This is a genomic window from Legionella moravica DSM 19234 (assembly GCF_000423305.1).
GTDB lineage: Bacteria > Pseudomonadota > Gammaproteobacteria > Legionellales > Legionellaceae > Legionella > Legionella moravica.
In genome coordinates this window covers 115,343-218,346 of the sequence record NZ_AUHS01000008.1, presented here as the reverse complement: position 1 = coordinate 218,346, position 103,004 = coordinate 115,343, and the positions used below count along the sequence as shown (strand labels likewise).

The window sequence follows — 103,004 nt, the reverse complement described above, 5'->3', positions numbered from 1 at the left end:
TGCAATCAGGAGCAGAACACCGCAGGCGATGCGCTTTCACGAGATTCCTGGCCCGAAGCGTTGCTTGCCCAGGTTGAACGTATTGCTGCACCTGACTCGACAGGAGAATCTCCCGTTCCTGTGCTGCTCACACCCCGCACTATCACGCCCGCATCCAGCCTTGATGTCGCACGATTGCTAGCAGCGTCTAAGGATATGCCCGCAGCCATAGTGCGTCAAATCGTTGGGCTTCCGGGGTTTGATCCCAATGCCACCAATGGGGATGCGTTAACTTCTTTTTATCTTGCTGCAGAATACGGGAATATATGCTTTGCTTCCCTCCTGATTGAACAAGGAGCTAAATATTGGGTGAAATTTCGAAGTTTTTACCCTCCGCTTCAAGCGGCCATTGATAATCAACACTTTACTTTTGTTCAATGGTTTCTTCAGGCATTACCTGAGCATAAGCGGGTTAATGTTGTAATTGCAAAAAATTACAAAGGTATTCCCATGATGCACCTGGCCGCAAAATACCCCGAATTTTTAAAAGATATTCTGAACTGCCTGCCTGAAATAGAAAAAGCGGGAGTTGTGATGGTACGAAGTCATGGCGGCAATACTGTGCTGCATCGGCTAGCAGCCAGCCACCCGAAAATACTGCACCAGCTTTTGGATTACTTACCTGAAAAAGTAAGGGATGTTACTTTGAAGGCAACGAATGATTCTGAAGATACCGTGATGCATCTGCTCGCAACCAGCAGCCCGAAAATTCTGATTTCGCTACTTAAATGTCTGCCCGAAGCAGCTCGATATGACACGATCAAGGTTAAAAACCCGAACGGTTTGACCGTACTGCACCAAGTCACGGAAGACCATCCGGAAATTTTAAAACAAGTACTGGACTGTCTGCCCGAGGTAGAAAGAGCTGGCGCCGTTATGATTAAAAACCCTAAGGGCTTTACCGTATTGCATCAGGCAGCAGCAGACCATCCTGAAATTATCAGACAGATTCTGGATTGCTTGCCTGAGGCATTAAGGGCTTGTGCTGTGATGGTAGAGGAATTTAATGGCAATACGGTATTACATCAAGTCGCAATTAGAAGTCCTGAAATTCTAAAACAGATTCTGGAATGTCTACCCGAGGCAATGAGGGCTGATGCTGTGATGGCAGGGAATCAGTATGGTGTTACCATGCTCCATCTCACCGCATCAAAACGCCCCGAAATCTTGAAACAGCTATTGGACTGCCTTCCTGAAGGAATAAGGGCAGGGGCTTTAATCAAGAAATTTCAGTGTGGTAATAGCGTGCTGCACCTGGTCGCAGCAAAATGTCACGAAATCCTGAAACAGCTAATGGACTGCTTGCCCAGTGAGGCGAGAGCTGATGCCTTGATGGTACGAAGCGCGTATGGAAATACCGTGTTGCACCGGGTAGCAATAAGCAATCCCGGGATTTTGATACCTCTTCTGGATTGCCTGCCTGATAGAGATAAAGTGAGCGTCCTGAAGGTAAAGAATATGGATGGTGATACAGTTCTTGATTGGGTGAAAATTACTGGTCATTCCGAGTTATTGCGTTTTATTGAAGAGTTACTGGAACAAGAGGAACTTCGAGCAAACCATCAAATCAGCCTGGACTCAACTATTCCTCACCATGAAGCAGGATTTCGATTACCACCAGCAGCCTCTTCACCAGGGAGGGATGCTTCTCTGTTTTTTTGCTCCAATACATTGTTTGCCAGGAGTGGGGTAGTGCGACAGGATTCAGATAATCCGGATGAACAACGCACCTTAAAGCGGTGAGTTGTTCACTTCAACCGCAGCACTGATGCACTTATGGCTCTAAGCTGAATCTGTGGTGCTGTTATTTCTACTGTTCTTGTTAATTATAGATACAGTAGGAGCAGATCGGTCAGAGGTTTGATTTTTTTGCCTGGGTACATTTGGAGTTAAACTCATTCATGAAAGTCCCTAGCTCTTGTACTGACAATGTGGTTTTATCTTTTGTGATATAGCTCAACACGAGCTTATTAAAGCATGCTTGATATCCAGTATGCTCAGGGGATTTTAAATCAGAAAGGGTTTCGGGATCCTTGGAAAACTGGATGGATGTTAATGTCGCCTTGGTACTGTCTTTTTGTAAATCAGTTGTGTATGAAGCCGTTGCAACGCAGCAGGCTGCGCAGGCGTCCAAATCATCATACGCTTGTAACTGCTCGGGGTTGTTGTTACTGATGGAAAGAAAATCTCCTGGTGTAATATTGGATGTAAAAGTGATGATGTTTTTATTCTGTGTTACCTCATTTAAACCACCATTACAACGATCTCCACCAAAAGGTAAGGTTTTAATATGCAATTTGTTCTGATCACGATTGACTAGATAAAGGGAGGAAAAATGACCACTGCCTCCTGTGTTACTGATCAACAGAAGGGTATAAAGGTGATTGTAATAACCGATTACTTTATAATAACTGTAACTGGAAGCAAAGCCTGAATCATCCTTCAATTTGTATTCAAAACCGTAATATCCTTCGTTTAATAATTCTTTAGATTGGCCAAGTACGTTAATTGGCTCAAGCTCACAATTATCAGTTAATGATAGAGTTTTGTTGGAGAGTTCTCCCTGATCAAAACACAAAGGATTAATTGGCTTGTTATTGTACAATAAATCAGCAGGCAATGTGGAAGAGGAGGATGCATAAATCACTGTGTTGATGCTCAACCCTAAACAAACACTGAACAAGAGTAGTGTTATGCTTGATTTATTCATCGTAATCCTCTTTGTGCTCCCTGTATTTTTATAGTGTAGTCCAGCAATCCGCGTAAAACTATTTCGAGTGATTGCTTTTTTTAGTTTAGTCCATAAAAAGCCGCTGTTGCCTGTAAGGGGTTATCTTGAGCCAGGCTGGTATTTATATTTGAGTTGTCAGGTTATACTCTGTATCAATCGGGTCGAATGTTCGAATATCATGGTGCTTCGAAAATATAATAATAAGGGTGAATATACTCCTTTTCCAGGTCTCACTGTTGTGGCATCGGTGCAATCTGCTGATCAATGCTTATGGGCAGACATTAATCGATTAATCAACGAGTCTACCTTGCTTGCTTCCTGCTATGCCCCTCTTTCTAATAAAAGTTATCATATGACGGCTCTTAATCTTTTTACAGAGAGGGCGGTTGGAAGTGGGAGATGGAAGGATTTTCTTATTTCGAATACACCTCTTTTTAAAACAATTCAAACTGCCTTTGAACACAACAAGTTTTGTCCTGAAGTCAGCATTGAGTCACTTGAGGTGAGCCGTACTGTAAAGTTGGTTGTTCGCTTGCCTTTGGCCCAAAAACAAGTGATTAACGATATTGCGCATCAGTTTGATTTGAAGAGCAAAATTCCTCATCCTTTTCATATTACATTGGCTTATCGATATAAACGAGTTGATAGACAAAGGGAACTGGATATTGAGCATCAATTACAAGAGAGCCTTGCACCTTTATTAATTGGCCATTCATTTTTATTGAATCCACCGACCTTGTGCTTCTTTAATGATATGAATGCGTTTATTCCCTGGGATGGAACCTATGTTCCTTTTAATAACTTGGTGGAGTAATCAATTGCGAAAGTATGCTCTGTTAATGAATACTCTTCAAAATCAATGCCGCTTATAAAATATCCATTATGCCATGTTAGTTGGAGTGAAATGGTTCTGTTCTGGTGCATCATGAAACGATTTTGATTCAAGAATTTTATTATCTATCAGTGCCTTTTGCATTTTTATCAGTTGAGCAAAAGTACCTCTGCTGGTACTAGTCATAAACCATCCACGTTGAATGGAAAAAAATTGATTCAAAGAAGTTTTAGGCGATAAGCATTCTTTTATAAGATCTTCCTGTACATCACTGCTTAAATTCCGGATGTACTTGATGACCATCTCTTTAGCATTAGGAAATTTGGCCAGGAGGGGCAGATGATGCTTGCTTATTTTGTTCTGTTGCAGATCGCAAACCAGGTGCATTATCCCATCGTCCTGAATGAAATAGTCTATTAAGTCTGGTGTAAACAATTTTCTTTCCTGGGGAGATAGTTGACTCAAAGCGACTAATTCTTTGCTCCTTTCAGGTTTATTCATTTCCAAAATGATGCTAAGCAAGGAACTATTATTTCTGTCCACCGAATCGGGATCGGCGCCATTTCGTACCATGATGATGTAATTGTCTGCTGAAAAACGCTGAGTATTTCTTAGATTCATCATGAGCTGTATTGGAGTGCCTTCATTACTTTTATAATGAATGCTTTCGGGATGCATTTTAAGCAATTCAAGCGCATAACTGAATTTCAATCGTATAAACTGATGAATGGGTGCTGATCCGGAGCTATTTCGTACATTCGGATTGGCGCCCAATCGAATCATCGCAATAAGAGAGTCAACACTGAAGCCGTCATTGAGCATGTAATACAAAGGTGTAAATCCAAATTTATCTTTAATATTGATGTCAGCGTTATAGTCCTCAATCAGTTGAAATGCTTCTGTCATACGATGATTAAAAACTAATAGATGAAGTAAACTGTAACCGCAATCATTGAGGATATTCGGGTTGGCTCCTAAATCTAATAATGCAAAAGACTCACTGGTATATATTGATTTATTGAGTAATTGGCGTAATTGTGCATTTAAATCCATTCAAGTACTCTCAAGAAAAGCAAACTATACAATAATAAAATTTCAGTCATTAATCTATAAGTCACTGATTTTATTAGAGTCGTTCAAATATGGTTCTCGTATTAAAGCCGAATAAGCGTTCATGCATTCGGTAGGCGTATTCATCGGTCATATTGGCCAAATAATCACAAACAACCCGGTAGGCTTGAGTTTCATCTTCAGCCTGTTTAAATAACTGGCGATTTTTATTATCCAACAGACTTGCGGGATTGGAGCTGATGGCGTCAAATAAGCGAAGAACAACGGTCTGGCCGCCGTATTCAAAAGTGCGAGCCTCTTGAGAATCAATTACATTGTGATAAATGCATTGCATTAAATAGTGTAATAACGCAGCTGCTTCCGGGATTAGTGCAATGTTGTATTTCAATAAATTATTTTCAAATAATTCATTCATCGTCACAATTTGGGTTGAGGTAATAAAATAATTGACCATTTCCCCAATGGCTTGTTTTCTTAAACAGAGATCATTTGAAAATAATGAGTTGATTAAGTGATCCTGATCTTTGGTCAGGGAGGTATTGCCAAGCAGCTCTCTGAATTCGGATGTATCCAGATGAGAGGGATTGATGAGTCTTAAATGAATGGCATCCTCCAAATCGTGAACTCCATAAGCAATATCATCCGCGGTATCCATTATAGAGCAATCAAAACTGTGGAAGGCTGATTTACCGCATTGTGTATCCTGCGGTTGTTTGGACAGCGATTGAAATAATATTCTATCACTTTCAGAAAATGGGGATAAGAGCCAATCAACTTCAGGTTGCTCGCAATCAAAATAGGCTTTGGGGGGCAACCAATCGTTAATTTTTATGGTTTTATGGATGGACTCATGAATAGGAGGTAGTTTTTTTGCCGCCACATCGGATCGTTTGACAGGGTATTTTAATAGGCCTAATAAGGCGCGGCGGGTTAAATCAAGACCAAATCCCCCGTAACTGTTTTCAACCTTGGTCAGTAGCCTTAGTGTCTGTGCATTACCCTCAAATCCACCGTATTCGCGCATCATGTAATTTAAAGCAACTTCTCCACCATGTCCAAAAGGGGGATGTCCTATATCATGGAGTAGGCAGATAACACTAATCAAATCATCAGGGGGTAACAGGTTGGATAAAAATTTCGGGTGGTTCTGATTATTAATCAGATTATGAACGATGCTTCGGCCAATAGAATCTACTTCCAGCGAGTGAGTTAAGCGAGTACGGTGAAAATCACCTTCATCTGTTCCTAAAATCTGAGTTTTTCTTTGTAATCTTCTAAATGCTGGACAGTGTATTACCCTGGTTCTGTCGCGTTCATAGGGATCTCGATGATCCTGAGAACCTCTTTGATTGGTTTGACCTGAGCGTCGATGTGTCCACATACTATTTATCACTAAGAAACAAAAAAGATACTTTATGACATACTTTAGCTGGAAACAACTGGATTGCTAAAGTTTTCTTGAAATCGGTAGATAACAACCAATAAGAGCAGAAGTAAAAATTATAAATCAGGGGGTTATGATGAATTATAAAATAAGATTCCTGTTTTTGGGGGTGTGCATCACTAATTTATCTTCATGTATGGTTTATGAAGAATATAATTCAGCCAGTTATCGTACGTATACTTATGATGATGCTCAATTGTATCCGCAGGCCGATTACAGAATGTACAATTATGGCTATCAAAATGGACCTGCTCAAAGTGGAGTCAGTGTACCAGACTCCTATCATGTAGGTGAATATCATTCCCCAGTATCGTTTAAGGATAGGGATAGAAATTGGGTAAACGGTCAAAATCCTCAAGGTTATACCATTCAGGTCGCTGATGATGAGAAGGCTTCAAAAGTAGCGCAAAAACTATATAAGGCACCAAAAAATGATCGTATGGCCCAGATTAAATATCAGCGAAATGGTAAGTCCTATTACAAGGGTTTATACGGTACTTATGATAGTCAGGAAGCAGCTCAAAAAGCATTGGATGAACTACCTCCTGAAATTAAGCAGGGTGCAGGGGTAACTAACTGGGGTAATGTCCAAAATAATATGGATGAATAGAGCTGTAAGTCAGGCTGCTGTAGTGATAATAATCATCAATTTGGTCACTCCAGGGGTAGTGGTATGTTCCACATCAAATTGTTTGATTGTTATCGTATATTTATCATTGATTTTAGCAAGCCATTGCATAAATAGTTTAAAGGGAACTGTATCAAAGGTGAGCTGGATGTCTCCTGAACCAGTTTGTTGTAATTGATAGGGAAATTTCAGTGTTTCATTATTTTTGAGTTGGGTTGCGAGCAGGGTGAGTAATTGGCTGTTATCTACTGATTGTTTTGTTGTGGCTGAATGAGCCTTTTGCCGTACCTGCTTCATCCAGGCCAAAGTTTCAGTTTTTTCAATGAGCTGAGAAGATTTTAAAGTGACTTTATTGCTTAATGGGGTATAAAGAAATTGATAGTAAAAGTAAATGACAAGGCTTAAAACAGCAGCCAGTACCATCCATTTTTCTCTCTCATTAAGCGAATTCAAATAGGATTTCACGTGAGCTCCAGGGTAGCGACTACTTGTTGATCTCGAGTTGATGCTTGGGTTTGTTTTACTTTTAATTGCATTGTTTTTAATTTATTTTCCAGTTGTTCCAGATTAGCGAAATCAGTGCTGACCAGGGTTACTGATAATGTTTTGTTTTGATACCGTAAGTTTTCTATCGTGTTATGCTCGGCATTCATGGCTTTGGCAAATTGATTTAATAAAAACCAAAATCGCGTTTGACTGTTTGCGCTATTATTTCCAAGAAGTTGGCTGATACGGAATTTGGGGCTAATTACCTGTTTTGCATCAGGGAAAAACTCATGATAAATAGTCGCGATCTGGTCATCGAGTAGTTTGTTTTGCTTGTTCAGAGAATGAAGGGATATGGCATTTACCAACAGTAGAGAAGCCAACCAACAACCGCACAATACACCTGCGATTCGGTATCCTTTTTTAATCCAGTCGGAAGTATTTCCATGCTGCATGCCACCTTGGCACAGGTTTAATGGCTTTGTTGTTAGTAATTTTTTAGCTATCCAAAGGTACGATGAATCATTGTCTTTGACGACTGAGCTGTCAGGAGTTAATTGACTGTCTTTAAATAACAGAACCTTATCCTGAGGGTGATTTTTTAAATAATATTGAGCAAGCTCTCCGGAAAGTGCTCCCTTAAAATCATCATGATGCACCAGGAGTGAAGATTCTGTAACGATTAATTCATTGGCAGACAGTGCGTACCAATCCAGAGTAATTTCTTCATAGATGATTTGGTGTTCGTCAAGGAGCCGCATGATGAATTGTAATCGTGCTTTACTAAGAACGGTAATAAGATACTGGTTGTTTTGATATCTTAGTTTGTCAAATGCAAAATGAAGCTCTTCTACAGGTTGAGCGAGCTTTTCTTCTAGAGCAAAAGGAATTGCGACCCGTGCTTTTCGTTCTGGAAGCCAGGGAAGCTCCAGGCTAAGAATGCTGGCACTGGCGGTTGATTCAACAATTAACGTCGAACATTCACTTTGCAAGGATTTAATTTCAGCAAAAGTACGTTGTTCTGGCGGCGCAATTAATGCGCCATCAGAAGATATTTTCAAACAAAAGCAGCCATTATCATCAAGATGCTGAGTATACAAGAAACATTTATCCATGAGTTAAACTCTATTTAATTTATCGATGTTAATGGCGCAATTGTGTTCAGTATATCTTAAAAACAGTAAATTCGAATCATACATATGCCCTATGCTTTTTGGTATTTTGCGCCACCCAGTGCTGTTTTAATTGTTGTGATAACAGATAGACAGCCATTGCATACTGAGGACTGGAGTTATAACGGGTAATTACAAAGAAATTAGGGTAAGCCAACCAATATTCTTTACCCTCGTTAGTCAATAACTCTATGACGCCAGCACGCGCTGGATGATGTAGTGATGCAGTAACTGGTTTGATCCCTGCTGCTTCCAATTGAGCAAAGTTATAATTTGCCGTTTTAGGATTCATCTGTATGCGTTTGTATTTCCATCCTGAAATTTTAGCAGGTTGCGCGATTCCACCATTTAATCTCCATCCATGCTTATGAAGATAGTTGGCAATACTTCCAATGGCATCCGCATTATTAGTCACCAAATCACGATGCCCCTTGTTATTAAAGTCTACGGCATAATATCGATAACTGCTGGGCATAAATTGAGGCTTACCTATAGCGCCTGCATAGGAACCTTTATGATGAGTTGCCGGTACTTTGTGCTCTCGGCAAAGCAGTAAATATTCGGTTAGCTCTTTGGTAAAAAAAGGAGAACGTTTAGGATAGTTGAATGCCAGAGTGGCCAGTGCATCAAGAACACGATAATCTCCCTGACGTTCACCATAAAGTGTTTCAACACCTAAAATCGCAATAATAATTTCGGGCGGTACGCCATATCGTTTTTGTGCTCTGTCGAGGTCTTTTTTATTTGCAGCCCAAAAATCCAAACCTCCTTTCACTCTTTGAGGTGTTAGAAATAACCCTTTGTATACATCCCATGTTTTCTTTTCATAGGGCTTTTCCATTGATTCAATAATCTGTGGTTGCAGTACCACTTGATTCATGGTTTCAGTGAGCTGTTTTCTGTTGAATTGATGGTTTTTGACCATGGAATTTATAAAATTCTGAACGTCTTGGCGTTGAGTAAAGGCTGTGTCTGCATAGCTTGTGCAGGACACAAGAAACAGTAGGGTGTAACCTAACCAGATGAGTCGTCGCATGGTGCATCCTATTATTAAAGCGAAAGGAAGAATTTTAGTAAAATTGAGGGGCATTAGCAAATTCTCTTTGCAAAATGAACCAATTAGACCACAAATACAACAGAAATAGCTTAGCCTACTTTCTGCACGGCCACATTTAAGATAGACTTATGCAATTTGCAAAAAAGGGTTACTTCAGTTGAGCGATTTAAAGCGGATTCGTAATTTTTCAATAATTGCCCATATCGATCATGGCAAATCTACTTTGGCTGATCGGTTTATTCAGATATGTGGCGGGTTAACCGAGCGTGAAATGAGCTCTCAGGTTCTTGATTCCATGGACATCGAGCGCGAACGCGGTATTACTATCAAGGCGCAGTGTGTCTCGTTAAATTATACTGCCAAAGACGGTAAAACCTACCTGCTTAATTTTATCGATACTCCAGGCCATGTTGATTTCAGCTATGAGGTGTCACGTTCACTTGCTGCCTGTGAAGGCGCCATCTTGGTTGTTGACGCAGCCCAGGGGGTCGAAGCCCAGACTGTCGCTGTATGTTATACGGCGATTGATCAGTCTCTGACTGTTCTTCCTGTATTAAATAAAATTGACTTACCCCAAGCTGAGCCGGAACGGGTAATTGATGAAATCGAAGACATTATTGGTCTCGACGCGCATGATGCCATTCGGGTCAGTGCAAAAAGTGGCATCGGTGTTGAAGACGTTCTAGAAGCGCTGGTTGCTAACATCCCCCCTCCTGAAGGGACTTTGGATGCTCCTTTGCAGGCATTGATTATTGACTCGTGGTTTGACAGTTATCTTGGAGTTGTATCTCTGGTTCGTATTGTTAATGGTTCCATACGCAAGGGCGATAAAATGCGGGTGATGTCAACTGGCAGATCCTATGAAGTGGATCAGGTTGGAATATTCACGCCTAAAAGAACCAAACTGGATGCTTTAAACGCCGGTGAAGTAGGCTATGTTGTTGCCGGGATTAAAGAAATTCAAGGAGCTCCGGTTGGGGATACCTTGACTCTTGATAAAAATCCTGCCGAACAGGTATTGCCTGGTTTTCAACGGGTTAAGCCACAAGTCTATGCCGGATTGTTTCCTATTAGCTCGGATGATTTTGAAGCATTCAGGGAGGCATTGGCTAAATTAAGCCTGAATGATGCATCACTGTTTTACGAACCTGAGTCTTCAGAGGCATTGGGATTTGGTTTTCGCTGTGGATTCCTCGGAATGCTGCATATGGAAATCGTACAAGAGCGTTTGGAGAGGGAATACAATCTGGATTTAATCTCAACCGCGCCAACCGTGGTTTATAAAATTGTGACTCAAAAAGGGGAAACGCTGCTCATTGATAATCCATCACATTTACCTCCCTCACCGCAGATAAAAGAAATGTATGAACCCATAGTCAGAGCGAACATTTTGGTTCCACAAGACTATCTAGGGCCTATTATTAACTTATGTGTTGAGCGGCGTGGTGTTCAGGTGAATATGACGTACAGTGGCCGCCAGGTCTCTGTATCTTATGATATCCCAATGAGCGAAGTGGTTTCTGACTTTTTTGATCGACTGAAATCGGTTAGTCGTGGTTATGCTTCGCTGGATTATAATTTTTTACGTTTTGATGCAGCCGATTTGGTGAAAATGGATGTATTAATAAACAGCGAAAAGGTGGATGCTTTATCGGTTATTGTACATAGAAGTTCCGCCAACAGCCGTGGCAAGTTAATTGCTGAAAAAATGCAGGAGCTTATTCCCAGACAAATGTTTGATGTGGCCATTCAGGCAGCTCTTGGTAGCCATATTATTGCGCGACAGACTGTTAAGGCTCTAAGAAAAAATGTGACCGCAAAATGTTATGGTGGTGATGTGTCGCGTAAACGAAAATTGCTGGACAAGCAGAAAGCGGGTAAGAAACGCATGAAACAGGTAGGACATGTTGAGATCCCTCAAGAAGCGTTTATGGCCGTTTTTCAGACCGATAAAAAGAAATAATCAGCGTGTACAGGACATATGGATTTTAGATTGGGTTATTTTTAGGAAATTAATTTATGAACTTTGCTTTAATTTTAGTAATTCTGTCCGCAATCAGTGGATTTATCTATCTTTTGGATGTGGCTTTTTGGGCTAAAAAGAGAGGCTCGGATAAAAAACCAGGCCGAATTATTGAATATTCTCGTTCCTTTTTTCCGGTTTTTTTTATTGTTCTCTTATTGCGTTCCTTTTTAGTTGAACCGTTTCGAATTCCTTCCGGTTCATTGGAGCCTACATTATTAGTTGGTGATTTTGTTGCAGTCAATAAGTTTGCCTATGGGTTAAGACTTCCTGTTTTGGAAAAGAAGGTTATTCCCATATCCAATCCTAAAACTGGGGAAATCGCAGTATTTCGTTGGCCGCCAGCCCCTTCATATGATTACATCAAGCGCGTCATCGGCGTGCCTGGCGATCATGTGACCTATCACAATAAAAAATTAACGGTGAATGGTAAAGAAGCAAAGCAAACTTTTGTTGCCTACACTATAGACGAAAGCTCGGGAAAACCGGTTGCCCAATATAAAGAAGATTTAAACGGCGTAGTACACGATATATTTGTAAGAGCAGATGTTCCTGCTGTCGATTTTGATATAGTTGTTCCTGAAGGGAACTACTTTATGATGGGTGATAACCGTGACGACAGCGCAGACAGCCGTTTCTGGGGCTTTGTTCCTGACAATTATTTAAGGGGGAAAGCCTTTCTGGTCTGGATGAGCTGGAATGGTAAGACTGATAATTTACGTTGGTCAAAGATCGGAAGATTAATTAGATAAAGGACTATAAAATGCAAAAGCAGCAAGGGATGACTTTAATCGGGATGTTGTTTACTGTAATTGTGGTCGTTATGGCTGCAGTGGTGGTGATGAGGGTGGTTCCTGTGTATTTACAACACTATTCTATAGTTCAGTCTATAAAAGGTTTAAATGAAACACCGGTTTCTACTTTAACTGGAGATTCTTATAGTGATATTGAGACTCTTAGAGCAAGCCTTTCCAAACGATTTGATATCAATGGTGTTGATGATTTAAACAATGATCAGTTAGTCATTTCACCGGATGGCCCGAACAGATTCAAGGTAAAATTAAAATATCAGGTTGTAAAGCCCTTGGTATATAATATGAGCTTGATGGTTGATTTTGATAATACATACGAGGTGGTAGTTGGCAGTGAAAATTGATTTAGACAGACTGTGCAGGCGCTTAAACTATCAATTTCAAAAACCTGCTTATTTGAAGCAGGCACTGACTCACTGTAGTGTGGGCAGTGATAATTATGAACGTTTTGAGTTTCTTGGTGATTCCATTTTAAGTTTTGTCATCGCCCATGAATTGTTTCATCGATTTCCTTCTCAAAGTGAAGGCCAATTAAGCCGTTTGCGATCTTTTTTGGTCAAAGGTGAAATGCTGGCTGAAATTGCCAAAGAATTGTCTCTTGGTGATTTTCTCTATCTGGGACAGGGTGAATTAAAGAGCGGTGGTTTTCGCCGAGCATCCATTTTGGCTGACGCTCTGGAAGCTATTTTTGCAGCTATTTTTCTGGATAGAGGTATTGATGCTGCTAAAGACGTGATATTGAATTTATACCGTTCCCGGTTAGATAATCCTAATTTAAATGATTGTTTAAAAGATGCCAAAACACAATTACAAGAGTATTTACAAGCGGAAAAATTTGCTCTTCCTGAATATACTTTAACTAAAGTAGAGGGCGATGAACACGATCAAATATTCTATGTTACCTGTTCAGTAGATGGGATAAAGCATGTGTCTTATGGTCATGGTGCCAATCGAAGAAAAGCAGAACAATTAGCAGCCAAATCATTATTAGATCAATTAAGATTGCCTGAATAACGGGCAATTTAATCTCTCCTTAAGCATTTTAAGATAGAATATTTTTAATAACTTAAAAAGCTTTGGAGCTCAACCATGCCACAGGACGAACAGAATCAATCAAATCCACCATCGCAACCACAATCTAAAAAGGCAGATGTTGTCATTGTTGGGGGAGGTCCCATTGGCTTAGCCCAAGCGTGGGGTTTAAAAAAATTAAATCCTCAATTAAAAGTTGTAGTTCTTGAAAAATATGAGGAATTTCAAAGAAAACACACTTTGGTGATGCAGCATAAGCAGTTGGCAGCTTTAATTCAAGCAACACAATCCAGCGATGATCCACGTTTGATTGCACTAATGGAACAACTTCGCAAAAGTCCCAATATTCGAACTAATACCTTACAATAAACGTTCCGGGACATAGCAAGAGATTCAGGTGTTGAAATTATTATTGAACAAGTGAAGCCCGAATCGATTAGAGAACAAGTGTTAGCCTATGATCCTGAATTGGTCATTGGAGCCGATGGTACGCATAGTGTGACGAACCAGGCTTTATTTCCTAAAGACAACCGAATTCACTATGAAATTGATTATGCGATGCAAGTGCGTTTGGAAATAGACGGCAAAGTGGATGCTAATCTGGACCAAACAGTACAATTTTATCAAAGATTAGCTCATCACGGGCTAATTGCGACAGAGCAAGTTGGAAGATTAGACCCTAAAACAGGTAAAACCCCTGTGACCATGCAAATTATTATTCCCAAAGAAGATTATATGATTTTGAATGGTCTTAAGGAGAAACCTAATGCTCAAAATCCAATAAAACCTTTTGGCAACGAACTGGAGTATCGTGAAATTCCAGACCATTTGCAGACTTTTATCGACAGTTATCTTTATGAGCGGCTTAAATTATCAGGCAGTAACATTAATCCTCATTCTATTCGGATTAGTGTGAATGAACTACCGGCGTCAAGAGTAACTGAAACGTTTACACACCTCCAGAATCCAGAGACTCACAAGGATGTATTTGTGTCGTTAAATGGGGATTCAGCACTTGGATTATCATACTTTAAAGGTCTAAATGCTGGATTGGAGGCATCTGCCAAATTCTTCACCTGTATGGCACCTGCAATTGTGCAAGGCCTCAAGGATAAAAACCTGGTTCAAAAATCATTGGATGAGTACCAATCCTGGTTTTCTGTTTATGCAGAACAAAAAGTAGGAGAAGTCAGAAATTACAGTGCGGTTAAAATAGGAAGCTCATTAAAAGTCATTAAAGGCGTTCAAGGTTCCAAAGTCGTCTCTGCTTATATCCCTGAAGTCGACAAGAAACCGATTATTGATGCATATTATCACTTGCTAGCCAGAGCAAATCCAGATGATGTTGTTGATTTTCGACCCTATCCTCATAGATCTTACGATCCAGACATCCAGTTAGGTCAGTTCGGTTATGTGCCTGTACACTATACAATGAAAAAAACCACCAAAATATTTGCTGATTTTTTTAAGCCTTACAAAAGTGGTTATCAAGTAATGAATGATTTTAAGCAACCATTCACTGGCGTTGTTAATGTGTTCATGGGGATAACCAAGTCAGTATTGGGGATAGGCACTTTAAGCCCAACACGCATTTTAGATGGAGGCGCTCATCTGCTTCGTGGCGTTATTGAATTAGCCATGACTCCATTAACTTTTTTGGTAAAACCATTTGTCCGTGGTGTTTTGACCTTATTCAGCTCTTACAAAAAAATAGAAGAAAATACAGGAGTGCAACATTTGGTTGATTTAGGAACTAACTTGTTAGAATCACAAGAAGAGAAGGAAGAGCTATCCTTTGATAAAATGCAACAATTACTAGGCATCTGTAATGATCTGCATCGTAAATTTAATAAATCAGTTCAACGAGGGCAAGATACCCAGATCAGCAGCTCCATAGAGCGAGAGTATATTAAACGCTTGACCGATACGGCAAGTCCAGAGACTACATCAACTAAATTCAAAGATTATTTAACATTATTTAAAGGACCTTTTGTTGCTGCTGATGAATGTAAACAGCAACAAACCCTGGCGTTATAATTAAATAGAATTTGAGCTTCGTTGTTTTCAATCATCCAGAATTGCTGATGCTGGCCTCAAGTCTTTTGATGCCATCATCAGCAATAGAACGCTGTTTTGACTCCGGTTGGGTTATTGCACTAGTCAATTTAGGACATTTGTTCCAATATAGTGCAACAGTCCAACCATTCCTCCTCTGATTGATGCAAGGAAGAAATAAATTTGTCTCTTTGATTTATTAACTGATTTAAATTGTTCTGCTGATTACTGTTTTCATAGAGACTCGGATCAGCCAGTTGTGTATCCAGCCTTTTAATTTCATTCTGCAATTGATCAATGATTTGTTCCAATTTTTTTATGCGGTTTTGAATTACTTTTTTTTCTTTATAGTCATTTGTTGATTGAGATGAAGTTGTTGTTTTTACATCTTTAGATTGCAGCCACGAATAATAATCATCCAGATCGCCATCAAAAGGCTGTACTTTTTGGTTATGGACTAAATAAAAATTATCCACGCTTGTTTTAAGCATATGTCTGTCATGCGAAATAAGAATTAAAGCACCTTCATAGCTTTGTAATGCGAGTTCAATTGCAGATCGCATTCCCAAATCCAGATGGTTTGTCGGTTCATCAAGCAGGAGCAGATTGGGTTTAAGCCAAACAAGCTTTGCCAGCGCAAGGCGTGCTTTTTCACCACCTGAAAAGTGTTGAATGGGATGGACTGCCATATCCCCTATAAAATTAAAACCTCCCAGGAAATCACGGATGGTTTGTTCTCTGACTTCAGGAGACAGGATCTGAATGGTTTCAACAGGACTTAATTGACAATCCAATTGTTCCAATTGATGCTGTGCGTAGTACCCGATTTTCAAGTGGGCTGATCGATGAATGGTTCCGTTTAAAGTGGGCAGGGCTCCGGTTAATGTTTTAATCAAAGTGGATTTACCCTCACCATTTGGCCCTAACAATGCAATGCGATCTCCTGGGTTCAGGGAGAGGTTAATTTTCTTCAAAATTGGAGTTTGGTACCCTGCATCCACCAGATTACACTGAATCAATGGATTACCCGCACGAGGACAGGGAAAGAAATCGAAAGAAAATGGGGAATCAGCCTGTGCTGCGGCAATAATCTCCATTTTTTCAATTGCTTTTAATCGACTTTGTGCCTGCTTGGCTTTGGTCGCTTTTGCTTTAAATCGATTGACGAAGGACATCATATGAGTAATTTTAGCTTGCTGCCTTTCGTGCATTATCTGTTGTAATGCTAGTTGTTGGGCATGAGTTTTTTCAAAGCAACTGTAATTTCCAGAGTATAAATTAAGCTTTTGATGCTCGATATGCAAAATATGAGTTACAAAGGCATCGAGGAACTCTCTGTCATGCGATATCAAAATAATCGTACTTGGACTTTGTTTCAAAAAACGCTCAAGCCAAAATATGGCTTCCATATCCAGATGGTTCGTCGGCTCATCAAGTAAAAGTAATGCGGCTGGTTTCATCAAGCAGCGTGCGAGACTTAGCCGCATACGCCAGCCTCCGGAGAAACTATTGACTGGTGCGTTTTGTTGATCTCCTCTGAAACCTAAACCAGACATAATCGTAGCGGCCTGAGCCGGTTTGCTATAACCTCCGCTATGGCTTAGTTCTTCATGACACGCCAGTACTTCAGCATCATTACCTGACTGCTCGGCTTTTGCCAAACGAGCCAATAGTTTTATATACTCTTCATCGCCAGCAAGAACAAAATCCAGAGCCTTTTCATCGCTGTCAGGTAACTGCTGTGATAAGTGACTGATACTTAATTGTGGATTAATTAAATATTCGCCCGTATCTGAGTTCAGTTTTCCAAGAAAAAAGTCGAATAGAGTCGATTTACCACAGCCGTTATGACCAATAAGACCAATCTTCTGCTTTTCATAGAGGCTGACGTCGGCTTTATCCAGTAAAATTTTATTGCCGCGAGAGAGAGTAATTTGACGAAGGGTAAGCATCATGAACCATTGAACAGATATTAATAGCTAATTTTACCATAGTTAACAGAATGATTTAACGGCTTGTCGACACATCCCTGTGAACATTCTAATCGCTGGGTTCTATAGTTTTGTTTCGTGCAGATTGATAACGTGCTTGCTTCTCTATATCGATGTAGCGATCTGTGGTCGCACTGGAGCTATGCCCTGCATCATCCCGAACATGTTCTCGTGGTCGAATTTTAACGTCTTCAGAGATTCCAGTATGCCTCAACCAGTGCACTGTAGCGGCTGATAAATTATCGGCTTCTTCAGAAAGTCCTTTTTGACGAAGACGTTCACCTGCCAAATCAAAACAACGCTGAATAATCCTGCGAATAGGAGCGGTATCACTCATGGGGCCATTTCCCCGAATTTTGGGAATTAATGGGGAGTTATCCGCAGGTGAGGGCAGGGGAGTTAACCCTAAAAATAAACGCCAACGAGTCAGGCTTTCCAACATTGCCTCGCTCACTGCAATCTGCCGCTCCTTATTTCCCTTACCCACAGTAGTGAACCACCAATGGCCATTACTGTCTTTGGCAAAGTCATTCATACTGGGAATCCAGCGATCACTGGCCGCGAGTTCCGATATTCTTAAATACATACCAAATAGCAAGCTTAACATAAATCGAGTACGCTCATGCTTTTCTGGTGACTCCTCTGCCATTGATTCCGCAGCATGCAATACTTCATTCCATTGTAAAAGACTTAAACGTCGTATCGGTGCATTGTGTTGTCTTTTGCGAATGAACTTACTTTTTTGACGGATAAGTGCTACGGGATTGGAAACAGCATATTCTTCAGCTATTAAAAAATTAAACAGGGTACTTAAGATGGCGAATATTTCCTGGGTTGCACCTTGAGATAAACTGAATTGATCCAGAGATGCATTATGACCATTTTTTATAGATGTTTTACTGATAGTAACAACAAAAGGACGCCATTCTGTATTGGGGATTCTTTTGCCGTCCTTTTCTATGAATCGTGGTACTTTTTTCAGACTAATCCAGGATTTGGGCGGGTTTTGACAAAAATGGATGTATTCTTCAATGTCATCCCGTTTTAGTTCGTCAATTGTTGCGTTTTTCACATGCCAGGACCATTGAAGCAAGCGTTCGGCTTCGCGGCGGTAGCTGTTAAATGTTCCCTGGCTTCCAGTATAACTTTTAAGAAAGCTTAAGGTGTACTTAAAGTCATTTTGAAATCGGGTATCCGGTAAAATCACGTGTTCGTGGTTTTTATGCAGATAAGTAAGATTATCGAATATAGGTAACAGTATAGTGTTCATAATTCAGAGTTAAGTCCATGATTGTTAATGCTAGCTTAAATTTCATGATTTAGATAGAAGGGCAATAATGTTCTAAAATGATCCTTTTGAAATCAAAAGGAATAAGATTTGAATTGAATTAAACATTTAATAAAAAATTAATGCTTTAGGTTATTGACGTTGGTGATATGAGCTAGTATTATCTGCGCTCTGTCCTTGGACGGGTAACGGGGTGTAGCGCAGTCTGGTAGCGCGCCTGCTTTGGGAGCAGGATGTCGGGGGTTCGAATCCCTCCTCCCCGACCAATTAAGCGCCCGTAGCTCATCTGGATAGAGCATCGGCCTTCTAAGCCGAGGGTAGCAGGTTCGAATCCTGCCGGGCGCGCCAGCCGTCATGTTGTACTAGGTTTGCTGGAAAATTATTATGGTGAGCGTAGCTCAGTTGGTAGAGCCCCGGGTTGTGATCCCGGTTGTCGTGGGTTCGAGTCCCATCGTTCACCCCATTTGTAAATAAAATAAAAGTCTAGCGCTAAAGATTCCATCTGAGTCTTTACAAGACTGAATTACTGATTGATAATCCAACCTGATTGCGAAAGTGGCGGAATTGGTAGACGCACTGGATTTAGGTTCCAGCGGGGCAACCCGTGAGAGTTCGAGTCTCTCCTTTCGCACCATTTCATGATAATTTCCAAGAGGTGAATTAATGCAAGTTTCTGTTGAGACCTTAAAAGGTTTGGAGCGTAAGGTAACAGTTTCTGTACCTGCAGAGAAAGTTGAGGAAGAAGTGAGCTTACGTCTCAGAAATCTTGCTCGCAAAGTTAAGGTTGATGGTTTCCGTCCCGGAAAAGTACCTATGAATGTAGTTAAGAGCCGCTACTCTGATAGCGTACGGGAAGAAGTCGCTCGAGAAATGGTACAGTCTACATTATTTGAAGCCCTACAAAAAAATGAACTGGTTCCCGCAGGCTATCCATACGTTGAGCCTGAACAGGTTGAGCAGGGCAAAGATTTCCGATATACCGCTGTATTTGAAGTAATGCCAGTTTTTGAAGTTGCAGAATTGAATCAAGCCACTGTTGAGTTAACACGCTCGGAAGTTACCGATAAAGACGTTAACGACATGATGGATAAATTACTTGAGCAAAATAAAGAATGGCATGAAGCATCCCATGCGGTTAAGAAAGGTGATAAGGTTGTTATTGATTTCCAAGGATTCCTTGGAGACACACCATTCGAAGGCGGCAGCGCTGAGGGACATGAGTTGATCATCGGTTCTGGAGCAATGATCCCTGGATTTGAAGATGGAATTATTGGCGGCAAAAAAGACAAGCCTTTTGATATTAAAGTGAACTTCCCTGAAGATTATGGTCACGCAGATTTAGCAGGTAAAGAGGCTACATTCAAGATTACCGTTCGTAAAGTGATGGAAGGTAAATTACCTGAACTCAATGATGCGTTCGCAGAAAAATTCAACATCAAGGAAGGTGGCATTGAGGCGCTCAAAAAAGACATTAAAGACAATATGGTTCGAGAACTCGAGCGTCGCGTCGACATGATGAACAGAGAAAAACTGTTTGATAAGCTGATGGAAGTAAACACCATCGATTTACCTGTAGCTTTAATTGATAAAGAAATCGAACACTTAAAACACGACATGTATCATCGCTTGTTTGGACATGAACACAAAGACGATGAACAAATTCCTGATTTTCCTCGTGAACTGTTTGAAGAACAGGCAAAACGTCGCGTTCATCTTGGCTTGCTCTTTTCAGAATATGTTAAAAAACATGAAATAGTTGCAGACAAGGACAGAGTTAATGCTATGATTGATAAATTCGCCAGTGCTTATGAAAGTCCTGATGAATTAAGAGCATGGTATCAGTCCAGTAAAGAACATATGGCTGAAATAGAAGCTCTGGTGATGGAAGATATGGTTGCCGATAAAATCGCCGAAGATGCAAAGCTTAAATATAAAAATAAGGATTATGATTCAGTGATGAATCCCAAAAAGGGCACTGAGAACAAAGGAGACTAAGTATGCCGGGCTATTCAGATAACTTAATTCGAAGTGCTAGTGGATTAGTTCCAATGGTTATCGAGCAAACATCTCGAGGTGAGCGCTCATATGATATTTACTCAAGACTGTTGAAGGAGAGAATTATCTTTCTTTTGGGTGAAGTAGAAGACCATATGGCCAATCTGGTAGTTGCCCAATTATTGTTTCTTGAATCTGAGAATCCTGAGAAAGATATTTCTCTGTATATCAATTCACCTGGAGGTGTCGTTACTGCTGGTCTTGCTATTTACGACACAATGCAATTTATTAAACCAGATGTAAGCACTTTATGTATCGGTCAGGCAGCAAGTGCTGCTGCTCTGTTATTATGTGCTGGTGCGGATGGTAAACGTTTTTGTCTTCCGAATTCACGAGTAATGATTCACCAACCCCTCGGCGGTTATAGAGGCCAGGCAACGGATATTGAAATTCATGCGCGTGAAACTCTGGCAGTTAGAGAGCGTTTAAATAGCATTATGGCGAAACATACCAAAAAAACACCTGATCAAATTATGCGTGATACTGAGCGAGATAATTTCATGAGCGCTTCTCAAGCAGTTGATTATGGACTGATTGATAAGGTTCTTTATGATCGAGAGCTTGTATCAGGTACATCTGAGTAACTAGCCAATCGATATTCATGCTAATTCCGCTTGATTTTTGCGGAGTTGGCATTATTTAATTGGCTTATCTTTTTCTGATTGACTAAAATTTTACATGTATATTACTAATTAATCTGGTAGTAGCTGTAAGAAGGGGTTAGGTTATGAGTAAATCCGGTAACGGAAGTGGAGATAAAGTTCTATATTGTTCTTTTTGTGGCAAGAGTCAGCATGAAGTTAAAAAACTTATCGCAGGACCCTCTGTATTCGTGTGTGATGAATGTGTTGAGTTATGTAATGATATAATTCGAGAAGAAACACATGAAGTTCAGGAAGAAACAGAAGCCCATTTACCTTCACCTAAAGAAATTTCGAGTTTTCTTGACGAATATGTTATAGGACAGCCACATGCCAAAAAAGTATTGTCTGTAGCTGTTTATAACCATTACAAACGTTTGCAGCACAAGAGTGAGGATGGTGTGGAACTGGGTAAAAGTAATATTTTACTCATTGGTCCGACAGGGAGTGGTAAAACATTGCTGGCACAGACTCTCGCACGAATTTTAAATGTTCCTTTTGCCATGGCTGATGCCACCACTTTAACTGAAGCAGGGTACGTTGGAGAAGATGTTGAAAACATCATTCAAAAATTATTGCAGAAATGTGATTATGACGTTGATAAAGCGCAGCAAGGAATAGTCTATATTGATGAAATTGATAAGATATCAAGAAAATCAGATAATCCTTCTATTACCCGAGATGTTTCTGGTGAGGGCGTGCAACAGGCTTTACTCAAACTGATCGAAGGAACAATTGCTTCCGTGCCGCCTCAAGGTGGACGTAAACACCCACAGCAAGAATTTCTCCAGGTAGATACTTCTAATATATTATTTATATGCGGAGGCGCATTCGCTGGCCTGGAAAAAGTGATTCGCGAACGAAGTGACAAATCAGGCATCGGATTCTCTGCACAATTAAAAAATAAAAAAGACAATAGTGAAGAAGTTTCTAAAGTCCTAAACCAACTTGAGTCTGATGATTTAGTTAAATTCGGATTGATTCCTGAATTTGTTGGCCGTTTACCTGTTGTTACAACCTTACAGGAACTGGATGAAGCTGCGTTAATTGATATTCTGACTCGGCCTAAAAATGCATTGACCAAGCAATTCCAGTCTCTCTTCAAAATGGAAGATGTTGATCTGGAATTTAGAGACGAAGCTTTGACAGCAATCGCTAAAAAAGCATTGGAACGAAAAATGGGCGCTCGCGGTTTGAGAGCTATACTTGAAAATATTCTTTTAGACACCATGTATGAATTACCTTCATTAGAAGGGGTGAATAAGGTTGTTATAGATGAGAGTGTAGTGAATAATTCATCCAAACCTATTCTTATTTATGAACATGAAGAGATGATAAGCGCCGCAGGCAGTAAAGAATAACTCGTGTCCATTGAATCTCATAGTGAAAATCATCCACTATGGGATTCAAGTCTTCATCCCTCATCGTTCTAAAACAGGCGAGCATTTGTAGATGTGTTGACATTGTTCTATGTTAACAAGTTAGAAGCACTTTTGAATTTGTTACCAGAAAATCAATAATTTATCGCTCATTTAACGAATTGTTCACTGGCTTTAATATCTGTATACTCATATAAAACGTAGCAAAATTCTAATCAAGGCTTTTCGTTTGAATAAGGGTTCATCATGTCTAGTGAAAATGAAATGATATTAAGTGAGACGGCTAATATGTCTAACGTTCCTGTTTTACCATTAAGAGATGTAGTGGTTTACCCTCATATGGTGATACCTCTATTTGTCGGGCGTGGAAAATCAATCAAAGCCCTTGAAGCGGCAATGGTTGATAACAAGCAGATCTTCCTGGTTGCTCAACGCAAATCGGCTAATGATGATCCAACTCCGGATGATATATATCAGGTAGGGACGCTATCCAGTGTTTTGCAATTACTAAAACTTCCTGATGGTACAGTAAAAGTACTTGTTGAGGGAGAAAAGCGTGCTCGAGTAAAAGTATACAATCAGGAAAAAGGGTATCTTGAGGCGTCACTTGATCCTATAGAAGAAGTGAATCTGGAATTAAAAGAACCAGAAATTGGTATCTTAATGCGTTCCTTGATGTCTCAATTTGAACAATACATTAAATTAAATAAAAAAATACCACCTGAAGTATTATCACCTCTTGCCAGTATTGAAGAGCCAGGTCGATTGGCTGATACCATCTCCGCTCATTTAACACTTAAGGTAGATGACAAGCAAGAGTTGCTCGAAACTTTGGATGTAGGCACTAGGCTGGAACGCTTAATGGCCGCCATTGAAAATGAAATCGATCTTTTACATGTTGAGAAGAGGGTCAGAGGCCGCGTTAAAAGACAGATGGAAAAAAGTCAACGCGAATATTATCTCAATGAACAAATTAAAGCGATTCAAAAAGAATTAGGGGAAATGGGCGAAGAGGGTAATGAAATTGAACAGCTGGAGCAATCAATTAATAAAGCCGGAATGCCCAAGGAAGCGAAAGAAAAATCGCTGGCTGAACTTCATAAATTAAAAATGATGTCACCTATGTCTGCAGAGGCAACAGTCATTCGTAATTACCTTGACTGGATGCTGATGGTTCCCTGGAAGAAAAAAAATAAAATCCAGTTTGATTTGCTCAAAGCAGAAAAATTATTGGATAAAGAGCACCATGGTTTGGAACAGGTTAAAGAACGAATTATCGAATATCTGGCAGTTCAACAGCGTGTCAAACGTTTGAAAGGTCCTATTTTATGTTTGGTAGGCCCTCCAGGGGTTGGTAAAACTTCTTTGGGACAATCTATTGCAAATGCTACTGGACGTACATTTATTCGTATTGCTCTTGGTGGCGTGAGAGATGAAGCGGAGATTCGCGGTCATAGAAGAACCTATATTGGCTCCATGCCAGGTAAAATAATTCAGAAGCTATGTAAAGCTGGTGTCAAGAATCCGCTTATTATGCTCGATGAAGTCGACAAGATGGCAATGGATTTTCGTGGAGACCCTGCTTCAGCGTTGTTGGAAGTTCTGGATCCAGAGCAAAATCATACCTTCAGCGATCATTACCTTGAAGTTGATTATGATTTGAGTGACGTTATGTTCATTGCAACAGCCAATTCTCTTGAAATTCCTGCTCCCTTGCTGGATAGAATGGAAGTGATTCGTCTTGCCGGATATACCGAAGATGAAAAAGTAAGTATTGCGGAACAGTATTTGGTACCGAAACAAATTGCATCGAATGGATTGAATACAAATGAAATCCATATCAGTGAAGGTGCTATTAGAGACATTATCCGACATTACACGCGCGAGGCTGGTGTTCGTAACCTAGAACGAGATATAGCGAGCGTTTGCAGAAAAGTAGTTAAAGAAATTCTTTCCAATAAAAAAATAAAAAAAATCACTGTAACTGTGAGCAATATTGAAAAGTATCTGGGTGTGAAAAAATTTAGATATGGTTTAGCTGAAGAATTTGATCAGGTAGGCCAAGTAACCGGATTAGCCTGGACCAGTGTAGGAGGTGAGTTATTAACCCTCGAGGCATCGATGATGCCGGGTAAAGGAAAAGTTACGCATACTGGGCAATTGGGTGAGGTGATGCAGGAATCCATCCATGCGGCAATGACAGTAGTCCGAAGTCGAGCCAAGAAATTGGGTCTGGCTGATGACTTTTTCGAAAAAAGTGATTTTCATGTGCATGTGCCTGAAGGAGCTACTCCAAAAGACGGACCTAGTGCTGGAATCGGTATGGCTACAGTTCTTGTATCTGTGGTTACACAAATTCCCGTCAAGGCGGATGTCGCAATGACCGGTGAAATTACCTTGCGTGGACAAGTTTTGCCCATAGGCGGTTTAAAAGAAAAATTATTGGCTGCCCATCGAGGTGGAATTAAACACGTACTGATACCTGAAGACAATGTAAAAGACCTTGAAGAGATACCTGATAACGTTTTAAGAAAGCTCTCAATTCACCCTGTTAAGACCATTGAACAGGTTCTTGAGCTGGCTTTACAACGCAGTCCTTGGGTAGATCAGTCAACAAATGTACAATCTGAGGTGTTAGCGAATAAGAAATCAAAAAAAATTAAAAATAATGATTTACATGCACATTAATTAAGGGTATATTTCTCCTCGTAGTCCGCCACTGGCGGGCACTGCAAGGATGTAGGAACTTGACTGGAGCAGTTAAATCTGTTTAAATGGCTCCGGAATATGGATGATTAACTGTAAAGGGGAAAAGATGAATAAGAGTGAATTAGTTGATGCTATAGCAAGCGGTTCAGGTTTGACAAAAGCTGACGCAAGCAGAGTTCTTGAAACTTTTATGACTACTGTAACTGATGCCTTAAAAAGTGGCGATCAAGTTGTAATACCTGGATTTGGTTCTTTTTCAACAGGTAATCGTTCAGCACGTACTGGTAGAAACCCACAAACAGGGAAAACTATTCAGATCAAAGCATCTAGAGTAGCGAAATTTAAAGCGGGTAAAAACCTTAAAGAAGCTGTACAAGAAGCTTAAGTTTTCTGGGTGCTTAGCTCAGCTGGGAGAGCATCGCCCTTACAAGGCGAGGGTCGTAGGTTCGATCCCTACAGCACCCACCATGAATTGGAGTGGTAGTTCAGTTGGTTAGAATACCGGCCTGTCACGCCGGGGGTCGCGGGTTCGAGCCCCGTCCACTCCGCCAGATTAACGCGCCGAAAGGCGCGTTTTTTTTATCAGCTTATGGTACTATCTGCCTTTATCAAGCTTATTAAATATCATTAATGGATCTCGGGACATGTTGCAGAAGTTAAATGAACGCATACAAGGTGTTGTAGCTTGGTTAGTCATCATATTAATCGCTATCACATTTACTCTTTTTGGTGTGGATTATTATTTGCAATCGCATCAAACATCCAATGCCAAGGTTGTAGTGAATAATGAGCCAATAACCAATCAATCATTTGAAACTAACTACAGACGTACTCGAGCTCAGCAAGATTTGGCACAGATGACCGCGTCAGATGAAAAAAATCTGCAAAATCAAGTCCTTAATCAAATGATTACTAATGAAGTAACTCTCCAGGCCGCTCGCAAGTACGGATTTGAAGTGACTGCAGATCAAGCGAATGCCGCAATTCTTAATATTCCACAATTTCAGGTTGACGGACATTTTTCAAGCGAACGCTATCAGCAGGCATTAAGCGGTGCTTTATTTACTCCTGAAACCTTTCAAAACGAAGTGCGTCAGGGGATGTTACTTAATCAGCAGCGTTATGCTTTTATGGGTAACTCGTTTGCATTACCTGAAGAAATTAAGCGTTTTGTTCGATTGTACATGCAAACACGTGACTATGATTACCTAACCGTAGCATCATCTCATTTTCTTAAGCAGATTAAAGTCAGCAGCGATGATATAAATGCTTATTATAAAGCACATCAAAATGAGTTCATGACTCCAGAGCAAGTTACTGTAGATTACATCACATTATCAATGCATGATATTAAATCGCGTTTAAAAATTTCCAATGACGATGTTGCTCGTTATTATGAAGAAAATAAAAATAATTATCTTACACCTGCTCAGTGGAAGGTAGCGCATATCTTATTTGCTGTACCTGAGGGCGCTACTCTGGAAGAACAGGAAAAAATTCAAAAGAATGCAGATGATGCTTATGCTCAGCTGGAAGAAAATCCAAAACAGTTTGAACACATGGTTTCTACAATTTCTGATGATAAGCTTTCTGTAGCGGATAAGGGAGTTCTGCCCTGGATAACTGCAGGTCAAACTGAATACGCTAAAGTGTTATCTGATCTAACCGAGGAAGGTCAGATTTCTGCACCAGTAAAAACGAAGCATGGTCTGGAAATTTTTAAATTAATAGCCTACAAACCTGTAACTACCAAATCGTTGGAACAGGTGTCTTCAACAATTAAAGAACAGCTTTTAACTGACATGGCGCAAACGCAATATGCGCAGGCTTTGGAACAGCTTTCAGATTTAAGTTATCAGACTCCTGATACTTTAAATCCTGTTTCGGATGCTTTGAAACTAAAAATTCAAACATCTGAGCCATTCTCTCGTTTGGGAGGTAGGGACGCTATTACTAAAAACAAACAAGTCATTAATGCGGCGTTTAGTCATGATGTACTCGAATTAAGTAATAACAGCGATCCAATACAATTGGATAACGATTCTGTTGTTGTCATTCGAGTTAATCAGCATATTCCCTCGAAAAAACAAAAGCTGGCTGATGTTCGTGAACAAATTGAAAAAACCATTGCAAAATCTCAGGCTGATGCTAAAGCGAAAGAAGTGGGAATGAATTTATTAAATCCAGTTGAAGATGAAAAACAAAAAGATCTGATGACATCAAATCAACTGGAATGGAAGTCAGTCGTTCAATCTTCTCGTGATAGTGATAAGGCTGACACTGTAATTAATGATTTGGCCTTTAATCTACTTAGACCTGAAAGTCGTGATGGTGTCATCCTGAATAATGGTGACTACGTCGTAGTACGATTGAAGCGCATCAATGATGGAAAATTGAGTTCGTTGGACAAGGAGCAGCAAGACAGCTTGATTCAGCAAATTGAAGCAAGTTATGGCATGATGGATTACGATCTTTATGTTAACGCCTTGCTGAAACAAGCTAAAATTGAGCGTCATTAAAATTTAAGATTTTCATTTGGCAACGATAGGCATTTAATTGAACTGATACTGTATCAATACATTTAGTAATTAAGTCTATCGTTACCAACAATTCTGTTGATATATACCCATTAGAAACTATTACTTTACAACCATTACAATGTAATGCGATACGTTCGAAACAATTCTGTTGCGAGCAACAGAATCTACGACAAATCAGTCCAGTTTTTCACTCTAGATTAACTATGTCTCAGCATCAGTTAGCTGCCTTTAAATAAATCTAAGTCGACTTCCCGCAGCGAAGACCGCGAGATTTCATACTTCAATGCTAACATCATGGATCAACTATGTCTCAATTAAGCCTGGTTGCTCACAACCAGGATTTTATGCACCAACTATAAGCTTCGATTTAGAAGCTTGAGAAAGCATGATCCTGTTTGCGAGCAAACAGGCTACAACTCCTGGATCCCACGGTCATAGCCGCGGGAACTCGGTTAAGATGGGGACTAATGTTGCACTTCGGATTTCTGTGGTTTCGATCCAAGGCGCAACATTGTGTCTTGATAATATGATTTAATAGAATAAGCCTGGTTGGGGGCAAGGCATTTATTGTGGCAATATAAAAATTACGAAGATGCAGTTCATAAGCAAAATCTAGAGCGTCCAATTGATCAAAAATAAAACATAAGGTATACTCCGCATGTTTTTGAACATGAGCTTGTAAGTAAAAATGAAAAATATCGAAAATAAAAATGGTAAACGCAGACGTACACATTGGAGCATGAAAACATGTTTCTGGACAGCATTAATTATCGTCTTGCTTTCATCTACTATTGTCATTTTGTTAATGCATAAGCCAGTGTGGATTGAACTAGAAACACTCGCTTTGGTCATTGGTTTGATGATGACCTTTTTCTATTCTTATATCTTGTATCATGGAGTAAAATTTTTGGATGATGGAGCAATTACTGTATCGGAGGCTATTAGCAATATATCGAAGTGGGATTTTCTGAATTCACTCTATGTAGATAATATTGGGGATTTTAGTAAAGCAGGCGCCAGCGAAGATCCTATGGAGTTACTTATAGGCCTATTTCTCGATATTCTTTTTAGTTTGCTTCTGACGTTCATACTCGGGTTGCTCTCATGGTTTGGAGGTAATCTGGTTGCTACAAGCATCATTATAATTACAATACCATTATTCTATATCTTCACTCGTTCTATACGATTCGTTATGCGGCATGTTGAGGAGTGTCGAGGCAAGGTTTTAAAATCAATTCAATATGGTTTGGGCTATGCCTTATTAAAGACTACGACACTTTGTATCATGATCTTTGCTGCGCATCAATTGGCTAATCTCATTAAAATGTCAATTTTTGGAGGAGCAATCTTATAATCAAGATGGTAAAACTTGCGAGAGTTTAATCGAAAGTAACTGCATTACTGTGAAGAGTAGGTTAAATAATAGCTTATACGTTAAATCTCTCATTTTTGAGACTGGCATATTCTTCGAATGAAGAGGAAGATAATTTTTAAAGATGGTGCTAAAACTAAACTGGGAATCGATATGCAAATAAAACACCGAAAAAAACTGACAGCTATTTTTTTAGCCTTATTATCACTGGCCTAAATCCCAGGTATAGGCCAAATCTTTGGTGGTCGTTTAGGACGCTCTTTTCTTTTATCGGGAATTCTGCTTGCCATATCCTTAAGCTATGCTGCTGGAGCTATGAATTATATTTATAGCGGAGTACCAACATACCTAGCTCTTTTCCTTATCTGGATATACATAGCCTACGATGCTTATAGACTTAACGTAGATAAAAATGGGGTTAAATTAAATTGGTATAACAAATGGTATTTCTATATTTTCTTTGCCCTAATTTTTTATTTTATATTTCTTCTTTCTAAAGCATTTATGGCTAATTATCAACACCCACGGATTATAAATGAAATATTTTCACCAACATTACAGACTGGAGATCTCGAAATGGCAAAAATGAATTATGGACATTCATCAGGATTTTTTATAACTAATGTTTTTGATAATAGTGCACCTTTTAATTCTCTAAGCCCAGTACTTATTTTTTCGAGTCCAAAATATACTGTTGGATCCTTTATTGCTTTTAAAAGTTCTGATGAAAATAAAATTTATGTTGGTAAAGTAATTGGTATCACTGGAGATACTTTTACTAAAAAAAGTACTTCAATTACGATTCCTCAAGATATGGTTTTGGTTTTGGTTAATAAAGATGAAACTATATTAATCCCAATGAAAGATATTGTTGGTAAATTACTTTACATTTTTTGGGCAAGAAATTTTGCTAGGATAGGCACACGCGTTGATTAAAATTAGTTGTAAACTTTTTCTAGTCATAAAATTGCTAAAGTGATTTTGCGACGCTCGCATAAGATTTGAACCATTCGAGATTTGATACCTTTTTCCCAAGATCGGGGCCGGACCTCTGGTTGCTCGCAACCAGGATTTTATGTACAAACTATAAGCTTCGATTTAAAAGCTTGAGAAAGCATGATCCTGTTTGCGAGTAAACAGGCTACAACTCCTGGATCCCGCGGTCATAGCCGCGGGAATTCGGTTAAGATAGGGACTAATGTTGTACTTCGGATTTATGTGGCTTTGATCCAAGGGTTCAGCTTGATTAGGTTGGGCCTTGGCCATACAAAATCTAAGCCATGTTCGAAAATGAATTGATGTATTTGCTGTACCAGATCAAGCCCAATCTCTCATAAACCAATTATTACTTCGAATCAATGAATTGTCTGGCCAAGGCTCAACTTACGCTAAAAAAAGTGAAGATGGTTTGGGGCTTTATCGCTGGATCCAGTGCTTTAGGGTTGCTATCCGACATTTCTGGATTAATGCCGGATACATTCACTGGTGCAGCCATAGATATCATCCAGAGATAGTGGCTGGGAACCAGTCTAAACTGATAGGTTATTTCAGATATTTAAGCTGCCAAGCAGTCTTAATGTATCCGATTAACCTAGTTCGCTCATTGTTGAAACAGCATGGTAACCTGCGTCCACATGAACCACTTCACCGGTTATTCCTGACGCCAGGTCAGAGCATAGAAATGCTGCTGTATTTCCAACTTCATCTGCTGTAACATTTCTTTGGAGTGGAGTAATGTTTGCATAGGCAGCCTGTATTTTGCGAAAATCTTTGATACCTGCTGCGGCAAGCGTTTTAATCGGCCCAGCTGATATAGCATTGATTCTTAGCCCTCGTGGACCCAGACTTGCTGCCAGATAACGTACTGCTGCCTCAAGGCTTGCTTTTGCAATACCCATGACATTATAGTTAGGTACTGCTTTCTCTGCCCCGTAATAGCTTAAGGTTAATATAGAGCCTTGTGTTTCCTCCATCATTGGCAATGCAGCTTGAGCCAAGCCTACTAAACTGTATGCGCTGATGTCGTGAGCAATTCTAAATCCTTCTCTATTAGAGCATTCAATAAAATCACCACTGATTTGATCTGCTGGAGCATAGGCTACCGAATGGATCAGAATATCAAATTTATCCCAATGTTTACCTAGGTTAGTAAATAAAGCGCTGATGTCATCATCTCGAGCAACGTCACAAGGGAACGTTAGCGTAGAATTAAATTCAGCCGCCATGTTTTCAACACGAGACTGTAATTTTTCATTTTGATAGGTGAAGGCGAGCTCCGCTCCTTGAGCATGAAATGCTTTTGCTATTCCGTAGGCAATGGAACGATTACTTGCTAATCCGATAATTAAGGCCTTTTTTCCAGATAAAAATCCCACAGTATTCTCCTTCGTCTTACTCTTATTTAGTAGTATGTGATGCGAGCAATTCGCGCATTTTTGCTTGAATCATTTCAATGGCAATTCGATTTTCACCACCACGAGGTACAATAATATCGGCATATCGGCTCGATGGTTCTATAAATTGCAAATACATAGGCCTGACCGTTGTTTCGTATTGGTGGAGAACTGACTCAAAAGAGCGATGGCGCTCAACAACATCTCGTTTTAAACGTCGGGTTAAGCAAACATCCAATGGAGTAGACATAAAAATGCGAATATCCATAATTTCTCTAAGGGCTTTGTCACTGAATAGCAAAATTCCTTCTAAAACAATAATCGCATGCTGACCTACTGTTCTGGTTTCAGGTAAGCGTAAATGTTTCGAATGGGAGTAAATCGGTATATCTACTGATTTACCCATTCTGAGCTGGCGTAGGTGGTCGCAAAGTAGTGCATGGTCAAATGAATCAGGGTGATCGTAATTTATCTTTTCACGCTCACCAAAAGGCATATGGCCGTTATCTTTATAATATGCGTCTTCAGAGATCACTACTACTTGCTCTGAGCCAAGTTCGCTCACAATAGTATTTGCTAAAAGACTTTTACCCGATGCTGATGGCCCGGAAATTCCAATAATGATAGCTTGCTTAGTCATAATGATATCGTTAAAAATTTTGTGCAAATAGTAAAGCTATTTTGCGTTAAATTCAATTGTATATGGGGTTTTTCATGTGGATTACTTCATATTTGTCAGAGTTTCATCCATTCCTCGCCTGGTAGCAGAATATTTAGATAATATAAATTGAGCTTGCCTGAACAACAGGCAGCTCTAATTTACACCTAATCGAATATTTCGTTAACCAAGGTATCTTTATTTAAATACGGTATTAGGCAACATCCCTATAAAATTCCACTACTTCTTTGAGGGGAGCGCCAACTGCTCCAGAAGGAGGATTAATACCCAATAAAGCCGATAAGGTCGAAGCAATATCGGTAGTGTACACTGGTCGTGAAATGAGCTTCGGTTCAAATTTTGGATTGACGAACAATAAAGGTACATAACTATCATATTGCCACGGGGTTCCATGGGAAACTGTATCCTCTTGTTTGTCATCAAGCGATTGATAAGGAGGAGGAATCAGATACACATCTCCTGCACGATAAGGGTAAGCCATACGATTGACTTTGGCAGTGAGCCAATCTTCTTCAATATTGGTAACTGGTAATGGATAAGCTCTGTATATGCCTGGTTGCTGAATCAGCGAATTGGATATAAATCTGCTAACCTTAGAGACACTTAATTTGTGCTCAGCAATGAGCTGATGGTTGAGGTAGATGTAGGGTGGGGTAATGGACATCAAAGTCTCAGGGGGAAGTTGATATTCTTTAGATAACATCAGTTTAATGGCTTGCTCCAATGCCGCAATGTCAAAAGGTTTACCTTGAGGGATATTATGTGATTTAAGAAAAGTTGGGCTGTCACTAACGCCATGATCCGCAGTGAGTATAATGAGTGTATTTTCGAGCCCAGTCTGTTTGTCGATTACAGATAATAAATGACTCAATGTTTTATCCAACTGCATTAAATTATCTTCTGCTTCAAGGCTATTTGGACCGAATTGATGCCCGATGGCATCTACTGCTGAAAAGCTGATGCCAAGATAATCTGTTTTATTGTCTGATGTTCCTAATTGTTCATTAATAAGTAATTGTTCTGCAAAATCAGCAGTTAATTGATCTGCTTTGGGTGTTCTGGATAAAGATTTAAAATAGGATTCTGATGGAGGATTGCTAACATGATGAGGGAACGTTTGGTTAAAATCTCCATAATATTCTTTGAATGGCTTTGTTGCAGAGTTTTGATATTGAGTAATGGGTTGACTTAGAGTCCAGTCGAAGGCTACAGGCTTATACTGTGCATTCCAGGTTTGAACCCATTGAGGATAACTGGTGTAATAATACCTGCTGGATACGAAGCCACCGTTTATTTTGTCAAACCAGAATGCTTTTCCTGAATGACCTGCTAGCGTTATCGCAGCGCGATCTTTTAAAGAGACCGCAAACACCTTTCCTTTATTTGCCAGGCTAATTTCATCACTTAGAGTAGTCCCTTGCAAGTTTTTTGGAGAACGGCCAGGTATGGATTTTTTTGTGTGAATTGTCGATACAATCGCGTTGTTCAAATCTTCCATGCAATAGATAAGATTTTTTGAGTTTCTGTCAAACCAGTCATTATCGATGACACCATGTATCGAAGGATAACTACCAGTTGCTATAGTTGCATGACCGGCACAGGTAGTGGTGTTGGCATGAGGATGGTGGGCGTTATTAAAGTTGATACCATGACTTATTAAATAATTAAAGCCCCCGGATCCCATTTGATGTTGGTGATTGTGGATTAAATCGCCACGTAACTGGTCAACCACAATTTGTACAATCAGCTTGGGTTGGGGGGGGTGAGCATATCCAATAAAAGCATAAAAAAACAACAGTGAACTGCAGAGGATTCTTATCATTAGAGTAACTGCTAAAAGTTAAATTGCTGATTAAATTACCGTAAAAAAGACCTATAAAGCAATAATTTATTAACTGAATTATCTTCTAGGGTCTGTTGATAATTGCTCCCTTCACCTATATTACTCCTGTATGCGCGAGAAGTAGGGGGCTATAGATGAAAGGTCAATAGGCACTGATATTTTTTTATTAAAATCAACAGGTTGAAATTTAAATAGTTAGTAAAAAGAAAACACATGACGAAAATAATTAATTAGTTTAAACTGATTTTTGGTGAAAGAAATTCACTAATCCTGTTAATGGAGTTTAAGGAGAAATTAAGATGTCTTATGAATTAGTAGCATATGAAATATTAAAATCCAGCATTAAAGAAGCCATAGCATCATCAATTAAAGAGCATAAGAAAACTTACAAAAAGGATCTTGATAAACTATGGGAGGCCACTGATATACTTCCTCAAGAAAGGAAGATTCAAGCGCGTCTCTTATTAAAAACAATAGAACTCCTTGATAAACAGGATGATAAATCTGAAGCAGCACGAGTATTGAATACATTAGCATTTTATATCTACGATAAAATTGTAGAAAGTTATGGTGGAATTTACAGTTTTGTATTAAGTGCAGATAATAGTGGAATGAAGCGGTTCCTGGGATTGAGCCTTAATTTAACTAAAGATAATATGCCTGGTGATATCGAGTTGGTTGACATGTATCCCAGTCTGCTCAATTTTTTCCTTAACCATGTTTATGTAGGTGGTGATTGCAGAAAAGGTTATTTGCCTGTTAATCCATTTGATATTGAAGGATATAAAGTCGAAATTGATATAAAAGATCTAAAATTAAAAGAAGCTGCGCTATTCAATAATAATGTAGACAGCGCGGAAGCTAAAAAGGAGCAAACAGTAAGCCCTGCCAAACACCGTTCCACTTTGTATGGAGCAAGCAGTTCAAAGGCTTCTGTACCTAAAACACCAGCTAAAGATACAACCCCTTCAGCAGAGCCTGTTCCCATGTCAAATGGATTAGGTTAGGGCTGTTTACAATCAACTATGTCTCAGTTAAGTATCCTGGTTGCTCGCAACCAGGATTTGATGCACCAACTATAAGCTTCGATTTTGAAGCTCGAAAAATCATGATCCTGTTTGCGAGCAAACAGGCTACAACTCCTATTCTCTACCGCGAACAAATCGAGGCACGTAGTCTGCGGAGATGAATTGTAAACACGCCCTAATTCATGTGCTTTTTTTAAAAGAGTGTAACTACCGGCCCCTGTTTGTATACTGTATAAGTCGAATCAGCCTTGAACCAGCAGGAGTATGAGATTACAAGAAAGAATAATGGGCTCTCTTTGTTCACTCATGCTGCTGGAGCATAACTACTCCTGCTCAACGGGATAACCAAACATTGCCCACTCCATGATTCCGCCATCTACTGAATAAACATCCTGATAGCCTATATCCATAAGACTTTGAGCCGCATATAACGATCGAACGCCGCCTCGGCAATGCAAATAAACCGGTTTTGATTTATCTGTTATTGAATCGTTTATTTTTACAGAGATTTCATCTTTGGGAATGTGAAGCGCTCCAGGGATTCGCATATCACGCCATTCATCAATCTCACGTACATCAATTAAGCATAAATCTGGATGAGCATCCATTCTATTTTTTAACTCATGAACATCTATAGTTTTAATATCATGCTTTGTCATAACGAATTTCTCTCATTGACGGTCTGGTTAATGTTGAATGATGAAGCAGCCAGTAAATTGTCGCAGTCAACACTCCACCTATTAAAGTAGCGAATGCCCAGGTTGGTGCAGATACTAAAACCGGTTTTTGTCCTAGTCGGTATAAATTACCAGCATCTCGTGCTACGGCACCTGCAAAAGTAATATGTAACATTCCATTGATTAAAGCAATCAGATAAAAAAAGGTTTCAAGTTGGGTACTGAATTGTTTTGCCAGTTCAGCAATCATAAATCAGGTTCCTTTCATATGTATTGATTGCCTCCATGATAACAGAAAAATGGCAGAAATGACTAAAACAACGGCCACACTTTGCATAGGGGAAGGCGTTTCTCCAAAAATGAGATAACCCCAAAATAAGCCAGTCAAGGCAACGACGCCGCCTGTCAGGCTATAAAATACAGGGCCAGCTAAACGAATAAGCGTGAAAAAAAGTAAGTAACCCAGGCTGGATAAGATAATTTCCAGAACGATAATTTGTTTTACAAAAGTAAATGGCCCAGAAAGAGGATAAAATGATCCTTGGGATACCACAAGAGGGATTAGCAGAAGCGAGGCCGCCAGGAGCATGCCACTTGCCGCTTGCAGAGCGTTTATTCCTTTGGGTTGTTTTATACCGATGTATATAGAGCAAACAGCAAATCCTAGTGGACTTAACAGGGCTAATAATGTCCAACCTGAATACAAACCCGTGGTATTAATACCTATGATAAAGAGTATTCCTGTCATGCCAAGTAATAAAGCAAACAAACGCCATCCATCCAATTTCTCCTGGCCTGTCAGAAGGGCCAATGGATATACAAGAAGCGGTACTGTATTCACAAGTACTGCCAATAATCCTGCAGGGATATGACTGGCTATGAAATACATATTGGTATTTGGAATGGTTATTCCTATTAATCCACACATTAAAAAATAGGGGTAGTATGAGCGGTGAAACAGATTAGCTTTTTGCGTGGCAAGGCAAATGCAGGTTAACAATACAGCGGGACCTAATGATTGCCAGAATGCATACCCAAGAGGAGATACTCCATTCGTCATGGCAAATTTAGCTAACGAATATCCCGAGCCCCAGATAAAACCTAAAACGATGAGAAGGAGGAGTGATTTTAAGGTTTTTAATTTATCCATAAACGGGTATGTTCATCAATAATGTGAAAACTTGAATTATGACACTCAAGTGCTAAATGAATCAATCCTCAGGATTTTTATGTGTTTTTTGTTTAGGCCAGATAGTGACAGTGTGCGTATAATTTCTCCTTAACCCAGATGGCTAAAGGCTAAGTGGGATATAAAATAGCTGGTTCGTGATAGGGCGTTTTGACTAACCCTAATGTGACCTTGCGGCATTTTCGAATCGGTTAACCCTCTCTGATTATTGGACTATAATTAGGGGAATTGAGCCAGGAGTTGGTGTGTTGAATAGATGACTTTATCTTTTATTTTATCATGAACATAGGGTAACATCAGGTCATTCCCACATTTAGAGAACACGCATGAACGCTAATGACATACCGGTACCTCATCTGACTACTGCTCACTCGGGACCTTTATTTCATGTAGAAAAAATTCTGTTAAATCATGTTGCTCCAATCGAAGCCTGGTTCAGGCAAAAATGGAAGGAAACTCCTGCCCCTTTAACATCATCTGTAGACTTGCGGCATGCGGGATTTAAACTGGCACCAGTAGATACTAATTTATTCCCGGCTGGATTTAATAATCTGAATCCAGACTTTCTTCCTCTATGCGTCCAGGCTGCTCAATCGGTGTTAATTGAGTATATTCCGGATTGTACTAAAATTCTGATTTTACCGGAGAGCCACACTCGTAATAAATTTTATTTACAAAGTTTAAATGTACTTCGTACTATCTTCACAAAAGCAGGATTTATAGTTCGTATTGGAAGTCTGGATCCCGAAATAACAAATCCCACGGAAGTATTACTTGAAAATGGTGAGAGTTTACTCATTGAGCCGTTGCGACGACAAGATAACCGAGTAGGGCTAGATGACTTTAATCCATGTTTCTTATTGTTAAATAATGATTTGTCTTCAGGTGTTCCTGAGCTACTGGTCGGATTGGAGCAACGAATAAGACCCACCGCTAAATTGGGTTGGGCATCCCGTTTGAAATCAAGCCATTTTCAATTTTTTGATGAAGTAGCCAAGGAATTCGCGGAATTGGTAGATATTGATTCCTGGTTGATCAATCCCTATTTCAGTGCCATTGATGGAGTCGACTTTATGGCGCAGGAAGGAATTGAGCAATTAGCTCAAGAGGTCGAAAAAATTCTTGGTTTGATAGCGGATAAGTATGCTGTTTATGGAATTGCAGAAAAGCCGTTTGTTGTCGTTAAGGCAGATAATGGAACTTATGGCATGAGTGTTATGATGGTTCACGATGCCAATGAAATCAGACAGTTAAATAGAAAACAACGTACCAAAATGTCCAGTAGCAAAGGAAGTCGAAAGGTTGAGAGAGTGATTATTCAGGAAGGGGTCTACACCTTTGAAACCATGCCGAATGGAGCAGTAGCTGAGCCTGTTGTCTATATGATTGGTCAATTTGTTGTTGGCGGATTCTACAGAGTTCATCAGGGGAGAGGAATTGATGAAAATTTGAATGCGCCAGGAATGCATTTCGAACCATTGGCTTTTGCTCAAGCGTGCAATATGCCCTGTGATGAATTGGAAGTGGTGGATTGTCCTAATCGCTTTTATGTTTATGGAGTGATTGCTCGTTTGGCAGCTTTGGCCGCTGCCCGAGAAATCAGGGCTATCGGAGGTGAATAATGAAAGTCGCAGTTTTAATGGATCCATTACATCGTTTGAAACCCTATAAAGACACTACTGTTGCAATGATATCCAGCGCTAAAGCTATGGGTTGGTCCTGTGTTTATTTTACTCAAGAAGATTTGTTTTGTAGTTCGGGTCATTCCTATGCGCGAGTTCATGAGATCAGTATTGGTGATTTACACAGTTCTGAATGGGCTGAAGTAAACGATCTGGGGGAAAAACCATTGAGTGATTTTGATATGATACTCATGCGCAAAGATCCTCCCTTTGATATTGAGTACATTTATACTACTTATGCTTTGGAGCTTGCCGAGCGAGATGGCGTTTTGGTGGCAAACAAGCCTCAAAGTTTACGTGATGCTAATGAAAAGTTTTTTACTTTGAATTTTCCTCAGTGTTGTCCTCTTACCTTGGTATCCAGAGACATCAAGCGATTAAAAGCCTTTTGGCGCGAGCATAAAAATGTAATTTTCAAACCATTGGAAGGCATGGGGGGAAGTTCAGTCTTTCATGTGGATGAGCAGGGAAGAAATCTATCGGTTATTCTTGAAGTATTAACTAAAGGTGAAACCAAGTGCATTATGGCACAACGCTATATCCCTGAAATTGCTGTTACAGGAGACAAACGAATTCTTGTGATTCATGGTGAGCCAGTACCCTACGCCTTGGCGCGAATTCCTGCACAAGGGGAGTTACGAGGTAATTTGGCAGCCGGAGCCAGGGGAGAAGTTGTTCCCATTACAGCAAGAGATCGATGGATATGTGAACAAATTGGCCCTGTGCTAAAAGATAAAGGATTGTACTTTGTTGGTATTGATGTGATCGGTGATTATTTGACTGAAATTAATGTGACCAGTCCTACCTGTTTAAGAGAAATTTCAGAAGAAACAGGATTGGATATAGCGGGTGATTTTCTTCGCGGCCTTGAAAAGATTCGCCAGCAATAAAAGCTGGAACCGAGGGAATTGTTGCTAGGGGCTGTTGATATTTGATTTATTTAGCCTTACTTCCTAGGCTTTTTGCCTGAACGTTCTTCACTTTTTTAAGCTTAGGGTGGGGCTTGGCGCGGCAATACATTGATTCGAACTAATTATTGGTTAAAGACTACAAGCTGACTAAATTGATGCTACGATTCCTCCGCGAAAAGGCGGGGAATCATGCAATCATACGGTATTATGACCCATTTAGTAAATTATTCATCAACATAATCGTTAGCTGCAGCTGATTGATCTGCCTGGACGTCTTGAGCATAGAGTGAACCATTATCTTGCTCCGCTCCGGTTATAAGATAACTTCTATGCTGTAAATAGGCATCACGAATAAACGAATATTGATCTAATGCCTCATTCATCAGCCGTTCAGTTTCAAAGAGTTGTGAGCGTAAATCAACATATCTTAAACCGATTAGACCAAAGGCGAGAGCATCATTTTTCATGTAAACGTAGGGGCTCCAAAGGGCAAATTGGAACAGCCAGCCCGAACCATCTCTAATGGTACTTGGTCCTATAAAGGGGATGACAATATAGGGGGATTTTTTATCACCCCATTTGGCAAAAGTAAGCCCTAAGTCATTATAGTGAGGAGGAAGACCAAATTTATTCGCTACATCGAAAATACCAGCAACTCCAATGGTCGAGTTAATGGCAAAACGCCAGGAGTCTCTTATTGCCCATTTTCCTTTAGCTTGCAAAATATCGTTAGCGATGGTGGGCAGCATATCGAGGTTATTAAATGCATTATTAACGCCTTTGCGCACTACGGTGGGAACAACCGCAACATAGAGTCGTGTAGGCGGCTTTAACATGGTTGCATCAAAAGCCATATTAAAGTTATGAACTTTGCGATTAAATGGTTCATATGGGTCTATGGGATTAGTCCCTTTATGAGCACATCCTGTTAACACTAAAGAACTTACCATAGTTGCAAATGTTACAATTAAACGCATAATTTATTCTAATTTTTTAGATACTTAGAATGATGTTACACCAGTTTATGCTTCTTGCAAACAGCTCTTACAATAAGAAATTTGCTGTAAATTAAAGAGGGGTAGCTCAGGATAATCCATTTGAGTTTCAAAGATAAATTATCCTGTTGAGATTTAAAATTGCATCAAAAAAGTAACTGGCCCATCGTTACACAAATGGACTTGCATGTTGGCTCCGAAACTTCCGCATTGTGTTTTGGGATGTGCTTGATGTGCCATGCTTAATAATTTATCGAAGAGTTGTCGTCCAAGTTCAGGCGGCGCTGCTTTTGAAAAACTAGGCCGGAGGCCTTTTTGAGTATCCGCCATTAAAGTAAATTGCGGTACGAGCAAAAGACCGCCATCAATTTCCTTCAGGCTTAAATTCATTTTGCCTTGACCATCATCAAAAATACGGTAGTTGATGCACTTATCGATCATTCGAGCCAACCGTTGCTCTGTATCATCAGGCTCAAATCCACACAGGATCATTAAGCCTTGATTAATCGACCCTACCGGAGTGTCATTAATGTCAACCCGCGCTTCAGTAACACGCTGAATCACAGTTAACATGCATCTAATCCTTGTTTTGAAATCTCTTTAGTCGCGTAAATTATTGCATCAATTATTCCCGATTCTCTGTCGGAGTGCCCGGCATCGCGTACAATTCTAAGATTTGATGCAGGTATTGCCTGATGAAGTTCCCACGCTCCGGCTAATGGGCTGACCAGATCAAATCGACCGTGGACGATATAGGTTGGTATATGCCTTATTTTATGCACCTGATCCATAACCTGGTTTTCTTCAATAAAATAACGATTATTGATGAAATGGGATTCCAGTGTCGCAAGTGCAAGAGCAAAATGAGGATCGCTGTATTGATCGATGACATAAAGATGGGGTTGCAAACTACTGCATCGTGCTTGCCAAAGCGCCCAGTTTTTTGCAGCACTCATTCGAATGAGATCGTTAGATCCTTGCAGGCAATCTGCATAAAATTGGGGAATATTGTGGCGCTTGTTCTCTGGAACCAAACTGATAAATTCTTGCCAATAATCAGGGTACACTAAGCTGGCACCCTGTTTATAGAACCAGTCAATGTCGTTTTGTCTGCCTAAAAAGATTTGATGCAACAGCAACGCTTTAACTTGTTGGGGAAATTTTTGAGCATAGAGTAACCCTAATAATGAGCCCCAGCCACCACCGAACAGTACAAACTCGGATAAGCCCAGGAAATCTCGGATTGCATCAATATCATCAAGCAGTAAGGATGTTGTATTGTCTTTAATTTCAAGATGAGGAGTAGAACGTCCACAACCGCGTTGATCAAAGAGGATGATTCTGTAACGTTGGGGATCAAAAAATCGTCTTAGATGGGGATCTGCTTCCGCACCAGGTCCAGGATGCAGTACAATGACTGGAATTCCTTCTGGATTCCCAGTTTCTTCAACATATAGTATATGGGGTTTGCTTGCTTTGACTTCATGTTGGGCATAAGGTTTAATTGCTGGATAGAGGGAATGCATATTAGTCCTTTATAATTTTTTGTATAGTATACTTTAATTAACTGCAATACAGAAATCACAATATTTTGCGCTCTGTATAGGTTTAAAGCAATACCAGCGTTATCTGAATTTTATACCAGAGACTTGAATAATCCCTTTGTCTTTATGAGTTAAATTGAAGATAATGCTCCATCTCTGTTCGATTGGAATCTATTTATGAGCATGACAGCACTTCTTAAGGGCTTGAATGAACGCCAATGTGAAGCGGTTACCGCTCCTTTAAATAATATGTTGGTTCTGGCTGGTGCCGGAAGTGGTAAAACTCGAGTATTAGTCAGCCGAATTGCCTGGTTAATCGAAAAAGAACAACTTTCACCTCATGGAATCCTGGCTGTAACGTTTACCAATAAGGCCGCCGGTGAAATGCGCTCACGATTAAGCAGTATGCTGAATACTCCGGTGATGGGACTCTGGGTTGGAACATTTCATGGTTTATGCCACCGTTTACTGCGTCGCCATTATAAGGAAGCACGTTTACCCGAACAGTTCCATATTCTGGACTCAGAAGATCAGGCTCGCGTTATTAAAAGAGTCATCGCGTCTTTAAATCTGGATCCCGATCGCTGGCCGGTAAAGCAAGCCCAATCCTTTATTAATGGCAGAAAAGATGAAGGCATCAGGCCTCCGCATGTTAATGCTTTATCTTATGGGCCAACAAAAACACTGGTAGCGATTTATAGTGCTTATGAGCAAGCCTGTCAAACAGCCGGTGTCATTGATTTTGCCGAACTATTATTACGAACCCACGAAGTGTTGAGGGACAACCCGGAAATTCTGGCGCATTATCGACAGCGATTTCAGGCTATTCTGGTTGATGAGTTTCAGGATACCAACACTATCCAGTATGCCTGGATCCGTTTACTTGCTGGAGAACATACTCCGGTATTGGCAGTAGGGGATGATGATCAGTCTATTTATGGTTGGCGTGGCGCAAAAGTTGAGAACATTCAAAAGTTTTCTACTGATTTTAAAGATACCCACATCATCAGATTAGAGCAAAACTATCGTTCGACAGCGACTATTCTTGAAGCAGCCAATGCATTAATCACCAATAACAACTCACGTATGGGTAAAGATTTGTGGACCGCAGGAAACACGGGTGAAAAAATAATTGTCTACAGTGCTTTTAATGAATTGGAAGAAGCGCGTTTTGTTGCAGAACGGATTATGATGGAGATTAATCAGGGTGGCAGTGCAGATGAAATTGCAATACTGTATCGCTCCAATGCCCAATCACGAGTGTTAGAAGAAGCGTTATTACGTGCCGGAATTGCCTATCGAATTTATGGAGGGGTTCGTTTCTTTGACAGGGCAGAGGTCAAAGATACTTTAGCTTATTTGCGTTTGTTGGTGAATACGAATGATGACACTGCATTTGAGCGGGTTGTTAATTTCCCTACACGCGGAATTGGTGAAAAAACACTGGAAGATCTTCGAGCCCATGCAAAAACAGAGCAGTGCTCCTTATGGAGTGCTGCGAAAAATCTGTTGCAATCAGGTGAAATGACTCAGCGTTCGGGTTCATCACTACTGCGCTTTATAGAACTTATCGAACAATTGCAGATAAAGACAGTAGCTATGGAGCTGGATGAACAGCTCTCTGAAGTGATTCAAAAAAGTGGGCTCTACGCTCACTTCAGTAAAATTAAAGGAGATAAATCCGAGTCACGTCTGGATAACTTGCAGGAATTAATTAACGCGGCCAAACAATTCCGTTACGAACAAGACGAAGAAGACGAACTTCCCCTGGTCAATGCATTCCTGGCCCATGCTTCACTTGAAGCCGGTGAGATGCAGGCTGAGGAACATGAGCGCTATGTTCACTTAATGACTTTGCATGCCGCTAAAGGCCTGGAATTTCCCGTTGTATTTTTGGTTGGCCTGGAGGAAGGGGTATTCCCTGGAAAGCAATCTCTTGAAGAGCCTGGTCGTCTCGAAGAAGAGCGTCGGCTGTGTTATGTTGGCATGACCCGGGCCATGCGCAAGCTGATCTTGTCCTATGCCGAAGTAAGGCGTCAATATGGGCGAGAGGAATATCATCGACCGTCACGATTCTTACGAGAATTACCTGAGCAACTGCTTGATCAGGTTCGTGTCAAGGCACGGTATAGTCCAGTGTCAAGTTCTCGAAGTCAAATTCCTTCAGCACCTGAATCTTCAGCCATACCGATGGGACAAAATGTTGTGCATGCAAAATTTGGACAAGGTGTTGTGCTGGCAGTTGAGGGAAGTGGTGCGCACACCCGTGTTCAGGTTAAATTTAGCGAACATGGGGTAAAATGGCTGGTTTTGGCCTATGCTAATTTAACGGTTGTTGATGAGTGTTCTCATTTTTAAAGAACCGGTAAGGTGCAGGTTAGTGATAAGAGCATTAGTCTTTGTAAGTAATCGGTATTTAATATTGAAATTTTCTTTAGTCGGTGCTAGGGTGCGACTGGCTAAAGAAACTGGATTCAATTAAAATTCAGTCCGGTAGTGAATCGACTCTGAGTACGCTGCCGATATTAACTTAAATTATTAGTTAACCATTAATAAGGGGAATTGTGTGAAATTTTCAAAATTTTTAACTGCAGGAGCGCTGGCAACTACTTTAGTATCACCCATGACTATGGCCGCTGATGCTACAACTACCCCTATGTCTGATGCTCAAAAAAAAGAAATTGAAAAATTGGTTCATGATTATTTGATCAGTAACCCAGAGGTACTGTTGGAAGCTTCTCAGGCATTACAACAAAAGCAACAACAGAATATGCAGCAGCAAGCACAGTCTGCGATTTTAGAAAATGCAGATCAACTGTTCCAGGGTAATCTGACCACAGTGGGTAATGCCAAGGGTGCTGTGAGCATAGTCGAGTTTTTCGATTATCAATGCATTCACTGCAAAAAAATGTCCCCAATTATTGATAGTTTAGTTAAAAAAGATTCTGGCTTACGAGTTATTTACAAAGAATTCCCTATATTTGGCAAAAGCTCTGAAATGGCTTCAAGAGTAGCTCTTGCTGCCGGTATGCAAGGCAAGTACCAGCAGATGCATGAAGCTTTATTGAAAATTGAAAAACGTCTTGATGACCAAAATGTTATGGATGCTGCCAAATCATTAGGTTTGAATATGGATAAGCTCAAAAAAGATATGGACAGTAAAGAAGTTACAGATATTCTTGAAGCGAATCGTCAACTGGCAGAAAAACTGCATTTGATGGGAACACCAGCATTTATCGTTGCCTCCACTCCTGATGGCAAATTTAAATCAGGTACTGAGCCTTCATTTATTCCAGGCGCAGCAAGTGAAGAGTCATTGCAGGAACTGATTAAGAAAGCTGCTGGAAACTAGAGTAATTTAGTGATTCAATCGTAAAGAATTATAAGAAGTCACATTCTGTTGAGACTATGTCATGCATAGTCTCAATATATCTAATTCGGGTTGATCATGGCTTATTATCCAGCAATACGATCACTTGAGGAGTTATTAAAAACCTCCTAATTGTAAATTTTGAGACTTTCATGACAAAACCAACTACATTTCAAGAAATCATATTAACACTGCAGCAGTATTGGGCTGCTCAAGGTTGTGTTCTTTTACAACCTCTGGATATGGAAGTTGGTGCAGGTACTTTCCATCCTGCCACCTTTTTAAGGGCAATTGGTCCTGAGCCTTGGTCGGCTGCTTATGTGCAACCCTCCAGAAGACCTACTGATGGACGTTATGGAGAAAATCCCAATAGGGTTCAGCATTACTATCAATTTCAAGTAGTACTTAAGCCCTCTCCTTTGGACATTCAGGACAAATACCTGGATTCATTGCGTGCTTTGGGTGTTGATCCATTAGTGGATGACATTCGTTTCGTTGAGGATAACTGGGAATCTCCTACGCTCGGCGCATGGGGTTTAGGCTGGGAAGTCTGGCAAAATGGCATGGAAGTATCACAGTTTACCTATTTTCAGCAGGTAGGTGGTTTGGCGTGTAAACCCGTTACCGGGGAATTAACCTACGGACTCGAACGAATTTCAATGTTTGTTTTGGGTGTTGATAATTTGTTTGAATTACCCTGGTGTAAAAATTCACAGGGAATTGTCACTTATGGTGATGTATTTCACCAAAATGAAGTTGAAATGTCGGCATATAATTTTGAACATGCCAATGTTGATGAATTATTTAAACAGTTTGATTATTACGAAAGTGAGGCGCAAAAACTGATTTCTCTGCAGCTGCCGTTGCCTGCTTATGAAATGGTAATGAAAGCATCACATTCATTTAATTTACTGGATGCACGTAAAGCAATATCCGTTACTGAACGTCAACGTTTTATTCTTCGTGTAAGACAGCTTTCCAGAGCAGTGGCTCAAGCTTATTATCAAGCTCGAGAGGCTTTAGGCTTCCCTATGCAAAAGGTGTGTGATGGTCAATGATTTTATTTTTGAATTAGGGTGTGAAGAGTTACCCTCCGCTGCAGTCTGGCCTTTGGCTGACGAGTTTGCTAATCAATTACTCGCGGCATTAGATAAGGCACAATTAAGTTATGGGGAAGTGAAACGATTCGCGACACCCAGACGATTAGCTGTTTTAATTCGGGACTTACAATCAGAGCAAAAAAGTCAGACGGTGACCCGTAAAGGCCCCGCTGCAATTGCCGCATATGATAAAGAGGGTAATCCTACTCCTGCATTAACAGGTTTTGCCAAATCCTGCGGAGTGCCTGTGGAAGCATTGACCCGAATCCAGACTGATAAGGGAGACTGGATGGTTTGTGAGATCCAAAACGCTGGCGCCCAAACAAAGACGTTATTGCCTGCCATGGTTGTTCAATCCATAGCTTCGCTCTCTATTGCCAAGCCCATGCGTTGGGGTGATGGTGATGAAGAGTTTGCCAGACCTGTGCATTGGGCTGTTATGCTCTATGGCGACGAAGTGATTGAACAGAAGATTCTTGGCGTTAAATCTGGACGAGAAACTAGGGGACATCGATTTCATCATCCGCAAAAAATAAAAATAGTCTCCGCTGAACGCTATGAAGAGCAATTGCGTGAGGCCTTTGTTGTTGCCGATTTTGCAACGCGTCGTAAAATGATTGAAGAACAGGTGGGGCAATTGGCTGAATCCTTAAATGCCAGTGCCATTATGCCTGATGATCTGGTTAATGAAGTCACTTCTATAGTTGAGTGGCCTCAGGCATTAATTGCCAATTTTGAGAAAGAATTTCTGGATGTTCCTGCAGAAGCCCTGATCGCTTCCATGCAATCGCATCAAAAATGTTTTGCTTTGAATGATCAACAAGGCGCATTGTTACCTCATTTCATCACTGTAGCAAATATAGCCAGTGCTAATCCTGAGCAGGTCATAGCAGGTAATGAAAAAGTAATGCGTGCCCGATTAAGCGACGCGGCATTCTTTTTTAGACAGGATAAAAAGCAGTCTCTAAGTGAGCACATACCATCAACAGAACAAGTAGTTTTTCAAATCAAACTTGGAAGTTTGCATGATAAGGCATTGCGCGTTAAATCGTTAATGCATCATTTAAGTCATGCGCTTCAATTATCTACCAAACAAGCAGAACGTGCTGCTGTATTGAGTAAATGTGATTTGATGACAGGGATGGTGGGCGAATTTCCCGAGTTACAGGGGTTGATGGGGTATTATTACGCATTAAACGATGGTGAAGATCTGAGTGTTGCACAAGCGTTGAATGAACAATACATGCCACGATTTGCAGCAGATAAGCTTCCTGAATCTGCTTTAGGTATGGCACTTTCATTAGCAGACAGAATCGATACCTTAGTGGGTATTTTTGCTATAGGTCAAAAACCTACTGGAGTGAAAGATCCATTCAAATTGCGGCGTCATGCTTTAGCCGTGGTTCGTATTTTAATTGCAACACCTTTGCCGCTTAATTTATCGACCTTGATCGATGAAGCGATAGCAAATTTTGGCGAGACAGTGAGTTTGGATCAGACAGCTGTTCTTGAGTTAAAGACGTTTATTCTTGAGAGGCTTCAATCCTATTATCAAGGGCAAGGGGTGAGCGCTGATCTGGTTCAGGCAGTACGTGCTCGACAGGATGACTGGCTTTATGATCTGGATTTGCGGTTAAATGCATTAAAAGTCTTTATTAGCTTACCTGAAGCCGCATCACTTTCAGCGGCCTGTAAACGGGTTAATAATTTATTGGCTCACGCAGATACAAGAGATCTGGAAGGGGATATTAACGCGGATATTATAGAAGAAGGAGCTGAACAAGCACTTTATACTCACATAAATGCCGTTAAAGAATCTGTTGACTCTCTATATCGCGATGCCAATTACGGATTATTACTCAAGCAGTTAGCCCATTTGAAAGAACCTGTAGATGCCTTTTTTGATAATGTGATGGTCATGGTTGATGATAAGGCTATAAAAAAGAACCGTTTGGCGTTGTTATCCCAATTAAACGATTTATTACAGGGCGTTGCTGATATTTCAATGTTACAGTTGTCATGACTCAATTAATCTTACTGGATCGTGACGGGATAATTAACCAGGACTCTCTACACTATATTAAAAGTGTAGAGGAGTTTATTCTTATTCCTGATAGCATTCAGGCAATTGCTCAGTTGACTAAAGCGGGATACACCATTGGCGTGGCTACCAATCAGTCCGGTGTTTCCAGAGGCTTTTACACAGAAGATGAGCTGGCAGCGATACATTTGAAGATGATACAGACAATTGAGTCGGTTGGGGGGCGAATTGATGCAATTGAATATTGCATTCATCTCCCATCAGAGCACTGTTTTTGTCGAAAACCAAAACCTGGCATGTTACTCAATTTAGCGAAGAAATTTAGTTGCTCTCTTGATAATGTACCTTTTGTCGGGGATCGTGTATCGGATATTGAGGCTGCCTATGCGGCTGGTGCCAGTCCAGTTATGGTGTTGTCATCTATGACTGATCTCGCTGGATTAAAAGCTTATCCTGAGGTGCCTGTTTATCAATCCCTCGCACATTATGTCGATCATTTATTATCGTAATCATGAACTTTATAACATCAGTAGGATATGAGTGCGATGAATTGCGGGACAAAGCAGAACTCCTGGCAAAACAACTTGATTTTACCCTTGATAAAGACGCCTCTAGCTGTTTGTACCTCACTTCAAGTAAGTTGACTTTGAAAATATCTGGTTTCTCACTCTTATCAGCAGATTTTACTGCCTTAACCTGGAATAAGCGTAGATCAGAAGGAAAAAAACAAGGTTTGATTCGTGCATGCAAACCAGCACCGGGGGTTAAAATTTTTGATGCAACAGCAGGGTGGGGACGAGATGCTGCGATTTTAGCCAGTTTTGGCGCACAGGTTGTTATGTTGGAGCGCAATCCTCTAATGGCTTCTTTATTATCCGATGCAATCGGCCATCAGGATGAATCGGACAAGCACAAATTAAATGTTTCTCTTCATGCTGGTGATGCCCGTTCCTATTTGATAAGTCTTGCTGACACTGAGTATCCGGATGTTGTCTATATTGATCCCATGCACCCACAACGCAGTAAATCTGCTTTAGTGAAAAAGGACATGCAGGTTTTACAACAGATGATTGGTACGGATGAAGATGCATTGGACTTATTAACAATAGCGATATCACATGTGAAGCAAAGGGTCGTTGTAAAATGGCCTCAAAAAACGAAACCTTTGTTAGTACCTGATAGTAGTATTGAGGGTAAAACAGTCCGGTTTGATGTTTATTTTAAAAAATAAATTACTGCATTGTTTCTTGGCGTTAGCGTGAAGCCTGGTTGTTCCCAACTGTCTTTTGATCACATCTTTGCCCGCGTCCTGCGGCTTTGATCGTGGAACCAGGATGAGAGTGCTAAAACATTGGATCAACTATGTATTAGCCTTAAGCAGTTGCTCTAGTTGAATTAACCCCAGCGGAAATCCCGCGGCTGTAACCGCGGAACTCAGAGAGTAGATCCGAACTGGTTTTTCGAAGATGTGTAGAATATTCAATTGCTAGCAAACAAGACTATTATTAACGCAAGAGGGGATATTCCCAGATGGCAGTTGATTTAACCAAACTCAGCCAGCTCTTCTCTTAATCTTTTTTCTTCAAACAGATCTTCAATTTTTCTGCGTCGTTCCAATTTTGTAGAAGGGCTTGGTTCTGGAATAATTGGTGCCGCATCATTAACATCTTCAATATCTGTATCAAAATCATCAAAACCACGAGTACTCATAGCCATCTCCTTAGCCAACCCGTTGAATTCCATTTTCTGTAAAAGGAGTTGCAACATTAGTTATTGATAATAGTAAACTTATAAAATATTCATATATTATAATAAGATACACAAATTATTGTATCAACTTTGCTGTTGATTGCCTATTAAAAATATCAGATTTTAGGTATTTGGAACAGCGGAATTTTGGGGGGATTATCTGGACGTGTTGGCGTTTTGCCTTTACCACCTGGGTTTTCAGGCTTGTTTTTTTCTTTTTATGCTATCTTTATTCAGGGTTAATGCCGCAGAAATTAGGAATGCAGAACGTAATTTTAGTGTAAGAGAGAGTAGCAACTGTCCTGAATGTTAATTCAAGACAGTTGCTACGTTTAAAAAAGTAAGGATCATTCAGGGATAAGCCGAGGCTCTTAGGGGAAGGAATTGTCAACAGCAACTAATGGTTTTACATAAGATGCAAATAATAATAACATTGAGCGCTTTCTATAAATTAGATTTTATCTTTTAATAAAAGATTTGTTCTCATTATAATACGCCTCATATCCTTGTGTTCAGTATTATTCCAAATTTGAGGTAAACCACAAATGCAACTCATTCCTTCTCAACTACTTGTCGATGCACTCGATGATTTCGAAGTGAGAAAAACAGTAATCGAGGATTTGACCCTGACTCCTGCTGGTGATGAACACAGTTATTCTAAATGGATCATGGCATTTTGGCTTGGGTCAAGTGTAACACGCAACTTTTTATTCAATTCGTTCCGTACTGACGTAGAAGCCATACGTCCCTATTTGGATTGGGGATACTTTTGCATCCTCACTATAGACCGCCATATGAGTTTGCTTCAAAAAGAAAGCACAGCTTATCGCGTATTACATCATATTGCGATTCGTTTTTTTCTTAATTTCAATGAGCACTTTTCAAGCCTTCAACTGGCACCCAAAGTTATTTTCTATCCTTTGATCTATGGGTTTGGTGATTTGACGACTATCTCTGATGGTACTCCTGTGGACAACCAAATAGTTAAAAGCGCGAAATCACTTTGTCTGGAAATGCTGTCTCAATTAATGAGCTGGGCAAAAACTCCACCCTCTATATCCCCCGTAACGACAAAACCTCTCTTTAGTCAATTTAGTAAATCAGTTTTTAGTTTATCAACGTTTAAGCAAAATATTACCAGACTTCTTACATCCAACTGCCTGCCTCTTCATGCCTTTCCTATTGAGTCTTTTTTTTATGGAAGTCCGGTCGTTTCATACAAATTTTTATTACCTGGGCATGATGGTGTGCTTCTTGAAGGAGTGCAGCTGCGACATAAAGAGAAAAATTTTGATACCACGGTACTGGTTCTGGTTGGTCAAGTGCCCATTGAACATGTCTATATAAACCAGATTCAACAAAATTTGCCTGACTTCTTCAATGCCGAAGTTATATTAATTAATCATCGTAATTTTTCTCTTCATTCAAGCAAACGTGCTGACAGACTTCAGGACATTGCTTTGGATATTATTTCATTCGCCAAGCATGCAGTCTCACCCGAAAAATCGTTGGTTTTATATGGCATGTGTGGAGGTGCAGGACCTATGATTTTAGCTGCAGAACGGTTAATGAATCAGCAGATTCCTTTCAAAATTATTATTGATAGATTTGCTGAAAGTTACAGTTCATTTTTGAGTTATAAAACGCTGAAGCGACGCATGGGCCTGCAACAACAGATCACACATGAGGTGCCATGCCTGCCTCTATTTCTTTGGGTACTGCTTGATATTGCAGCATATTGGCTTATTGTCTTTGCCTTATACTGCGCACGAACTCCCAATCGGTTTGATGTCATTGTCCATCAGATACCCGATGCTGATTTGTTGATATTGCAGGCAAAAGGGCCAAAAACACTGCAGCCACCGTTTTTTAAAATACTGAAACCGGACAGTCCCAAAGTTTTATCTGAACTAAGGCCTGCATATATCGACTTCGTGGTACATCCTGATCATGATTTGAGAACTACTTTTAAAAAACAAAGAGACCAAAAAAAACTGGTGCTGAAAACATTAAAGAGAGATTCCTTGAAGCTAGCCTACAGCGCTACCTGTTTTCCATTTTTGGAGTCTGTGTTTCAGCGCTTTTCGGATTTTTTTGATGGATGTCTTCAATCTATTTCCAATGAAAAATTGACATTGAACTGTGCTGATAACTATAGTATACAGCCTATTGACATTCACGGTATTCCTTTAACGTTTCTTACCACCCGAAACCATACTCCCATCAGTAGATTTATCTATGGCTTTTATTCCAAGCCTGCAATGCCTTCTATTGACTCCATTCACTTGTTAAACAAGGCAATGGAAGAGGCACTTATACAGACCTTACGTTCCAATCATTCTGATGAAAATTCTCTAGATATTCAGCAATTTAAATCATTTTTGAGTGTTTTTTTAAATGGCATAAAAAACAATGCCAGTTTAATTGGAAATCTGGCCGACCGACTTGCTGTTGCAGGTAAGCATAATATCGTCAGTATTATTCAAGACTTACATCATTGTGTACAACAGGTTCATCCGCATGAACTTCAGTGTACTTAATTCAAGGTATAATCTGCAGTTTGGGGGTAGTAAAGGGGGTAATCAGGCTCACAGTTTTCTCCGTTTACCCTGGAGAAAACCGTGATTCAATGTCATTTAAATCCGAAGTAATTGAAGTATACCAATACTGAATTGCTCGTTAGGAAGCTTGTGGGCCAGCTTTCTTTTCCTCTTCCACTTCTTCCACTTCTTCCACCTCTTCCGCAGGAGGATTAATTCTATGCTGGTCTCTAATTTCTTTTATTGCTTCTTTTACAGAACTATCTTTAGAGGTTTTGATTGCTGGTGGATTTATATTGGATAGCTCATGTTTTATCTCAGCAGCCCGATTCCTTATTCTGTTGAATGTTTCAGGATCGTCCTTAAAGATTTCTTCAAATTTTAGTTCTTTTCCGGTCTTGTCTCGAATCACAATTTTATCCAGCTCAAAACCAGCTCTAACCGAGCCTTCAACTGCTTGCCTTGCTCGTTCCATCAGAGTTTCAGGATCTTCAATTTCGATAGTCCAGGAGATCTTATCGTTTCCCTGGGCTCTGATTGCTTGCGAAACCAGTAAAAAATCAGTGAGGGGTTTTTGGGCCAGGCTTTGATAGTATCTTGGGCTTATAATGTCGAAGTGAAATTTAAAAACACCAGGCTGAACCTGCTCAATCTCCATGCCAGTCATCGATTTAAAGGATTTGATGTCTTCCAATTTGGCGTGAGCCATTTTTACTTTAGCGGCGGTATCATCATAGCTGGCTATAGCGGCACTTGGTGTATTAGCAGGAATTTGCCGGCTTCGTCTATTTTCTTCAGCGATAGCGTCGAGCATTGCAACATTGTCTTGATTGGCTTTTTTTATTGTTTCAATCATGCCCATTTGTCGGTATTCTTCTGCAGAAGCCTGATGCAGTTTATTCATTGAGTCCGACGTGGATTTATCAAATTCTGCCAATTGTTTTTTTTGTGCGGCAGAAAGATCCTTGAGCATATTGGTTTTGATATCATTAATTTTTTGATCCACATCCGGATCAGTTGAAGCAATGTTGAACGCGGTCATCAAGTTATTTTGAAATTCTAATTGATCAAATTGTGCCGTTAATTTTTGTGTATCTTGATCCTGTTGCGCTCTAATCGCCGCTCTTGCTTTATCAATGTAGTATTTATATGTCTCTAATACCGCTTCCGCGCCAAAATTTTCATTGGGGATACGTTTTATTAACTCCCTGAACGTCGCAGAATTTTCATTAAATTTCATCATTGCTTTAGCATACTCATCGCTGGTAGTAAGAGCAGTAGTGATTGAGTTTTTTGCTGCTTTAGCTGCCTTGGAAGCTTCATCATTGGAGCTGTCATTCATTTTATCAAGAAGCGTAGCTCCGTACGGCCCTTTGGCTTTAACCGGTATCTCATCATTGTCAGTAGTTCTTTGTTGATCCAGTTTTTTAAATGCGCCGCTAGCGAACGAAGGGTTATTTCCCAAACCGATTAGATTGCGGTAGGTTTGACCAAGGTTGTCGATGGCTGTAGGAGACAGTTTATTTAAATACTCATTGGACAATAGATGTTTGCCAATTAAAGGTATTCGAGAAAGCAGAGGACCAGGCATATTTATCACCAAATGATAAGTTGTGTTATATGAAGTATATCATGATTTAATTAAGAAAAAATTAAGTTGGTGTTCAGGATATGTCCCCTTGACTGGAAGGGGAATATCCTGAATTTCGTCGGCTCTACCTGGTACATGAAGAGGCTGTAATGGATTATCAGTGCATTAATTACCAGGCTGGTATTGCAGAATCACCAAAAAGCTCTTTAGCTTTTGCTTTGACTTCGTCTGAGTTTAGCGCTTTTACAAACAATTCCAGTTGAGGTCTCTTTTGCGTGTCCTTGCGAATCACGATAATATTGGCATAAGGGGAATCTTTGCCTTCAGTAAACAATGCATCTTTACCTGGATTTAATCCTGCTGGCAAAGCAAAGGTGGTATTGATGACTGCGGCAGCAACATCGGGCAATACTCGAGGCAGTTGAGCGGCGTCCATTTCTTTAAACTGTAATTTTTTGGGATTGCTCTCAATGCTGGGCAAGCCTGAATTGGTAGCATCCTTTACGGTGATTAACTGAGAGTCTTCCAACAATAAAAACGCCCTCATTTCATTACTTGGATCGTTGGGTACTGCAATAATGCTGTTTTCCGGGATGTCTTTTAGAGATGTGTATTTTTTCGAGTAAATACCCATGGGGTAAACAAAGGTTCGTCCTATGGCCTGAAGGTTATATCCATGCGCAAGAATGGCGGCTTTCAGGTAAGGTAAATGCTGGTACACATTGGCGTCCAGACTGCCATCCTGTAAGGCTTCATTAGGCAAATTATAATCATTGAACTCAACAATTTTTATCGTTAATCCATATTCTTTTTCAGCGACCTCTTTCGCTGTTTCAATAAGCTCTGTTTCAGGCCCGGCAATGGTTCCTATGACTAAAGTATTCGGTGAGGGTTTGCTGCTGCATGCAACAAGACTTAATATTAAAATAACGTAACTTAAAATTCGCATCAGGGATCTCTCTATTAGTGGTGTAAATACCGTTTAGCCAAGTAGTCTCCTCCCATTTGCATGAGTTGAACTAATATAATCAAAACGACTACTGTTGCTATCATGATACCGGCGTTAAAGCGTTGATAACCATAGTTTATAGCCAAAGTTCCCAATCCGCCAGCTCCTACTGTTCCTGCCATTGCAGAGTAATTTACCAGGGTAATCGCAGTGACCGTAATGGCATGAATTAAGCCGGATCGAGCCTCAGGCAACAAGATATGCTGGATTATCTGGCGAGTACTGGCTCCCATTGCATAACCGGTTTCGATCAGACCGGACGGTAAACTCTGGTAGACATTATCAACAAGTCGTGCAAAAAATGGGGTGGCTCCAAGAGTTAAGGGAACTATAGCAGCATTCATTCCAATTGATGTACCAACGAGAAGGCGCGTTAAAGGAATAATAGCCACTAATAAAATAATAAAAGGGATGGAACGAAATATGTTAATTAATGCTGACAGCAATTTGTGCATCTTGGGATTGGGTTTGATACGTTTGCTAGAATAAAGCAAAGTGCCTAATGGTAATCCCAGCAAGACAGCAAAGAAAGTGCTGGTGATCACCATATAAAGGGTTTCACCAGTTGCATTGAGTAAATCATAAACCATTGGGTAGGACATAACCTAAGATCTCCACAGTTAAACCGACTTGCTTACAGCGCTCCAGGAATGCTTCGAGCAATAATGGGTTTGCAGTTAATTCAACGACCAGGACTCCGCAAGTAACTGAATCAAAGCGATCAATATTGGCCAATAATATATTGATGTCTATGTTGAGTTCCCGACTGGTTTGACTTATAAACGGAACAGTTGCTTCTTCACCCTGAAAAAATAAACGCAATAAGGGTTTATCCGTTGCGTAGTCAGCGATTCGGTTGGTCAGGCAAGCAGGCAATTCCGGACTGAGTTGAGCATAAAGCATCGTGCGTGCCAGACTGTCCGGGTTGTTAAATACATTCGATAGAGCAGTCGTCTCCGCAATGGAACCATTGATCATAACGGAGAGTCTGTTGCATATGCGTTTCACTACGTCCATTTCATGGGTAATGACCACGATCGTAATGCCATAGAGGCTGTTGATTTTTTTTAATAAGGTCAGAATTGAATCTGTTGTTTCAGGATCAAGGGCTGAGGTTGCTTCATCACAAAGGAGTATTTTGGGGGAGCAGCTTAAAGCGCGTGCAATCGCTACCCGCTGTTTTTGTCCGCCGCTGAGCTGTGATGGATAAGCAAGTCTTTTATCGGTTAATTCGACAACAGGCAATAATTCATTGATTTTGTCATTGATGGTTTCCTCATCCATTCCCTGAATACGCATGGGCAAGGCAATATTGTCATAAACATTTTTCGAGTTTAATAAATTAAAATGTTGGAAAATCATGGCAATTTTATGTCGAGCTAACGCCAGTTCTTTTCTGGACAGAGTCATCAGGTTTTGTCCGTCAATAAGGACATTTCCATGGTCAGGCCGTTCCAGTAAATTAATGCAGCGTAATAAAGTAGATTTTCCAGCGCCACTTTTACCAATAATACCGAATATCTCACCTTCCTGAATAAATAAATTAATATCTTGAAGGGCTGGTTTGCCTGAGAAGGATTTAGTTACTCCACACAATTCAATCATAACAATAACCTGGAATATGCTGCGGAAGACCTAGAGGGGTGTAAGAGACTGCCCGCTTTAGCCGTATTTTCAAAAAAGGTTACTCTTTTGAGCGTCCGCAAGCTGAGTTTTCAAATCGACGCCAGCGCACAGTATACACGATTCGCAGATGTAAACAAAGCGGTATGTCACTGTATTATTTGACCATTCAGTCAAAAATATAATATAGACCTTTGCTCTATAAAGGGACTACACCGCTGTGCTGTTTGAGGTACACCACCATGATTGCCTAATTCATTAGCTCAGTCCTGTTTTTAAAATACTCCAAAGCGTGCGGGTTGGCCAGGGATTGAATGTTCTGCACTGGTTGCCCGTGAACTATCTGCCTGACTGCTATTTCTACTATTTTGCCACTGATGGTGCGTGGAATATCATTAACCTGGAGTATTTTAGCGGGGACATGCCTGGGCGACGCATTTTCCCGGATGGTGTGTTTAATGGCTTGAATCAACTCCTCATCCAGGATGACTCCTTCTCGTAATTTAACAAACAACACAACCCGAACATCATCCTGCCAATCCTGGCCGATGACGATACTGTCTATGACGGCATCCACTTTTTCAACCTGTCTGTAGATTTCAGCAGTTCCTATTCGAACTCCGCCAGGATTTAGCACCGCATCTGAGCGTCCATAAATGATTAGACCCTGGTGTTCTGTAATTTCGGCAAAATCACCATGTGCCCATACGCCAGGAAAACGAGCAAAATAGGCATTAGTGTAGGCTACTTTATCCTTGTCCTTCCAAAATCCTAAAGGCATGGATGGAAATGGTTTCGTACACACTAATTCGCCACGGGTTTTTATAACCGAATGTTCTTCTTCATCAAATACCTCTACTGCCATACCCAGCCCGATACATTGTAATTCGCCTCTGTATACAGGAAGTATTGGGTTACCCAATGCAAAGCAGGAGATAATATCGGTGCCACCAGAGATGGAACAGAGCTGGAGGTCATTTTTAATGTGTTCGTATACGAAATCATAATTTTTGGGAAGCAAAGGTGAGCCTGTTGAGAGAATGCACCTTAATCGGGACAGGTTGCATTCATCTTTTGGCTTGATACCTGCTTTTTCAATTGAGGAAATAAATTTCGCGCTGGTTCCAAAGACGGTAATACCTTCTTCCTCAATTAATTTGAATAATCGATTGGTCTGAGGGTAGGTAGGAGATCCTTCATATAGAGTGAGAGTAACGCCCAGCGCAAGAGCGGAAACAGTCCAATTCCACATCATCCAGCCACAGGTAGTATAAAAACATAAATTATCCGTATCTCGTAAATCAGTATGCAAGCCCAGTTCTTTAATATGCTGTAGCAGTGTTCCGCCTGCTCCATGAATAATACATTTAGGTTTTCCAGTAGTACCTGATGAAAACAGAATATACACGGGGTGATCAAAAGGGAAGGGTTCAAATTCGCATTGGGTGACAGGCTTTATAAAATCGTTCCAATATAGAGCGTTGGGTACTTCAGTGAGATTTATTTTTTCACGGATGTTGGGACAAACCACGATTTGTTTTAGTGAGGGAATTGCTGCATTGAGCTGTATAATTTTTTCAGCACCGCTATGGATTTTTCCCTGATATTGATGACCATCACAAATAAACAGTACTTTGGGATCAATTTGTCCCAGACGATCAATTGCGGCCTGAGCTCCAAAATCAGGTGAGCATGACGACCAAATGGCTCCCAAGGAAGTGGTTGCCAGCATAGCGATAATAGTTAAAGGTATATTCGGCATTAGAGCCGCGACTCGATCACCGGCAATCACTCCAATTGCTTTAAGTCCAGCAGCGCACTTGGCTACTTCAACGTATAATTGCTCGTAGCTGAATACTTGTTTTTCATTATTCTCGTTAATGCTGATTAAGGCTGGGTGAGCATCTCTGCGGGATAATAGCTTTTGAGCAAAGTTAAATTGCGCACCACTAAACCATCGAGCATCCAGCATGGATTCATAGTAATTCAGTATCTGATGAGGCGGTGTATCAAAATTCAGCTTAAAGAATTCGCATAGCGTGCTCCAGAATGATTCGGGGTGTTTGATAGACCACGTGTGGAGATCTTGATAGTTTTCGAATATCTGGCAATGTTTTTCTGCTGCGAACAGCATAAATTGCCCCATTTGTGAATTTTTGGGATTTTTTGGAGTCCATATTAGTTCATTCATGAATTGTTCTCTCTTGCTCTGTACTTCCCTGAATTGCCCTTTTGGCGGAAATCAGGCCGTGATGTATCGTGGTTGTTAATTACAGGGATTCGCCAATAATGCATTTGCGACTTTGGATTGATTTTTACGTCCCAAAAGCTTACAAATCATATCTCCGGCAGCTACGATTTTAAATATATCTACCCCGGTGTTTATTCCTAAGCCGTGCATCAAGTAAAGAACGTCTTCTGTAGCAACGTTACCACTGGCTCCTCGGGCATAGGGACACCCTCCAAGACCTGCTACGGAGCTGTCAAAACGATATACTCCATAGTGCAAGGATGCATAGATATTCGCAATAGCCTGGCCGTAGGTATCATGAAAATGCATGGCCAGTCGGTTTAAGGGCATGAGTCGTAGAATTTTGTCTAATACTAATTGGGTTTGCCTTGGTGTTCCCACACCGATAGTATCTCCGAGAGAAATTTCGTCTACCCCCAGATCAAGTAATTTTTGGGTTACCTCAGCGACCATATCGGGCTGCACTTCACCTTGGTAAGGACAACCCAGAACACAGGAAATGTATCCTCTTACTCGGATTTTGTTGCTTTTTGCCATGTCGAGTACAGGTTTGAATCGTTCAATGCTTTCCTGAATGGAGCAGTTGATGTTTCTTTGGTTAAATAATTCACTTGCCGCTGTAAATACAGCAATTTCACGGACCCCTGCATCAAGTGCTTTAATCATGCCGCGTTCATTTGGAACGAGTGCGGAGTAAGACACGGAAGGATTTTTTGAAATTGATCGAAAGACCTGTTCGCTATCTGCTAATTGCGGTATGGCTTTGGGAGAAACGAAACTGGTTGCTTCAATATGCTTAAGGCCGGTTTGGCTGAGCTTATTAATGAGTTCAATTTTGTGTTCTGTGGACACAAAAGAGGATTCATTCTGCAGGCCATCACGAGGACCTACTTCTATTATTGTCACGTGTTGAGGATAGTCCATAATAATCTCAGTAGTTTATGACTCAGATTCACTGAGTGATATCAATTCAGCTCCTTCACTTACCTGTGCACCTACTGCATAGAATACATCCAGTAGCACCCCATCAACTGGAGCATGAATTGTGTGTTCCATTTTCATTGCTTCCAGAATTATTAAACGTTCACCGGCCTTTACTTGTTCACCGGTTTTTTTCAGGACAGCAACAACTGTTGCGGGCATGGGGGCTGTTAATTGGCCTTTATGCAGTGTTGCATGCGCGTCCAGCTTATTCCAGCGAAACCGTTCTATGCTGATTTGTCCTTGCTCAGAATATAAAATTAAATGCTGTTCTGAATTATCAACCGTAGCGTGGTAATGGTGTTTGTTTGCTTCGATGGTGAGTTTATTTTGAACACGGTGTGCGGTGATCTGGTGTTCGTCATCATTTAAGTTGAGGGTGAAACGTGTATTGTCAATTGGGGTAATACGCGCTTCAGTAATGACACCATCCTGGTGATAACGCCAGATCCAGTGTCCCTGAATGTGCATTTGCCATGCGAATGCATCTTTAAGCAGGGGATCATTGATGTTGTTAACTGTATCTAAATAGTCATAAGCAATGGCCATTTTTAACGCTAGATGCCGATCAGGAGTTGTTAAATGAATGTGCTCTTTGCTTAAAAAATCAGTGCTCAGCTCAGCGTTTGTAAATTTTGGATGTTGGCAGATGGCTTGCAAAAAGGGGATATTGGTTTTTACTCCGCCAATAAAATAATGCGACAGTGCCTGATTCAAGCGATGGAGTGCTTCCTCTCGATTATGTCCCCAAGCGATCAATTTTGCGATCATGGGATCGTAATACATGGTAATTTGAGAGTTCAGTTGGACACCCGTATCGATGCGAAGTCCTTCTCCTGATGGTTCTTGAAGAAAATTCAATTGCCCTATGGATGGGATAAATCCATTAAATGGATCCTCGGCATAGATACGGCATTCGATTGCATGTCCTCTTGCCTTAATGTCATTCTGCGTCAAAGGAAGAGGCTCATTGGCTGCGATTTTAAATTGCCAGGCAACCAAATCAATCCCCGTAATCATTTCTGTGACAGGATGTTCGACCTGGAGACGCGTGTTCATTTCCATAAAATAGAATTGCTCTCTGTCATCAACCAGAAATTCAACAGTACCTGCGCCTCGGTAATTAATCGAGCGTGCCACTTCACAGGCTGCATCAGCTAATCTTTGCCGCATAGAGTCGGTTAAATTGGGAGCAGGGGCTTCCTCAATTATCTTTTGGTGCCGACGTTGAATCGAGCAATCTCTTTCAAACAGATGCACAACTGCCCCATGATTGTCAGCGATTACCTGTAATTCAACATGGCGAGGATTAAGTACCAGCTTTTCAATGATCATGGTGTCATCAGCAAAACTGGCCAAAGATTCTCTTTTGGCTCCAGCCAGACAATCGCTAAATTCGGTTTCGTCATAAACGGCTCTCATTCCTTTACCACCGCCGCCATTGGCTGCTTTTATCAGTACTGGAAATCCAATTTTTTTGGCTTCTTCCAGTAGTTTGGCTTCTGACTGTTCCAGGCCGTGATAGCCGGGAGTTAATGGCACATTGGTATTTTCCAACATTTGCTTGGCTAACTGTTTTGATGCCATAGCCTCCATCGCTTCAATGGAAGGACCTATAAAGACAATTCCAGCCTGTTCACAAGCTTTGGCAAAGCCGGGGTTTTCTGATAAAAATCCATAGCCAGGGTGTATTGCCTCAGCTCCACAATCTTTTGCTGCTTGAATAATGTGTTCAATATTCAAATAGCTGTCTTTAGCTGCAGCTTCTCCAACGTAACAGGCGCTATCAGCCAATTGCACGTGCAGGCTGTTTTTATCTACAGAAGAGTAAATTGCTACGGTATGAATACCCATGGATCGCGCTGTTTTTATGATTCTACAGGCTATCTCACCTCTATTAGCAATTAGAATTTTATTAAACATGCAAGTTCCTAGTTCCAGTTAGGTGTTTCTTTATTTAAAAATGCCTGCAGACCTTTTTGTCCTTCAGCTGATGTTCTCTTTTGAGCGATTAGTGTAGCAGTGTAGTGAACCAGTTGTTCATCAATGTCTTTGTTTGCAACATACCGCGCCAGATTTTTGGACATTGTCACGGCCTGCGGGGCATTATTAATGATTTGTTTGGCATAATTGAGTGTAAAGTCCATTAAGCTATCGTCTGGAACAAGATGCTGCACTAAATTGAGCGATAAGGCACGAGCGGCATCAAAAATTTCGGCAGTCATAAACAGCATTTGTGCTGTTCGTTCTCCAACAGCTTTTACAACATAAGGACTTATAACGGCAGGAATCAACCCTAATTTAACTTCTGAAAAACAAAAGCGGGCTGAATGTGCTGCGACTGCAATGTCACAGGCTGCAGCAAGTCCTGCCCCTCCACCAAACGCAGAACCATGTATCATGGCAATTGTGGGTTTAGGGCATTGATTCAGAGAGTACATTAGCCTGGCAAGTATCATCGAGTCGTTCAGATTTTGTTTTTCATCGTAAGCAATCATACTTTGCATCCACGCTAAATCCGCGCCAGCACAAAAATGTTTACCATTTGCTTTAAGCACAATAACCCTTACTGTGTCATTATTGATTGCTGCATCCAGTCGAATCTGCATCTCCTCGAGAAGATGATTATCAAAAGCATTATGTTTGTTCACACGATTGATGGTTAATAAACACATCTGATCGTGAATTTCACTAATAAGGTCGCTCATGAGTTTAATTCCAGTTACATACGAAAAACGCCAAAATGCGTGGATTCAATAGGTGCATTTAAGGCTGCCGATAAACCAAGACCCAGAATCATTCGTGTATCCTGGGGAGCTATGACCCCATCATCCCAAAGTCTTGCACTGGCATAATAAGGATTACCTTGAGTTTCATATTGAGATCGTAGTTGATTTTTAAAGTGCTCTTCCTCTTCAATAGGCCAGACTTTACCTTGTTTTGCATATTTTTCGCTGTTGACCTGTGCTAGCACATTGGCTGCCTGTTCTCCGCCCATGACTGAAATACGAGAATTAGGCCAGGTCCAGATAAAGCGAGCATTGTAGGCGCGTCCACACATGGCATAGTTACCAGCCCCGAAGCTTCCGCCTACAATCACCGTAAATTTCGGTACATTTGCATTCGCTACAGCGGTAACCATTTTAGCACCGTGTTTGGCAATTCCAGATGCTTCATATTTTGAACCAACCATAAACCCGGTTATGTTCTGTAAAAAGATTAATGGAATTTTGCGTTGGCAACACAACTCGATGAAGTGACTTCCTTTTAAGGCGCTTTCACTGAATAGTATTCCATTGTTAGCGATGATACCAACCGGATATCCATACAAACGTGCAAAGCCACACACCAGCGTTGTGCCGAACAGTGCTTTAAATTCATCAAAATCGGAACCATCAACCAATCGGGCGATGATCTCCCTTATATCAAAAGGCTTCCTGGGATCTGCAGGGACTATTCCATTGAGTTCTTTGGTATCGTACACTGGCTCAACGGTTTCAGTACGCGTAATCGTTTCAATTTTTTTCCGATTTAAATTCCCTATGGCAATTCGTGCAAGATGGAGGGCGTGAGCATCGTTTTCAGCATAATGATCCGCAACACCTGAATGCCTGCAATGAACTTCTGCTCCACCTAATTCTTCAGCGCTAATAACTTCTCCTGTAGCCGCTTTAACCAAAGGAGGGCCCCCTAGAAAAATTGTTGCCTGATTTTTTACCATAATGGATTCATCTGCCATAGCAGGAACATAGGCTCCACCAGCAGTGCACGACCCCATTACAACAGCAATTTGAGGTATATTTCGTGCTGACATTTGAGCTTGGTTAAAAAATATACGGCCAAAATGATCTCGATCCGGGAATACCTCATCCTGGAGAGGCAAAAAAGCACCACCGGAGTCCACCAGGTAGATGCAGGGTAACTGATTGATTAGAGCGATTTCCTGTGCACGCAAATGTTTTTTTACCGTGAGAGGATAATAAGTTCCCCCCTTTACAGTTGCATCATTGACCACAATAACGCACTCAACGCCAGATACTCGTCCTATACCGGCAATGATCCCTGCGGCTGGAATGTTGTCTTCATAAACCTGATAGGCTGCCAGTTGCGACAATTCAAGAAACGGGCTTCCAGGGTCTAACAATTGTTGCAGCCTTTCTCTGGGTAATAATTTGCCATGTTTTAAGTGGCGTGTGCGGGCATTTTCATCACCGCCTAACGAAATCTCATTGATTCTTGAGCGCAGTTCATCCACCAATGCCTGCATTGCTGCTTGATTGTCTTTAAAATCCTGACTTGCGGTGTTGATTTGACTGATTAGTTGTGCCATGCCTGAATCCTTAACGTATCAAAATAACGCTCAAAACGATGATAGTCCAGATCACCCAGACAATAGCAATAAAATGAGGCATTTCTCGACCTTTAATTGCTCTGTAAAGAAGGGCGGGTATCCCCGTAATAATGATTGGCATTAACATTAACACCAAAACTTTTCTTATAATTAATCCCCAGCCAGTCTGACTGAATATTGGAGTCAGTTTCAAGTTTATATAGGTGAAGAACAGATCTATATAAACAATAAGTAGGTGGGCATATCTGGCGAAAACTACTACCAGAACACTGAGTAGCAGATATATGAGACTTTGTCGTAGCATGTACATCCTTTATTTTTATTATTAACTATGTACCACAATTCAAAAAACACCGTAACTGGTGCATTCAGGGTGATTGCCAATCTAAAAGATGCACAGAGTTATCTGTGATTTTTTAGTTTGGAAATCACCCAGCCAGCACTCAGAGCGGACCATTCACAATGGTTCAGCATGAGTGGTGAATGTTGGTGTTTTTATAACAGTTCAATAGCCATTGCTGTGGCTTCACCACCGCCTATGCACAATGAGGCAACACCACGTTTTTTGCCTTGCTGTTTCAATGCATGCATTAGGGTAACCAGAATGCGCGCACCCGAAGCTCCTATAGGGTGACCCAACGCACAGGCACCACCATGAATGTTAACCTGTTCCGGGTTCAATTCAAGTTGTGTTATCGCAGCCATGGCTACTACTGCAAAGGCTTCATTTATTTCATAAAGATCAACATCATTTTGATTCCAGGATGCCTTGTTCATTACTTTACGAATGGCATCTACTGGAGCGGTAGTAAACCATTGAGGAGCCTGAGCGTGGCTAGCATGAGCAACAATTCGTGCCAAAGGTTTCACTCCACGTTTTTCTGCGTTGGCTGCGCTCATCAGTATCAAGCTCGCGGCTCCATCGGAAATAGAGCTGGAATTAGCCGCTGTAACTGTGCCGTCTGACTGGAATGCTGGTTTTAATTGGGGAATTTTACCCAGTTTTGCTGGATCAGGACCTTCATCCACGCTTACTGTGATGTCACCTTTACGGGTCGTTAAGGTAACAGCGGCAATTTCATCAGCAAATGCACCGCTTTCAATTGCTTTCAGCGCATTGGTCATGGAACGGATTGCAAATTCATCTTGCTGTTCTCTGGTGAACTTGAAATGTTTGGCTGTTGCTTCTGCAAAACAACCCATTAATTGTCCTCTTTCATAGGCATCTTCGAGTCCGTCCAGGAACATATGATCTTTTAATTCACCATGACCTAGTCGATAACCGGAACGCGCTTTTGCTAATAAATAAGGAGCATTACTCATGCTTTCCATACCGCTTGCCAGGATGACCTGAGCAGAGCCTGCCTTGATCAAATCATGCGCGAGCATAGCCGCTTTCATTCCAGAACCACACATTTTATTGATGGTTGTTGCTCCAGCAGAATTGGGTATTCCCGCTCTGATTGCTGCTTGCCTTGCTGGTGCCTGGCCTATTCCTGCCTGAAGGACGCAGCCACTGATGACTTCGTCAATTTCAGCAGGTGCAATTCCTGATTGTGCCAGTGCTGCCATATGTGCCACAGCGCCTAACTCTGGTGCTGAAAGAGCTGACAGAGTACCTAACATTCCACCCATGGGAGTCCTTTTTGCTGCAACTATTACTACATCATTCTGTTCCATGTCACTATTCCTTATGCAGTTTCTTTAAAAAGTTCACGACCTATCAGCATTCTTCTTATTTCAGAAGTGCCGGCTCCGATTTCATAGAGTTTCGCGTCACGTAACAATCGCCCTGTAGGGTATTCATTAATGTACCCATTACCACCCAGAGTTTGAATTGCCTGTAGCGCCATTTGTGTTGCTTTTTCAGCAGTATACAGAATAACACCCGCTGCATCTTTACGACTTACCATCCCGCTATCGCAGGCTTTTGCTACAGCATACAAATACGCTCTGGACGCACTAAGATCAGTGTACATATCGGCTAATTTACCTTGAATAAATTGAAATTCACCAATTGCCTGATCAAATTGTTTGCGTTCATGCACGTAAGGAAGAACTACATCCATACAGGCTTGCATAATACCCACCGGTCCTGCAGCAAGTATTGTTCGTTCGTAATCAAGGCCACTCATTAATACTCTGACGCCCTGGTTTATTTCCCCAAGTACATTTTCAGCAGGCACTTCACAATGCTCGAAAACCAGTTCACAGGTATTCGAACCTCTCATCCCCAACTTGTCTAACTTTTGAGCTGTTTTAAAGCCAGTCATTCCTTTTTCGATAATAAACGCAGTAATGCCCTTACTTGCAGCCTGTTTGTCGGTTTTGGCATAGACCACCAGAACGTCTGCATCCGGCCCATTGGTAATCCACATTTTGGTACCGTCCAGGATGTATCTATCACCTGATGAGCGTGCCTGAAGTTGCATGCTGACTACATCAGAACCTGAGTTGGATTCACTCATGGCCAGGGCGCCAATGTATTCACCGCTTATAAGCTTAGGCAAATACTTCTCTTTTTGCGACTTATTTCCGTTTAAATAGATTTGATTCACACAGAGATTGGAGTGAGCACCGTAGCTTAATCCTACAGAAGCGGAGGCTCTGGAAATTTCTTCCATGGCGATGGCGTGAGCAAGGTACCCCATATTGGCTCCGCCGTATTCCTCACTGACCGTGATACCTAATAAGCCTAAATCACCTAACTTTCTCCATAAATGATTTGGAAAGGTATTCGTTTCATCAATTTGAGCAGCAAGGGGAGCGATTTCTGAGCGAGCAAACTGATGGACAGAGTCTCTTAACATGTCATAGGTTTCACCCAATTGATACTTTAGTCCGTTGTGCATGGATTCTATCCTGTTGATTTTACAAATACACAAGACTATACCCAATCGATTCGGCAATGTCTATTCACTGACAGTTTCTAACACAGTGTATTTTAAAAAGACTCTTTACCAAGGTTAAAAAATAACCTAATCTTAAGCCGGAACGAAACTTAATTGATTGCTGTAAGTTTTACCTGAATTCAGGGTAGGGTAATCTGCAATGAAATTGAGCACAGAATTCAGGTTTATATAGGAGAGCTGCTCATGCGTAATCTGGTTTTATGGGGTCACGGTGTTGATGAATATCAAGAAATGTTTGATCTGTCAGACAGTGAAATTAATTCTAAAATTTTAGAATATGGATGTGGACCCAGTGCAGTGAATTCTCAGCTAGCGCAGAGGAGTATTGAGGTAGTCAGTTGTGATCCTTTGTTTGTTCTTGACAAGGATACCTTGTATTCAAAGTCGGTGATGATTTTTTCTCAAATGGCTGAAGAAATTAAAGCGGAACAGGAACATTTTGATTTCACTCGCAGCGGTGGTTTTGAACAGTTGCTTGCAGCAAGAAAAAAGGGGTTTGAACAGTTTTTTGCTGATTACCGACAGGGTAAGACTGAGGGACGGTACCTTGGTGTTACAGATGTACAGCTCCCTTTCGCAGATTTTTCATTTGATTTTGCTTTATGTTCTCATTATTTATTTGCTGATCTTGATAATCAAACGGTTGATTTTCATTTGAATGTGATCCGTGAACTGGCTCGAGTGGCAAAGGAAGTCAGGATATTTCCTTTGATAGACAAAGAGGGCAAAACTTCCTCATTTCTGGGGCCTGTGTTACTTGGTCTTCAACAAGACAATTTTGGAATTGAAGTGCGAGAAGTTGCTTTTCATTTACAAAAATCTGGAAATGCCATGTTACGAGTATGGGCTCAGCAATGTATCGTATAAATGAAATAGGGTATCGAATCAAACAAAGACCCTTTTCCGGAGTAGTTTTATGTATTCAATGATACGACCCTTGCTTTTTAAGTTGGACCCTGAAACAGCGCACCATTTAGCTTTATCTGCCCTGGATCATCTGCCTGGATGGTGTTTCAATAAAATTGAAGGCAAGCCTGTCAATGCAATGGGGCTTCAGTTTCCACATCAAGTCGGATTGGCTGCTGGTCTGGATAAAAATGGAACTCATTTGGATGGCTTGGCTAAACTTGGATTTTCATTTATCGAAGTAGGAACGGTCACTCCACGGCCTCAACCCGGTAATTCAAAACCACGATTATTTCGCTTGCCTGAGGCTCAGGCAATCATTAACCGAATGGGTTTTAATAACCTGGGAGTAGATGCTTTAGTTACTCATGTTAAAACAGCACAGTATAAGGGAATTTTAGGGATCAATATTGGCAAGAACAAGGACACTTCATTGGCTGATGCGGCCAAAGATTATTGCTATTGTTTGCAAAAAGTTTATGGGCATGCATCTTATGTAACCATTAATATTTCTTCACCGAATACCCCTGATTTACGGGAGTTGCAGAAGGGGGATTATCTGACTCAATTGTTATCTCAGTTGCAGAATGAGCAATTGAAACTTGAAGAGCAGCATCAACGGCATGTACCTTTGGTTGTTAAGGTATCGCCGGATGAAGACGACGAAACGTTAAAACTGATGACTGAAGTGATATTGAGTCATGGAATTGAAGGAATTATCGCTACAAATACTACCTGTAGTCGCGATGGGGTTAAGAACTTGCCTTATGGAGATGAACAGGGTGGGTTGAGTGGAAGGCCCGTAGAAGAATTATCGACTCGATGTTTGGCGTTATTAAAAAAATATGCGGGTGACGCGATTACATTAATAGGTGCAGGCGGTATTAATAGTGTTGACAGTGCTCAAAAGAAAATTGCAGCAGGCGCCACTTTGGTACAGATTTATTCAGGATTAATTTATCAAGGACCTGGTTTGGTCAATCGAATTATCTCAGGATTGAGTGATGCATGATGTTCATCACTAAAGAATTAACCGCACGCATGGAGCGGTGCATTAAACAAACTCATATAGAAGTTACCAGACAATACGCATCAGGAGCAATATTAGATGTTAACGGAGGCGCCGCGTGCTTTTCAGGGTTTGATTCGTTTTTATCTCAGGTTGTTGGTTGGGGGTTTCGTACCAAATCCAGACATTTTAAGACGGAAATTGAAATCATAGAGCATTTCTATAAAGGACTGGGGCATTCACGCGTTGATATTGAGCTATGCCCCTATGTGGGTAATGATTTAATCGGATTTTTGAGCGAACGAGGCTATCGCGTAAGCGAAATAAATAATGTTTCAGCATTGGATTTGTCCTCTTTCAAAAGTGAAGGATATTGGGACAGCCCCTACGAAATGAGAGTGGTTAGCTCTGATGAGGTCCATCATTGGGCTCGTCGAGTCGCTATGGGTTTTGGCTATCCTGAGGCTCAAGAGCAGTTTACTCATTATGCCAATGCTAAAGGAGTTACTGCTTTTGGGGTCTATGATGAAGGTGAGATTATTGCCGGAGCTACAGTAGCCATGCATGAGGATGTCTGTGATTTGGGTGTTACCAGTACGTTACCAGCATATCGAGGTAAAGGTTTGCAAAAAAAACTGTTGATGATTCGATTAAATTTTGCCAGGCAGCATGGATTGGTAATGGCCACTGTAACCACGGAGCCAGGAACGATTTCTGATTTGAACGTTCAAAAATCGGGGTTTCGATGTGCCTATACACGTATTAAATTGACCCGAGATGAATTGGCTTAATGTCCGGTGGTCATGGAATTGGTACACAATAGCTGGAGCAACTGATTATTCCCCCTGTCTTCAATGTCATCCTCTTTTCTTATTTTGTCCATCCATTTGAGATGTTCTGATCAAATTAAACTATAATAGTATTTAATTAGAGTCGTTTGATTAAAATTTCTCCTTTTGGATCGGATATGGAAATACAATCATTTCAATATATTATTGGGCAAGGATGGAGTTTAGATGCATTTCCTGATTTGGACTCAGAGCAGACTTTGGTGCTGGTGTTTGCTTCCCCTGAATTGATACATCACAGGGCCCCGATTCTCGAACTTGCAAAAGCTTACCCCAATTCGAAGTTAATAGGGTGCTCAAGTGCTGGTGAGATTTTTGCTTCCAGGCTGCTTGATCAAAGCTTGTCCGTTGCTGTTGTGCGATTTGATAATACATTGATAAAAATTGCCAAGGCGAAAGTAGAGCATGTTAAAGAGTCTCATAGCACGGGCATTTCAATCGCACAACAGTTAAAAGCCCCCGATTTGAAGAGTATCTTTGTTTTGTCCGACGGGTTGAGCGTTAATGGCTCTGAATTGGTTAAGGGGCTAAATACAGTTGCAGAAGATACAAATCTGGTTATTACAGGTGGTTTAGCTGGTGATGGTAGTCGTTTTAAACAAACCTGGACTGTGCTTGGTGGTGAAATCCTGACTCGTTATGTCGTTGCAGTTGGTTTTTATGGTTCTCATATTCATATTGGCCATGCGTCAAAAGGTGGATGGGACAAGTTTGGCCCCGTCAGACGTGTGACTCGTTCAGAATCCAATGTCCTGTATGAACTGGATTATCAACCCGCCTTACATCTATATAAAGAATACTTAGGCGAAAAAGCTTCTGAATTACCTTCCTCAGGGCTGCTTTATCCCTTAGCAATCAGAGAACTGAGTGGTACTGAAAGCATACAATTAGTACGCACAATTTTAGCTGTTGATGAGCAGGAACAATCCCTGATCTTTGCTGGAGATATTCCTACCGGTTGTCATGCTCAATTAATGCGGGCCAATTTTGATCGGCTTATTGAGAGCGCAAATGAAGCAGGTCAACTAGCCAATCATCGAATGTTGAATGATCATTTGGACACTCTTGGTCCCTTATTGGCTATTGATATTAGTTGTGTCGGTAGACGATTGCTTCTGGGGGAGCGAACTGAGGAAGAGATTGAATCCGCTTTGATTTCCTTGCCTAAAGGGTCAACCCAGATTGGCTTTTATTCATATGGTGAATTATCACCATTTACTGTGGGTAAATGTGAGCTTCACAATCAAACCATGACCATTACTACCTTTTATGAAAGTTAGCGGCTATTTGCTAACCGCTATTTTGTATGAGCCTTCTGCAGGATGCCGCTTTATGGAAATGGAACAAATGAATAATGGACAGGGGTACAGGGGCACTGCCATTAAGTGAAGGTATATTTGTAAGTTGGGCCAAGGCTCAACCTACATTTTAAAGTGAATTTTTCTTAACTTAATGGCAGTAAGGTACAGAAGCTGGCTGTTTTATACTAAGTTTAACATGAAGAGTTTATATGGATATTCATAAATTACTACTAAGACAACTCGAAAAAGTAAGTCTTTCCGTTGATAAGAAACCAGAAACGGAAGAACAATGGCTCACCTTTCTTACACGGATTAATAATTCTTATAACGAGGCTGACCAGGAACGCTATATGCACGAGCGTTCAATAGAAATTTCATCGCGCGAAATGATGAACTTGAACAAGAAACTTGAAAATGCGCAAAACATAGCAAAACTGGGTTACTGGACCTATGACGGCATAACGGATCATGTGATTTGGTCAAAAGAGCTGTTTTTCTTGTTTCATCTCAATCCTCTTGATAAGGCACCCACGTATAAAGAATTTATTGACCTGGTGCATAAAAAAGATCGGTACGAATTGGTTAACAAAATTGAAACAGCGCTAAATGAGCGAGTGGATTATGAGTGTGACGTCAGGGTACGAAATCCTGATGGGGAATATCGCTGGTATAAGATTGCCGGCCGTTGTCAGGAAGGTGAAAAACAACTCGAAGGCATTGTTATGGACATTCATGACGATAAGATTGCTAAGGAACAAATTCAAGAGTTGAATCAGCAGATTTCATCTACTGCACGAAGAGCCGGAATGGCCGAGGTAGCTGCCATTATTCTGCACAACATTGGAAATATATTAAACAGCTCGAATGTCTCTATTACCTTGGTGAAAAACCGATTGTGTCAACAATACAAGCACAAATTATTAAAAGTGCTTGAAATGATACTGCAACACGAAAATGACCTGGTTGCTTATCTGTCGTATGACGAAAAAGGGAAGCTAGTTCCCACTTATATTGTGTCACTTTCCAAATTGATCTTAGAGGATTATAAAAAAAATCTATCAGAAGTAAACAATCTGATGAATGATCTGAAACACATTTCTCAGATAGTGGACATGCAAAAATCTGTTAGCGGTACATCGAGTTTAAGCGAGAAAGTGTATTTACCCGAAGTTATTGATATGGCATTGAATATGTCCATGACCAGTCCAATAACTGAATCAATCGAGATTGTAAAAGAATTCGAGGAATGCCCGTTGGTGGATACAGATAAATCCAAATTATTACAAATATTGGTGAATATAATTCAAAATGCACGCGATGCAGTTCTGCATAGTCAATTAACTCATTATAAAGAAATTATTCTTGGAATAAAAAAAACAGATGATGTTGTTTATATATCAGTCCAAGATAATGGAATAGGCATAAATCCCGATAACATCAATCGAATTTTTTCTTTTGGGTTTACTACCAAGGTCAATGGGCATGGTTTTGGATTACATGGTGCGGCATTATCGGCGAGAGAAATGGGTGGCTCGCTTCAGGTTGAAAGCGCAGGAGAAGGGCTGGGGGCTCAGTTTATTTTATCATTGCCTTTAATCATGAGTTGTCGCGGGAATACAGGAGGATATCATGAGTGAAGTAGAGCTTCATATTATGATTATTGATGATAATCCAGCCATTCATCAGGATTTTATTAAAGTCTTGACGTCTACAACCCTGGTTGACCAGGTTAGTGATTTGGATAAACAATTATTTGATGATGACGAATCTTCTTCCGATGATAACGAACTGTTTCATTCATTGCCGAAATTTATATTTGAAACGGCTTACCAGGGAAAAGAGGGTGTAGAAAAAATTAAAAATTCACTCAAGGAGGGGCTTCATTACTCTTTAGCCTTTGTTGACATCCAAATGCCTCCAGGATGGGATGGAATTGAAACAATCAAGCACATGTGGGATGTCGATCCGGATATTCAGGTAGTTATCTGTACCGCCTATTCAGATTATACCTGGGAAGAAACAGTTAAAGAATTGGGAATAGGTGATAATTTTTTAATTTTAAAAAAACCTTTTGATTTGGTATCAGTAAGGCAGCTTGCTTGTGCACTGACCAGAAAATGGGCGCTTGCACAAGCTGCCAAGCGAACTACTGAACTGTTACAAAACACCATTGCAGAACGGACTGAATCATTACAACAATCCTTGTCTTTGCTGCGTTCTACCATCGAATCGTCTGCAGATGGGATTCTTGTTGTCGACTTGCATCGAAAAATCATTGATTTTAATACCAAATTTCAGCAAATATGGAATATTCCACAATCCATGCTGGACAGTAAAAACGGTGAGTTAGTCAGTGACTATATGCTCAATCAAGTCCAGAAAGCCAAGAATTATCTTGCCCAAATTAACCATCTGGAACACGCTATTGAGGAAGTCAGTAGAACTACCGTTCATTTAAAAGATGGCACTATCATGGAGTGTTATTCTCAACCTCACTATTTGAATAATAAAATAATTGGGCGTGTATGGAGTTTTCGCGATATTACCGAGCGAGCGAATCTTGAGCGGAAACTGGAATATCAAGCCTCTCACGACATGCTCACTGGATTACCAAACCGCACCTTAATCAGTGATCGAATTCAAAATTTAATCGAGTATTCGCAACGAAATTCAAAACGCTTTGCGATTTTGTTTTTTGATTTGGATCGATTCAAATTAATCAATGATAGTTTGTCCCATGAGGCTGGTGATAACTTATTGAAATTAGTCGCTGCGCGATGGGAACATCTTTTGCGTAAGGAAGATAGCATCGCACGCATTGGCGGTGATGAATTTGTCATGATCGTTCGTGATTTTTCAAATGATGACAGCGTCATTACAGTTGTTGATAAAATTATTCAATCACTCCATGAACCATTCAGGCTTGGGAAGCGAGATGTGACGATTTCAACCTCAATAGGAATTAGTGTTTATCCCAAAGATGGCACTACAGTTAAAGCATTAATAAAGTGTGCAGATTTGGCAATGTATCTGGCTAAAGAGCGGGGTGGAAATCAATTCCAATTTTACAATGAACAGTTAAATGATCATGCGGATAAAACCCTTAAATTGGAGAATGAATTACGCCAGGCGCTATCAAATAATGAATTTAGAATATTTTATCAGCCACAATTTGATATGGAAAATCGCTGTCTGTTGTCTGCAGAAGCATTAATTCGGTGGCAACATCCGCAAAAAGGCTTGCTGCTTCCTATGGATTTTATTCCGACAGCTGAAGTTTCTGGATTGATCATACCAATAGGTGAGTGGGTAATCAATCAAGTCTGTCAGCAAATAAAAAAATGGCATGATAAAGGTCTTCCCTGGACCCGAATAGCTGTCAATGTTGCAACCCAACAACTCAAACAAGTTAATTTTGACACGGTGATTAAAGAAATACTAAAGAAACATCAGATTGATCCACAGTATCTGGAATTAGAGATAACGGAAAACGTGGTCATTACGAATGTGGATATAATCCGCATGATTCAGCAATTAAAAGAGATTGGTGTCAAAATTGTGCTTGATGATTTTGGAACAGGAAATTCCAGTTTAAATTACTTGAAACATTTAAATATTGATCGATTGAAAATCGATCAGTCCTATATCCAAAATATTACCGCTTCCCGAAGCGATGAAGTGATTATCGAAGCAATCATTGCCATGGCTCGTAGTTTTAATTTTAAAGTGCTTGCTGAAGGGGTGGAAACCTTCACTCAAATGGACTATTTGAAAAAGAAAAATTGTGATGAAGTTCAGGGATACTTATTTAGTGAGCCCATTACAGCAAGGGAGCTAGAAAAATATCTAAAATAATAAGGTCCTGATAACGGGCTTATTTATTGGATTGTACATTCGAGAAAAAGTCAGTCAAGCAGTGTCTTTCTCTTGTGCACAAGGCACTGCAAAGCCCTATTTGGCTCATCTTGAGCAAAAAACCCGCACACAAATCTGATTGTTCCCCAAGGCTCCATATTTATGACCAAGAGTCAGCTCGTAGTGTTGGGTTCAGTGAGCGAGTTCTACACGGCTGTCCCATTGTTAATGGGACAGCCGTGGCGAATTCTAAGAATGTTGGCACTAAACCATAATAAGGAGTACAATTTAGTCTTTTTGCCAACCTTTGACTGACTAATCAATGAAAAATAATGCCCCAGTTAAAACCCGCCTTTTATATAGACGTCTATTATCGTACGTGAAACCTTTCTGGCCGGTGCTGCTCCTGGGGATTTTTGCCAATATTTTTTATTCGGGTATTGATGCTACGTTTACCTACATGACCAAACCTTTTCTTGATAAAGGATTCATCAATATCGATATGAGTTTTGTGAAAAAAATCCCGCTTATTGTTTTAATTGGTATTACTTTGAGGGGAGTGGTCAGTTCATTGGGCAGTTATTGTATGACCTGGGTAGCCCGCTCAGTTGTTAAAGTACTGAGACAAAAAGTATTTGCTCATATTGTGCATCTTCCTGCTGATTTTTATGATGAGGCCACTTCGGGGCAAATGCTTTCTAAAATCCTTTATGACGTAGAGCAGGTCGCGCAAGTCAGTGCGGATGCCTTAACGGATTTTGTCCAAAATTCCTGTTTGGTCATTGGACTCCTTACCGTCATGATGGTTATTTGCTGGCAATTATCACTGATGTTTTTATTAACAATCCCCTTTGTCGGAATCATTGTAAATTATACCAACAAACGAGTTAGACGAATCAGTCATCGAGTTCAACAAACCATGGGAGAAGTTACGGAAATTGCGAGTGAGGCGATTGAAGGATATCGAGTTGTCCGTATTTTTGGGGGTGACGAGTACGAAGCAGGAAAGTTTAATACCGCAACGGAACATTCCCGAATAAATGACATGAAAGTTGCTGTAAGCAAGGCGGTTAACGTCTCGGGAGTGCAATGTGTTATTGCAATAGGAATAGCTATGATAATCATGGCGGCTATTCAATTATCAACTGTAATTACCGTCAGCGCGGGTTCTTTTTTAGCAATTATTGCTGCTATGCTGCAATTGATTAAACCTATGAAAACGTTAACCACACTCAATGCTACCATTCAAAGAGGTTTGGCTGGGGCTGAAAGTGTATTTAATCTGCTTGATTTACCTGTCGAGTCAACACAGGGTATTGACTTGACTCATAAAGCCTCTGGGGAAATTCAGTTTAAACAGGTATCTTATGCCTACAGGGAGGGACATAAGGTATTGCATGATGTGAGTTTTACAATAGAGGCGGGTAGTTGTGTCGCTCTTGTTGGACATTCGGGTAGTGGTAAAACTACGATTGCCAGTTTATTGCCACGTTTTTATGAAGTATCCGAAGGCGAGATCACTCTTGATGGCATTCCAATTAATCAACTCAGTTTAAAAAGTCTGAGAGAACAAATGGCTTTGGTCAGTCAACACGTCACTCTTTTTAATGACAGTTTGGCGAATAATATAGCTTACGGCCGCAGGGATGTAAGTCGTCAGCAGATTATTAATGCCGCAAAATTAGCTTATGCCGATGAATTTATTTCAAAATTACCCCAAGGATACGATACGCGAGTTGGTGAAAATGGCGTTTTATTGTCTGGTGGTCAACGGCAAAGAATAGCCATAGCTCGGGCCATTTTAAAAGATGCGCCTATTTTGATTCTTGATGAGGCTACCTCTGCTTTGGATAGTGAATCAGAACGTTACATACAAGCTGCTTTGGAACGAGTCATGCAAAATCGGACCACCTTGGTTATTGCGCATCGATTATCGACCATTAAGCATGCTAACAAGATTGTGGTTATGCAGCAGGGGCATCTGGTCGAACAAGGTGCTCATCAAGAGTTGCTGCAATTAAATGGGCATTATGCCAAGTTGTATAAAGTGCAACAATTAGGGATGGTTCAAGAGGAAGCGTTTAGCTGATGACTCTTTTTATCGAGAAGTTATGGTATGGAAATCATCCTCTCAGATGGACTTTGTTACCCTTATCCTGGTGTTATCGTCTTATAACGGCGATCCGACGCAAATATCTGGAATCCTTTTGCCAGCGAACTGTTTCGGTTCCTATTATTGTCGTGGGTAATTTATCGGTAGGTGGTGTAGGAAAAACCCCATTGGTTATCGCTTTGGCTCAGAGAATGCACCAAAAGGGACTACGTGTTGGAATAGTCAGTCGTGGTTATGGTGCCAAACCCCAATACGTCCCTTATGAAATACAGATGGATGATTCTGCAGAACAGGTCGGTGATGAACCTTTAATGATAGCACGCAAGACAAATTGTCCTGTCGTTATTGCGCCCAATCGCATGGACGCTGTTCACTATCTGTTGGATAGACATAAGGTACAAATGATTATTAGCGATGATGGACTGCAGCATTATCGAATGGGACGCGCCATAGAAATTGCCGTAATTGATGGCGTTCGTGGTTTGGGAAATGGATTATTACTGCCAGCAGGACCACTGAGAGAATCAGCAGCACGATTACAGGAAGTGGATTTTATTATTGTGAATGAAGGCGTTCGGGAACATGCCTATACCATGCGCTTAATCCCAGGAAAAATAATTAAGTTATCTACAGGGGAAGAGATGGATTATGATGCTTTTAAAAAGGCAGATGTAGCTGCTGTTGCTGCGATTGGAAATCCACAACGTTTTTATTCCACTTTAACCCATTTAGGGATAGAATTTAAACCTTATTCTTATCCGGATCATTATCAATTTGAGCCCAATGATTTTAATCATCCAGAATCTCATATTATTATGACGGAAAAGGATGCCGTGAAATGTTGCTCCTTTCATTCCGACAAGATGTATTATTTACCAGTTGAAGCAACATTGAATGAGGCCTTTTGGGACGCATTATGGACGCACAAATTATTAAAAGGTTATTGCTAATATGATATCAGTACGTATTTGGATTCTTTTATTTTCATTGATTACCGTGCTCAGCAGTACAGTATGTGCAGCGGATGTAGATTCAGAAGAAGCAAGCGAGATACTGCAACCTGTTGAACCGTTGGTTGGTAGCTGGACTTTTTCAGGAATGGTGACCAATGAAAGCGGAGATCGCTACGGTTATTTTTTTCAGATTCAAAGACAAGGCACTGATTTTCATACAAAAACAGCATTAATTGACGGCCAAACGAATAAACTGGTTCTTTTTTATGAAGGTAATGAGCAAATTGAACATTCAACTCAGTTGAACTGGCAAGTTGGTCGTTCTTTTATTCGCTATAATCCCATTAATGACAGTTGGATCTTTGGTGTGAAGGCAGAAGAGGGTAAAGGCTTTAATTTTAAAGTAGATATGTTAAAGCAGGCTAGTGAAACCAAAGAAACTCTAATTTTAAGGCCGGGTGTGGAGTTACAAGCGTTACAAACCAGTCAATTAAACGGTCATATTCAAACTGGAACTGAAAATAAAGAGCAGTTTGTTACGGGAAATAATGCCTGGTTTGGTAAATTGTGGTTTAGTAAGGAGCAAAACTCCTCTCATGACATCAGTACCACATTTTGTAGATTAAGTGATGATAACGGATTTTATTCAGCCAATCTCAAAGAAGCAGATGCTACTGGTGCCGCTGTTGCTGGATGGCGTGATCCAGCTGGCAACAAGGTAAAGATGTCACAATTCCTTTCGATTAAATCGATTGATCCAAATCAGTGTTTGCTGAGTTTAGGGCTTCCTAAAATTAGTTTAAGAGTTTTGAATACACTAAATACTGCAGAACATAGCGCAGTGAAGCCTCCATTATCAGTAGCTGGTTTTTCTAAAGATAATCCTAAAGGATTTTGTTTTATCACAGAACAATCGTTTACACAGGTCAAGGATGCCGCTATTACTGCAGTCTCAGCTACGGCATAGGTTTTTCTGGAAGGAAGTTTGCCAGGAGGCTTGCCAGGACTAATGAAGCTGGAATGATCAACAATGCCTGTTGGTAATCGCCGAGAGTATAGACTCCAGGCTGGTTAGAGAACGCATCAAGTAAGTAGCCAATAAGTGGTTGTAAAAGCGGGGCTGAGAGCATGGCAAGAGTATTAGTAAATCCAGTACAGGTCGACAGGGATTCTGTTGGAGCTAACTCGTTTGCAATAGAATAGGCAAGCATGTACGCCCCACAACATAGACCTATTGAAAACAGCAGTGCGCCTATTAATAACAGGTTGTGCGTTGGCAGGTACAGCGCTAGCAGCACCAGTAGTGCGGTAGATAAGCAGGATGCATGGATTAGCGGTTTGCGTTTAATAAAATAAATGGAAAGCTGACCAAATACAGGACAACTTAACCCTGCTCCCAGAAGTATCATTGAAGTGAGTATGCTGGCGGTCTTAATGCTGCAGTTCAGCTTTAGCTCGAGGAAGGGTACAGCCCATAATGCTCCGAAGACGGTTATTACCGAGAACTCCAGGCACACAAAGATGCCATTAATCCAGGCCCGCTTATTTTTTAAAATAAGAATTAACTGGGTTTTATAATCATGCTTTATTTGAGCTTCCGGTTTATGGCTGGGGATGAATTTGTAACTCAATGCAGTAATGAGAAGGCCTAAAACACCTGCTCCTGTAATAAAGTATCGCCATCCCAGACCGCTTATTAAAGTGCCCATTCCTATCATGCCAAAGACCGTTACAGTAAACCCAAGTGTTTCAGATAAACCGATCATAAAGGCATATTGCCTTAGTGGATAATGTTGGCGTAGCAAATGAGAAAGGCCAACAAAGGCAAAGGATGACCCCGCTCCAATAATCAATCGTCCTAAAAATAAATAGGGTAGGGACTGTCCAGAAGCAAAAATAAAACAGCCAAGTGCACATAATGCCGCATTAAAGGTTAGCAGAGTTCTCGTATTGTATCGGTCAAACAGTAATCCAACAGGGATTTGAAAAGAAGTATAGACGTAATAAAATGAACTGCTCAATAGACCTGCTGTAAGTGCTGAAATATTGTATTCGTACATAATCGCACCGACAATTATTCCAGACGATAACTGTAGAAAGAATTGAAACAGTAAAAAAAATACCCCTACCAGCCAGATGATGGTTCTGGGTGCTTGATGTTGAGTTGAATGAGTCAAATTAGCCAATTTTATTAAAAAAAACAGCGACTATATAGGATATGCCGGTGAGTGTAAATTTTTTTTATGTGTGTTTCGTGGGGCAGAAGGATTCTACTAACGATTAATAGTTCAAAACTACAAGGTACAAAGACAGTTTAATTCAGAAGGCAACCATTGATAGATAGCAATGAATATTTTTACTATAATCATAGGCAGTGTTTATCGTTAAGGTGTTCTATGAATATCAGGGATTTGCATTATTTTGTTGTTTTAGCAGAGGTAAAGCATTTTGGTGATGCAGCTAAAAAATGCTTCGTTAGTCAACCCACTTTAAGCATGCAAATCAAAAAACTGGAAGACTCGCTTGGTGTTACATTATTTGAGCGAACCAACAAACAAGTCTTGTTAACGGAGCAGGGCGATGCATTGTTGTCCAGAGTAAAAAAGATACTCATGTTGATTGATGAGATGAAGGACGTCGCTCGACATTTGCATGATCCCTTTGCTGGTAATTTACGCATGGGAGTGATACCCACTGTTGCACCTTATCTCTTGCCTCGGGTTATGCCTGCAATTAAGGCTCAGTTTCCTGAATTAAAAATCTGGTTGATAGAAGATCAAACTCAGCGTTTAGTTGATCAATTAGAACATGGCGAAATTGATGTGGCCATTATGGCTTATCCTGTTGAAGGAAAGTTCACCAGTTACACTTTATTTGAAGAAGAGTTCTATTTCGTTTGTGATGAGTCTAATGATTTGGCTAAATCGAGTTCGATTTCTATTGCACAATTAGTTAATCAGCCCATGATGTTACTTGAAGAGGGGCATTGTTTGCGGGAGCAAGCTATGGCTGTTTGTAAAATGGCCAAGACTCAAGATATTGCCGATTTTAGGGCTACAAGTCTTGAGACTCTGCGATTAATGGTGCAATCAGGAATGGGCGTGACTTTACTTCCTGCTTTGTCATTAATAGCAGATCCATCTCAGAGATTAAAGTATATTCCCTTTGAAGCTCCTGCACCTGCTCGGACTTTGGCATTATTTTGGAGAAGCGGAACTCCTAAACTCAAATGCCTTGAAGCAATTGGAGAACAGATTTCCGGTTTGATCACGCCACAATTGAGCCTGGTTTAAGCGATTTTATGAATTTTGATCAGCATTCCAACGCGGGGATGATCAAGATAATACACTTCACTTCCCTTTAATCTTTGTTTTTGTGCGATGGTCAGGGATGATTGTGGATTATTGGACGGCGAGAAATGTATGTCTGTATCTAATAAATAATAATTGCTTTGTTTTACTCTTATGGTTCCTTGTACTATCCAGCCGTTATGGTTTAATTCAGGTAAAGCAACAGAGCTTTGATTTTTTGCTGGCTGCCTCCAGGAATAGTGGCCTAATACCTGATACCGAGATTTATGGCTGAGCAGATAATATTCATTCTTTAATCCTGATTGAGAAGGTGAAAGCAAACTATAGGAACTAATGGTTTTACCCGTATTTTTTTTTAGGGGGATCGCATTGTGACTCACTGGTATTAACGGTGAGCTTGAATCCAATTCGCTGTGTGTTGAGCCATTTTCAGGGTGGGTAAAGAGGATAAGATCGATCTGAACGCTTGATTGAGCGAGTGTGAAACCGGAATATAAGAGATTGATTGTTATTATTAAAAATCTGAGCATTGTCGTGCCATTTGATGTTTTTGATTATTATACCTGTCTGAAGAAAATAATACATCGTTGTACCAGGAGATTCCTTTGAACATGAAAAAAAAATCTGTCATGCCCGCGCAGGCGGGCAACCATTTATGATTCATCACGGAAGCAAGGCATATGGAACTCTTTATACTGGCTTGACCAGCAACCGGATACAGCGAGTATATCAACACAAGGAAGAATTGAACGAAGGTTTTACAAAAAGATACACTGTTCATCGTTTAGTTTATTATGAAATTTACTCTGATGTTTAGCTAGCAATAACCAGAGAAAAACGTATCAAAAAAAGGAACCGACCATGGAAAATAAACCTGATTGAACAAAACAATCCTCAGTGGATCGACTTGGGCATTGGCTTATTTTGATGGATGGTTGCCCGCCTGAGCGGGCATGACAGATTTCTTTTGTCATGTACAAAGCGGAGTTTCATTCATTTTCTGTGATATAAGGGTGATTGACAATTCAGCACAGTAACTCCAGCTTAGTGATATGTTGAAGTCGGAATTGTCAATAGCCCCTAATGAACTCCTCTTGGGCAAATACTATTCAACAACAATATTCGGAAATTTGTCGGCATAATTGATTGGTTTTTTTGACAGTTCAATAGCACTGTTTAAGGCGGTTTTTATAAATGCATCAGTCAACTTATTTCGTGGTTGAGTCGCGATTGGCATGCCTTCATCGCATTGCTTTCTAATCTCGCTATCTAAAGGAAGTTGTCCTAACAGCTTACTGTGATTGGCTTCACAAATGGCTTTTGCTCCTCCCTCACCAAATATGGCCTCCTGATGTCCACATTGGCTGCAAATATGGGTTGCCATATTTTCGATAACGCCTAACACATCAATTCCTGTTTTGGAGAACATGGTAATTGCTTTTTGCGCATCTAAAGTGGCTACATTTTGAGGTGTTGTTACCACTAGAGCAGCAGTTAAAGGGATTTTTTGTACTAAGGTGAGCTGAATATCACCAGTTCCTGGTGGTAAATCAATAAACAGATAATCCAGTTCATCCCAAAGTGTAATATCGAGCATTTGGATTAATGATTTAGCGAGCATTGGACCGCGCCAAATCAGTGCCTGATCCATGTCCGTTATGTAACCAATGGACATGGCCTGTAACCCATGTGCCTGGATGGGCAAATAATGGTCCCCTCTGATTTGAACCGGTTCGCACGGACCCAGCATCAGCGGTATACTTGGCCCATAAATATCAGCGTCCAGAATACCTACTCTGGCTCCTGCGCGAGCCAAGGCTGCGGCAAGATTCACTGTCACGGTTGATTTGCCAACCCCTCCTTTTCCTGAAGCGACGGCAATTGTATTTTTTACTCCCCTTAATCCTTTGCCAACCATTTGAGTTTTATGAGCTCTGATGAACTGGGTTATTTTTAAGGTGATTTTGTGATGTGGAAAATGCGTGTTTAGTGCTGTCAACGCGGGTTCTTTAAATGTCTCTTCTAAAATCAAACAAGGGAAACCTGTTTTGACTGTGATCTCAATTGAATCTGAAGAAGTAGCCAGGCTGTACTGCATATTCATTTCTTTACCATTGAGACCAAGCAACGGGTCTTGAAGGTTATCCAAAACGTTTCTTATTGTTTGTTCAACTGTCATTTATTAAACCCTGATGAATACAAAAACAGGATGATAACGCAGGATTTACTGAATCACTAGTAGTCTTTCAAGGGGGCACATCACATTAAGGAACTCTCATATTGTTCATGGAGTGATCCATTTTAAATTCTATTATGAATTTGCCACGGGTTCGTATTGCCAATGAATCCAATGATTGTTGGTTAGATAGTACAGGCCGCAATGGATGGGAAGCATGTAGCTGCTAGATAAATGATACGCGTATTCATTCAGCTGTTGTTGATGTTGGGTTAATGAAGGTTCATCTTCTTTTCCTGTTTTGAAATCGATGATCCACAGATTCGATTGCTCAACAAAAATTCGGTCAATAATTCGGGTCACCAAACGGTTTTGATGTTCCACCAATAATTCGTATTCATTCTGTTCTTCATCATGCCGGGCTATAATCCATGAACCTGTTTCATCCTGAAACAATTGAGTGATCTGGGTTTTGATAACCGATAAAGCGGATAACTGAGCCTCTTCTTCAAATCCTAATTGTTTCAATTCGCGTTGTGCCAGATTCCATGGAACATGATCTATGTTTTGCGGGTGATGGTCACAAATCCATTGCAACATTTGGTGAACTACGATTCCCGTCAGTCTTGGTATTCCCGTTACAAGTTCTTTGGGTGGGGGATTTGTAGGACTAATGGATTCAAAATTGGATTTTTGATAGCAGTTTAATGGAAGCTTTACTAATTCAGGCGCAGAATATTCCGGTTTGTCGGGGCGCTCTTCTTCCTGGCATGTATTAAACTCCTGATTTTTAAGCAAGCTACGAAATGAAGACTTTGATGTTTTCGATGAACTATCAAATAAATACAATCGGGATTTGGCTCTCGTTACGGCAACATACAGAACTCGTTGTGCCTCATATTGATTTTTTGCCTCATCCAGTTGGTTTAGATAGTCGTATAAAGGACAATGTTCCTGATGTGCTGCCTTGATGGGAGAGACCAGTAAGAGATCGTTTTGATGTTCGGTTGGCAGTTTAAGCCAGCGCAACATGGGTTGATCCACTCGTTTCAGTTGAGTACCTAATCCAGGCAAAATAACGGTATCAAATTCCAATCCCTTGGATTTGTGGATGGTCATGACGTGTAATTGTGATGGGGTAGTCTGCTGTGAATAGAGTTTTTTGAATTCCAGGAAAAATTCTTCTATATCAGGTAAACGACCTTTTTGTTCATAACGATCAATTAAAATCCAAAATTGTTCCAGATCATTTAATTGGCTTTGGCTCAAAATTTTATCAATAAAAAGATAGGTCAGTGTTTTCCTCACCCATTCCGAAAGGGTGAACTGATAACGATGAGCGAGTGATTGATGCATCACCTGAGTAAAATACCGGGCGCGAATTGTTCCCTCATCACTTAAACCATGTATTTTATCTAATTGTAATAAGGCGCTATAAACAGATTTCTTGATGTTATATTGAGCGATCAAATGAATATCACTCAAAGACAAGCCACAATAGGGGCCATGAAGCACTGAAAGCCATGCCAGGCGGTCCGCTGGATTTAATAAGGCTTGAGTCAAAGACCAGGCATCTCGTAAATGAACCAGATTGGTTAACAAATCAATGTCCGTACCTTGATAGGGTATTTTGTATTGACGAAGCAAATTCATAATATCGGTTAATTGCGTGCGTGAACGGACTAAAATAGCAACACTTTCATCCGGGTTTGTTTTTAATTCATTTTGAATAACCTGAATCATTAGCGAAGCTTCGTGCTCTCTGTGTTCACATTGCATGGCATGGATTGCGCTTGATGCATCATTGCCTAGTACATTTACCGACGGATGAAAAGAAACAGCTCCCGATTCGATATCAATTTGCTGAGGAAATATTTTGGAGAACTGGCTGTTTACCCAGTTCACTATAGGTGCGCTGGATCGAAAATTACAGCTTAGTTCCAGAGACTCCAAAGATACTGGTCCAATACCTTGTTCTTTTGCACGGTAAAATAAGCCGACCTCAGCCTGACGAAAGCGGTAGATTGATTGCATGGGATCACCTACGAGAAATAAGGTTTTACCATCATCAGGAAGCCAGCCCTGAACCAATCGGGTAATCAGCTCAAACTGAGATAGAGAGGTATCCTGGAATTCATCGATTAACAGATGATGAATTGCATTGTCCAGGTATAAAGCCAAGTCAGTTGGATTATCCGCTTCACCTAATGCCGTTATTGCCTGGTGTGAAATAGTTGTAAAATCGACCTCATTCTGTTCACTGAACAATACTTGAAGATAACCGGCCAGGAGAGGCAATAAGACAAATAATGCCTGAAGAACTTCCCATTGTTCAGGGTCATATTCTGGATTGGGTACATTTCTGACTTGTAACAGCGCGTCCAGGAAATCAGGATATTCTTTTAGTGCAGCAAGAAGCTCAGAGCTTTCCATTTTTAATCTTTTGTAGTCTTCCGCGCTATAGTACTGCTTTAAAAATCCAACATGATGATCAAAGCTGTTGCGAATCGAAAGGGAGCTATCCAGAATCAATTGACACAGTGCAGCACATATATCCGGACTGGATTGTTGAAAGTCATACCAGTCCCTAAGAACAAAACGGGGCGAATCCGGATTATTTTCAGCTGAAGCCACAGTGCGTGCAAGCGCTATTAATCGCTCTGACAGAGTGAAGGGCAGACTATCTCTAAAGCGAGATAATTCATGTTGTTCTATGAATCGTAAGGCATCTTCAAAAGCCGATTTATCTTGCGCGCGGGCTTGAAATAACGGGGTAAGCCATTGGTCTCTTTGTCCTAAAAGTGATTTAAATAATTCAATCAGTCGCTCTTGTCTGTTATCTACATGAATTAATAAGGTTTTAATTGATTGCTGATACTCCGGAGTCTCCATGGCAAACTGTATGCAATTCCGAGCGGCCTTAAGATAATACCGTTCGGGAGTATCCGTGATTTGAGCGTAGGCAATTTGCTTTTCCAATAGAGGTATTGCCTGATTAATACTTTGGCATAACGAATCTATAGTAATTATTTTTAAACGATTGGGTTGTTCAAGCAAATCCCAATTGAATTGGTTGCTACGGATTAAGGCCTCATGTGCATAATTCAGCGTAAGCTGTTGATGTGGACTTGTAGCCGATTTATTTAAAGCCGCTTGCTGCAATGCGAGGATTATCCTTTCACGCATTTCAGTAGCTGCTTTACGGGTAAACGTTAACGCAACGATTTGTTCTGGAGAGTTAACCGTGCTTAAAAGCCTCAGATAGCGCTGGGTCAGTATTTCAGTTTTACCGGACCCAGCAGGAGCCTGTACAATAAACGAGGTACGAGGATCGGTGGCTCTGTTCCTTTGTTCGCTATCAACAAGCGTCATGCCTTTATTCCAGAACAATTTCCTGAGCAGGTGGTCTTAAATTATAATGAGAACTCATGCAGTGGCCATAGGCGCCTGTATTGGCTATCAATAATACATCACCTTCTGTGGTGACTGGTAATAGACGGTCATAACCAAGAGTGTCCCCGGATTCGCATATGGGGCCTACAATGTGTGAAAACCCTGCTTTTTCTTCATAAAGGCGCGTTAAATTAACGATCTCGTGATAGGCACCATACAATGAAGGTCTAATCAATGAGTTCATTCCAGTTTCTATGCCAATGAATTTAACTTTTCCTTTTTCTTTGCATTGAGTGACTTTTGCAAGAATAACTCCGCTTTCGGCGACAAAGAAACGACCTGGTTCTAACCAGAGTTGCAGCTCTGGGTATCGAGATTTTACAGCCAGTAACGAAGCATCAAGAGCTGTAAAGTCAATTGGATTTTGACCTGGTTTTTCGACAATACCTAAACCGCCACCTAAATTAATGGTTCGAACATGAGGAAACTGCTCGGTTAATGAGGCGAGCATTAATGCAGTTTGTTGCCACAAGTCGGGGGTTAGAATTCCGCTTCCGGAATGAGCGTGAAGTCCTATGACCTTTATATTATGCTTTTTCGTCAAGGAAATGATGTGTCCAACATCATTTTGGGTGATGCCAAATTTAGATTCATTTCCTCCTGTTGAAACATGTTTGTGGTGGCCAGCCCCAGCTCCCGGATCGATTCGAACGATTACTTCACGATTTTTAAATAATTCCGGCCAATGTTCAAAAGGATATAAACTGTCAATGGTGACGTAGCAACCCACTGAAAGAGCAAACTCATATTCAGCTTTTGGTGCAAAGTTTGGAGTAAATAATATTCTTTCTTTATTGATATTTGGGAATAAATTCAGTACCAATTCAAGCTCTTGAATGGAGACACATTCAAAGCCTACTCCTTCTTTTTCCAGGGTTTTTAAGATAGAGGGATAGGGGTTTGCCTTGATGGCATAAAATAATTTATCAATTGATTGTAGATCAAGTAACTGTCTCGCTCGATTTGCCTGAGTAGGGCTATGATAAACGTAGCAGGGGGAATGTGCAGCGCTCGCTGATAACAAACGGTCACGTTCAGACTCCCACCATGGAGTGGGTCGTACATTCGGCTTGCCAAACTCTTCGTGCCAGCTTTTGGAGTAATAAAATATTTGTGGATTGCTTTCTATCAACAAATGATGCAGTTTTTGGCAGAGTTTGTCTGCTTGTGATTCATCTACCACAAAAGTCAGGTTTAAATCATTCGATGCCAGGGACATGAGATAGACTTGTTTGGAATCAAATACTTCCAGTGCAGATCCCAGATGAGGTAATACGGTTCGAATATGATGACCTACAAGACTGACTGCGCTGCAAGGTTCAATCAATTTGGCACGGCCAAACTCATTTAACTCAGACAGAAGGGCATTAATCGCCGGTCTGTCGTACATTTTTGCATTATTATCAAGAGACAGGGTGACGTTAAATTCAGAAGAAGACAGTAAATCAACTGAAAAACCATGCTTTTTGAACGCCGCAAATACATCCGCTAGGAATCCTACTTGCTGCCACATGTTAAGGGTGTCAATTGAAATCAGCAGGATGCTGTGCTTTACCTGGATCGATTTGATTAATGGTGCTGACTCATCAATGTCTTTGGTTATCCGGGTACCAGAATGTTCAGGAAGTTGAGTAAATTTAACAACCATCGGAATATTGGCTCGGCGGACTGGTGGTATGCAATTGGGATGAAGTACCTTTGCTCCCATGGAAGCAATTTCCTGCGCCTCATCGTAGTTTAGCTGTTTCAGTAAGCGGGCATGAGGTAATTGGTGAGGATTGGCTGTATAAATTCCTGGAACATCAGTCCATATTTCGCAGGATGCAGCATGTAATTTTCCAGCAAGCAACGCTGCTGATGTGTCTGATCCACCGCGTCCTAATAATACCGTTTCGCCATGAGCGTTCGAAGCAAAAAATCCTTGAGTAATTATTGCTTGCGCCCCACTGCTCAGAAATTTTTCAATTAAATCAGGATCGTATTCACTCTCGCAGCGAGCAGAAAGATAATTAACTGATTCTCCACCATGAACCGGAGTGGTGATGAGCAGTTCTCTGGCATCGTACCATTTATTATTGATACCTTGATTTTGTAAAAAAACATGCCCAAGTCGAGTCATCATTAGTTCGCCAAGGCTTAAAATTTGAGCATGTGTTTTGGCTGGTGCTTGCTTGAGCAATGCAATACCAGTTAACCATTGGTTTAATTGGTTTAATTCATCGCGAATTAGTTCCGGACTGACTTCCAGTTCATCTGCGAGTTTAAAGTGGCTGTTCTGAATATCTGCAAATATGCTGTGGTGTTCGTCCAGCAACGCTGCTTCAATCGCTTTCTCCAGCTTATTGGATATCTGTGTTAGTGCAGAGCAGACAATAACGGGCTGTACACCAGTCATTAAATGCTTTTTGGTAATAGCTGCAATATTATTCCAAGTGGCTCGTGATGAAACGCTAGTTCCACCAAATTTAGTGACGATGTGTTGCATGATTGTATTCCGCTCAAAAATAAAACACATTAACATGGAGTAAATGAGTTGTACAAGTATTTCAGTAAATTTGTAAGAATCGTTGGTGAGATATATTGCTCATCGTGGGTATTTTAAGGTCACTATGGTTTTATAGTTGTTACTTATTGAATATAAACATAAATATTTTAACTGAAACGTTTGAATTAGGAGTAAATTCATTTATTATCGAACTTGATTTAAATTTTAATAGCAATTCAAATTAACGAGTTTGGAGTGAACAATATGCACAAACCCCTAAGAACGCTGGTAAGCGCTTCAATACTTGGAGTTCTGGCGACAAACACCGTACATGCTGGTGGATTTTCTCTGTATACTGAAGGCAGCGCAGCTGCTACAGGTAACTTTGCTGCTGGTATTGCAGCTGAAGCAGGGGACGCATCCATTGGATGGTATAACCCAGCTGGTTTAGTACTTATTCGGAACCAGCAAGCAGTATTTGGTGGCGTTGGAGTATTCCCAACTGCCAAACTGAATGGCACCAGTACATTCCAAACTAATGGATTAAGAGACTACGTTCAGACGTTTAATGGTCTTGAAGGTGGTGAAAATGGTTTTGTACCTTCGTTCCATTATGCTAAACCAATAGGTGAAAATGCAACTATTGGTATCAGTATGGTTTCACCTTTTGGATTGGCTACCAGCTGGGACCCATTATCTGCTGTTCGATATCAAGCAACCTTCACTGAATTGATTACTACCAATATTTCGCCTGAAATTGGTGGACGATTGACAGAGAACTTTTCTATAGGTGGTGGTATTGATCTGCAGTATGCGCGAGTTAAGTTTAATCGTATGCTTGGCACACCTACCGTATATCAGGGTTTACCTGTAGCCGGACTAACACCTTATATTCTTGACTCTCAAAGCTATAATAAAGGTCAATCTTTTGGTGTTGGATTCCATGCTGGCGCAATGGCGATGTTTAATGATAACCATACACGCCTGGGTGTGAACTATCAATCCAAAGTAAGACACCATTTCCATGGTTACAGTATACTTGGCGGAAAGTTGGCTGATCCTACATTGTCACTTGCTAATCCTTTCGCTGCAAATGTCAATTCCATGTTCCGATCCAATGATTTGAACAGTAATGTGATTGATTTGCCGGATATTGTGACTGTGAGTGGATATCACGATGTTAATGAGACCATTGCATTATTGGCATCTGTTGTCTATACCAACTGGAGTACACTGCGCACAATTGAGCTGAATAATGTTGCTGCTCCTAATACAGCAGTAAATCCTGTTAGCCAAGTTAAAGTGAACAGTGTTTCTCCTCAAAACTATTCAGACACATGGCGTGCTTCAATTGGTGCTAACTACCATGTTAACCCCAATCTAATGCTGCGTGTTGGTGGTGGATATGATGCAACTCCTACAAATAATATAGATAGAGACGTTCGTTTACCAGATACTGATCGTTGGGCTCTGTCTGTTGGTGCTCATTATCAAGCTCGTCCTACTATCGGTGTGGATGTTGGTTATACTCATTTGTTTTCTGCGAAAGATCCTCAAATTAACCGCACAGATCACATTGGTACAACTTCATCCTTTAATGTTAATGCGGGCGGTAGTGCCGGTGCAGACCTTGTTGGTGCGCAATTGGTATGGACTATTGATCCAGCAGTTCCAGCTCCAACCAAATAATATTGGTTTTTGCCTAAAAAGCCATGCTGTGCATGGCTTTTTTATTTCTGTAAATTGTATTCATAAATACATTAATTGTTGCTGTACATCCTCAGAATGACACCTTATTTGTTGGATACCATTACGGTAACTCCCCACGTTATCTCGAGCGCAGCGAGAGATCTCCTTTCAGTGGCACAATCTCTAAGATGGCCTAGTGTGTACGTCGGAGCTGTTTTGTTACAACTTTGTTCTCTTTTCACTAAAATAGTTGGAACTATTAAGCATAATTGCACCAATTTAAAGCAAAAAACTATCTTTCGTAAAATTTTAAGCATGGTTGCTCTAAACTGAAAGATTCATATCATTCACAATGACTGCTTTATAGGCTTTTAAGTTTATTTGTAATGTAAAATACTGTCACAAAACAGCCCCGACGTACTCTGACGTGGTCAACCAAAATGTTACACCCCAGTTAAGCAACTTTCATCAAAAAATCGCTCTGTTTTTCAAATTGATTTGGGCTTAAATATCCAAAATATGAATGTAATCTGTGGCTGTTATAGAACATGGTGATGTAATTCAAAATGTCCTGTTGAGCTTCCCATCGGGTTTGATAATTTCGCCATTGAACTCGCTCTTGTTTTAAGCTGCCAAAGAAGCTTTCAACGACGCTGTTATCCCAGCAGTCGCCTTTTCTGCTCATGCTACCAATATATCCCTTGCTCTTTAATAAATTGCGGTATTGGTAACTAGCATATTAAACCACGTCAATCCATTAATTAAATACTCATATCATTATCAATATGATTTTATTATTCCTATACAGTATTTGTTTATTATCAACATGTCCTCATCTGAGAAATAAGTCATGCCCATATGAAATTGATTCTTTGAGTAATTTAAATACATAATAATATTCCCACTCGGACTAGTCCAAAAGCCATAGCTTTTGCCATCATCAAAAGATATTTTATATTTATCTTCAGAATTAATTTGTTTACCTTGATCGTCAATATGCAAGCACGAAAATTCATTATTATTTCTTACGCAGACAGAGCTAAATTCGCTACCAGGTTTTACTAGTATTGTGTCATGCCCACCCATAATCTTGCATTCTGTTGTCTCAAGACTTATTGAATTAGCAAAAATATAGGGAGGAAAAAATAACAAATAAATAACTTGGATGTCTTGGTCACGATTGAGGCGTATTGCAAATAGAAGAATGAGCTTATCGATTTATTTTGTGCGATTGCGTGTAAACCCCCCATATTTAGTGGCATCATAAATTAGAGTTCATTAGCTGATTTTTTGCCAGATATTCCCACGGCGTTAAATCATTTAGCGAATCATGGGGTCTTTCGTCGTTGTACTCCTTTATCCAGTTTTCTGTTAACTCTCTTACTTCGTGTAAATTTTTAAACACATACATATCCAGTATTTCTGTGCGATAAGTTCTATTGAATCGCTCAATAAATGAATTTTGTGTTGGCTTTCCTAGCTTGATAAATTCCAATTGCACCTGAAATAAATTCAGGACCATTATCCATGCGTAGTTTGGCAGGAAGACCACGCCAGGCAACAACACGTTCTAATACGCGAATTACTCGCTGTGCGGGCAAGCTCAAATCTATCTCGATCGCTAACACTTCACGGTTGAAATCATCCACTATGTTAAATGTTCTGAAGCGTCGACCACACATCAATGCATCGCACATAAAGTCCATTGACCAACACTGGTTAATGGACGCTGGCACACTCAGAGGTTCAGGTGAGCGACTGGGTAACCGCTTTTTTCCCTTGCGACGCATATTGAGCTTAAGCTCACAATACACACGGTAAACCCGTTTATGATTCCATCTGTGCCCCTGACGCCGCAAGACCTTAAGCAATTTACTGAAGCCATACGCTGGATAACGTTCAGATGATTCCTGCAATGCCACAATGACACTTTCATCAGAACGACTATCCGGTTTATAGCGATAAACCGAGTCACTTATACCTACAACTTTGCAAGCGCGGCGTAAACTCACAGTATGAGCATTGACTGCATAATCAACCAACTCCCGAAGCACAGTTAGCTTCACAGCTTTTTTTCGACAATATCCTTCAGGATTTTGTGATCAAGACTCAGCTCAGCGTACATCTGCTTTAGAGGACGGTTCTCTTCTTCAAGGGCTTTCAGACGCTTTATGTCTGATGATTCCATGCCTCCGTATTTTGCTTTCCAGTTGTAATATGTTGCGTCAGAAATGCCATATTCACGACAAACTTCTTTAACCAGTCTGCCTGCTTCAACCTCTTTTAGAATTTTGACAATCTGAGCCTCTGTATAACGCGATTTTTTCATCTTCGTTCTCCTTAGTAGTAGTTTAACTTGGAGAACTTTAATCAGGAATACAACTATTTTAGGGGATGGTTACAATGTTAATAAAATACATAGAGTGATTAAAAATGGATGGCTATAAGGTTTTATGGAGACACTCTGGTTTTGTGAAAAGAAACTCATTAATCAATTGATACTCCACCTGATAGAAGATTATCTTTGACGCAGCAAGATAAAGATGGGTTCGGAAAATTCAGGCTATTACGACCTTTGAAGCCGGCTTAGGGCGCTTTAATTTCCGACCCCTATTTGAAACCTGCCCCGAGCCGTTATAAGCCGGGTGCAGGTGGCGTAACCAGACTGTCAATTTGCCTGTCCTTTTCATGCATGAGAAGACGAGCTATATACTCATCACGATATTCATCATAGACATCAAGAATCTTTGCATTGGTCGGTGTCATTCCTGCCGCTTTTGCCGTACGTCGCATCCAGTGGCTTGCAGCAGGGTGCTTATAATCGGCTGCACTTTCACATTGGACAAGTTGCAGATAAAGCCAGTCACATACTGCCCGGCTACGTGCAAAAATCCGAACGGTACCATATGGATTGTAGTCAGACATACCCTGTTCGTTTTTGAGACCACTACTGACCGTAAGAATGACTTCAAGTCCGGGTCGGGTTTCCCAGCTGGATAGCAGTTGCTTACCGATTTCCTTTGTGGTGGACGACGTAATATCCAGAACGAATACTTTATCGTTTCTCCCAAACTCATACTTTGGAGCTTCACTCTGACTGGCGTTGCAATGATTTTGATCGAAAAAGCCAATACACTGCTGCTTACCTCGAACCGTGCGCTTCTCTGTGACCAAAATGGGAATGGAATGTTTTTCTGTGAGCGCTTCATCGGTCTCGTAGTACATGTTCTGCGCATTGAAACTGATTTCAAGTGTATCCATGTGATGTTTCTCAATAAGATACATACGGGCTATCGCATATGCCATCTGGATAGCGCGCATTCCTGTGGCTGTAATGAATTTTTTACTGAAAACAGTTAATGTTTCCTGATCGTCAGAGATATCAATAGACGCTTCACAGTCTGAGTCAGATCCGAAGCCATCTTTGGCAGCCAGCGCAATCGGCAGATTGAAGAAAAAACTCATCAGATAGTTTTCAAAATAATTGTGAAGATGATGGAGAAGAAGCCCTGGTCCACGCAGAGACGCAAGATTTTTGGTCGACATACCGGTTTGCAGCGCAAAATCGAGGAGAAGAATCTGGAATGCGGGATCATAAACAGGTCGTTCATGGTACCAGTCGAAGGTTTGAAGGTTGAGTTTTTTTTCATCGATGGCAAGCTGCCCTTTTTTATTTAAGTGGAACGCACCGAATATCCGTGCTAATGGATGTGCAAATGTTTCTCGACACCACCGCTCGTTTCTGAAAATCATTTCGAGGGTTTTTTCGGGGTGCATCAACAGCATTTGATCAATAAGGTATTCCGGCACGATTTCTTTGCGAAAAAATTGACTTGCGAAGGACGGGCCATTCGAGTCTCCCCTAGCCCAGAGTGTATCCCATAGTGTTTCCTTGAGTGAAACCGATTTTTTGGAAGACAATCCCTGGTTGTAGGTTTCGAGCGTATTTTCAAGACGCTTTAATATCAGAGGCATATTAAAATACTTGTCGGGCTGTGTCAGCAAACTGTGTGTAAACAGAATGGCATCTATCAGGATATTGTTCGCATATACGCCTGGTACGAGACCAAGGCTAATACGAGTACTTTTCCCACAGTCTGTAATGGATGGACGTAGTGCCCCAAAACTCGAACGGCGAACCATTTCAATATTGATGCCGCGTTCGCGTGCGAGTCTATTGCTGATAGCAAGAAGATACATGCCTACTAGTCTGCTCCAAATTTTTTCATTTTTCTCGTTAGGTGGTTTCGGTATGGCCAGCAACACGCACGGATAGCCGTGATCTGCATTGATTTGTATGTCGGGATTGCGTGCATGCACCTGACGAACAATGTCTTTTGCCATACTTTTTTGCCATTTCAGCAGTTTGTCATATAACCAGCCCTGATAATATGGATCAAAATCGGGCTTGTCACTTCCTTTGATGGCAGATTGATAAGCGGTAAATTTAAACGGATTGAAAAAATTTCCTGTTTTAGGATTCTGTCCACGTGTGGTTTTCTTATTATTTCCGGCAAAAGCTAACAGGTTACTTGTTACGCCTTCCAGTTTCTTTGAAACACTGCGGTGATAAGTAACCCAACGTTTCCTATCGTCCATGGCAAAGAAACCGGAGGGTTGTGTTCCTTTAACGTTCATACTGATTTCAGAGGTAAAGCGCGTTCGGAATTCACAGCGGGGATGGTACACTCGCCTGGTAACACGAATGTCGGCAGGTTTTGAAGAGGATGCAGCTCTTGGCATAATGACTATTGCTCGTGATGTTTTAAATATGGTTTAAATGATTATACATGAATCAATAACGTCAAACCAGAGGCAAGTTCCTGCATGTCATGTATGAAAACATCGTTGAATCATCCAAATTTTTTATCATTTACACGATTAATTTTTTCAATAGCCCTGAGTCTCAAAAAAACGAACATTTTTCAGACGAAATTCATTTGGGCTAGATAACGTACCTTATCTATCTCAAACATTTATTATCGAAAATAATCTAAGGAATTTTCCCTTTGATTTTACTCAATTGCCAATATGACAAAATTCAACAATTTGGGATAGATAAGATTTAAAAAATTAGGTCTATTACTTATTACTGGACATTATAATATTTCTCGGCGTCACTATAAGATAGGTTATAATGTTCTTGTAGATTTGATGGTAAACCTATACTTGATTCTTTAGGTAATTGTTCATAAATATGCCTATAGTAAAATTTTGTAGCTTTAAATGCTTTAGTCATTATTGGAATCTTCATTGTTTCTTTAGAATCCAGATGTGCTACAAATTCATCTCGATATTTTTTTATCTCATTGTGCAGGCGGTCAAACTCATCTTCATTTAGTCCACAGTATTTCAGCATATCAATTTTAAACTTCTCTATATCTGAAAGAATGTTTTTCCAATGATGATGCTCGGAGTAACTTCCAAACAGCTTCATCCACTCCATTACAGCAATATCGAGAAAATTGTTTTGTACGGTTATCCAGAATTTATTGTTAAATTTAGAATCATTTATCTTTTCCCATCCTGCCTTATAATACGCATAATTTCGTGAGAAATGACAACAGAGCAAAGCAACTCGACGATATTTTTTAATCTTATCCATAATATTCTCTATCATATTGACGATATTGGGATTTCATATTCCAGTTAGGAAGATTTTAGCCGGTTCAAAAACTTTTGATCTAAGGTAATAAAATGGCCAGTTTTGGAAAGCTCCTCATAATATTCCTTTTTTTCATTTTTATATTGATTTAGAGCTTTTTGGGCGGTTCCACCAAATATTTTGGGGTAGCCGGATGCAGTTATAAAATCAATATACCAATTATCAAAATCATCAATATTCTCAAGCTCCTTTATGAAGTTTTCAATTAAATAAATTTGTGGGCTTCCAATCTTTTTAGGAAAATCAATATACTGCTCCATATCAGTACCTGACAATATATCTACATTATATGCTAGATAAATAAATTGATATATTAATGGTAGAGCTGCTTTAATATTATGTTCTTCATTTAAAAATCGAATACCAGCTTCTAATTCCCGAACATATGAATACCATTGCCCATTCTGCGCCCAAAATCCAAGATTTTTTTGAATTTTAGCCCAGATAATATCTTTAAAGGGAATTTTATTGGGATCTGTACTTCCATATACCCGAGAGAGATGATTCCGAATAATGTTTATTTCATCAAAATTATCAAACCAGTTTTGCCATGTTCCGTCAGACATCCATAGTAACTCAGTATAAATTTGCTCCTGATTATCACTAAAAAGTATGTATTCGTTTGTCAGAGGATTACTACCTCTATAAATATTTTTACTACAAGACTTACATTTTGTTTTTCTTATTGGAAATTTGGATAGTGCTATATGACACGAGGGACAGAGAGCTTCTTTTCCACCGAGCAATTCCCATCTCTCATTTATTTGTTGCTGCTGTTCCTCTGATAACAGAGTTTGATGGCTCTCAGGAAATTTAGTTCGTTGCTGACTATTTTTTTCCGTTGTCTTGACCTGAATATTCCGGTGATTATTTGTTTCAGACGATTTAGGAGTAATTTTATGATGTTGCTTAGGTAAATAAATATATTTGTGAAATATCATTCTGCATATTGCAATGAACACCAATCGAGATTTGGAAAAAAACCAAGAAAAAAATTGTATTATTGGATTTGGATGCCTTTTTTTAGGTTGAGGTAATGTTCTATCATGTGCTACTTTATTATAAGCCACCTGGCAGTTAGGGCATTGCCACTCCGGTGCCATTTCATCTAGCTTACGTTTGTAACCGCAACTTGGACATATCAACTTTTTCTCCGTAAAAATATACCCATTATTCTAGTATAGTCAAAAATAGATTATTGATTGGACAGTCGAGGTTTGATCAAATTAAGACATAATATGTACACTGGAATAAAAAAGAAAACCTCTAGTCTATAATTCATTTATAGCTTGGGGTAGAGCAAGAGGGTGATTGTGGCTCTGATGTTAGTAGGAAGAAAATGGGAATAAATTTAAAAATTAATGAGTTATATACAACGGATTATGTTGCACATTATACAAAAGCGCAAATTGCCATAAAATCCATTTTACCTAATCAAACTATTAAATTAGGGAATGCATTGAGCGTCAATGATCCTTATGAAAACAAACTATCATGGTTTGAGGATGATTGTAGTACTAATGCTAAAGATTATGTATTTGATAGGGATGAAGCAAAAAAAATATTGGGTCAAAGAATAAAATTATTTTGTACTACTCGATGCAAACTAGAAAATGAAAATGAAATATTTAGTTATATTCATGGTTTAAAAAATTCATATTTTTCAATACCTTCAATGTGGGCTCATTATGGGGATAATCATGCTGGAGTATGCCTCATTTTTGATAAAGAAATTTTAAATGAACAAATTAAAAAAGGAAGGTCTGATCAGTTTCTTAGTAAAAAAGTAGAGTACGAGGACTATACTCCACATCTATCAGCTGAGGTAAATAGAAGTAATTTAAAAACATATTTAGAGAATCCAAAAATATTTAATGAATTTTGTTACCCATATATAAAGGATGTGTTTTTTAAAAAAAACATATGTTGGTCTTATGAAGATGAGTACCGATGGCTATTGCTTACGGAAAATGAAGATGAATTATTAGTTAACTATCAAAATTCACTTAAAGCTCTTGTTCTTGGAGCGGATTTTGATTACGAAAATAATTTTCAGTCGATATTAGATTTTAAAGTTCCTTGCTATTCTCTCCGATTCGAATACGGTAAGTATATAATTATTAGAGAGTAAGTCTGAGCTACTACATATTAAATTATTCGTTCGTTCTATAAATTAATTATCAACATTAGCTCTGTAGCGAATGATATTAGCTGCGATCATTAGTTAAGATGATGCCTCGATTCTTTTTCAAAACGAGCCGAGTGATAGTATTCATCATATGTCCAATCGATTAGATGCAAGTATGAAAGAGTTATAAACCATGCGTTCATTAGAAGAGCGCCAGGTTAGCGATTCTTTTTAATCGCTCAGGATTATCTTCTACATAAATAGCCGTTGTGACAATATTAGCGTGTCCTGCAAGGCGTGATACAGCTTTAATATCAGCACCCTGTTCAATGAGGCGAGTGATGAAGGTGCGCCTACCTGAATGAGAACTGGCACCGATAATACCTGCTTTATCGTACAATGCTCGGAACCATTTTTGTAATGTATTGGCGGTGAATCGACTTTTACGTTGCGTTTGAAATAAGGGCTTATGCCGAGGCACACTCTTCAACCCATTTACATGGGCTTGCAAAATATCACGTATTTTTTTATGAGTGAGATAAACATGCCTTTGTTTGTCTCCTTTCGTCATGGATCGCTTTAAACTCAGTTCATCTAATAACTGGTACTGTGAATTGGTTACATCTGCAATAGTTAGGGAGGCAATTTCTTTCGCTCGCAAACCCAAACCAAAAGAACAATAAATAATGGCCAGGTTTCGTGTAGCAAATTTCCCTTCTTTAGCGACTAACAGAAGCAATTTAAATTCGTTTTCCGTTAAAACTTTTGCTTTTCCTTCTCGTGCCATTATTTTCTCGTAATACACCCTTATTTATTAATATTTTATATAAATAAGGATGTATTTGCAAAAACAAAAATGTGACGTTGTTTAAAACCCTTATAGAGATTGATGACGTCCTCTTTTGCATATAAGAGGATGTATTTGAATTGTTCTAAATAAGTGATTAAATTTTATTCTTTTACGTTAATAAAAAAATTTTGTTTCAGTGATATTATGTGAACATATTTAAGTACAGATAAAAAAATTGATCATGAATATCCGAGCAACTGAAGAATCAGATTGGCTAATATTAAAAGAAACTCGATTGGCAGCACTACGTGATACCCCGACCGCATTTGGTGTAAGTTACCAAACAGCTATCACTGATAGTGACGAACAGTGGAAGGAAAGAGCATCAGCAAAAACTCACCCAAAATTTTGGCTGGCATTTAAAGGTGATCAAACGATAGGAATGATTGGCTCTGGAGTGGATCAAAGAGATCGATATAATTTGATTGCAATGTGGGTTGAACCAAAGTCGCGTGGATTGGGTGTTGCAGAATACTTAGTAAATACAGTGAAGTTTGATTCAATTAAAAAAGGATTTAAAAAGATTTTTCTAGATGTCTCACTTAAAAATTTAAGGGCTTATAGATTTTATGAGAAACATGGCTTTGTTTTTAATGGGGAAGAAAAGCCTCTTGCGAGCCATCCAGAAATTATGGTTCAGACCATGGAGTGGCAGTCGAAAAAGTAAGACTGTTTAGTCATCTCCAAAATAGGATATCTAGATCTCTCATTTATTTTACTGCTGTAATGACAGAGTAGTATCCAAATGTTTTTTTCATCTTTGGATCTTTGAAACCAATAGTTTTTAATAGGTCAAATAATTCATTTTTTGTGAATTGCTGCGATTTGTGATTTATAAACATTAATAAGTCAAAGCATGCTGTAGTTAGTGGCGATATTTTATCATCATCTAATAACATTTCGTGTATGTAAATTTTTGCACCTGGCAGCATTGAATTGTATGCATGCTTGAGAATGTTCTTACAGTACTCTAATGGCCAATCGTGCACGATTTGGCTTAATAATATTCCGTCAAAACCAGTAGGCCAGTGTTCTTCATTGAAAAAATTACCGGGATGAATGGCAATTTTCTCTAATAATTTAGATTCTGATATATATTTTTTGGTTTCATCGCAAACAGCAGGAAGTTCAAAAACTGCGGCTTCACTTTCAGGGTACTCTTGAATAAATGTGATGCTAAAACAACCAGAACCGCCACCGACATCTAAAAGTCTTTTTGTGGATTTAAACAAACCACTCTTAATAGCTCCTACGGATGGTGCCAAAATTGTAGCATGCATTTTTTTTGTAAAATTACTTGCTGCTTCTGATGTAATTGAACCATCCTTCCACATATCAGTGAATGTTTTTCCCTCAAAATGTAATTGATTTGAGCCTGCTCTTATCGCTTCAATAATTTTCTTGTGTTCATCTCGTTTTCGTTGTGCTTCAAATATTGATCCCCAGTAAAAGGGGCTTTCTGGAAGCAGGTAGGCTTTAGCTGTTGAAGTTAGACTAAACTTATTATTATTTTGATGAAGTAAACCAAAGCAGACTAATGGTTTAGCTAATATTTCAATCGATCTACAACTTAAATGTAGTTCTTCAGCTAATTCTATTAGACTTAAGCTCCCATTTATTAAATGCTCAAACAAAGCTAATTCATCTGCAACAGTAAGGATAGGTAGATGATACATCGACATCCATATATCCCACATAAATTTATCTTGTACATCTGGAAGCTTAATTTTATTCATATTTGCTCTAAGTATTGTTCAATAAATTCATGAGCCTGGGGTTAATTCCATAAAGGACTTATGATAGGTAGTCCAGTGCCACTATGGGTTAAAGCGGCTATCGAAGGGATAATGTTTAATGTATCTTTGGATCTTACTAACTCTATCAAAGAATCACAATCTTTTGATTATTAACAATAAAATAAAATTTGTTAAAGCAGATAAATTTTGGCTTATTTAGGTATTATGTAATTCGGTAAAGCTCAATAAATCCAAGAAACATATTACCTGCCTTTAAATGTATAGATGAGTTTGAGCTTAAAATTAATACGGCAGAAATAAATGCTGAGAAAGCCACTGAAATTATAGTGGTAAACCTAAATCTTGACGATGAAGTGAAGTAGATGGCCAATTACATTTTTGATTTTGATGGCACAATAGCCGATAGTTTTTCTTTAGCATGTAGTATTCTGATGAATCATGCAGAATATCTTGGCTGCAAGCAATTATGCACGGCTGAATTACTTACTTTAAAAGATATGCATGCGCGTGAAGTGCTGATATATTTGGAAGTGCCGTTTTGGCGGGTAGCGCTATTTGTTAGAAAACTTCGAAAAATAACTCATGAACGTGCTGATGAAATTAATATTTTTCCAGAGTGGCCAATGATTTTAAAGCAACTCAGCTTAAACCATAAAATTGGACTGATAAGTAGTAATTCACATGAAGCA

Annotated in this window: 82 protein-coding genes, 6 tRNA genes and 2 pseudogenes (1 of these 90 cut by a window edge); 48 read left to right on the top strand and 42 right to left on the bottom strand. The window is 40.1% G+C overall.

The genetic code is table 11. The features are described from left to right. Positions 1 to 1,782 (top strand): ankyrin repeat domain-containing protein (locus G543_RS19090; RefSeq protein WP_028383122.1); only part of this gene is annotated, 1,782 nt, incomplete at its 5' end. A gap of 109 nt (positions 1,783 to 1,891) precedes the next feature. On the opposite strand, the gene G543_RS0102475 is transcribed toward G543_RS19090, so the two are convergent. Beyond that, positions 1,892 to 2,749, bottom strand: a complete 858-nt coding sequence (locus G543_RS0102475; protein ID WP_028383121.1) for a hypothetical protein — start codon at positions 2,747 to 2,749, stop codon at positions 1,892 to 1,894. A gap of 199 nt (positions 2,750 to 2,948) precedes the next feature. On the opposite strand from G543_RS0102475, the gene G543_RS0102470 reads away from it, so the two are divergent. Beyond that, positions 2,949 to 3,584, top strand: coding sequence for a DUF1868 domain-containing protein (locus G543_RS0102470; RefSeq protein ID WP_028383120.1), 636 nt, complete (start codon positions 2,949 to 2,951; stop codon positions 3,582 to 3,584). A 66-nt stretch (positions 3,585 to 3,650) separates the two neighbouring features. Here the strand turns inward: G543_RS0102470 and G543_RS18270 are convergent, their stop codons facing one another. Together G543_RS18270 and G543_RS0102460 are read right to left on the bottom strand one after the other, a co-directional pair. Beyond that, positions 3,651 to 4,655, bottom strand: a complete 1,005-nt coding sequence (locus G543_RS18270; RefSeq protein ID WP_051190553.1) for an ankyrin repeat domain-containing protein — start codon at positions 4,653 to 4,655, stop codon at positions 3,651 to 3,653. Positions 4,656 to 4,728: 73 nt separating this feature from the next. Continuing rightward, positions 4,729 to 6,054, bottom strand: coding sequence for an anti-phage deoxyguanosine triphosphatase (locus tag G543_RS0102460; protein WP_028383119.1), 1,326 nt, complete (start codon positions 6,052 to 6,054; stop codon positions 4,729 to 4,731). Positions 6,055 to 6,190: 136 nt separating this feature from the next. Here G543_RS0102460 and G543_RS0102455 point away from each other — a divergent pair, with 136 nt between their 5' ends. Further along, positions 6,191 to 6,727: an SPOR domain-containing protein gene (locus tag G543_RS0102455; protein ID WP_115343492.1), complete on the top strand. Its 537-nt coding sequence runs from the start codon at positions 6,191 to 6,193 to the stop codon at positions 6,725 to 6,727. 9 nt (positions 6,728 to 6,736) lie between these two features. Here the strand turns inward: G543_RS0102455 and lspM are convergent, their stop codons facing one another. The 3 genes from lspM to mltB form a co-directional block, all read right to left on the bottom strand. Beyond that, positions 6,737 to 7,210: a GspM family type II secretion system protein LspM gene (lspM, locus tag G543_RS0102450; RefSeq protein WP_028383117.1), complete on the bottom strand. Its 474-nt coding sequence runs from the start codon at positions 7,208 to 7,210 to the stop codon at positions 6,737 to 6,739. Next, a complete protein-coding gene (gene gspL, locus G543_RS0102445) occupies positions 7,207 to 8,346 on the bottom strand; it encodes a type II secretion system protein GspL (protein ID WP_028383116.1) in 1,140 nt (379 codons plus the stop codon). Before gspL ends, lspM begins: the two co-directional genes overlap by 4 nt. A 76-nt stretch (positions 8,347 to 8,422) precedes the next feature. Beyond that, entirely contained in the window at positions 8,423 to 9,439 is a 1,017-nt protein-coding gene (mltB, locus tag G543_RS0102440) for a lytic murein transglycosylase B (protein ID WP_028383115.1), read from the bottom strand. A gap of 178 nt (positions 9,440 to 9,617) precedes the next feature. Here mltB and lepA point away from each other — a divergent pair, with 178 nt between their 5' ends. From lepA to G543_RS16895, 6 genes are all read left to right on the top strand, one after another. After that, positions 9,618 to 11,423 carry a translation elongation factor 4 gene (gene lepA / locus G543_RS0102430; protein ID WP_028383114.1) on the top strand — a complete coding sequence of 602 codons (1,806 nt, stop codon included), beginning with the start codon at positions 9,618 to 9,620 and terminating at the stop codon, positions 11,421 to 11,423. 56 nt (positions 11,424 to 11,479) lie between these two features. Next, entirely contained in the window at positions 11,480 to 12,235 is a 756-nt protein-coding gene (gene lepB / locus G543_RS0102425) for a signal peptidase I (RefSeq protein WP_028383113.1), read from the top strand. Between the two features lie 11 nt (positions 12,236 to 12,246). After that, positions 12,247 to 12,639 (top strand): DUF4845 domain-containing protein, encoded by a 393-nt coding sequence (locus G543_RS0102420; RefSeq protein WP_028383112.1) that lies wholly within the window; start codon positions 12,247 to 12,249, stop codon positions 12,637 to 12,639. After that, a complete protein-coding gene (gene rnc, locus G543_RS0102415; protein ID WP_028383111.1) occupies positions 12,629 to 13,309 on the top strand; it encodes a ribonuclease III in 681 nt (226 codons plus the stop codon). Before G543_RS0102420 ends, rnc begins: the two co-directional genes overlap by 11 nt. Positions 13,310 to 13,384: 75 nt before the next feature. Beyond that, entirely contained in the window at positions 13,385 to 13,696 is a 312-nt protein-coding gene (locus G543_RS16900; RefSeq protein WP_035921238.1) for an FAD-dependent oxidoreductase, read from the top strand. Between the two features lie 51 nt (positions 13,697 to 13,747). Continuing rightward, on the top strand, positions 13,748 to 15,364 hold the full coding sequence (locus G543_RS16895) for a hypothetical protein (protein ID WP_133141322.1): 1,617 nt from the start codon (positions 13,748 to 13,750) through the stop codon (positions 15,362 to 15,364). Positions 15,365 to 15,492: 128 nt separating this feature from the next. On the opposite strand, the gene G543_RS0102405 is transcribed toward G543_RS16895, so the two are convergent. Together G543_RS0102405 and G543_RS0102400 are read right to left on the bottom strand one after the other, a co-directional pair. Then, a complete protein-coding gene (locus G543_RS0102405; protein WP_028383110.1) occupies positions 15,493 to 17,334 on the bottom strand; it encodes an ABC-F family ATP-binding cassette domain-containing protein in 1,842 nt (613 codons plus the stop codon). 88 nt (positions 17,335 to 17,422) lie between these two features. Further along, positions 17,423 to 18,643, bottom strand: coding sequence for a tyrosine-type recombinase/integrase (locus G543_RS0102400; RefSeq protein ID WP_028383109.1), 1,221 nt, complete (start codon positions 18,641 to 18,643; stop codon positions 17,423 to 17,425). 207 nt (positions 18,644 to 18,850) lie between these two features. Between G543_RS0102400 and G543_RS0102395 the strand changes: the two genes are divergently transcribed. The 14 genes from G543_RS0102395 (at position 18,851) to G543_RS0102330 (ending at position 30,293) form a co-directional block, all read left to right on the top strand. Continuing rightward, positions 18,851 to 18,927: transfer RNA gene (locus G543_RS0102395), tRNA-Pro, on the top strand. Between the two features lie 5 nt (positions 18,928 to 18,932). Continuing rightward, a tRNA-Arg gene (locus G543_RS0102390) sits at positions 18,933 to 19,009 on the top strand. 39 nt (positions 19,010 to 19,048) lie between these two features. Further along, positions 19,049 to 19,124 (top strand) — tRNA-His (locus G543_RS0102385). Positions 19,125 to 19,210: 86 nt separating this feature from the next. Further along, positions 19,211 to 19,295: transfer RNA gene (locus G543_RS0102380), tRNA-Leu, on the top strand. 29 nt (positions 19,296 to 19,324) lie between these two features. Beyond that, positions 19,325 to 20,656 carry a trigger factor gene (tig, locus tag G543_RS0102375; RefSeq protein WP_028383108.1) on the top strand — a complete coding sequence of 444 codons (1,332 nt, stop codon included), beginning with the start codon at positions 19,325 to 19,327 and terminating at the stop codon, positions 20,654 to 20,656. 2 nt (positions 20,657 to 20,658) lie between these two features. Beyond that, positions 20,659 to 21,300 (top strand): ATP-dependent Clp endopeptidase proteolytic subunit ClpP, encoded by a 642-nt coding sequence (clpP, locus tag G543_RS0102370; protein ID WP_028383107.1) that lies wholly within the window; start codon positions 20,659 to 20,661, stop codon positions 21,298 to 21,300. A 143-nt stretch (positions 21,301 to 21,443) separates the two neighbouring features. Then, positions 21,444 to 22,718: an ATP-dependent Clp protease ATP-binding subunit ClpX gene (clpX, locus tag G543_RS0102365; RefSeq protein ID WP_028383106.1), complete on the top strand. Its 1,275-nt coding sequence runs from the start codon at positions 21,444 to 21,446 to the stop codon at positions 22,716 to 22,718. Between the two features lie 264 nt (positions 22,719 to 22,982). After that, complete coding sequence (lon, locus tag G543_RS0102360; RefSeq protein WP_028383105.1) at positions 22,983 to 25,424, top strand: endopeptidase La; 2,442 nt, start codon at positions 22,983 to 22,985, stop codon at positions 25,422 to 25,424. A gap of 127 nt (positions 25,425 to 25,551) precedes the next feature. Further along, positions 25,552 to 25,830, top strand: a complete 279-nt coding sequence (locus G543_RS0102355) for an HU family DNA-binding protein (protein WP_028383104.1) — start codon at positions 25,552 to 25,554, stop codon at positions 25,828 to 25,830. 7 nt (positions 25,831 to 25,837) lie between these two features. Beyond that, positions 25,838 to 25,913 (top strand) — tRNA-Val (locus G543_RS0102350). A 6-nt stretch (positions 25,914 to 25,919) separates the two neighbouring features. After that, positions 25,920 to 25,996 (top strand) — tRNA-Asp (locus G543_RS0102345). Between the two features lie 93 nt (positions 25,997 to 26,089). Continuing rightward, a complete protein-coding gene (locus tag G543_RS0102340; RefSeq protein ID WP_028383103.1) occupies positions 26,090 to 27,964 on the top strand; it encodes a SurA N-terminal domain-containing protein in 1,875 nt (624 codons plus the stop codon). A 709-nt stretch (positions 27,965 to 28,673) separates the two neighbouring features. Further along, complete coding sequence (locus tag G543_RS0102335) at positions 28,674 to 29,339, top strand: hypothetical protein (RefSeq protein WP_028383102.1); 666 nt, start codon at positions 28,674 to 28,676, stop codon at positions 29,337 to 29,339. A gap of 333 nt (positions 29,340 to 29,672) precedes the next feature. Then, entirely contained in the window at positions 29,673 to 30,293 is a 621-nt protein-coding gene (locus tag G543_RS0102330) for a hypothetical protein (RefSeq protein ID WP_028383101.1), read from the top strand. 650 nt (positions 30,294 to 30,943) lie between these two features. Here G543_RS0102330 and G543_RS0102320 read toward each other — a convergent pair. From G543_RS0102320 to G543_RS0102310, 3 genes are all read right to left on the bottom strand, one after another. Next, positions 30,944 to 31,732 carry an enoyl-ACP reductase FabI gene (locus tag G543_RS0102320; protein WP_028383100.1) on the bottom strand — a complete coding sequence of 263 codons (789 nt, stop codon included), beginning with the start codon at positions 31,730 to 31,732 and terminating at the stop codon, positions 30,944 to 30,946. A gap of 22 nt (positions 31,733 to 31,754) precedes the next feature. After that, positions 31,755 to 32,390, bottom strand: a complete 636-nt coding sequence (gene udk / locus G543_RS0102315) for a uridine kinase (protein ID WP_028383099.1) — start codon at positions 32,388 to 32,390, stop codon at positions 31,755 to 31,757. Between the two features lie 232 nt (positions 32,391 to 32,622). Beyond that, complete coding sequence (locus G543_RS0102310; RefSeq protein ID WP_028383098.1) at positions 32,623 to 34,251, bottom strand: alkaline phosphatase family protein; 1,629 nt, start codon at positions 34,249 to 34,251, stop codon at positions 32,623 to 32,625. Positions 34,252 to 34,571: 320 nt separating this feature from the next. On the opposite strand from G543_RS0102310, the gene G543_RS16890 reads away from it, so the two are divergent. Further along, on the top strand, positions 34,572 to 35,279 hold the full coding sequence (locus G543_RS16890) for a hypothetical protein (protein WP_051190552.1): 708 nt from the start codon (positions 34,572 to 34,574) through the stop codon (positions 35,277 to 35,279). 344 nt (positions 35,280 to 35,623) lie between these two features. On the opposite strand, the gene G543_RS0102300 is transcribed toward G543_RS16890, so the two are convergent. The 3 genes from G543_RS0102300 to G543_RS0102290 are packed head-to-tail and all read right to left on the bottom strand — an operon-like array spanning position 35,624 to position 37,127. Beyond that, positions 35,624 to 35,959, bottom strand: a complete 336-nt coding sequence (locus tag G543_RS0102300) for a rhodanese-like domain-containing protein (RefSeq protein ID WP_028383097.1) — start codon at positions 35,957 to 35,959, stop codon at positions 35,624 to 35,626. Further along, positions 35,946 to 36,227, bottom strand: coding sequence for a hypothetical protein (locus G543_RS0102295; RefSeq protein WP_028383096.1), 282 nt, complete (start codon positions 36,225 to 36,227; stop codon positions 35,946 to 35,948). The genes G543_RS0102300 and G543_RS0102295 overlap by 14 nt, the downstream gene beginning before the upstream one ends. A 3-nt stretch (positions 36,228 to 36,230) precedes the next feature. Further along, positions 36,231 to 37,127 carry a DMT family transporter gene (locus G543_RS0102290; RefSeq protein WP_028383095.1) on the bottom strand — a complete coding sequence of 299 codons (897 nt, stop codon included), beginning with the start codon at positions 37,125 to 37,127 and terminating at the stop codon, positions 36,231 to 36,233. A gap of 365 nt (positions 37,128 to 37,492) precedes the next feature. Here G543_RS0102290 and gshA point away from each other — a divergent pair, with 365 nt between their 5' ends. Together gshA and gshB are read left to right on the top strand one after the other, a co-directional pair. Further along, positions 37,493 to 38,788 (top strand): glutamate--cysteine ligase, encoded by a 1,296-nt coding sequence (gene gshA / locus G543_RS0102285; RefSeq protein WP_028383094.1) that lies wholly within the window; start codon positions 37,493 to 37,495, stop codon positions 38,786 to 38,788. Next, positions 38,788 to 39,738, top strand: coding sequence for a glutathione synthase (gshB, locus tag G543_RS0102280; RefSeq protein WP_028383093.1), 951 nt, complete (start codon positions 38,788 to 38,790; stop codon positions 39,736 to 39,738). Before gshA ends, gshB begins: the two co-directional genes overlap by 1 nt. A 245-nt stretch (positions 39,739 to 39,983) precedes the next feature. On the opposite strand, the gene G543_RS0102275 is transcribed toward gshB, so the two are convergent. The 3 genes from G543_RS0102275 to pip all read right to left on the bottom strand — a co-directional run bounded on the left by G543_RS0102275 (position 39,984) and on the right by pip (position 42,280). After that, positions 39,984 to 40,736: an MlaA family lipoprotein gene (locus G543_RS0102275; RefSeq protein ID WP_028383092.1), complete on the bottom strand. Its 753-nt coding sequence runs from the start codon at positions 40,734 to 40,736 to the stop codon at positions 39,984 to 39,986. Positions 40,737 to 40,889: 153 nt separating this feature from the next. Continuing rightward, complete coding sequence (gene dtd, locus G543_RS0102270) at positions 40,890 to 41,327, bottom strand: D-aminoacyl-tRNA deacylase (protein ID WP_028383091.1); 438 nt, start codon at positions 41,325 to 41,327, stop codon at positions 40,890 to 40,892. Beyond that, positions 41,321 to 42,280 (bottom strand): prolyl aminopeptidase, encoded by a 960-nt coding sequence (gene pip, locus G543_RS0102265; RefSeq protein WP_028383090.1) that lies wholly within the window; start codon positions 42,278 to 42,280, stop codon positions 41,321 to 41,323. Before pip ends, dtd begins: the two co-directional genes overlap by 7 nt. A 195-nt stretch (positions 42,281 to 42,475) precedes the next feature. Between pip and uvrD the strand changes: the two genes are divergently transcribed. The 6 genes from uvrD to G543_RS0102235 all read left to right on the top strand — a co-directional run bounded on the left by uvrD (position 42,476) and on the right by G543_RS0102235 (position 50,040). After that, a complete protein-coding gene (gene uvrD / locus G543_RS0102260) occupies positions 42,476 to 44,656 on the top strand; it encodes a DNA helicase II (RefSeq protein ID WP_028383089.1) in 2,181 nt (726 codons plus the stop codon). A 208-nt stretch (positions 44,657 to 44,864) separates the two neighbouring features. Then, positions 44,865 to 45,650 (top strand): DsbA family protein, encoded by a 786-nt coding sequence (locus tag G543_RS0102255; protein WP_028383088.1) that lies wholly within the window; start codon positions 44,865 to 44,867, stop codon positions 45,648 to 45,650. A gap of 170 nt (positions 45,651 to 45,820) precedes the next feature. Beyond that, positions 45,821 to 46,726, top strand: coding sequence for a glycine--tRNA ligase subunit alpha (gene glyQ / locus G543_RS0102250; protein ID WP_028383087.1), 906 nt, complete (start codon positions 45,821 to 45,823; stop codon positions 46,724 to 46,726). Next, entirely contained in the window at positions 46,716 to 48,791 is a 2,076-nt protein-coding gene (glyS, locus tag G543_RS0102245; RefSeq protein WP_028383086.1) for a glycine--tRNA ligase subunit beta, read from the top strand. The genes glyQ and glyS overlap by 11 nt, the downstream gene beginning before the upstream one ends. Next, positions 48,788 to 49,318, top strand: coding sequence for a D-glycero-beta-D-manno-heptose 1,7-bisphosphate 7-phosphatase (gene gmhB, locus G543_RS0102240; protein WP_028383085.1), 531 nt, complete (start codon positions 48,788 to 48,790; stop codon positions 49,316 to 49,318). Before glyS ends, gmhB begins: the two co-directional genes overlap by 4 nt. Before the next feature lie 2 nt (positions 49,319 to 49,320). Beyond that, positions 49,321 to 50,040, top strand: coding sequence for a class I SAM-dependent methyltransferase (locus G543_RS0102235; RefSeq protein ID WP_028383084.1), 720 nt, complete (start codon positions 49,321 to 49,323; stop codon positions 50,038 to 50,040). Between the two features lie 311 nt (positions 50,041 to 50,351). Here the strand turns inward: G543_RS0102235 and G543_RS19155 are convergent, their stop codons facing one another. After that, positions 50,352 to 50,519: a PA3496 family putative envelope integrity protein gene (locus G543_RS19155; RefSeq protein WP_165482372.1), complete on the bottom strand. Its 168-nt coding sequence runs from the start codon at positions 50,517 to 50,519 to the stop codon at positions 50,352 to 50,354. A gap of 584 nt (positions 50,520 to 51,103) precedes the next feature. Here G543_RS19155 and G543_RS0102225 point away from each other — a divergent pair. Beyond that, positions 51,104 to 53,098, top strand: a complete 1,995-nt coding sequence (locus G543_RS0102225; protein WP_028383083.1) for a hypothetical protein — start codon at positions 51,104 to 51,106, stop codon at positions 53,096 to 53,098. Positions 53,099 to 53,237: 139 nt separating this feature from the next. Here G543_RS0102225 and G543_RS0102220 read toward each other — a convergent pair whose 3' ends face one another. The 12 genes from G543_RS0102220 to G543_RS0102165 all read right to left on the bottom strand — a co-directional run bounded on the left by G543_RS0102220 (position 53,238) and on the right by G543_RS0102165 (position 67,756). After that, complete coding sequence (locus tag G543_RS0102220) at positions 53,238 to 54,689, bottom strand: hypothetical protein (RefSeq protein ID WP_028383082.1); 1,452 nt, start codon at positions 54,687 to 54,689, stop codon at positions 53,238 to 53,240. Positions 54,690 to 54,858: 169 nt separating this feature from the next. After that, entirely contained in the window at positions 54,859 to 55,638 is a 780-nt protein-coding gene (locus tag G543_RS0102215; protein WP_035921230.1) for a MetQ/NlpA family ABC transporter substrate-binding protein, read from the bottom strand. Between the two features lie 14 nt (positions 55,639 to 55,652). Next, positions 55,653 to 56,300: a methionine ABC transporter permease gene (locus tag G543_RS0102210; protein WP_028383080.1), complete on the bottom strand. Its 648-nt coding sequence runs from the start codon at positions 56,298 to 56,300 to the stop codon at positions 55,653 to 55,655. Further along, positions 56,278 to 57,303 carry a methionine ABC transporter ATP-binding protein gene (locus G543_RS0102205; RefSeq protein WP_028383079.1) on the bottom strand — a complete coding sequence of 342 codons (1,026 nt, stop codon included), beginning with the start codon at positions 57,301 to 57,303 and terminating at the stop codon, positions 56,278 to 56,280. The genes G543_RS0102210 and G543_RS0102205 overlap by 23 nt, the downstream gene beginning before the upstream one ends. Positions 57,304 to 57,571: 268 nt before the next feature. Continuing rightward, entirely contained in the window at positions 57,572 to 59,512 is a 1,941-nt protein-coding gene (locus G543_RS0102200) for an acetoacetate--CoA ligase (protein ID WP_028383078.1), read from the bottom strand. 75 nt (positions 59,513 to 59,587) lie between these two features. Next, the gene (locus G543_RS0102195; RefSeq protein ID WP_028383077.1) at positions 59,588 to 60,496 is read right to left on the bottom strand and encodes a hydroxymethylglutaryl-CoA lyase; all 909 of its coding nucleotides are present in this window, start codon (positions 60,494 to 60,496) and stop codon (positions 59,588 to 59,590) included. A 15-nt stretch (positions 60,497 to 60,511) separates the two neighbouring features. Then, positions 60,512 to 62,476, bottom strand: coding sequence for an acetyl-CoA carboxylase biotin carboxylase subunit (locus G543_RS0102190; protein ID WP_028383076.1), 1,965 nt, complete (start codon positions 62,474 to 62,476; stop codon positions 60,512 to 60,514). 8 nt (positions 62,477 to 62,484) lie between these two features. Beyond that, positions 62,485 to 63,261: an enoyl-CoA hydratase-related protein gene (locus tag G543_RS0102185; RefSeq protein ID WP_028383075.1), complete on the bottom strand. Its 777-nt coding sequence runs from the start codon at positions 63,259 to 63,261 to the stop codon at positions 62,485 to 62,487. 14 nt (positions 63,262 to 63,275) lie between these two features. Beyond that, positions 63,276 to 64,883, bottom strand: a complete 1,608-nt coding sequence (locus tag G543_RS0102180; RefSeq protein WP_028383074.1) for a carboxyl transferase domain-containing protein — start codon at positions 64,881 to 64,883, stop codon at positions 63,276 to 63,278. Between the two features lie 10 nt (positions 64,884 to 64,893). Further along, on the bottom strand, positions 64,894 to 65,208 hold the full coding sequence (locus G543_RS0102175; RefSeq protein ID WP_028383073.1) for a hypothetical protein: 315 nt from the start codon (positions 65,206 to 65,208) through the stop codon (positions 64,894 to 64,896). 191 nt (positions 65,209 to 65,399) lie between these two features. After that, a complete protein-coding gene (locus G543_RS0102170) occupies positions 65,400 to 66,584 on the bottom strand; it encodes an acetyl-CoA C-acyltransferase (RefSeq protein ID WP_028383072.1) in 1,185 nt (394 codons plus the stop codon). A gap of 11 nt (positions 66,585 to 66,595) precedes the next feature. Then, on the bottom strand, positions 66,596 to 67,756 hold the full coding sequence (locus G543_RS0102165; protein ID WP_028383071.1) for an isovaleryl-CoA dehydrogenase: 1,161 nt from the start codon (positions 67,754 to 67,756) through the stop codon (positions 66,596 to 66,598). A gap of 243 nt (positions 67,757 to 67,999) precedes the next feature. On the opposite strand from G543_RS0102165, the gene G543_RS0102160 reads away from it, so the two are divergent. The 9 genes from G543_RS0102160 to G543_RS0102120 all read left to right on the top strand — a co-directional run bounded on the left by G543_RS0102160 (position 68,000) and on the right by G543_RS0102120 (position 79,768). Further along, positions 68,000 to 68,683 carry a class I SAM-dependent methyltransferase gene (locus tag G543_RS0102160; RefSeq protein WP_028383070.1) on the top strand — a complete coding sequence of 228 codons (684 nt, stop codon included), beginning with the start codon at positions 68,000 to 68,002 and terminating at the stop codon, positions 68,681 to 68,683. Between the two features lie 49 nt (positions 68,684 to 68,732). Continuing rightward, the gene (locus G543_RS0102155) at positions 68,733 to 69,734 is read left to right on the top strand and encodes a quinone-dependent dihydroorotate dehydrogenase (RefSeq protein WP_028383069.1); all 1,002 of its coding nucleotides are present in this window, start codon (positions 68,733 to 68,735) and stop codon (positions 69,732 to 69,734) included. After that, positions 69,734 to 70,522, top strand: coding sequence for a GNAT family N-acetyltransferase (locus G543_RS0102150; RefSeq protein ID WP_028383068.1), 789 nt, complete (start codon positions 69,734 to 69,736; stop codon positions 70,520 to 70,522). The genes G543_RS0102155 and G543_RS0102150 overlap by 1 nt, the downstream gene beginning before the upstream one ends. Positions 70,523 to 70,698: 176 nt before the next feature. Next, the gene (locus tag G543_RS0102145) at positions 70,699 to 71,859 is read left to right on the top strand and encodes an FIST signal transduction protein (protein ID WP_028383067.1); all 1,161 of its coding nucleotides are present in this window, start codon (positions 70,699 to 70,701) and stop codon (positions 71,857 to 71,859) included. Positions 71,860 to 72,089: 230 nt separating this feature from the next. Beyond that, complete coding sequence (locus G543_RS0102140) at positions 72,090 to 73,517, top strand: sensor histidine kinase (protein WP_028383066.1); 1,428 nt, start codon at positions 72,090 to 72,092, stop codon at positions 73,515 to 73,517. After that, entirely contained in the window at positions 73,510 to 75,735 is a 2,226-nt protein-coding gene (locus G543_RS0102135; protein WP_028383065.1) for an EAL domain-containing protein, read from the top strand. The genes G543_RS0102140 and G543_RS0102135 overlap by 8 nt, the downstream gene beginning before the upstream one ends. Positions 75,736 to 76,057: 322 nt before the next feature. Continuing rightward, a complete protein-coding gene (gene msbA, locus G543_RS0102130; RefSeq protein WP_028383064.1) occupies positions 76,058 to 77,824 on the top strand; it encodes a lipid A export permease/ATP-binding protein MsbA in 1,767 nt (588 codons plus the stop codon). After that, entirely contained in the window at positions 77,824 to 78,798 is a 975-nt protein-coding gene (gene lpxK, locus G543_RS0102125; protein ID WP_028383063.1) for a tetraacyldisaccharide 4'-kinase, read from the top strand. The genes msbA and lpxK overlap by 1 nt, the downstream gene beginning before the upstream one ends. Before the next feature lies 1 nt (position 78,799). Continuing rightward, complete coding sequence (locus tag G543_RS0102120; protein ID WP_028383062.1) at positions 78,800 to 79,768, top strand: hypothetical protein; 969 nt, start codon at positions 78,800 to 78,802, stop codon at positions 79,766 to 79,768. On the opposite strand, the gene G543_RS0102115 is transcribed toward G543_RS0102120, so the two are convergent. Next, entirely contained in the window at positions 79,758 to 80,978 is a 1,221-nt protein-coding gene (locus G543_RS0102115) for an MFS transporter (RefSeq protein ID WP_338011322.1), read from the bottom strand. The two genes, G543_RS0102120 and G543_RS0102115, sit on opposite strands and share 11 nt — an antisense overlap. Before the next feature lie 219 nt (positions 80,979 to 81,197). Here G543_RS0102115 and G543_RS0102110 point away from each other — a divergent pair, with 219 nt between their 5' ends. Continuing rightward, complete coding sequence (locus G543_RS0102110) at positions 81,198 to 82,094, top strand: LysR substrate-binding domain-containing protein (RefSeq protein ID WP_028383060.1); 897 nt, start codon at positions 81,198 to 81,200, stop codon at positions 82,092 to 82,094. Here the strand turns inward: G543_RS0102110 and G543_RS0102105 are convergent. Next, on the bottom strand, positions 82,091 to 82,642 hold the full coding sequence (locus tag G543_RS0102105) for a CsiV family protein (protein WP_028383059.1): 552 nt from the start codon (positions 82,640 to 82,642) through the stop codon (positions 82,091 to 82,093). The genes G543_RS0102110 and G543_RS0102105 overlap by 4 nt on opposite strands. A gap of 125 nt (positions 82,643 to 82,767) precedes the next feature. Here G543_RS0102105 and G543_RS19520 point away from each other — a divergent pair, with 125 nt between their 5' ends. Further along, the gene (locus G543_RS19520; protein WP_162145875.1) at positions 82,768 to 82,929 is read left to right on the top strand and encodes a GIY-YIG nuclease family protein; all 162 of its coding nucleotides are present in this window, start codon (positions 82,768 to 82,770) and stop codon (positions 82,927 to 82,929) included. Between the two features lie 288 nt (positions 82,930 to 83,217). Here the strand turns inward: G543_RS19520 and apbC are convergent, their stop codons facing one another. The 3 genes from apbC to G543_RS0102080 all read right to left on the bottom strand — a co-directional run bounded on the left by apbC (position 83,218) and on the right by G543_RS0102080 (position 90,226). Further along, complete coding sequence (apbC, locus tag G543_RS0102090) at positions 83,218 to 84,291, bottom strand: iron-sulfur cluster carrier protein ApbC (RefSeq protein WP_028383058.1); 1,074 nt, start codon at positions 84,289 to 84,291, stop codon at positions 83,218 to 83,220. Positions 84,292 to 84,423: 132 nt separating this feature from the next. After that, positions 84,424 to 87,660: a UvrD-helicase domain-containing protein gene (locus tag G543_RS0102085; protein WP_028383057.1), complete on the bottom strand. Its 3,237-nt coding sequence runs from the start codon at positions 87,658 to 87,660 to the stop codon at positions 84,424 to 84,426. Between the two features lie 4 nt (positions 87,661 to 87,664). Further along, positions 87,665 to 90,226: a bifunctional aspartate kinase/diaminopimelate decarboxylase gene (locus G543_RS0102080; protein ID WP_028383056.1), complete on the bottom strand. Its 2,562-nt coding sequence runs from the start codon at positions 90,224 to 90,226 to the stop codon at positions 87,665 to 87,667. Positions 90,227 to 90,481: 255 nt separating this feature from the next. Here G543_RS0102080 and G543_RS0102075 point away from each other — a divergent pair, with 255 nt between their 5' ends. Beyond that, the gene (locus tag G543_RS0102075) at positions 90,482 to 91,915 is read left to right on the top strand and encodes an OmpP1/FadL family transporter (RefSeq protein ID WP_162145874.1); all 1,434 of its coding nucleotides are present in this window, start codon (positions 90,482 to 90,484) and stop codon (positions 91,913 to 91,915) included. A 454-nt stretch (positions 91,916 to 92,369) separates the two neighbouring features. Here G543_RS0102075 and G543_RS0102070 read toward each other — a convergent pair. The 5 genes and pseudogenes from G543_RS0102070 to G543_RS0102040 form a co-directional block, all read right to left on the bottom strand. Beyond that, positions 92,370 to 92,654, bottom strand: a pseudogene (locus G543_RS0102070) (IS3 family transposase); the annotation flags it as partial. 522 nt (positions 92,655 to 93,176) lie between these two features. Continuing rightward, positions 93,177 to 94,244 (bottom strand): annotated as a pseudogene (locus G543_RS16880) (IS3 family transposase). 305 nt (positions 94,245 to 94,549) lie between these two features. Next, on the bottom strand, positions 94,550 to 96,553 hold the full coding sequence (locus tag G543_RS0102050) for a hypothetical protein (RefSeq protein ID WP_133141321.1): 2,004 nt from the start codon (positions 96,551 to 96,553) through the stop codon (positions 94,550 to 94,552). A 451-nt stretch (positions 96,554 to 97,004) separates the two neighbouring features. Further along, positions 97,005 to 97,520, bottom strand: a complete 516-nt coding sequence (locus G543_RS0102045) for a hypothetical protein (protein ID WP_028383050.1) — start codon at positions 97,518 to 97,520, stop codon at positions 97,005 to 97,007. Between the two features lie 44 nt (positions 97,521 to 97,564). Further along, complete coding sequence (locus tag G543_RS0102040) at positions 97,565 to 98,725, bottom strand: hypothetical protein (protein ID WP_028383049.1); 1,161 nt, start codon at positions 98,723 to 98,725, stop codon at positions 97,565 to 97,567. Positions 98,726 to 98,919: 194 nt separating this feature from the next. On the opposite strand from G543_RS0102040, the gene G543_RS0102035 reads away from it, so the two are divergent. Further along, positions 98,920 to 99,711 (top strand): DUF2971 domain-containing protein, encoded by a 792-nt coding sequence (locus G543_RS0102035; RefSeq protein ID WP_028383048.1) that lies wholly within the window; start codon positions 98,920 to 98,922, stop codon positions 99,709 to 99,711. A 199-nt stretch (positions 99,712 to 99,910) separates the two neighbouring features. On the opposite strand, the gene G543_RS0102030 is transcribed toward G543_RS0102035, so the two are convergent. After that, a complete protein-coding gene (locus tag G543_RS0102030) occupies positions 99,911 to 100,495 on the bottom strand; it encodes a tyrosine-type recombinase/integrase (protein ID WP_028383047.1) in 585 nt (194 codons plus the stop codon). Between the two features lie 244 nt (positions 100,496 to 100,739). On the opposite strand from G543_RS0102030, the gene G543_RS0102025 reads away from it, so the two are divergent. Next, positions 100,740 to 101,225: a GNAT family N-acetyltransferase gene (locus tag G543_RS0102025; RefSeq protein WP_028383046.1), complete on the top strand. Its 486-nt coding sequence runs from the start codon at positions 100,740 to 100,742 to the stop codon at positions 101,223 to 101,225. 43 nt (positions 101,226 to 101,268) lie between these two features. Here G543_RS0102025 and G543_RS0102020 read toward each other — a convergent pair whose 3' ends face one another. Then, complete coding sequence (locus tag G543_RS0102020) at positions 101,269 to 102,294, bottom strand: methyltransferase (protein WP_028383045.1); 1,026 nt, start codon at positions 102,292 to 102,294, stop codon at positions 101,269 to 101,271. Between the two features lie 383 nt (positions 102,295 to 102,677). Here G543_RS0102020 and G543_RS0102015 point away from each other — a divergent pair, with 383 nt between their 5' ends. Next, positions 102,678 to 103,004 carry the 5' portion of an HAD-IA family hydrolase gene (locus G543_RS0102015; protein ID WP_028383044.1) on the top strand. Its footprint extends 300 nt past the window's final position, so the window shows 327 of its 627 coding nt (coding positions 1–327); it begins with the start codon at positions 102,678 to 102,680; its stop codon lies beyond the right edge, outside the window.

Bases quoted from the DNA above. Each gene is read 5' to 3' on its own strand.
- G543_RS0102150 (WP_028383068.1), top strand. From the start codon at position 69,734: ATGTTCATCACTAAAGAATTAACCGCACGCATGGAGCGGTGCATTAAA.
- apbC (WP_028383058.1), bottom strand. From the start codon at position 84,291: ATGACAGTTGAACAAACAATAAGAAACGTTTTGGATAACCTTCAAGAC.
- tig (WP_028383108.1), top strand. From the start codon at position 19,325: ATGCAAGTTTCTGTTGAGACCTTAAAAGGTTTGGAGCGTAAGGTAACA.
- gmhB (WP_028383085.1), top strand. From the start codon at position 48,788: ATGACTCAATTAATCTTACTGGATCGTGACGGGATAATTAACCAGGAC.
- G543_RS0102460 (WP_028383119.1), bottom strand. From the start codon at position 6,054: ATGTGGACACATCGACGCTCAGGTCAAACCAATCAAAGAGGTTCTCAG.
- mltB (WP_028383115.1), bottom strand. From the start codon at position 9,439: ATGCGACGACTCATCTGGTTAGGTTACACCCTACTGTTTCTTGTGTCC.
- G543_RS19155 (WP_165482372.1), bottom strand. From the start codon at position 50,519: ATGAGTACTCGTGGTTTTGATGATTTTGATACAGATATTGAAGATGTT.
- G543_RS0102205 (WP_028383079.1), bottom strand. From the start codon at position 57,303: ATGATTGAATTGTGTGGAGTAACTAAATCCTTCTCAGGCAAACCAGCC.
- G543_RS0102300 (WP_028383097.1), bottom strand. From the start codon at position 35,959: ATGACAAAGCATGATATTAAAACTATAGATGTTCATGAGTTAAAAAAT.
- G543_RS16890 (WP_051190552.1), top strand. From the start codon at position 34,572: ATGTCTTATGAATTAGTAGCATATGAAATATTAAAATCCAGCATTAAA.
- G543_RS0102475 (WP_028383121.1), bottom strand. From the start codon at position 2,749: ATGAATAAATCAAGCATAACACTACTCTTGTTCAGTGTTTGTTTAGGG.
- G543_RS0102330 (WP_028383101.1), top strand. From the start codon at position 29,673: ATGAATTATATTTATAGCGGAGTACCAACATACCTAGCTCTTTTCCTT.
- G543_RS0102400 (WP_028383109.1), bottom strand. From the start codon at position 18,643: ATGAACACTATACTGTTACCTATATTCGATAATCTTACTTATCTGCAT.
- G543_RS0102220 (WP_028383082.1), bottom strand. From the start codon at position 54,689: ATGCCTGGTCCTCTGCTTTCTCGAATACCTTTAATTGGCAAACATCTA.
- G543_RS0102145 (WP_028383067.1), top strand. From the start codon at position 70,699: ATGGAAATACAATCATTTCAATATATTATTGGGCAAGGATGGAGTTTA.
- G543_RS0102085 (WP_028383057.1), bottom strand. From the start codon at position 87,660: ATGACGCTTGTTGATAGCGAACAAAGGAACAGAGCCACCGATCCTCGT.
- G543_RS0102025 (WP_028383046.1), top strand. From the start codon at position 100,740: ATGAATATCCGAGCAACTGAAGAATCAGATTGGCTAATATTAAAAGAA.
- G543_RS0102180 (WP_028383074.1), bottom strand. From the start codon at position 64,883: ATGGCACAACTAATCAGTCAAATCAACACCGCAAGTCAGGATTTTAAA.
- uvrD (WP_028383089.1), top strand. From the start codon at position 42,476: ATGAGCATGACAGCACTTCTTAAGGGCTTGAATGAACGCCAATGTGAA.
- G543_RS0102335 (WP_028383102.1), top strand. From the start codon at position 28,674: ATGAAAAATATCGAAAATAAAAATGGTAAACGCAGACGTACACATTGG.
- G543_RS0102135 (WP_028383065.1), top strand. From the start codon at position 73,510: ATGAGTGAAGTAGAGCTTCATATTATGATTATTGATGATAATCCAGCC.
- G543_RS0102050 (WP_133141321.1), bottom strand. From the start codon at position 96,553: ATGAACGTTAAAGGAACACAACCCTCCGGTTTCTTTGCCATGGACGAT.
- G543_RS0102160 (WP_028383070.1), top strand. From the start codon at position 68,000: ATGCGTAATCTGGTTTTATGGGGTCACGGTGTTGATGAATATCAAGAA.
- G543_RS0102420 (WP_028383112.1), top strand. From the start codon at position 12,247: ATGCAAAAGCAGCAAGGGATGACTTTAATCGGGATGTTGTTTACTGTA.
- G543_RS0102030 (WP_028383047.1), bottom strand. From the start codon at position 100,495: ATGGCACGAGAAGGAAAAGCAAAAGTTTTAACGGAAAACGAATTTAAA.
- G543_RS16900 (WP_035921238.1), top strand. From the start codon at position 13,385: ATGCCACAGGACGAACAGAATCAATCAAATCCACCATCGCAACCACAA.
- G543_RS0102275 (WP_028383092.1), bottom strand. From the start codon at position 40,736: ATGCGTTTAATTGTAACATTTGCAACTATGGTAAGTTCTTTAGTGTTA.
- G543_RS0102020 (WP_028383045.1), bottom strand. From the start codon at position 102,294: ATGAATAAAATTAAGCTTCCAGATGTACAAGATAAATTTATGTGGGAT.
- G543_RS0102290 (WP_028383095.1), bottom strand. From the start codon at position 37,127: ATGGATAAATTAAAAACCTTAAAATCACTCCTCCTTCTCATCGTTTTA.
- glyQ (WP_028383087.1), top strand. From the start codon at position 45,821: ATGACAAAACCAACTACATTTCAAGAAATCATATTAACACTGCAGCAG.
- G543_RS0102295 (WP_028383096.1), bottom strand. From the start codon at position 36,227: ATGATTGCTGAACTGGCAAAACAATTCAGTACCCAACTTGAAACCTTT.
- G543_RS0102105 (WP_028383059.1), bottom strand. From the start codon at position 82,642: ATGCTCAGATTTTTAATAATAACAATCAATCTCTTATATTCCGGTTTC.
- G543_RS0102225 (WP_028383083.1), top strand. From the start codon at position 51,104: ATGCAACTCATTCCTTCTCAACTACTTGTCGATGCACTCGATGATTTC.
- G543_RS0102175 (WP_028383073.1), bottom strand. From the start codon at position 65,208: ATGCTACGACAAAGTCTCATATATCTGCTACTCAGTGTTCTGGTAGTA.
- G543_RS0102355 (WP_028383104.1), top strand. From the start codon at position 25,552: ATGAATAAGAGTGAATTAGTTGATGCTATAGCAAGCGGTTCAGGTTTG.
- udk (WP_028383099.1), bottom strand. From the start codon at position 32,390: ATGACTAAGCAAGCTATCATTATTGGAATTTCCGGGCCATCAGCATCG.
- G543_RS0102340 (WP_028383103.1), top strand. From the start codon at position 26,090: ATGTTGCAGAAGTTAAATGAACGCATACAAGGTGTTGTAGCTTGGTTA.
- G543_RS18270 (WP_051190553.1), bottom strand. From the start codon at position 4,655: ATGGATTTAAATGCACAATTACGCCAATTACTCAATAAATCAATATAT.
- G543_RS0102210 (WP_028383080.1), bottom strand. From the start codon at position 56,300: ATGTCCTACCCAATGGTTTATGATTTACTCAATGCAACTGGTGAAACC.
- G543_RS0102200 (WP_028383078.1), bottom strand. From the start codon at position 59,512: ATGAATGAACTAATATGGACTCCAAAAAATCCCAAAAATTCACAAATG.
- G543_RS0102165 (WP_028383071.1), bottom strand. From the start codon at position 67,756: ATGCACAACGGACTAAAGTATCAATTGGGTGAAACCTATGACATGTTA.
- gshB (WP_028383093.1), top strand. From the start codon at position 38,788: ATGAAAGTCGCAGTTTTAATGGATCCATTACATCGTTTGAAACCCTAT.
- lepB (WP_028383113.1), top strand. From the start codon at position 11,480: ATGAACTTTGCTTTAATTTTAGTAATTCTGTCCGCAATCAGTGGATTT.
- glyS (WP_028383086.1), top strand. From the start codon at position 46,716: ATGGTCAATGATTTTATTTTTGAATTAGGGTGTGAAGAGTTACCCTCC.
- G543_RS0102045 (WP_028383050.1), bottom strand. From the start codon at position 97,520: ATGGATAAGATTAAAAAATATCGTCGAGTTGCTTTGCTCTGTTGTCAT.
- G543_RS0102470 (WP_028383120.1), top strand. From the start codon at position 2,949: ATGGTGCTTCGAAAATATAATAATAAGGGTGAATATACTCCTTTTCCA.
- G543_RS0102110 (WP_028383060.1), top strand. From the start codon at position 81,198: ATGAATATCAGGGATTTGCATTATTTTGTTGTTTTAGCAGAGGTAAAG.
- G543_RS0102405 (WP_028383110.1), bottom strand. From the start codon at position 17,334: ATGCTTACCCTTCGTCAAATTACTCTCTCTCGCGGCAATAAAATTTTA.
- dtd (WP_028383091.1), bottom strand. From the start codon at position 41,327: ATGTTAACTGTGATTCAGCGTGTTACTGAAGCGCGGGTTGACATTAAT.
- gspL (WP_028383116.1), bottom strand. From the start codon at position 8,346: ATGGATAAATGTTTCTTGTATACTCAGCATCTTGATGATAATGGCTGC.
- G543_RS0102215 (WP_035921230.1), bottom strand. From the start codon at position 55,638: ATGCGAATTTTAAGTTACGTTATTTTAATATTAAGTCTTGTTGCATGC.
- G543_RS0102235 (WP_028383084.1), top strand. From the start codon at position 49,321: ATGAACTTTATAACATCAGTAGGATATGAGTGCGATGAATTGCGGGAC.
- G543_RS0102455 (WP_115343492.1), top strand. From the start codon at position 6,191: ATGATGAATTATAAAATAAGATTCCTGTTTTTGGGGGTGTGCATCACT.
- lpxK (WP_028383063.1), top strand. From the start codon at position 77,824: ATGACTCTTTTTATCGAGAAGTTATGGTATGGAAATCATCCTCTCAGA.
- G543_RS0102185 (WP_028383075.1), bottom strand. From the start codon at position 63,261: ATGAGCGACCTTATTAGTGAAATTCACGATCAGATGTGTTTATTAACC.
- G543_RS0102190 (WP_028383076.1), bottom strand. From the start codon at position 62,476: ATGTTTAATAAAATTCTAATTGCTAATAGAGGTGAGATAGCCTGTAGA.
- G543_RS0102195 (WP_028383077.1), bottom strand. From the start codon at position 60,496: ATGGACTATCCTCAACACGTGACAATAATAGAAGTAGGTCCTCGTGAT.
- clpX (WP_028383106.1), top strand. From the start codon at position 21,444: ATGAGTAAATCCGGTAACGGAAGTGGAGATAAAGTTCTATATTGTTCT.
- lon (WP_028383105.1), top strand. From the start codon at position 22,983: ATGTCTAGTGAAAATGAAATGATATTAAGTGAGACGGCTAATATGTCT.
- G543_RS0102170 (WP_028383072.1), bottom strand. From the start codon at position 66,584: ATGGAACAGAATGATGTAGTAATAGTTGCAGCAAAAAGGACTCCCATG.
- msbA (WP_028383064.1), top strand. From the start codon at position 76,058: ATGAAAAATAATGCCCCAGTTAAAACCCGCCTTTTATATAGACGTCTA.
- G543_RS19520 (WP_162145875.1), top strand. From the start codon at position 82,768: ATGATTCATCACGGAAGCAAGGCATATGGAACTCTTTATACTGGCTTG.
- G543_RS0102080 (WP_028383056.1), bottom strand. From the start codon at position 90,226: ATGCAACACATCGTCACTAAATTTGGTGGAACTAGCGTTTCATCACGA.
- G543_RS0102035 (WP_028383048.1), top strand. From the start codon at position 98,920: ATGGGAATAAATTTAAAAATTAATGAGTTATATACAACGGATTATGTT.
- pip (WP_028383090.1), bottom strand. From the start codon at position 42,280: ATGCATTCCCTCTATCCAGCAATTAAACCTTATGCCCAACATGAAGTC.
- G543_RS0102120 (WP_028383062.1), top strand. From the start codon at position 78,800: ATGATATCAGTACGTATTTGGATTCTTTTATTTTCATTGATTACCGTG.
- gshA (WP_028383094.1), top strand. From the start codon at position 37,493: ATGAACGCTAATGACATACCGGTACCTCATCTGACTACTGCTCACTCG.
- clpP (WP_028383107.1), top strand. From the start codon at position 20,659: ATGCCGGGCTATTCAGATAACTTAATTCGAAGTGCTAGTGGATTAGTT.
- G543_RS0102140 (WP_028383066.1), top strand. From the start codon at position 72,090: ATGGATATTCATAAATTACTACTAAGACAACTCGAAAAAGTAAGTCTT.
- G543_RS0102155 (WP_028383069.1), top strand. From the start codon at position 68,733: ATGTATTCAATGATACGACCCTTGCTTTTTAAGTTGGACCCTGAAACA.
- G543_RS0102310 (WP_028383098.1), bottom strand. From the start codon at position 34,251: ATGATAAGAATCCTCTGCAGTTCACTGTTGTTTTTTTATGCTTTTATT.